This window comes from Leptospira saintgironsiae (assembly GCF_002811765.1).
Classification (GTDB): Bacteria; Spirochaetota; Leptospiria; order Leptospirales; family Leptospiraceae; genus Leptospira_B; species Leptospira_B saintgironsiae.
The window spans coordinates 1-115,343 of sequence record NZ_NPDR01000002.1 but is presented as its reverse complement, the minus strand read 5'-3'; the positions used below and the strand labels follow the sequence as shown (position 1 = coordinate 115,343).

94 protein-coding genes and 1 pseudogene (1 of these 95 running past the window's edge) are annotated in these 115,343 nt (G+C 39.8%); 56 read left to right on the top strand and 39 right to left on the bottom strand.

Annotated elements, in window-relative coordinates; translation table 11 throughout:
* The 7 genes from CH362_RS05520 to CH362_RS05490 all read right to left on the bottom strand — a co-directional run.
* A protein-coding gene (locus CH362_RS05520; protein WP_100709387.1) for a circularly permuted ATPgrasp domain protein crosses the window boundary here: on the bottom strand, positions 1-617 show its 5' portion. Its footprint begins 604 nt before the window's first position; only the first 617 of its 1,221 coding nucleotides appear in the window; its start codon is at positions 615-617; its stop codon lies off the left edge, out of view.
* Positions 618-691: 74 nt separating this feature from the next.
* A complete protein-coding gene (locus CH362_RS05515) occupies positions 692-1,156 on the bottom strand; it encodes a hypothetical protein (RefSeq protein ID WP_100709386.1) in 465 nt (154 codons plus the stop codon).
* Positions 1,156-2,070: a PdxA family dehydrogenase gene (locus tag CH362_RS05510; protein ID WP_425269025.1), complete on the bottom strand. Its 915-nt coding sequence runs from the start codon at positions 2,068-2,070 to the stop codon at positions 1,156-1,158. Before CH362_RS05510 ends, CH362_RS05515 begins: the two co-directional genes overlap by 1 nt.
* Positions 2,071-2,146: 76 nt before the next feature.
* Positions 2,147-2,590 (bottom strand): bactofilin family protein, encoded by a 444-nt coding sequence (locus CH362_RS05505; RefSeq protein ID WP_008592184.1) that lies wholly within the window; start codon positions 2,588-2,590, stop codon positions 2,147-2,149.
* A 104-nt stretch (positions 2,591-2,694) separates the two neighbouring features.
* The gene (locus CH362_RS05500) at positions 2,695-3,111 is read right to left on the bottom strand and encodes a GNAT family N-acetyltransferase (protein ID WP_100709749.1); all 417 of its coding nucleotides are present in this window, start codon (positions 3,109-3,111) and stop codon (positions 2,695-2,697) included.
* 44 nt (positions 3,112-3,155) lie between these two features.
* Complete coding sequence (locus CH362_RS05495; protein ID WP_100709384.1) at positions 3,156-3,926, bottom strand: hypothetical protein; 771 nt, start codon at positions 3,924-3,926, stop codon at positions 3,156-3,158.
* A gap of 219 nt (positions 3,927-4,145) precedes the next feature.
* Complete coding sequence (locus tag CH362_RS05490; protein ID WP_100709383.1) at positions 4,146-5,426, bottom strand: hypothetical protein; 1,281 nt, start codon at positions 5,424-5,426, stop codon at positions 4,146-4,148.
* A 57-nt stretch (positions 5,427-5,483) separates the two neighbouring features.
* Between CH362_RS05490 and CH362_RS05485 the strand changes: the two genes are divergently transcribed.
* The 9 genes from CH362_RS05485 to CH362_RS05445 all read left to right on the top strand — a co-directional run bounded on the left by CH362_RS05485 (position 5,484) and on the right by CH362_RS05445 (position 15,961).
* A complete protein-coding gene (locus tag CH362_RS05485) occupies positions 5,484-7,739 on the top strand; it encodes a lytic transglycosylase domain-containing protein (RefSeq protein WP_100709382.1) in 2,256 nt (751 codons plus the stop codon).
* Positions 7,740-7,893: 154 nt separating this feature from the next.
* On the top strand, positions 7,894-9,180 hold the full coding sequence (locus tag CH362_RS05480; protein ID WP_100709381.1) for a citrate synthase: 1,287 nt from the start codon (positions 7,894-7,896) through the stop codon (positions 9,178-9,180).
* A gap of 151 nt (positions 9,181-9,331) precedes the next feature.
* Positions 9,332-9,973 carry an SH3 domain-containing protein gene (locus tag CH362_RS05475; protein ID WP_100709380.1) on the top strand — a complete coding sequence of 214 codons (642 nt, stop codon included), beginning with the start codon at positions 9,332-9,334 and terminating at the stop codon, positions 9,971-9,973.
* A 164-nt stretch (positions 9,974-10,137) separates the two neighbouring features.
* Positions 10,138-11,409: a class I SAM-dependent rRNA methyltransferase gene (locus tag CH362_RS05470; RefSeq protein WP_100709379.1), complete on the top strand. Its 1,272-nt coding sequence runs from the start codon at positions 10,138-10,140 to the stop codon at positions 11,407-11,409.
* Complete coding sequence (locus tag CH362_RS05465) at positions 11,406-12,284, top strand: class I SAM-dependent methyltransferase (RefSeq protein ID WP_100709378.1); 879 nt, start codon at positions 11,406-11,408, stop codon at positions 12,282-12,284. Before CH362_RS05470 ends, CH362_RS05465 begins: the two co-directional genes overlap by 4 nt.
* Positions 12,281-13,081, top strand: coding sequence for a TrmH family RNA methyltransferase (locus tag CH362_RS05460; RefSeq protein WP_100709377.1), 801 nt, complete (start codon positions 12,281-12,283; stop codon positions 13,079-13,081). Before CH362_RS05465 ends, CH362_RS05460 begins: the two co-directional genes overlap by 4 nt.
* Positions 13,081-14,196 carry a glycosyltransferase family protein gene (locus CH362_RS05455; protein ID WP_100709376.1) on the top strand — a complete coding sequence of 372 codons (1,116 nt, stop codon included), beginning with the start codon at positions 13,081-13,083 and terminating at the stop codon, positions 14,194-14,196. The genes CH362_RS05460 and CH362_RS05455 overlap by 1 nt, the downstream gene beginning before the upstream one ends.
* 131 nt (positions 14,197-14,327) lie before the next feature.
* Complete coding sequence (gene cfa / locus CH362_RS05450) at positions 14,328-15,446, top strand: cyclopropane fatty acyl phospholipid synthase (RefSeq protein ID WP_100709375.1); 1,119 nt, start codon at positions 14,328-14,330, stop codon at positions 15,444-15,446.
* Between the two features lie 146 nt (positions 15,447-15,592).
* A complete protein-coding gene (locus tag CH362_RS05445; RefSeq protein WP_100709374.1) occupies positions 15,593-15,961 on the top strand; it encodes a nuclear transport factor 2-like protein in 369 nt (122 codons plus the stop codon).
* 44 nt (positions 15,962-16,005) lie between these two features.
* Here the strand turns inward: CH362_RS05445 and mdoH are convergent, their stop codons facing one another.
* The 4 genes from mdoH to gltB form a co-directional block, all read right to left on the bottom strand.
* Positions 16,006-18,180: a glucans biosynthesis glucosyltransferase MdoH gene (mdoH, locus tag CH362_RS05440; RefSeq protein WP_100709373.1), complete on the bottom strand. Its 2,175-nt coding sequence runs from the start codon at positions 18,178-18,180 to the stop codon at positions 16,006-16,008.
* Positions 18,177-18,587 (bottom strand): hypothetical protein, encoded by a 411-nt coding sequence (locus CH362_RS05435; protein WP_100709372.1) that lies wholly within the window; start codon positions 18,585-18,587, stop codon positions 18,177-18,179. The genes mdoH and CH362_RS05435 overlap by 4 nt, the downstream gene beginning before the upstream one ends.
* Positions 18,574-20,178, bottom strand: coding sequence for an OpgD/OpgG family glucan biosynthesis protein (locus CH362_RS05430; protein WP_100709371.1), 1,605 nt, complete (start codon positions 20,176-20,178; stop codon positions 18,574-18,576). The genes CH362_RS05435 and CH362_RS05430 overlap by 14 nt, the downstream gene beginning before the upstream one ends.
* A 144-nt stretch (positions 20,179-20,322) precedes the next feature.
* Positions 20,323-24,810, bottom strand: a complete 4,488-nt coding sequence (gene gltB, locus CH362_RS05425; RefSeq protein ID WP_100709370.1) for a glutamate synthase large subunit — start codon at positions 24,808-24,810, stop codon at positions 20,323-20,325.
* A 243-nt stretch (positions 24,811-25,053) separates the two neighbouring features.
* On the opposite strand from gltB, the gene mdtD reads away from it, so the two are divergent.
* Complete coding sequence (gene mdtD / locus CH362_RS05420; protein WP_100709369.1) at positions 25,054-26,463, top strand: multidrug transporter subunit MdtD; 1,410 nt, start codon at positions 25,054-25,056, stop codon at positions 26,461-26,463.
* 4 nt (positions 26,464-26,467) lie between these two features.
* On the opposite strand, the gene CH362_RS05415 is transcribed toward mdtD, so the two are convergent.
* The 4 genes from CH362_RS05415 to CH362_RS05400 form a co-directional block, all read right to left on the bottom strand.
* Positions 26,468-27,736 (bottom strand): hypothetical protein, encoded by a 1,269-nt coding sequence (locus CH362_RS05415; protein WP_100709368.1) that lies wholly within the window; start codon positions 27,734-27,736, stop codon positions 26,468-26,470.
* A gap of 69 nt (positions 27,737-27,805) precedes the next feature.
* Entirely contained in the window at positions 27,806-28,123 is a 318-nt protein-coding gene (locus tag CH362_RS05410; protein WP_100709367.1) for a hypothetical protein, read from the bottom strand.
* Positions 28,124-28,263: 140 nt separating this feature from the next.
* On the bottom strand, positions 28,264-30,342 hold the full coding sequence (locus tag CH362_RS05405; RefSeq protein WP_100709366.1) for an NHL repeat-containing protein: 2,079 nt from the start codon (positions 30,340-30,342) through the stop codon (positions 28,264-28,266).
* A gap of 395 nt (positions 30,343-30,737) precedes the next feature.
* Positions 30,738-31,364 carry a hypothetical protein gene (locus CH362_RS05400; RefSeq protein ID WP_244280487.1) on the bottom strand — a complete coding sequence of 209 codons (627 nt, stop codon included), beginning with the start codon at positions 31,362-31,364 and terminating at the stop codon, positions 30,738-30,740.
* Between the two features lie 191 nt (positions 31,365-31,555).
* On the opposite strand from CH362_RS05400, the gene ispG reads away from it, so the two are divergent.
* On the top strand, positions 31,556-33,559 hold the full coding sequence (gene ispG, locus CH362_RS05395) for a (E)-4-hydroxy-3-methylbut-2-enyl-diphosphate synthase (protein ID WP_100709364.1): 2,004 nt from the start codon (positions 31,556-31,558) through the stop codon (positions 33,557-33,559).
* A 198-nt stretch (positions 33,560-33,757) separates the two neighbouring features.
* Complete coding sequence (locus tag CH362_RS05390; protein ID WP_100709363.1) at positions 33,758-34,825, top strand: Lcl C-terminal domain-containing protein; 1,068 nt, start codon at positions 33,758-33,760, stop codon at positions 34,823-34,825.
* A gap of 49 nt (positions 34,826-34,874) precedes the next feature.
* Here CH362_RS05390 and CH362_RS05385 read toward each other — a convergent pair whose 3' ends face one another.
* Positions 34,875-36,626 carry a C45 family autoproteolytic acyltransferase/hydrolase gene (locus CH362_RS05385; protein ID WP_100709362.1) on the bottom strand — a complete coding sequence of 584 codons (1,752 nt, stop codon included), beginning with the start codon at positions 36,624-36,626 and terminating at the stop codon, positions 34,875-34,877.
* 442 nt (positions 36,627-37,068) lie between these two features.
* Between CH362_RS05385 and CH362_RS05380 the strand changes: the two genes are divergently transcribed.
* The 3 genes from CH362_RS05380 to CH362_RS05370 all read left to right on the top strand — a co-directional run bounded on the left by CH362_RS05380 (position 37,069) and on the right by CH362_RS05370 (position 39,982).
* Complete coding sequence (locus tag CH362_RS05380) at positions 37,069-38,166, top strand: AraC family transcriptional regulator (RefSeq protein WP_100709361.1); 1,098 nt, start codon at positions 37,069-37,071, stop codon at positions 38,164-38,166.
* 165 nt (positions 38,167-38,331) lie between these two features.
* Positions 38,332-39,333 carry an SDR family NAD(P)-dependent oxidoreductase gene (locus CH362_RS05375; protein ID WP_100709360.1) on the top strand — a complete coding sequence of 334 codons (1,002 nt, stop codon included), beginning with the start codon at positions 38,332-38,334 and terminating at the stop codon, positions 39,331-39,333.
* Between the two features lie 10 nt (positions 39,334-39,343).
* The gene (locus tag CH362_RS05370; protein ID WP_100709359.1) at positions 39,344-39,982 is read left to right on the top strand and encodes a TetR/AcrR family transcriptional regulator; all 639 of its coding nucleotides are present in this window, start codon (positions 39,344-39,346) and stop codon (positions 39,980-39,982) included.
* Here CH362_RS05370 and CH362_RS05365 read toward each other — a convergent pair.
* The 3 genes from CH362_RS05365 to CH362_RS05355 are packed head-to-tail and all read right to left on the bottom strand — an operon-like array spanning position 39,979 to position 43,740.
* Positions 39,979-41,718, bottom strand: a complete 1,740-nt coding sequence (locus CH362_RS05365; RefSeq protein WP_100709358.1) for an alkyl sulfatase dimerization domain-containing protein — start codon at positions 41,716-41,718, stop codon at positions 39,979-39,981. The two genes, CH362_RS05370 and CH362_RS05365, sit on opposite strands and share 4 nt — an antisense overlap.
* 24 nt (positions 41,719-41,742) lie before the next feature.
* Positions 41,743-42,336 (bottom strand): hypothetical protein, encoded by a 594-nt coding sequence (locus tag CH362_RS05360; RefSeq protein ID WP_100709357.1) that lies wholly within the window; start codon positions 42,334-42,336, stop codon positions 41,743-41,745.
* 21 nt (positions 42,337-42,357) lie between these two features.
* Positions 42,358-43,740, bottom strand: coding sequence for an OmpP1/FadL family transporter (locus tag CH362_RS05355; protein WP_100709355.1), 1,383 nt, complete (start codon positions 43,738-43,740; stop codon positions 42,358-42,360).
* Positions 43,741-44,058: 318 nt separating this feature from the next.
* Between CH362_RS05355 and CH362_RS05350 the strand changes: the two genes are divergently transcribed.
* The 3 genes from CH362_RS05350 to CH362_RS05340 are packed head-to-tail and all read left to right on the top strand — an operon-like array spanning position 44,059 to position 48,355.
* A complete protein-coding gene (locus CH362_RS05350) occupies positions 44,059-46,281 on the top strand; it encodes a DUF3604 domain-containing protein (protein WP_100709353.1) in 2,223 nt (740 codons plus the stop codon).
* A 1-nt stretch (position 46,282) separates the two neighbouring features.
* Positions 46,283-47,122, top strand: a complete 840-nt coding sequence (locus CH362_RS05345) for a peptidyl-prolyl cis-trans isomerase (protein ID WP_100709352.1) — start codon at positions 46,283-46,285, stop codon at positions 47,120-47,122.
* A 6-nt stretch (positions 47,123-47,128) separates the two neighbouring features.
* The gene (locus CH362_RS05340) at positions 47,129-48,355 is read left to right on the top strand and encodes a HupE/UreJ family protein (protein WP_100709350.1); all 1,227 of its coding nucleotides are present in this window, start codon (positions 47,129-47,131) and stop codon (positions 48,353-48,355) included.
* 67 nt (positions 48,356-48,422) lie between these two features.
* Here CH362_RS05340 and CH362_RS19360 read toward each other — a convergent pair whose 3' ends face one another.
* The 14 genes from CH362_RS19360 to CH362_RS05270 all read right to left on the bottom strand — a co-directional run bounded on the left by CH362_RS19360 (position 48,423) and on the right by CH362_RS05270 (position 63,663).
* The gene (locus tag CH362_RS19360; protein WP_244280486.1) at positions 48,423-48,764 is read right to left on the bottom strand and encodes a hypothetical protein; all 342 of its coding nucleotides are present in this window, start codon (positions 48,762-48,764) and stop codon (positions 48,423-48,425) included.
* Between the two features lie 238 nt (positions 48,765-49,002).
* Complete coding sequence (locus CH362_RS05330; RefSeq protein WP_100709348.1) at positions 49,003-50,865, bottom strand: esterase/lipase family protein; 1,863 nt, start codon at positions 50,863-50,865, stop codon at positions 49,003-49,005.
* Positions 50,866-50,897: 32 nt separating this feature from the next.
* Positions 50,898-51,089: a hypothetical protein gene (locus CH362_RS05325; protein WP_008592353.1), complete on the bottom strand. Its 192-nt coding sequence runs from the start codon at positions 51,087-51,089 to the stop codon at positions 50,898-50,900.
* The gene (locus CH362_RS05320; protein ID WP_100709347.1) at positions 51,076-51,870 is read right to left on the bottom strand and encodes a pentapeptide repeat-containing protein; all 795 of its coding nucleotides are present in this window, start codon (positions 51,868-51,870) and stop codon (positions 51,076-51,078) included. The genes CH362_RS05325 and CH362_RS05320 overlap by 14 nt, the downstream gene beginning before the upstream one ends.
* 214 nt (positions 51,871-52,084) lie before the next feature.
* Positions 52,085-52,285 carry a 50S ribosomal protein L31 gene (gene rpmE / locus CH362_RS05315; protein ID WP_008592280.1) on the bottom strand — a complete coding sequence of 67 codons (201 nt, stop codon included), beginning with the start codon at positions 52,283-52,285 and terminating at the stop codon, positions 52,085-52,087.
* Between the two features lie 24 nt (positions 52,286-52,309).
* Complete coding sequence (rho, locus tag CH362_RS05310) at positions 52,310-53,734, bottom strand: transcription termination factor Rho (RefSeq protein ID WP_100709345.1); 1,425 nt, start codon at positions 53,732-53,734, stop codon at positions 52,310-52,312.
* A 208-nt stretch (positions 53,735-53,942) separates the two neighbouring features.
* Positions 53,943-55,064: a helix-turn-helix domain-containing protein gene (locus CH362_RS05305; RefSeq protein ID WP_100709344.1), complete on the bottom strand. Its 1,122-nt coding sequence runs from the start codon at positions 55,062-55,064 to the stop codon at positions 53,943-53,945.
* Between the two features lie 107 nt (positions 55,065-55,171).
* Positions 55,172-55,828, bottom strand: coding sequence for a PROCN domain protein (locus CH362_RS05300; RefSeq protein WP_100709343.1), 657 nt, complete (start codon positions 55,826-55,828; stop codon positions 55,172-55,174).
* Complete coding sequence (locus CH362_RS05295; RefSeq protein WP_100709341.1) at positions 55,828-56,847, bottom strand: adhesin OmpL37 family surface protein; 1,020 nt, start codon at positions 56,845-56,847, stop codon at positions 55,828-55,830. Before CH362_RS05295 ends, CH362_RS05300 begins: the two co-directional genes overlap by 1 nt.
* Positions 56,848-56,923: 76 nt before the next feature.
* Positions 56,924-58,150, bottom strand: a complete 1,227-nt coding sequence (locus tag CH362_RS05290; RefSeq protein ID WP_100709339.1) for an LL-diaminopimelate aminotransferase — start codon at positions 58,148-58,150, stop codon at positions 56,924-56,926.
* 4 nt (positions 58,151-58,154) lie between these two features.
* Complete coding sequence (locus tag CH362_RS05285; RefSeq protein ID WP_100709337.1) at positions 58,155-58,514, bottom strand: DUF2203 domain-containing protein; 360 nt, start codon at positions 58,512-58,514, stop codon at positions 58,155-58,157.
* Between the two features lie 10 nt (positions 58,515-58,524).
* Positions 58,525-59,451: an aspartate carbamoyltransferase gene (gene pyrB, locus CH362_RS05280; protein WP_100709336.1), complete on the bottom strand. Its 927-nt coding sequence runs from the start codon at positions 59,449-59,451 to the stop codon at positions 58,525-58,527.
* Positions 59,452-59,583: 132 nt separating this feature from the next.
* Positions 59,584-62,709, bottom strand: coding sequence for an efflux RND transporter permease subunit (locus CH362_RS05275; RefSeq protein WP_100709334.1), 3,126 nt, complete (start codon positions 62,707-62,709; stop codon positions 59,584-59,586).
* A 12-nt stretch (positions 62,710-62,721) separates the two neighbouring features.
* Positions 62,722-63,663, bottom strand: a complete 942-nt coding sequence (locus tag CH362_RS05270; RefSeq protein WP_100709332.1) for a fatty acid desaturase family protein — start codon at positions 63,661-63,663, stop codon at positions 62,722-62,724.
* Between the two features lie 194 nt (positions 63,664-63,857).
* On the opposite strand from CH362_RS05270, the gene CH362_RS05265 reads away from it, so the two are divergent.
* The 3 genes from CH362_RS05265 (at position 63,858) to ruvA (ending at position 66,680) form a co-directional block, all read left to right on the top strand.
* Positions 63,858-64,964, top strand: a complete 1,107-nt coding sequence (locus CH362_RS05265) for an MBL fold metallo-hydrolase (RefSeq protein WP_244280485.1) — start codon at positions 63,858-63,860, stop codon at positions 64,962-64,964.
* Positions 64,965-65,056: 92 nt separating this feature from the next.
* Positions 65,057-66,034, top strand: coding sequence for a hypothetical protein (locus CH362_RS05260; RefSeq protein WP_100709331.1), 978 nt, complete (start codon positions 65,057-65,059; stop codon positions 66,032-66,034).
* 10 nt (positions 66,035-66,044) lie between these two features.
* The gene (gene ruvA, locus CH362_RS05255; protein WP_165780240.1) at positions 66,045-66,680 is read left to right on the top strand and encodes a Holliday junction branch migration protein RuvA; all 636 of its coding nucleotides are present in this window, start codon (positions 66,045-66,047) and stop codon (positions 66,678-66,680) included.
* Positions 66,681-66,970: 290 nt separating this feature from the next.
* Here the strand turns inward: ruvA and CH362_RS05245 are convergent, their stop codons facing one another.
* Positions 66,971-68,110, bottom strand: a complete 1,140-nt coding sequence (locus tag CH362_RS05245; protein WP_100709325.1) for a DUF819 family protein — start codon at positions 68,108-68,110, stop codon at positions 66,971-66,973.
* A 358-nt stretch (positions 68,111-68,468) separates the two neighbouring features.
* Here CH362_RS05245 and CH362_RS05240 point away from each other — a divergent pair, with 358 nt between their 5' ends.
* Positions 68,469-68,915 carry a DoxX family protein gene (locus CH362_RS05240; protein WP_100709324.1) on the top strand — a complete coding sequence of 149 codons (447 nt, stop codon included), beginning with the start codon at positions 68,469-68,471 and terminating at the stop codon, positions 68,913-68,915.
* Positions 68,916-69,024: 109 nt separating this feature from the next.
* On the opposite strand, the gene CH362_RS05235 is transcribed toward CH362_RS05240, so the two are convergent.
* On the bottom strand, positions 69,025-70,509 hold the full coding sequence (locus CH362_RS05235) for a sulfurtransferase (protein WP_100709323.1): 1,485 nt from the start codon (positions 70,507-70,509) through the stop codon (positions 69,025-69,027).
* 329 nt (positions 70,510-70,838) lie between these two features.
* Between CH362_RS05235 and CH362_RS05230 the strand changes: the two genes are divergently transcribed.
* Genes CH362_RS05230 through lpxB form a run of 8 tightly spaced genes read left to right on the top strand, consistent with a single transcriptional unit; the run spans position 70,839 to position 78,512 of the window.
* A complete protein-coding gene (locus CH362_RS05230) occupies positions 70,839-71,051 on the top strand; it encodes a hypothetical protein (RefSeq protein WP_244280484.1) in 213 nt (70 codons plus the stop codon).
* Entirely contained in the window at positions 71,005-72,177 is a 1,173-nt protein-coding gene (gene sucC / locus CH362_RS05225; RefSeq protein WP_100709321.1) for an ADP-forming succinate--CoA ligase subunit beta, read from the top strand. Before CH362_RS05230 ends, sucC begins: the two co-directional genes overlap by 47 nt.
* Before the next feature lie 26 nt (positions 72,178-72,203).
* The gene (gene sucD / locus CH362_RS05220) at positions 72,204-73,088 is read left to right on the top strand and encodes a succinate--CoA ligase subunit alpha (RefSeq protein ID WP_100709320.1); all 885 of its coding nucleotides are present in this window, start codon (positions 72,204-72,206) and stop codon (positions 73,086-73,088) included.
* Between the two features lie 29 nt (positions 73,089-73,117).
* The gene (locus CH362_RS05215; RefSeq protein WP_100709318.1) at positions 73,118-74,716 is read left to right on the top strand and encodes a TolC family protein; all 1,599 of its coding nucleotides are present in this window, start codon (positions 73,118-73,120) and stop codon (positions 74,714-74,716) included.
* An 18-nt stretch (positions 74,717-74,734) separates the two neighbouring features.
* Positions 74,735-76,165, top strand: coding sequence for an SH3 domain-containing protein (locus tag CH362_RS05210; RefSeq protein ID WP_100709316.1), 1,431 nt, complete (start codon positions 74,735-74,737; stop codon positions 76,163-76,165).
* 25 nt (positions 76,166-76,190) lie between these two features.
* On the top strand, positions 76,191-76,430 hold the full coding sequence (locus tag CH362_RS05205) for an FmdB family zinc ribbon protein (RefSeq protein ID WP_100709315.1): 240 nt from the start codon (positions 76,191-76,193) through the stop codon (positions 76,428-76,430).
* 2 nt (positions 76,431-76,432) lie between these two features.
* On the top strand, positions 76,433-77,287 hold the full coding sequence (locus CH362_RS05200) for an LpxI family protein (RefSeq protein WP_100709313.1): 855 nt from the start codon (positions 76,433-76,435) through the stop codon (positions 77,285-77,287).
* Positions 77,235-78,512, top strand: a complete 1,278-nt coding sequence (gene lpxB, locus CH362_RS05195) for a lipid-A-disaccharide synthase (protein ID WP_100709312.1) — start codon at positions 77,235-77,237, stop codon at positions 78,510-78,512. Before CH362_RS05200 ends, lpxB begins: the two co-directional genes overlap by 53 nt.
* Before the next feature lie 29 nt (positions 78,513-78,541).
* On the opposite strand, the gene CH362_RS05190 is transcribed toward lpxB, so the two are convergent.
* Genes CH362_RS05190 through CH362_RS05180 form a run of 3 tightly spaced genes read right to left on the bottom strand, consistent with a single transcriptional unit; the run spans position 78,542 to position 83,881 of the window.
* Positions 78,542-80,902, bottom strand: a complete 2,361-nt coding sequence (locus CH362_RS05190; protein WP_208859539.1) for an LIC_12586 family protein — start codon at positions 80,900-80,902, stop codon at positions 78,542-78,544.
* Entirely contained in the window at positions 80,806-81,450 is a 645-nt protein-coding gene (locus CH362_RS05185; RefSeq protein ID WP_100709310.1) for a tetratricopeptide repeat protein, read from the bottom strand. Before CH362_RS05185 ends, CH362_RS05190 begins: the two co-directional genes overlap by 97 nt.
* 4 nt (positions 81,451-81,454) lie before the next feature.
* Positions 81,455-83,881: an ATP-dependent helicase gene (locus CH362_RS05180; protein WP_100709308.1), complete on the bottom strand. Its 2,427-nt coding sequence runs from the start codon at positions 83,879-83,881 to the stop codon at positions 81,455-81,457.
* Between the two features lie 163 nt (positions 83,882-84,044).
* On the opposite strand from CH362_RS05180, the gene CH362_RS05175 reads away from it, so the two are divergent.
* From CH362_RS05175 to pepN, 3 genes are read left to right on the top strand one after another with little or no spacing between them, the layout of a single operon-like run.
* A complete protein-coding gene (locus tag CH362_RS05175) occupies positions 84,045-84,629 on the top strand; it encodes an NUDIX hydrolase (protein ID WP_100709307.1) in 585 nt (194 codons plus the stop codon).
* Between the two features lie 9 nt (positions 84,630-84,638).
* Positions 84,639-85,898, top strand: coding sequence for an MFS transporter (locus tag CH362_RS05170; protein WP_100709306.1), 1,260 nt, complete (start codon positions 84,639-84,641; stop codon positions 85,896-85,898).
* Position 85,899: 1 nt separating this feature from the next.
* Positions 85,900-88,422: an aminopeptidase N gene (pepN, locus tag CH362_RS05165; RefSeq protein WP_100709305.1), complete on the top strand. Its 2,523-nt coding sequence runs from the start codon at positions 85,900-85,902 to the stop codon at positions 88,420-88,422.
* A gap of 86 nt (positions 88,423-88,508) precedes the next feature.
* Here pepN and CH362_RS05160 read toward each other — a convergent pair whose 3' ends face one another.
* Positions 88,509-89,630 (bottom strand): alkane 1-monooxygenase, encoded by a 1,122-nt coding sequence (locus CH362_RS05160; protein WP_100709304.1) that lies wholly within the window; start codon positions 89,628-89,630, stop codon positions 88,509-88,511.
* Positions 89,631-90,022: 392 nt separating this feature from the next.
* Between CH362_RS05160 and CH362_RS05155 the strand changes: the two are divergent.
* From CH362_RS05155 to CH362_RS05045, 23 genes and pseudogenes are all read left to right on the top strand, one after another.
* Positions 90,023-91,710 (top strand): annotated as a pseudogene (locus CH362_RS05155) (putative bifunctional diguanylate cyclase/phosphodiesterase).
* Positions 91,711-91,876: 166 nt separating this feature from the next.
* A complete protein-coding gene (locus CH362_RS05150) occupies positions 91,877-92,185 on the top strand; it encodes an LIMLP_04285 family protein (protein WP_100709303.1) in 309 nt (102 codons plus the stop codon).
* A 115-nt stretch (positions 92,186-92,300) separates the two neighbouring features.
* Complete coding sequence (locus CH362_RS05145) at positions 92,301-94,295, top strand: hypothetical protein (RefSeq protein WP_100709302.1); 1,995 nt, start codon at positions 92,301-92,303, stop codon at positions 94,293-94,295.
* A 103-nt stretch (positions 94,296-94,398) separates the two neighbouring features.
* A complete protein-coding gene (locus CH362_RS05140) occupies positions 94,399-94,974 on the top strand; it encodes a hypothetical protein (protein ID WP_244280481.1) in 576 nt (191 codons plus the stop codon).
* A gap of 33 nt (positions 94,975-95,007) precedes the next feature.
* The gene (locus tag CH362_RS05135; protein WP_100709300.1) at positions 95,008-97,953 is read left to right on the top strand and encodes a TonB-dependent receptor domain-containing protein; all 2,946 of its coding nucleotides are present in this window, start codon (positions 95,008-95,010) and stop codon (positions 97,951-97,953) included.
* 263 nt (positions 97,954-98,216) lie between these two features.
* On the top strand, positions 98,217-99,029 hold the full coding sequence (locus CH362_RS05130; RefSeq protein ID WP_100709299.1) for a MotA/TolQ/ExbB proton channel family protein: 813 nt from the start codon (positions 98,217-98,219) through the stop codon (positions 99,027-99,029).
* Between the two features lie 33 nt (positions 99,030-99,062).
* Entirely contained in the window at positions 99,063-99,482 is a 420-nt protein-coding gene (locus CH362_RS05125; protein ID WP_100709298.1) for an ExbD/TolR family protein, read from the top strand.
* Positions 99,483-99,485: 3 nt separating this feature from the next.
* A complete protein-coding gene (locus tag CH362_RS05120; RefSeq protein WP_100709297.1) occupies positions 99,486-99,905 on the top strand; it encodes an ExbD/TolR family protein in 420 nt (139 codons plus the stop codon).
* Positions 99,902-100,495 (top strand): energy transducer TonB, encoded by a 594-nt coding sequence (locus tag CH362_RS05115; protein ID WP_100709296.1) that lies wholly within the window; start codon positions 99,902-99,904, stop codon positions 100,493-100,495. The genes CH362_RS05120 and CH362_RS05115 overlap by 4 nt, the downstream gene beginning before the upstream one ends.
* A gap of 173 nt (positions 100,496-100,668) precedes the next feature.
* A complete protein-coding gene (locus CH362_RS05110; RefSeq protein ID WP_100709294.1) occupies positions 100,669-101,994 on the top strand; it encodes a spinster family MFS transporter in 1,326 nt (441 codons plus the stop codon).
* Between the two features lie 210 nt (positions 101,995-102,204).
* A complete protein-coding gene (locus tag CH362_RS05105) occupies positions 102,205-103,881 on the top strand; it encodes a hypothetical protein (protein WP_100709293.1) in 1,677 nt (558 codons plus the stop codon).
* A gap of 21 nt (positions 103,882-103,902) precedes the next feature.
* A complete protein-coding gene (locus CH362_RS05100; RefSeq protein ID WP_100709292.1) occupies positions 103,903-104,358 on the top strand; it encodes an LA_3150 family lipoprotein in 456 nt (151 codons plus the stop codon).
* Between the two features lie 174 nt (positions 104,359-104,532).
* Positions 104,533-105,372: a phosphate ABC transporter substrate-binding protein gene (locus tag CH362_RS05095; RefSeq protein ID WP_100707983.1), complete on the top strand. Its 840-nt coding sequence runs from the start codon at positions 104,533-104,535 to the stop codon at positions 105,370-105,372.
* A 61-nt stretch (positions 105,373-105,433) separates the two neighbouring features.
* Positions 105,434-106,531: a phosphate ABC transporter permease subunit PstC gene (pstC, locus tag CH362_RS05090; RefSeq protein ID WP_100709291.1), complete on the top strand. Its 1,098-nt coding sequence runs from the start codon at positions 105,434-105,436 to the stop codon at positions 106,529-106,531.
* Between the two features lie 29 nt (positions 106,532-106,560).
* Positions 106,561-107,505, top strand: a complete 945-nt coding sequence (gene pstA / locus CH362_RS05085; protein WP_100709290.1) for a phosphate ABC transporter permease PstA — start codon at positions 106,561-106,563, stop codon at positions 107,503-107,505.
* A 34-nt stretch (positions 107,506-107,539) separates the two neighbouring features.
* On the top strand, positions 107,540-108,304 hold the full coding sequence (gene pstB, locus CH362_RS05080) for a phosphate ABC transporter ATP-binding protein PstB (protein WP_100709289.1): 765 nt from the start codon (positions 107,540-107,542) through the stop codon (positions 108,302-108,304).
* Between the two features lie 97 nt (positions 108,305-108,401).
* The gene (locus CH362_RS05075) at positions 108,402-108,947 is read left to right on the top strand and encodes a hypothetical protein (RefSeq protein WP_100709288.1); all 546 of its coding nucleotides are present in this window, start codon (positions 108,402-108,404) and stop codon (positions 108,945-108,947) included.
* Positions 108,947-110,023, top strand: a complete 1,077-nt coding sequence (locus tag CH362_RS05070) for an ATP-grasp domain-containing protein (RefSeq protein ID WP_100709286.1) — start codon at positions 108,947-108,949, stop codon at positions 110,021-110,023. The genes CH362_RS05075 and CH362_RS05070 overlap by 1 nt, the downstream gene beginning before the upstream one ends.
* On the top strand, positions 110,020-111,234 hold the full coding sequence (locus tag CH362_RS05065; protein ID WP_100709285.1) for an adenylate/guanylate cyclase domain-containing protein: 1,215 nt from the start codon (positions 110,020-110,022) through the stop codon (positions 111,232-111,234). Before CH362_RS05070 ends, CH362_RS05065 begins: the two co-directional genes overlap by 4 nt.
* A 58-nt stretch (positions 111,235-111,292) precedes the next feature.
* Entirely contained in the window at positions 111,293-112,702 is a 1,410-nt protein-coding gene (locus tag CH362_RS05060) for an MBOAT family O-acyltransferase (protein WP_100709284.1), read from the top strand.
* Positions 112,703-112,704: 2 nt separating this feature from the next.
* Positions 112,705-113,580 carry a hypothetical protein gene (locus CH362_RS05055; RefSeq protein WP_100709283.1) on the top strand — a complete coding sequence of 292 codons (876 nt, stop codon included), beginning with the start codon at positions 112,705-112,707 and terminating at the stop codon, positions 113,578-113,580.
* Positions 113,581-113,735: 155 nt separating this feature from the next.
* The gene (locus CH362_RS05050) at positions 113,736-114,659 is read left to right on the top strand and encodes a sulfurtransferase (protein WP_100709282.1); all 924 of its coding nucleotides are present in this window, start codon (positions 113,736-113,738) and stop codon (positions 114,657-114,659) included.
* A 12-nt stretch (positions 114,660-114,671) separates the two neighbouring features.
* Positions 114,672-115,343 (top strand): YeeE/YedE thiosulfate transporter family protein (locus tag CH362_RS05045; RefSeq protein WP_133124479.1); only part of this gene is annotated, 672 nt, incomplete at its 3' end.

Genomic DNA, 115,343 nt, shown 5'->3' with positions numbered 1-115,343 from the left:
AGTTCATCTGCTTTTAGTTCGATCTGATCCGGATCTAAGATTTCAGAGTGAATCCCTTTGGATCTAAATAGATCTCTAAATAACAGGAATTCAGGATATAAGAACTGGTCTGCAGGATTTTTGTCCACGATCGCGATAAAGCCAGGCTTTCCGGTCCGCCCGTTAGAGATCCATTCATCAATGAATATGGAATAAAATCTTTCTTCTAAATTTCGAAGAGTTTCCGCATTCTGAATAGCGATTTCAACAATCTTGCAACATTTGATCTGCGCTTCTAAAAGTTTTAACTGTAAGTAAGCGCCACCTGCATTCGTATTGATTTCAATAAGCTTAGGACCTTCTTTTGTCTGATGGAAATCTAAACTGAGAAAGACTCCTCCGGTAATATCTTTTATTTTTTCTTTCGGATCATGGTATTGCAAAAGCCTTTCTCTTACCTCAGGCAAACGCAAGGCGTTCCGAATAGAAAGAAGAATTTGCCGGATCTTATTCTTATCCGAAATATTAATGAAAGAAGGTGTTTCAGAATAAAAATGCGCTTCTTCGCTCAGGAGCTCTTTGTTCAAACTAGAACAAGAACATTTTTCATTCAGTATTTCTGCTAAGCTGGTTTCCATCTAACGACCTGGGTATTTATCCTTAGACGTGACCCAATACAAAAAGAAGTTCTCTTGCGATCATTATTTAGCTTTCACTTTCCAGTCGGAACAATTGTAATCCACTCAATAAACTTAGTCTTAAAGAACTCGTCTATCTGCCCTGTGAATTGGTGATAAATTAAAAAGAAAATCCAATAAGCTAAAGTGGCAGCAACTAAGGTCCTCGCAGTCATATTTGCTAAAACTGGAGAAGCACTGTAATACATACGAACCACTGCGATCGGCCATAGGAATAATAAGAAAAAGTAAATCGCTCTTGGGATCCCATAAAGCCAGCTTAAAATTTCAGAAGGATAAGATTTAGATAATCTTTCATAAGCTTCTTTTAACTCGGGAAAGAATTGGAAGAAGTAGAATACGAAAATGAAGAATGTAGCGATTTTCCATATGATCTCTATATCGTTTCGGATCAGCACAAAGGTCAAACCCACGAACCAAATCAAAAAGATTGGAAATACGATCTGCTGTAATAAGGAACCTGACTGGGCGAGAAACATCAATGAGATCTCCTAAGATCATTTTCGGCAGAAACCCGCCCCGACACCCACTCTAAACATTGCAGAAAACTCTCCGGATCCGCTTTTCCGAGACCCGCAATATCAAAAGCAGTCCCATGGTCTGGAGAAACCCTGATAAAATCCAGCCCCAAAGTTACATTCACTCCGAATTTTCCCTCCCACATCTTGAATGGGATAAGTCCTTGGTCATGATAACATGCCAAAAACAAAGAATACTTTGCCCTGGAAGTTTCGCTGAACGCACCGTCTGCGGAGAGCGGATCTGTAACATCTAACCCTGCTTTTCTCATTTTTGATATGATCGGCATCAGTATCTTCTTCTCTTCGTCCCCAACCTTTCCACCTTCTCCTGCGTGAGGGTTTAAACCTAAGAACGCGATTTTACCTTTAGAAATAGGAGCGGAACGAACGGCAGAAATAAAACTGGATAGGTGGATTTTTTTAAGGTAAGAAGGTACTTTCTTTAATGGAACATGAGTTGTTAAAGGTAAAACATTCAGTTCTTTTCCAGCCATAAGCATATATGTTTTTTTCTTATATACCTCTGCCAGATACTCAGTATGTCCCGTGAATTTTTTCACTCCGGCCTTGATCACCCATTCTTTACTTAAAGGAAGAGTGATCAGGTTGCCGCCAATTTTTTTTTGGATGCGGACCACTTCTTCTAAACTTGCAAATGCAGCTTTGCCGGATGTTGGACCAGGCTTACCAATCACTAAGGATTTTTGTTCAGAAGAAGAAAGTGCAGATGTTCTCCAAAGATAAAGTCCGGGAGAAGATATTGAAAATGGATCTTTGATTTCCTGCCAACCAGGATACGAAAGAGAAAAATTTGAACTGATAAGTAAGATTTGTCTTTGCTGGGAGAAGGTGTTTAACTTCTCCCTAGACATTTGAAGAATTTCAGGCCCGATCCCACAAGGGTCTCCCTCTGTGATAAGGATTGGAATCAAGGCCTATACCAGAGATTTAAGCTTCCTTAGCTGCTGTTTGTTTACCGAAAAGTCTTTCTAAGGTTAAAGAGTCCTTAGCGTATTCTAATTCGATATGATCTTTATTGGAATGTTTCAGGTCGCTGGAAATGATACAACGTCCTTCAAGAACCACTCCGTTTTGGATGATCAATTCCGGTGTGCGGATATCTCCCAAAATTCTGGATGTAGGAAGAAGCATCACTCTGTTACGAGCGGTGATATTTCCGATCACGATACCTTCTATAATAACACTGGCAGCAGTGATGTTTGTGCGAACTTTACCGGAAGCTCCGATATACAATTGTTCCGCTTGAAGAGATTTTCCTTCGAACTTTCCATCAATTTTTAAAGATCCATTGATGAAGAATTTTCCATTAAAGTAGGAATTTTCGCCGATTGTGGAGTTTGTAACTTCGGAGGAGTTCTTAACAAGTGCCATGAATATAAAATCCTATTTGCGAAAGACCGCAGGTTTTCGGTTTATACACTAATAAACCGGACCCACCCCTTCCGAAAAGGAATTTTTTAAACTAGAAGCTATTTTTACAGATCCAGACTCAGTCGGATCATGTCCCGGCAGTGGATCCCGTTCTCGTAGATTGGTTCCGGATAATTTTTGGTAAAAAAATCGAAATCGATCCCAGTAATTCTAAATCCACATTTTTGGTATAAACCCAATTGGCCAATTCCCGCATTGCCTGTCCCAATTTCGAGGGTATGAAAACCGTCTTCTCTTACCTGGGAAATCGCATGGAGCACCAATTTTTTTCCAAGGCCCTTGCCTTGCTCACCTTCTTTCACTGCTACATTAATGATCTCAGAAGTTCCAGGACGAGTCGTCAAACATACATAAACTCCTAAAATTTCTGAATTTCCAGACTCCAGTACATAACAATTTGCTCTGTCCCAGTATGACTGTATAATTTTTTCATTCGGATCCGCAAGAAGCAGCAGATCCATAGGCGGAGTTTCGTTTGAAGAAAGTTTTCTGATCTTAGTATTTATCAATGTTTAATATTTGGTACGTTGATCCGATCCAAAACTTCTCCGGTAAATTCCCTGAATTCATCCAAAGCATCTGGAATAGATTTGCCTTCCAACTCGGTCGCCTTTTCGAAACGAGAATTGAAAGTGATCCGATCTTCTATATTCATGATCACTCCCCCACCTGCTTTGAACTCTCCTAAAATTTTGGAAAGGAAATCATTAAACTTTTGGAACATTTCAAAAGCTTCTGCGATAAAAATACGGGTTTGTTTATTTTTCATCCGGCTTAGCTGTTCTCTGAAGTCCTGTTTTTCAGCGGCCTGGTATTCTTCGATGGTCTCCGTTAAAACCTTTATGTTTCGTCGGATATTCTCCATATGTTTGACCACTCCGTCTTTCTCGTTCCCATGGGAGAAGTCGAAACGAATATGAGTTTCATTTAATATAGGAAGATACTCCCGATCCAACACATTGATCCAGGTTCCGATCTGATTCACCTCAGTATCGTTAGAGTTTGGAGAAATTTTCATGATAGGATACTTGGCCAAGATCCTTCCTGCAGCGTCCGGATTCTCACGGAACATACGGATCTGCTCTGCAGCAGTTTCGAGATTGTCCGGAATTCCCTCCGGAGAAATTTCTCTCATCCGATTTCGATATTTTTCCAGATCCCTGGAAACCCTGTATTTCTGTTCGTCGTTCTTGGACAATCTTTGGATCTTCTCCAATTGCTGGATCATCTTCTGGTGACGTTGGAGTTCTAGGATCTGTTCTTGGGTGATGGCCATGGGTCTTAGGCAAATTTTAGAAGAAGTACAGTTCTAAAGCAAGGAAATTCTCCAGCCAATTTGTAGGAGTTCCAACGTGAATTTGAAAAAGAGGATCTTATTGACTGGAGAAACATTTTATGATAGGGAAAATACGCGCTCCCACAAGCCACTCCCCCCAATCCCAATGCAGGGCGGGGGCGGCCTTTAAATTCATGTAGGAGTTCCTACATCACAATCCTAACTTTTCCTTTTATACCTGTCCAAAACTAATCTTAAAAAATCGGATTGTGGGAATTTATGAACTAAGGATTCCATGAGTTGGACTCCTTCCTCCACTGGTCCGGTTTCTAAAAGAGAGATTGCTTTTAGATAAACCATTTCAGGAGAATATTGGAATCTTCCAGTAAGCACTAATCTTTCCCTGAAAGTTTCAAACTTTTTATCCTTAAATTCTTGGACCGCGATTGCTCTTTGGGTTAAATAAGAACCAGGGGTTTGGGACCGAACAGAGATCATCTCTGAATCTAATTCTCCGGCAACAGTAGAATTCCAAAGAACTAAAAGTTCAAATGGCCTGAGTGTATAGGACATTCCTTGTTCTTTTAGGATTTTATAACGTTCGAATAAAGAATCGTCGCTTCCTTCTTGGATAGAATCTCTTAGAGTTTCTTTTAGCTCTTCTCTTCCATTTTTCTTTTTTTCTTCAGAGATCCATTCGAATACAAAGTCTCTTGGTTTGCATTTTTTAATTAAGAAAAATCTGTCCAAGATTGGATGTCTGAGTGAATATTGATCCAGGAAGAAATCTGCTTCCGTTCTGGAAAATTCTTCTATCCTTCTTGCGATACTTGCATCTAAAACTTTTATGTTTCGGATACCTTCTTTTTTATCTTTAAAATAGAAATAAGCAAGTCCAGCAAGATCAGGCTCTTGGGAAGAAATTACCAAATCGAATAATTCATTTTGTTCTTCTTGGTTTAGCCCTTGTTGTTTGTGACGATAAGCGATCGTTTCTTTTCTTTCCAGACCTTCTTTCAAAAAATTCTCAGATTCAGAGATCGCATCTATAAAGTATAATAATCTTCTTCCTTCTTTAGCTTCTTTCAGATCTTCTCCAAAAGAATATACCAATTCTTGGTAATCTCGAATTCTATCTTCACATAATAAGAATGCAGAACATAAGAAGAATAATTCGGGATCCCAAACCAGATTTCCTTTTAGTTCATCCAGCAATTCTTGGAAAAATAAGCGTAAAAGTTTTTCTTCTCTTTCGGTGATCCCATCTTCTCTGATCCAATCTAGACGAGGAGAATGGAATACAAATCTTCCGAATAAGTCCGCCCTGAAACAATGAGAAGGTCTCAAATGTGTGAGAATACTTCCGCTATAATGATCTAAAATTTTAGTTTTGAGTCGAATAACTTCAGAATCAGGTTTTCGATCCTGTTTTTTAGCAGTGAAGTCCGGATGGCTTAAAGTTATTTCAGGCCATTCTGTATTTGATACCGATATATGCATAAAGACTCCTTTTTGGAGTTGAACCCTTTTTAAGGCAGATTAAGAGAGAAGAATCGCATGAAAAAAACGATTCTGGGGTTACTCCCGTTTCTAGTTGTCGGCAGTCTTTTTGCGGACGACGACCTAAAATACCTAGTCAAATCCTATAGTTTAGAAAAAATACGCAGGATTTTCAGGGAAAGATCCCCTTCCAAAGAATCCGAGGTTTATGCTCTTGTTCGCTTCCATGAAACTCATCCGGACGGGGACGAAGGCAATAAATTCAGATACCTAGTCTCTCTTTTAAAAGGAAGACTTGTAGTTGGTGTTACTAAGGAAGAACTTCATAGTCTGATCAAAAACCCATTACCTCCAATGAACGCAGTCTCCAAAATGAGTTTTTGGAAATTGTATGAGGAAATGGTAAAAAGAAAAAGTTTATCATCTTCTGAACTTATCTCTTATCTCAAAAAACTTCCTCCTGAGTATGATCCTATTTATAAAAATGTAATTGGGGAAATTCTTCGTATTCATTACGAAAATGGAGAATTCAAAGAAGCAAAAGATTACGCCGAAAGTTTTTCTGAAAAAGATAAAAAAGAATTTTTCGGAGCTATGGCTTATTATAGATACGCAAAGGCATTATATAAATTCGGAGAAACACAAAAAGGGGAAAATCTTTTATACGCTCTCGCAGAAGATGCAAATGTTCCCTCTTATGTTAAAAAGGATATTTATACCGACTTAAGGACCTGGAAAGGGGAATCTTTTTACAAACAGATCCCTTTGGAGAAAGGAGTTCTATTTCTTCCGTTCTTAGATGCGGGCGACAAAAAATCTTTTATATCTTCTCACCAATATTTCAGTTCTATCGTTTTTGAAAGACCGGAAAGTTGGAAGGCTGCCGCAAGAGGTTTAGTCGGGTATTATCCGGAAAGGCTTCCTTCTCTTTTCTCCAGACATAAGAGTTATGCGGAATATTTTCCTGAATTTACTGCTGCAATGTCTGTGGAACTCTCCAATCAAAACCTTGCAAAAGCAGGTTTAGATCTATTAGAAAAAACAAATCTTTCTTCTTCCGAGTCCGTAGAATATGCTTATGCAAGGGCTTATAAACGGTTGGGAGAAAGAGATAAGTATTTTAACGGACTTCTCTCTTCTCTCGAAAAAAATCCTTATAATCTAATTCGCCAAGATGAGCTAATCGATCTTTTGATCGGGGACCATTCTCATTTCTTAGAAGAATCTTATTGGAAAGAGGCTTTAAAACGGATCCCGAATCTTCCTGTCAAAGGTAGATTGGTGTATTGGTATTTGAGAAGTTTAAAATCGAAAGGTAAACAAGATGAACTTCTCTCTTGGCTAAAATCTTATTATAAATTCATTCCTGGTTCTTATTATACAAGAGTCATCCGAGAAGAATTCGCACGCGAGATTTCTTCTATCCAACAACCCGATAGTCCTCTCAGAAATAAGGATACATTATACGAATATCTTTCTTTAACTTCGGGAGATCCAAAATATTCGGATAAGATCATTGGAAGAGATCTGGAATTCGCTTATTTCCCGGATTCATTCTCCTTGGATGTTCGGATAGATTCTGCTCATAGTAAGGTGAGAGGAAATACTCTATTACAAAACGCTAAAGAATATTTAGAGATCGGAGAGATGGCTCATGCAAGTTCTCTGGTAGATAAATTTGTTTTACAAACAGGAACTTCTGAAGAAGAAAAAGACGAAATTTTTGCAGCGCTGGGAGAAGTTACGGGTAATCAATACCTGACTGTATTCCATACAAGAAATCTAATGAAAAGAAGAAGGATCCCTGATGATGTGATCCTTCTACCCTCCAAACTAGCTTCCAGGATTTATCCCAGACCTCATAGAGATATAGTTTCTCATTATTCCAAATCTTTCGGGATCGAAGAAGATATTGTTTATGCTGTGATGAGGCAGGAGTCCTTTTTTAAGGAGAATGCAGTATCTTCTTCCAATGCGAGCGGTCTCATGCAGATTATGGGACCTACTGGTAAAGGGTTAGCCCAAGGTTTGGGCCTTGGACCCTATTCTCTTTTTGATCCGGAAATTTCTATCCAAATGGGTGCAAAATTCCTAAAATACCTTCTTTCTTCCAATGAAAACGATTTGAAATGGGCTTCTATCGCTTATAACGGAGGGCCGGGAAATCTCAGAAAATGGAAACGAAATCATTATCATGGAGATTTTAATCACTTTTTGGAAGAACTTCCTTTGAAAGAACCCCGTGATTATTGCAGGATCGTAACGTCGAACTATTATAATTACCAAAGTTTAAGGCAGTACAAAAACCGCTGAGCAGACAAGACGGATTCTTTTTTTTGGATTGTCTAGAATTTCAGATCCATGAAATAGTACTAAGGACGGACCTGAGTTTTCAATTTCACCTCTCTGTCCTGAGGTCTACCTTATGCCGGTTCGTCCGATATCATTCATCTAACAGGAGTAAAAAATGGCAAACACCGCAATCTTAAAAATCGACGGTAAAGAATATGAACTACCCATCATTACGGGAACAGAAAACGAAAAGGCCATAGACATCTCCAAACTCAGACAACAAACAGGATACATTACATTAGATAACGGTTATTTAAATACCGGTGCCTGCACTAGCGCAGTTACGTTCCTGGATGGAGAGCTGGGAATCTTAAGATACCGCGGTATCCCGATCGAACAATTGGCTGAAAAATCAAGTTTCACCGAAGTTGCTTATCTTCTGATCTATGGTCATCTTCCTTCCGACAAGGAATTACAAGATTGGGATAAAGAACTTACCATGCACACTTTGATCCATGAAGATCTAAAACGTCTTTATAATGGATTCCCTAAAGATGGTCACCCAATGGCGATCATGTCCACAATGATCGGCTCACTTTCTACTTATTACCAAGATTCTTATGATCCAGAAAATCCGGATCATAGACATATCTCCATGGTTCGTCTTTTAGCGAAGTTCCCTACAATCGCTTCATTCGCTTATAAAAAATCATTGGGCCAACCTACTGTTCACCCAATGAACCACTTGGATTATTGCAGCAACTTCTTGAACATGATGTTCTCAGTTCCAAGTGAAGATTATTATATCGATCCTGAGATCGTAAAAGCCCTGAACCTTTTATTGATACTTCATGCTGACCACGAACAAAACTGTTCTACTTCAACAGTTCGTTTAGTTGGTTCTTCTCTTGCAAACTTGTATGGAGCAATCTCAGCAGGTATCTGTGCTCTTTGGGGACCTCGTCACGGAGGAGCAAACCAAGAAGTACTAGAAATGCTTTTAGAGATCAAAGCTTCCGGTCTTCCTGTGAAAAAGATCGTAGAAAAAGCAAAAGATAAGAATGATGCATTCCGTCTTTCCGGATTTGGACATAGAGTTTATAAAAACTTTGACCCTCGTGCTAAGATCATTAAAAAAGCATGTGATGCAGTTCTTTCCAGATTGGGAGTAAAAGATCCTCTATTAGATATCGCTAAAGAATTGGAAGAAGCAGCACTTAACGATTCTTACTTCGTAGAAAGAAAATTGTATCCGAACGTAGACTTTTACAGTGGCATTATCTACCGTGCGCTTGGCATTCCTGTGAACATGTTTACTGTAATGTTTGCTATGGGACGTCTTCCAGGTTGGATCGCTCAATGGAAAGAAATGATAGAATCTCCTGATATGAAAATCGGTAGACCTCGTCAGATCTATACTGGAGCAACTGACACTGCTTACGACAGCGCTAAGAAAAAGTAAAATTTTTCAAGGCTGATATTTTTAAAGGACAGGGTTTTCCCTCTGTCCTTTTTTATTTTTGGGCAATGGGCGGATAATTTTTCACATAAAGGGGCAAAGAAGTTTAGACAAATATTATTTACAAAAGTTGAATTCGTTTTACAGCTTGCTTATGAATAAAAAATTGCTATATATCGGATTGATTACGATATCAATTACTTACAACTGCGCATCTGCCTCATCTAAGGCAACTTTACCCGAAACAAAACTTTGCGTTTCTTCAGATAACGGATTAAAAATCAGAGAAAGCCCGAACCAATCGGCGAAACAATTGGGTCTTGCGAAATATTCCGAATCAGTTTCCATACTAAATTACTCTGAAAATTCTGAGACCATCGGTAACATAACAGCAAAATGGGCGAACGTTCGATACGGTAAATTAGAGGGTTGGGCGTTTGCCGGGTTTTTGAAAGAAAACTGTCCGAAACTCGAAAATGAACCTAAATATGACGGTCTGAAAAGTTACACAAATCCTAATTATCCTTTATTTACCCTAGAATCTACTGATCAAACTTTAGGGACGATATATAGAAAATCAATATGCGATAATAATAAAATTACGGAATGTTACCGTTGTTCTTATGAAGCAGGCGGTGCTGATTGTAAATTAATTTCAATGACTGTAACTGAAACAATAATTAGAATGATAGTAAAACATTCCAACGAATTCAAGGAACACAACGGGAATTACGTTTGCGAAACTTCTAACGGGCGCGAGTTAGAAGCGACAAGAATCGTTTGTTATAGAAAATAAAAGGAGAATTTTTACTAAGGTAAAACTCAAAGCTAAGTCGTGAAAAAAAGATTATATAAAAAGTAACTTTCTGCACTTTGCGACTTAGCATCAGGTTGCTAAATTAATTGAAATCCAATCTGTTTCGGATAGACTGACCTGAATTACTCTATATCGAAACCAAAGTGGCTTCTTCCAAAACTTCGAACCGATTCAGACGATACCAATTAAACAAAACAACCGAATCGGTTCTGAATTCAGGACATCCTTGGATCTTAAACGGAAAATTATCCACTGCAATCTCCGCATTCCAAGATGGAGATTGGATGAGGCTCGTTTCCGGATCGAATGAAACATTAGGATTCGGGATCTATTCTTCTTCTGGTCCTATCGGAATACGTATTATACAAAGAGGCAATGAATTCTCACTTCCTCAATTGCTAGAAACGATAGAGAAAGCATTAGAACTTAGAAAACCTCTTAGAACAAAAACAAACGCATACAGACTTTTACATGGAGAGAATGATCTCATCCCCGGAGTCACAGTGGACAGGTATGGAAACTCCTGGGTAGTCCAAACCTATTCAAACTCTTTAAGAACATTTTCCAGATTAGTAGTTAGATATCTATATTTAGCTGCTTCCAAAACTAAAGAACCGATTCCAAAACAAATCGTATGGATCTCTCCACAGCGTATAGGTTCCGAAAAATCTTTGCCAATCCGATTTTTACGAGGCAAAAAAGAAATTCCATATGAAGAAAAAATTTTTCTAAATCAAGTCCAATGGAAAACGAAGATACCTGGCCAGAAAGGCGGTTTTTTCCTAGATGTTCGAAATCTTCGTCAATATATATTAGAAAAACCGGAATTAGCAAAAGACAAAGATTGTCTTCATCTATTCTCTCATACCGGACTTACTTCAGTATGTTTAGAAGAAGCAGGTGCAAAGTCTGTCTTCTCCGCAGATGGAGCTAAAGAAGCTCTCGAAGAATTTGCATCTCATATTTTGCCCGAGCACGAAATCTTAAATTTCGAAAAGAAAAATACGGTCCTCACAAAAGGAAGACATCATTTAGTCCGAGCAGATCTATTCCAAGACTGGGGATTTTTAGAAGACAGAAAATTTTCACTCATCGTTTTAGATCCGCCCAATCTGACTCCAAACCAAGCTGCTATTCTCGCCGGTAAAAAAGCATATCGTAGTCTGATTACTAAGGCACTCTTTCATTTGGAACCGGGAGGAGACCTAATCTTACTTTCTTGTTCCGGAAGAATCCTGGAGTCCGAATTCGAAAAGATTGGCCGAGAAACCTTAGCAAACAAAGGATGGAAGTACAAGGATCTTTTCAAATTAAGACCGGAACCGGATCATCCTATACGTAAGGAATTTCCGGAGGGGAAATACTTCAAGGTGCATATCTATAAAAAATGTGAACCCTTGGATCAGAACATATGAGCACAAATAAAAATACATACCAACTCATCGATTCCGGAAATTTTAAAAAGTTAGAACAAGTGGGTCCGTATAAAGTGATACGCCCTTCTCCTGTTGCTGCTTGGCCCCCTACTCAACCTTCTCTCTGGAAGGACGCTGACGGAGAATATCATAGGAGCGACAAAGGTGGAGGAAATTGGAACTGGAAAGGATCCAGTGCCTCGAGACCAGACTCGGAAGATGAGTTTCTGATCCAAATACCACCACTAACTGTTAAGATACGTTTTACTCCTTTTGGACATCTTGGTATTTTTCCTGAACAATTAAGCAATTGGGATCGCATCCGAAATGTGTCTTCTCAACTTGCAGGACAAGGAGAAGTTTTAAATTTATTCGCTTATTCAGGACTTTCCACCTTATCAGTATTAGCTGGAGGATTGGACGCCTGCCATTTAGATTCTTCCAAAGGAATGGTAGAATGGGCCAGAGAGAATGCACAAGTGTCCGGACTTGCCGACAAAAAAGTACGTTGGATCATTGAAGATGTATTAAAATTCCTGAATAGAGAGATCAGAAGAGAAAAAAAATATATAGGTTTTATCTTAGATCCACCAACTTTCGGTCGAGGCGCAAGCGGAGAAGTTTTCAAAATAGAAAAAGATCTGCCAGAGATGATGGATCTACTCATGCAACTTTGCAATAATAAGCCAGAGTTTGTATTCTTGACCTGCCACTCTACTGGATTTAGCCCTCTTGCACTCAGAAGAATTTTGGAAGGTAGGATCAAAACTCCTGGTAATTATCTTACAGAAGAACTTTTTATCTCCGAATCCACAGGAAGATTACATCCTGCAGGTTCCAATTGTGTATTTAATTCTAATAGAGTAAAACTTTGAAGAAGAACATTTTGAAAATCAGCAGTTTTTCAAATGAAAAGCTGAAGTATATCTCCGGACTTAAAGATAAAAAAAACAGAGAAAAATCAGGCACATTCTTCATTGAAGGTTTTAGAGAGATCCAAAGAGCACAGGTTTCCGGCAAAGTTAATTTTGAATATTTACTCACCTGCCCTGCTTGTTACTTAGGAGAAAACGAAGAAGATCTAGTCTCTTCTATCGATGCAAAAACGATCATCGTTCCAAAACAAATTTTCGAAAAAATCTCCTATAGAGATAGACCTGATGGTCTGATTGCAACCGCTGAATTACCTGACTTCTCCTTATCATCTAAAACAAAACTTTCAGATGATCCTGTACTTGTAATCGAAGGTGTAGAAAAACCAGGAAACTTGGGTACCATCTTAAGAACTGCAGAAGGTGCAGGATTTCATAAAGTATTTGTTGCTGATCCAAGATTGGATCTATTTAATCCAAACGTTATTCGCTCTTCGACAGGCACATTATTCACCTTGGATGTTTTTCAATCTGATATTAAAGAACTTTATCCTATTCTCAAAAATGCAGGATATAAAACATTTGCGGTGACTCCTGAAGCTAAGTCTCTTCATTGGGACGCTAACTTGAAAGGAAAAGTTGCACTTGTTTTTGGAAGTGAGCAGTACGGACTAAGTGAATACGCAAGATCTCAAAGTGATCAGTATATTTCTCTCCCTATGAAGGGAGTGGCCGACAGTTTAAATCTGGCAATGTCCGCTGGAATTTTAATGTACGAAGTACTTCGACAAAATCGTTAATGAAAAAGATCCATATCTCCGCATTCGTAAGCGGCCACGGTTTCGGCCATATCAGTCGCAGCTTAGAGGCCATCCTACAAATTTTAAATAAAAATCCAGATTGGACAGCCACCATCAATTCTCCCAGAGGAGAAGAGTTTGCATCTTCCCTGGACCTTTCCAGTATTTGGGGACAAGTCAGGACCAGGATCAAATTCAGAAAAACAAAATCAGATGTAGGAATAGTTCAAAGAGACTCTCTTGGTATGGATTTAGATTCTACTGAGTCCGAAATTTTAGAATTTCAGAAGAATAAAAACTCTCTCTTAGAATCAGAAACTGAATATCTAAAAAAAGAAAAGCCGGATATTATATGGTCGGATTCTTCTTCCTTTCCTTTTCTGATCTCTTCTGACTTAAAGATCCCTTCTCTATTTTTGGGAAATTTTACTTGGGATTATATTTACTCATATTATGAATCTAAAATATTCCAAAAATATTCAGAAGAATTAAAAAAGGAATATGCACTCTGCGATTTAGGACTTATTCTTCCACTTTCCTGCCCAGTTACTTCTATTCGTAAAACCAAAAACATTGGATTATTAGGGCGTAAACCAAATCTAAACAAAGAAGAAGCCAGAAGATATTACGGCTTTGAAGAAGGTATAGAATATTATCTATTTTCCTTCGGTGCTTATGGGATCGACTCTTCTCATTTTGATTGGAAAGAATGGGACCCGTCCAAAAGAAGAATCGTGATAGGTGGGATAGAATGGAAGATCGAAGCCAAAAACAATCTAGGGATCGTTACTATTCGAAACTGTCATTATCCGGATCTACTTAGAGCATGCGATTTCGTACTAACCAAACCAGGTTATGGTATCTTAAGTGAATCCTATTTTGCAGGAACTCCTATACTTTATACGGATAGAGGTAACTTTCCCGAATATAAGTATTTGGTAGAAACGTTACAATCTCAGTATAAATCTTCTTATATCTCTCATAATGATCTGTTTTCTTTCAATTGGGAACAAGCTTCCAAGTCCGCAATATCTTCTAACGTTGTTCCAGATTTAAGATTTCAGAAAGATGCCTTCCAAGAGATCCAAGATTCGATCTTAGATCTTATCAAATAAGTTACATTATCCAGCTAACATTCGTTTGGTATAATAGAATATAGTCTAATATCTTCTTTCATCTTTTTTACTTTTCTTCCTTTCAAAAATCGAGTATTTTAATCGGCGACTGCGATTGCTTGGAGGGCGTCATGTGGAAGGAAAAAGTTCGCGGTAAGGTAGAAGAATTATTTGCAAAGGCAGGAGTCAGCTTCGGAGGAAACGCAGCTTGGGACATCCAAGTAAAGGACGATAGATTATTCGAAAAAATATTCAGTAACGGTTCTCTTGGTTTGGGAGAAGCCTATATGAATGGCTGGTTCGAATGTGGAAGATTCGACGAAACAGTCAGAAGATTATTAGACAAAGGAATAGAAAAGGCTTCTAAAACATGGGGAAACTTTTTTCTATATCTTGAATCTATAATATTAAACCGCCAATCCAGAAGAAGAGCATTTGTGATCGGAGAAAGGCATTATGATCTTGGTAACGATCTATTTGAGCTAATGTTAGACAAGGAAATGGTTTATTCCTGCGCATACTGGAAGAATGCAAATACGTTAGATGAGGCTCAAGAAAACAAAATGGATCTGATCTGTAGGAAATTGGATCTCCAACCAGGAATGAAGGTTTTGGATATCGGATGTGGTTGGGGAGGACTCGCCAGACATGCGGCCAGAGAATATGGAGCAGAAGTATTCGGGATCAGCGTTTCTAAAGAACAATTGGCACTTGCAGGAGAAAGATCCAAAGAACTTAAAGTAAAATACGAATTAATGGATTATCGAGATGTTAAGGACAATTTCGATTCTATCCTTTCCGTCGGCCAAATGGAGCATGTAGGTTATAAAAATTATAGGACCTATATGGAGATAGTTTATAAATCCCTAAAGGACAAAGGATTATTCTTGCTTCATACCATAGGCTCCAATAGTTCCAATAAGGTTACCGATAGATGGATTGAAAAATATATTTTTCCAAATTCACATCTTCCTTCTGCGGCGCAGATCGCTAAAGCAAGCGAGAATCTTTTTGTATTAGAAGATCTTCATAATTTCGGCCCGGACTATGATAAGACACTCATGGCTTGGTATAATAATTTCGAGAAAGGATGGAATCTAATCCAGAAAAAGTACGGAGAAAGATTTAGACGTATGTGGGAATTTTATCTTTTAAGTTGTGCTGGAGCATTCCGCTCCAGGAAGATACAACTATGGCAGTTTGTATTTTCGAAAGGAGATAGAGAGGAGATTTATCAGGCAGTAAGATAAAAATTGTTGGTTAGAGTAACTCGAAAATCCTCAGTCTATGAAAGTGAATAGAGTATAGGTTTGGAATCCAAACTAGGATTTTCGAGTTTACAGACTAATTTTCGGCAAGGAAGTATCACTCAATCGTTATAAAAAAGGTACATCTTATGCCAACATTAGAAACACTAGAGAAATTCATCGCTCACGTTGAATCCAATAAACATGATGAAGCTATCGAAGCTTTTTATACGGCTGATGCTTCTATGCAGGAAAACCAATCACCACCTCGAGTAGGTAGAGATTTGCATATTACTAATGAAAAATTGGTACTTCGAAGAGCAAAGTCATTAACCTCTAAATGTATTCGTCCAGTATTTATCAACGGAGATTTCGTCGTAATTAGATGGGTATTTCATTTCGATTGGAAAGATGGCACTACAACGGATATGGAAGAACTTGCTTATCAGCATTGGGAAGGAGAAAAGATCAAAGAGGAGCAATTCTTTTATGATCCTGCCCAGAGAATACCAAAGTAGAGATTTAAATTTTTATAATATAAACATTAAAAGAATTTTTGGGATCAGTTGAACCAATTCACGATCTGTTCTTTGCGTATCCTGGTTTGGTATTCTAAAAACCTTTCCTTCCACCAAGGATGTGTTTTAGAAAGATCCGTCTCCCAAAACCAGAAATGAAGATCGCTCAGAATACGTTTATCCCAAAGAAGCCTACTCATCTCCTTTGAATTTAAAGAATCAGGACCAGATTCTTTCCAATTGGAAACAAGAACGTCCATATATCTTTTACGTGCATCTGACTCTTTCTTTCGAGTCCGCAGACGAGAAGTATGAAAACGAAATAGAAGAGGATCTACAACAGAAAGAAAAATCCCTCTGCCAGATTCCATTCCTTCCAAAAACTCGGAATATTCTTTTTCTAAATTTTCAGTATCTGATAAAAGGGTATTCTGTTTGGTTTCTTCCGGAGTTAAAAGAAATCCTCTTTTTTTCCAAACTTCTCCTTGTTTAGAAGAAGAAGTCCATACTCCCCAGAAATAAGAAAGAAGCCATCCACCAGTGATTGGTAATAGCCAATAAAAAAGTACAGGATAATATACGAATAACCAAATAGAAATTCCAGTGCCATAGAATGCCTGAGGCAGTAAGGCACGAGCAGCGGCCATTCTATCTATTCCTTGAGAGGAGTCTCTGTTTTGAGGTCCCCATTCTATCTTTCTATTCCAGAAAGTCATCCAAAGGAATCTAGTGTATTGCACCATATAAGCAGGAGCCAAAATCACCGACTGAATAAATTCTACAAAAAAGGAAATTATAAAAGAGAAAAATCCAATTCCACTTTCTTTTCTGCGAAAAAATAAACCGTCCAAGAAGGAAAGTATCCTGGGCATAAATAATATTAGAATAGTATAAATCTGTAATCCATAGAACACAGGGAGATACATACTTTCTTGGAATTGAGCCCATTCTTCAGGAATAGAAGCCAAGCGGTAATAATCAGTATCCGCCATTACGGTAAAGCTGGTCGCAATAAGTAGTAACGCCCAAAGGAGAGAACTTGCGTAAGACAAGATCCCTAAGAGAATATGTATCCTACTTGAGATCCGTAAGCCCCCTACGAATAAAAACCAGAAATGTTGCAGATTCCCTTGGCACCAACGATTATCTCTTTTTAAACTTTCCAGAAGGTTAGGAGGACATTCCTCATAAGAACCTTCTAAATCGTAAGCAAACCAAACAGTATATCCAGCTTTTCTAATTAATGCGGCCTCTACTGTATCATGGGATAGGATCTTTCCACCTATTGCACTTTCTCCAGGCAAACCAGGGAGGCCACAATGTTCCATAAAAGGTTTTAACCTTACGATCGCATTATGACCCCAGAAAGGTCCGGAAAATACCTGCCAATAATAAGATCCAGCTCCAAAGATTGGATTACCGAGCCAGGTCCCGAATTGTGCCAATCTTTGGAACAAACTTTTGCCTCGGATGATCTTAGGAACTGTTTGTATAATACCTGCGTTAGGCACTGCTTCCATGAGTCGGATCAGGTTTAGCATACATTCGCCTGTCACCAAACTATCCGCATCCAAGACGATCATATACCGATAACGTCTTCCCCATCTCCTGCAAAAGTCCGCGATATTACCCGATTTTTTATTCAGGTTAATCCTTCTTTTTCTGTAATATACCCTACCCTTTGTTTCTGGCTTTCTGGAAAGTTTGGAGAATGCCTTCTCCTCTTGTAGCCAAATATCAGGATCAGTTGTATCGGATAATAAGAAGAAGTCTAGGTTTTCTCCTAAACCAACTGATGCAGCAGATTTCATCATGGATTCCAAACCTGCCGCCACTCTTGCAACATCTTCGCAGTGGATCGGAATTACTACTGCGGTTGGCGGGAGTTCCTTCGGGCTTGCTGTTTGGCCTGCGATCAAACCGGAGATACGTGTTGGATCTCCTCCCCTAATTCTTTGGATTGTTCCAAAGATCGCAGTAGTTGCACCAAACGCCAATAACGGAAATAAAAAGCAGAAGAGCAAAAGTGTTGCCCATTCCAAAGGAGAAATCCCATTTATTAGAAGAAAACGATATTCTAAATAGATCCCAAATAAGGACAGAAGTCCTAGAACTCCAACAAATCCCAATCTTCTATATGTAAATTTTCTGGAATCGAATGCTTCTTTTAAGATACCTTCTGACTCAGGTATACTTGTAGGAAAAGTTTCCGCATTCATGAGAAATACCAGACTGCCAGAGAAATATATACCGTGGCCCAGAATAATGCAGTAAGGACCAATGCAACTGGCTCTGGCTTTTCTGCAGAAGGAGAAGCAAGATCTGCGAGTGGTCCAAAGTCGATTGGCCTTGGCACCATGGAACCAGGCTCTAAAGAAGGAAGACTACTCTCCCAATCGCGATGTAGTTTTACGGAAGTTTCTTCTTTGAAAATTTCGAATATATTTTTGTCAGAAGATTTGGATTTTTCAAAAACCTTGGAAAGAATATTATGGATCTCTAAACTGTCTTCGATCCCCATCCCCCTTAAATAAAGCTCCAGACGTTCCCATTCTTTGGAAAGATGAAGATTTTCCAAAGAACCTGAACCGCTCAAGTCTTCTTGCTTTTTTTTAGTTCGGCTCAAGTACGAAATTCCAGGTTTCAGAAATGATTTCTTGATTTCTGCTTAACGCAGCTTTTAGATCCGAAGGTCTGAACTTGTTCTTAGGATACACTCCGAAGGTAAGTCTCCATACTCCAGTCTCTTCTATCTTTTGGACCGAATATTCGGATAGTTCTGCATTTTCTCCGGTATCTATTCTTGCCTGTATATATGCAAATGGATCCAAAGAACTTAAATTAGAACTTTTGAAATCCACATAGAACATTTTCAGATCAGGATCTCCCTGCGCATCTCCGATCCGAGTAGCCACAACTTTTGCCATAGAATCAGGAAGAGGATCAGTATCCGGCCAACGAACTGTATAAGAAAAATCGAATGGAGTTCCGGGCTGAGGAATAGGTTCCGGCATCCAATATGCTCCCATATTATCATCCGAATCCTGAACCGTTGGATTTTCCAAAAGATGAATTGATCCCTTTCCAAAAGGAACTTCAGGTTCTACCCAAGCGCTTGGCCTAAGTTGGTATTTCATCTCACTATGTTGGTAATTCTGGAATTCTCTATCTCTCTGGATTAAACCAAAACCTCTTGGATTTTCATCCGAGAAAGAATAAGTTGTACTACGTTTTGGATTATCCAAAGGCCTCCAAATCCATTCACCTTTTCCGGAATGGATCAGTAATCCGTCTGAATCATGGGACTCAGGATAAGCTTGTCCTTTAGGAATTCCTCTTGTCTCGCTATACCAATACATACTGGTTAAAGGAGCAATCCCAAGCCTATCCACCTTAGTCCTAAGGATCACCTCTGCATTTACTTTTACTGCAGAAACTTTCCCCGGAGTGATCTGAAATTCATAAGCACCTGTTGCAGTCCTCCCATCTAAAAGAGCATAAACAGTGATCGTTGAGTCAGTTTTATCCGGTTTGACTATATAAAATTCTCTAAAAGAAGGAAAGTCTTCTGGATAAGGCATACCGGTATTAATCGCGATCCCTCTAGCAGAAAGTCCATACCATTGTTTTTTAGAAATGATCCTATAATAACTTGCGCCTTGAAAAACTGCAAATTCATCCGTATGCTCTTGGGTATTGATAGGAAAATGGATCTTAAAACCCGAATAACCAAGATTAGGCGGAAGCTCCCCTACACCTTTCAATTTAGATAGATCAAAAGAAGAAGGATCATATGCGATCTCTCTCGCAAAATCCCCCCTCACTTCGAAAACTCTTATATTCGTATTATATAAATGACCTGGATGCAAAAACTGAAGCTGAAATGGATTTCCTTCCTTCTTCCAAACTGATTTTTCAGGGCGAAAAAAAATATTCTTATATTGGTTCCAAGGCAAACCTTTCAAAAAGTCTGTAGTGGAATGTTTAGGTGGAATGTAACGTTGTTTAGATAATGCTCTAGCTCGACCTTTTAGATCTGAGAATGAAAATTTGAATGTAGGAAGAGTGCTGTGGTCGGAAATTTCTCCCTCCATCACACTTAGTAATGGAGAAGAAGAGAAATCAGGTTCTTCTCTATCCCGCCTCTGCTGTCTATCTGCGACAGCAAAGAGCAAGGCTGTTGCCACAAACGCCAGAATAATATGCAATCGTAACAATTCGTAACTTTCCTTTCAGCAAGACGAATGCCTAAACCAGTCTATCATCCGTACACAGAGAGGGCAAGGTCTTTTAAGTCCGAATTCATATCGAACTCATCGCAACCTTGCCCTTCGGTCTGATTGGCTAATTCTAGAGTTACTTTATTTAGGAGTAACTTTCACGAAATATTTTTTGGAAGCATCCCAAGTTTTCAAGATCTCTTCTGAAAGTTCAGATCCGGTCAACTTAGTGTGTTCAGTAATCAAAGACTTTATGATATCGTAATCTTCATTTTCAAGATCCACGATTTTCACATATTCTTTATTGATTAAAGGTTCCAATTCCCAGTCTTTTTGGAAGAAGTAAGCACTTCCCCCAGTCATACCGGCACCCATATTCTTACCAACTGTCCCCAAACAAACAATGGTTCCACTGGTCATGTATTCTAAGAAGTGGTCACCTGCTCCACCTACTACTGCATCCGCTCCGGAGTTTCTAACTCCGAATCTTTCTCCAGCTCTACCCGAACTGAAAAGTTTTCCGGAAGTAGCACCGTAAAGGCAGGTATTACCGATGATCACGTTCTCATACGCTTTCAGTTTGGAACGTCTATGTTTGCGGATTACGATGGTTCCACCGCAGAGTCCTTTTCCTACATAGTCGTTTGCATCCCCGTGAAGAGTAATCTGCACTCCTTTCACGAGCCATGCTCCTAAGGACTGACCTGCAGTTCCTTCCAAAATGATTTCCAGTTTTCCAGGAAGACCTTTGGATCCGTATTTACGTGCGATAATTCCGGAAACTTTTGCTCCCACGGTTCTATTCGTATTCTTCACAGAATAAGAAAGAGACATGGAAGTTTTTCCTTCTAACGCAGGCTCCGCATCTTTTAGGATACGATCATCCAAAACTTCTCCGACAGATTCTCTTCTTACGAATCTGTCTTTTTTCTTTTTAGGATCGAAAAGAAGAGGAAGACGGACCAGAATCGGATTCAAGTCTAAAGAATCTAAACGGTCTTGCTCATAACGAGTAATTTGTTTCAGAAGGTCTGTTCTTCCAACGATCTCGTCCATAGAGCGGAATCCTAACTTCGCAAGATACTCACGAACTTCCATTGCAAGAAGTGTCATCAGAGTAGCAACTTGATCAGGAGATCCTTTATATTTTGCTCTGAACTTAGGATCTTGAGTAGCAATTCCTGTAGGACAGTTATTCAAATGGCATTTTCTTGCCATGATACAACCTAATGCTACGAGAGAAGCCGTTCCGATTCCATACTCTTCTGCACCTAAACATGCAGCGATGATCACGTCCCTTCCGGAAACAATACCACCGTCAGTACGGAGAACAACTCTATCTCTCAATCCGTTCATTACTAAAACTTGATGTGTTTCAGAAAGACCTAATTCCCAAGGAGATCCAGCATGTTTGATAGAAGTAAGAGAAGCCGCTCCGGTTCCTCCCACATGTCCTGAGATCAAGATCACATCTGCGTTTGCTTTAGCAACACCGGCCGCAATCGTTCCCACTCCAGCTTCGGATACCAGTTTAACTGATACTTGAGCAGTATGGTTAGCTTGTTTCAAGTCGTAGATCAACTGAGACAAGTCCTCGATAGAATAAATATCGTGGTGAGGTGGAGGAGAGATCAGATCGATTCCTTGAGGAGTGTGACGGTTAGTCGCGATCTCCTCATTGTTCTTCTTACCTGGAAGTTGTCCACCTTCTCCAGGTTTTGCTCCCTGAGCAATTTTGATCTCCAACTCTTTTGCAGAGTTCAAATATTCAGAAGTTACTCCGAATCTTCCAGAAGCTACCTGTTTGATAGAAGAGTTCGCGAGGTCTCCCTTCTCATCTACAACGTAACGAGATGGACTTTCTCCACCTTCTCCGGAAGAAGACTTTGCGCCCAAACGGTTCATTGCTACTGCAAGGTCAGTGTGAGCTTCGATAGAAAGTGCACCGTGGCTCATACCTGGAGTTAAGAAACGTTTTTGGATCTCAGAAACAGTTTCTACTTCTTCAATTGGAACAGGTGCACGATCTACGAAATCGAATAGATCTCGGATATTGATCGGATCACTTTCTTCCATTAATTTAGAAGCTTCTAAGAATGCTTCGTAATCATTATCCACCGCAGCTTTACGGATGAATTTTACTACTTTAGGGGACCATCTATGAGGTTGGTCATCTTTCTCAGAGATAAAGTCTTCTGGGTTAATCTCTTTATTAAATGCAGAATCGTGGTTGCGTAGAATATTCTGCTCGATACCACCGATACCGATTCCAGAAATTCTGGAATAAGTTCCTGGGAAATATTTAGAGATCAGAGTTCTTGAAAGTCCAATCGCCTCAAATACCTGTCCACCTACATAGGAAGACATGATAGAAATTCCCATCTTGGACATGATTTTCAGAAGTCCGTCATCCACTCCTGCACGGTAGTTAGTGCATAGAGAAGCAAAAGAAGGGCGAGTGCCGTCTTCTGCATCAAAGTCTCCCTTGGTCCATAGGTCATGAAGAGTATCCCAGATAAGATAACTGTTCACTCCGGAAGCTCCGTATCCAAGTAGAACTGCCACATTATGGATTTCGAATGCGGATCCTGTTTCTACAAGAATGCTAGTCGCTGCACGTTTTTTGTTACGGATCAAGTGGTTATGAACTGCCGCAACCGCGAGTTCCATAGGAATAGGAGCGCGATCCTTGTTCAGTTTTCTGTCCGAAAGAATTAGGATATTCACTCCTTCTTCAGCGGATTTAACTGCGCTCGCAAGCAATTGATCCAATGCGAGTTCTAGATAATTTCTGGCAGCACCTTCCTCATGATGAGCTTCGAAAGTCGCATCCAAGGTAACAACCTTGTATTGTTTTCCGTCCTTGTCCCTGATCCTTTGTAATCCAAGATTAGTAAGGTAAGGATGAGAAAGTACTAGACAGTTCTGAGGTTTTTCGTCTGCGAAAAGATTTGTTTTCTTAACAAGACGAGTATAAAGAGAAGTTACTCCCTTCTCCCTTAGATAGTCAATCGGTGGGTTCGTAACCTGCGCAAATCTCTGGCGGAAGTAAGTATATAATCCAATCCGAGAAAGCATCAAGATAGACAAAGGAGTATCATCTCCCATGGAACCGATTGCTTCTTTACCTGCGATCGCCTGAGGTTTGATCACCGCTTTCTGTTTGTATGGAGAATATGCGAATAAGATCTGTCTTCTTCTTAGATCATCTCCGCTATAAGTGATGGTCTTAGTAATAGATTCATCGATGGTTTGGTCCAGATACTCAACATTCTCTTTGGACCATTCTCTATAATCGTATTTTTTCTCGAATAGAGCATTGACGTCCTCGTTGAAGTAGATCTTACCTTCTTTCAGGTTGATCGCGAGCATATCACCAGGACCTAATCTTCCTTTTTTGGTGATGATCTCTTCGTCAATATGAACGAGTCCTGTTTCGGAACCCATTACAACGAGCCCGTCTTCGGTCACAACATATCTTGCAGGACGAAGTCCGTTTCTGTCCAAACTTCCTCCGACCCAGTCGCCTTCTGCAAAAGCAAGTGCAGCAGGTCCATCCCAAGGTTCGGTCAAAGTGTTATTGTACTCGTAGAATGATTTCAGTCCTTCGGACATCTGAACGTTCTTACTCCATGCATTTGGAATAAGCATCGCTTTTGCATGAAGAACGTCCTTACCAGAACGTACAATCGCTTCCATTGCGTTATCCAAACTTGCGGAGTCAGATAGATGAGGTCTGATGATCGGATGGATCTCTTTTTGGAACTCTCCCCATTTTTCGCAGGCAAGTTCTTCTTCTCTTGCGAGCATCCAAATTCTATTCCCTACGATTGTATTGATCTCTCCGTTATGTGCAAGGATACGGAAAGGTTGAGCCAATGCCCAACTTGGGAAAGTGTTAGTGGAATATCTTTGGTGGAAGATACAATAAGGAGAGACCATCTCCTCACTTTTTAGATCCTCATAAAATTGAGAGACCTGGTTTCCGTTAAATAATCCTTTGAATGTGATCCTTTCAGAAGAGAAGGAACAAATATAGAAGTCCTCGCTCATGGAAAGTTTGAGAGCATCTCTCATCACTTTCTTTTGGATCAGGAATAATTTAGTCTCGAAATCCTCGTTGGACATCCCATCCGGCTTTCCGATCAATACTTGTTCGATCTGAGGACGAGAAGCATTTGCCTTAGGCCCTAAAACCTCAGGATTTACAGGAACATATCTCCAAGCGTAAAGCTTGAAGTTAAATTGCATAAGTGCTGATTCAATGAGGCTTCGGCAAACATCTTGTTTGTCTATGTCCTCGCGTGGTAGGAACACCATACCCACACCGATAGAATCTTCGTCAGGGCGTCTATGGCCCATCTCTTCGATGTACTTCGCAAACAGTTTTTTAGGAATACGGATCATGATCCCGGCGCCGTCTCCGGTTTGCATATCTGCATCTACGGCTCCGCGGTGGGTAAGGCATGCGACCGCCTTCAAACCCATTGATACAACTCGGTGATTGGACTCGCCCTTATAAGAAGCGACGAAGCCTACTCCGCAGTTATCGCGCTCGAAGGACTTGTCATATAGACCGTTTTCCTCCAAGTACTTTTGGATCCGCAACTGTTCGTCAAGGTTTAACATCCGCTAAGGTTCCTCTTTAGGGTTGATATAAAATCCGGGACACTGCTCTTGCCTTGGTCCACGGACAGAGGAAACCCCCACCCACGCGATGTTTGGCTGAATTTTGTAGCAAATGTCCGATTCTTAGACCAGTAAATTTACGAGTGCTTAGTTTGAAAACGATCTTTTTAAAGGAATCCAGAGCCAAATCGCATATATACGGCTTATATCAAGAGAAGGAACTACAATCCAGTCTAAGTTCCTATGACAGAAGAATCGAAAGGAAGTAAGGCTTTACTTTGGCTCGTTGCCTGCGGCTTTTTTATGCAGACTCTAGACGGGACAATCGTCAATACAGCCCTGCCTGCGATCGCTAAAAATTTAGATGCGAGTCCTTTGAGAATGCAGTCTGTGGTGGTCGCCTATCTACTCACAATGGCGATGATCATTCCTGCTTCCGGTTGGATCTCTGACAAATTCGGAATACGCCAGGTTTTTATAGGAGCCTTATCCTTATTTGCTTTAGGTTCCCTATTCTGTGCACTTTCTCAAAATCTAACCCAGCTTGTTCTTTCTAGGATTTTGCAAGGCGTTGGAGGAGCACTTTTACTTCCTGTAGGTCGTTTGGCACTTCTCCGTTCTGTTTCTCCGGAGCAATTTTTACAAGCGATCAGTTTTGTGGCAATCCCAGGTCTGATTGGTCCATTGGTAGGTCCTGTTTTAGGAGGATGGTTAGTAGAAGCAGCATCCTGGCATTGGATCTTTCTAATAAATCTTCCAGTTGGCATCGCTGGGATCATTGCATCTTCCATTTACATGAAGGGAAATCCAATCCCAAATCCATCCGTATTCGATTTGAAAGGATATCTACTTTTAGCATTCGGCATGGTCACTTTTTCTTTGGCATTGGACGCAGGCTCCAGTTTGGGTTTGCAAAAGGCAGGAGTAATTCTTCTTACAATATTTGGACTCGCAAGTATCGCAGCTTATTGGATCCATGCTGCCAGAACTTCTAAACCTTTATTTTCTCCTCGAATATTTTCTATTCCAACATTAAGCATTGGTCTTTTAGGAAATCTTTTCTCTAGACTTGGAAGTTCCAGTATGCCGTTTTTGGTTCCATTATTCTTACAAGTGAATATGGGATATCCACCTTTTAAAGCAGGTTTAATGCTTTTACCAATGGCAATCGCAGGAATAGGGATCAAAAGATTTGCTCCATTATTAATTTATAAATTAGGTTATAGAAAAGTTTTGGTAACCAATACCTTACTGATAGGTCTGAGCATGAGCAGCTTCTTCTGGTTAAACTCCTCAGAGATCTGGTGGATCTTTTCTTTTCAATTGTTCTGCTTTGGTGCGTTTAATTCATTCCAATTCACAGCAATGAATACTCTCACTTTAAAGGATTTAAACGGAGAATTCACAAGTAGCGGAAATACAATGCTTTCCATGGTTCAGATGTTGGCTATGGGAATGGGAGTCGCCTGTGCTGCAGGAGCATTAGAAGCATTCAGGGATCTATTCGGTCAGGATCCGGAGAATATGCTCTTGGCATTCAGAAGTACATTCGCTTGTATGGGGATTATCACTTTATCTTCTAGCTTTATCTTTTGGCAGATCAAAAAAGAAGACGGAAGAAGTGCGGTTTTGAAAGATTCGGTTCTGGATTAAATCTTTAGTTTCTGCGAATAGAAAGAACTGGATTTAAGAATAGATCAGTCAGGATCTTTCTCTGGCTTGCATCAGGAATACGAGAAAGAAGTTGATCCATCTTTCCTTTGATCTGAGTAAAATCAGGATATTCATCCATGACTCTTAGAATATGAGGCCATGCTTTTTTTACAAGTTCGGCTACTGCAGGACTTGCTGTTCTTGCTTTACTCCAAGAAGCTTCTAACTGGTTTCTGATACGGAAAAAATCACGTCCGAGTTCTAATACTTTTCTAAGTCTGGATTCAGAAAGTCCGGTGCGAGAGCCTAGTTGGCCAAGAGTTCCGTCCCATTCTACTACTTCTCCCCTGGATTCTTTCAAAAGAGAAGTTTGTAATTGAACAAGTGCATTTTCTTCTACTGGTAAAGAAGCAACCCAACGTTTGTATTCTTCTAGTTGTCCTGCTTTTTGGAAAACTCGGACCTTTCCGACCTGATCCATATATTTAGAAAATGGAATGCTTACTGGCGGCTCTGAGAAGCTTGGAGAATCTCCACCAAAGTCCCCATCGAAATGAAGATCCTCTACATCTGCTAGAATATCTTCTCCCATTTGGACTGGACAATCATCTTCTTCCAATTCCTCTACCTTCATGATCAAAGGTTTACCGGAGAATAGTTCACCATATTTTTCTAATATTTCTTTTAAGATCGGAGTTTCTGGTCCTTTACGAACTGGAACTGGGATTGGTCTTGCAGCGGCACCTGCCGCTGCAGTTTCTCTTGCGACTTCTCCCAAGGCAGCTGCTTCTCTTTTTTTACCTGTAGAGATCTCTACTAGATAGATCATCCCTTCTTCTGCTTCGAATCTGTGTCCCGCTGGAAAAGTGAATCCGAGTCCTTCTAATATCTCTTCAGATATCTTAGAATATTTTTTCTTACGAGGAGTTTGCTCTGCAGAGGACTCTTGTTCTATAAGTTTGGTTTTTACCTTATTTAAAGCACCCAAGAAGTTCCTGTTCATATAAGAAGAAAGTTCTTGGGAACCCATTCCGAGGAATTGAGCAAACTGAGGAAGTTGATCAAAAAAATGATCCGTCTTTTGGACGTTACTAGAGATATAAGAGCGAAGTTTTGTTTTAAGAGCTTCTTGTTCTTTGGCAGGAATTTTTTTAGCCGAGATCAATGTCCCGAAAAGTTGGATATGAGTATGGAAATAACTTAAAAATTCCCCATACGCTGTTAGAACGTATTCTCCATGGGAATTTTTTTCTATGACCTTTTTGTCTGCCATAATCGGATTCGCAGTCAAGTTTTTACAACCCTAGACCGGAATTCAAGACAATTAAGTTACGAATCTTTCTTAAACAGTCTTAGGTAAAGTTTCTTCTGTAGGACTTCCGCTGACGATCCTATATCTCAAGAATGTGTTACAAGTTGCTTCTTCAGAATAACGAACCAGATCATAGTCAGGACGAGGAGAGCGGAAAAAAGAAGAATGTGTCAGACGTTCTGTCACTTCCTTGCGGATATGAGCACGAGCTTCGTTCCTTCTCATATAAACCGAAGGAACTACTATATCGTTCTTATAAGATAAAATATTATTTCTATAGATGGCAACAGTTAGGCGAATCCGGTAGGATTTATTTTCCGTCAGGTCTTTTGGTTCCAGAAATTCCATGCCGAGGCCCTTTGTTTTGAAAATCTTTCCAGACTTTCTATAACCAAAGTATCGGATTTTACACCCCCCGATCTCAAATTTGGGCCTTAGAATTTTTTTACTTTTGGAAAATTAAAATCCTACCGATGAGCGGTTTCACATTAAGGTAACATAATTTTGTGGAGGGTCCAAGGGGTTGCTAAAAATGCAGAGCTTCCTGTATCCGAAACATATATAGTATTCACAGTAATTTGGTTCGAAGGAATTGCTACTTCTCCCAGATTGCCGAAGTTCCCATTCCTTTTGGTTACCTTAAATCCGTTATTTGCAGAACCTTCGACAGTGTATAATCCTCCAATCTTATCCGTAGTTAAATGCTGAAATTGAACTCCAGATTCGGAACCCGCTAATGTTGTCCATTGCAAAGTTTTGGAATTGAATTTAGAGATACCGATATAGATGTCTCCTTCTCCTTGTGCCTCGATCATATGATAGAAGCTCGAGTCATAATCTGTTTCTAATGCAAGAGTACTATAGATCGTCAATTCTCTCAAAGGAGTTGCGGAATAATTTCCTTCATCGTTCCCGTTAATCGAAAAGTAATTTGAATATGTGAAGAAGTCCTCGTCTCCGATCCCAACGTAATCGCTGAATACTTTTCCGTCATGGATCGCAATATTTGTCCAAACAGAAAAAGATCCGGAAGGAAGAAGCCCTATACTTTGTCCCGTAAAGTTTGTCCCGACTTTTACCAAAACCGTGTTATTAAAAGTCCTTCCAGAGACGAATAACGTATCTCCTTCTATTTCCATATCCACTCCTGAGATCGCAAGACCTTGATAAGTAGGTAAGAAGAAGGAAGAGAGATAAGCTCCATTTGGGTTTAGTTTAGTGATCATTCCTTTATAATGCAAAATATAAAAGTTCTGATTGGCATCTCTTACGATACTTAGAGGAGAAGAACCTACAATATCCCGAAAGCAAGGAGTAAAAATGGGCGCAGAACAGGAAACAACGAAACCTTTCTCACTATCCGCTGCAAAAACATTTCCTGTGCGAGAATCGATAGAGATACTTTCGATTGTAGAATTTAAAGAAGGAGTGATCGGCAAAAGAACAGAACCACCAGCCATTCCACTATGAAATCTCACCAAATAATTACCAGGATCAGGGGAAGAATTTCTTTTGATCGCGACTATGATCTGATTTCCAGTCATCGTCATATCAATGATTTGCCCTACAAAAATATCCTTAAAAGCAAGTTGGATGGGAGTATCTCCGCTAATATCATATTGAAATAAATCGAAAGAACTATTATCCGCTACAAGTAAGCTTCCATCCGCTGGATGAATATAAATTGCATTAGGTTGTCGGAAAGTTCCAGGTAGATCCCAGGACTTTAATAAATTTCCCGCAGAAGAATATTTAAAAATACGATCGGTGCCCGTATTAAAATTTGCCTCACTAATATAAAGATTTCCTGTTGTATCAATCGCAAGATCCTTCGGAGAAGAATCTGCAGGAAGATCAATAATACTCGCCTGACTACAATCTGAAAAAAGTTCGAAAACTTTCTTTCCAGAAAGTGCAAAAATACGATTGGAAGCATCCGTAACCATTTCTTCTGCAGAGATACCAGTCCAAATACCTATAATATCCCTACTCGTATTCAGGAGGTAAACGTTCCCCCCGCTGGAGATTAAAAGAAGATTTCCCCAAGAAGCTACAGATTGCGTATCTCCCGAAAAACCACTTCTGAATCTGAGAAATTGGCTAGTTCCTCCACCAAACGAATTTAATTTTGCTAAACAACCCGCGTTATTCGCGATCCCGCCAGTATCAAACAAACTCATGGAAGAAAGATTTCCATCTAAGGTCACTGCCTGGACTGCATATTGGAAAGATTTCTGAGTATCTGAAACTGTGTCGCTAAAGAAAGGATCCGAACTCGTTCCGATCTGTTGATAGTTTGATTCAAATTCAGACTTTCTGAATATACGATATTCAGATGCAGGAATTGGATCCCAACTAATCTCCACCTTATTTGCAAATATCGCATCACTTGCCGATACCCATTGAGGAGCATCCGCAGGCGGCCCCGGATCCGTCGGATTTCCTGTTCCTCCGTTAGGGGAAATTACAGCAAGCAGGGCACCCACAGGATCGAAAGATTTTCCATCTGGGGAACAACTAAAAAGACTCAAAGTTGAGATCAGAAAACAAACGGTTATTTTTCTCATAGTCCAATACAGCATTCTATTTATTTTATATACTTTCGCTTTTAGTTTAAGGAATAATCACGTTTTTCCCAATCAGCTCGTCCCTGGTATATTTTTCCGAGTTATTTAAAAAATTCTCAGAATCGTTCGGAATGAACAATACAAATCGAGGAACAAACGTCTGTTATACGGATTGATCAGATGTTTTGATCTCAAAACAAAGGACAAATCGGAACGTTATGTGTGTATATAGATTCCCCGGCCAGTTAATAGCATAACAAATCGTGATGATCTTATTTTTGGATTTTTTGATCTTCTCAGAAAAAAAGTGAGCAAAAGCTCAAAATCACCGTAACGATCGCTACAGTGGACCTTCTATCCAAAACGTGTTCAAAAAACTGAATATAGACCTGAGTTCAGGAAGGATTTTCGGAGGTAGTATACATTCTTCTCTTTTTAGCCCAAGGAAGTCCCGGAAGCAAAAGAAGAATGTAAGAGATAGGAAAAGATTCGAAAATAATCTCTCCATGAAGACTATTCATCTCAGCGATCCCTAAAAATTTAGAGATCATTATAAAAGAAATAAAGAAAGAAGAGAAAAGTATAAAAGCAAAACCGATCGCAATCAGATGTCTGATCCAAATATTTTTCCAAATAAGTTTCGTATTCTTTAATGTATGGAACTGAAAACTCACTATGAGAGTACGGATAGAAAGAAGAAGTAAAAGTAATGCCAGAAATATATTATTTCCTCCGCCCGCAGCGATCCCAAACCAGGTCAATGTTGTGCCAATAAGAATGATCAAAGAATAAATACAAAGAAGAATAACGGATACCCTACTTCTTGAAAATCGTATCACTATTCCGAAAATAAAAAGAAGAAGAACATCCATATAGAAGTTCCTAAAAGATCCCAAAAGAAAGGTAAAAAGAATACTCTGCAAAAACCCGATCAAAAACAAAATATAAGAAGAAGAGTTTAGAAAAAACTCAGCCTCTTCAGGGGATTCTATTTTAGAAAAATAACGTTTGAGCAGATTCATATGGGGTTCCAGCAATCCTGATTACTCTGCTTTTCCAGTCAATTTATTCAATTTGCCCGCCCTTTTGGCTGTTATATCTTGAGGTAGGATCTACTACAAAGCTCTAAAAACCTCTCAGATTCGTGCCTATTCGGGAAAAATCCTAAATGACAATTGATTCGGCCCCTTCTTAATGGAACTAGAGAGCACTCATGAACTTCCGATACAATTATTCTCCATTCTCTTACCAACGACGTAGAACCAGAGAGGTAAAAGTAGGAGATATTGGGATCGGTGGAAATAATCCGATCCGGATCCAATCCATGATCACTGCTGACACAAGAGATACAGAAAACTCTGTCAGACAAATTTTGGAACTGGAAGCCGCTGGTTGTGAGATTGTTCGATTGACTGTACCTTCTCAACCTGATGCGGATAACTTACCGAATATTCGCAAAGAACTTAAAAGGTTAGGAAGTAAGGTCCCACTTGTAGCAGATATCCATTTCACTCCTAGTGTTGCGATGAAATCTGTAGAATGGGTGGAGAAGGTCCGTATCAATCCGGGCAACTTCGCTGATAAGAAAAAATTCGCAGTCAGAGATTATACAGAATTTGAATATAAAGAAGAATTAGAAAGGATCTCCGAAGTATTCAGCCCATTAGTACTTCGTTGTAAAGAGTTGGGAGTCTCCATGAGAATCGGGACAAACCACGGATCCTTATCAGATCGTATCATGAATAAATATGGTGACACACCGCAAGGAATGGTGGAGTCAGCGATAGAGTTTATTCGGATTGCAGAAAGTCTTTCTTATAAAGATATTATTGTAAGTATGAAAGCCTCCAATCCGCAAGTGATGGTCCAGGCTTATAGATTATTATGCAGTCGTTTTATGGAATTGCAGATGGATTATCCATTACATTTAGGAGTAACAGAAGCCGGAGACGGAAAAGACGGAAGGATCAAATCCGCAATCGGTATAGGCTCCTTATTGGAAGATGGACTCGGTGATACCATCAGAGTTTCCTTAACAGAAGACCCAATCCACGAAGTTCCAGTCGCAAGATTACTCGCAGACAAATATAATAAACTCAGATTTCCCGAAACACAAAGCCAAGGATATTCTGAATTCAGAAATCCTTATTCTTACCAAAGATTTTATAGCAGACCAATCCAAGTGGGAAGTCTTTCACTTGGAGAAAACCACGCAGTCCGAATTGAATCGGTACTACCTTTCGAATCGGAAAGTGGATTTTCGCAAGAACTAGCTTCACTTAAAAGTTACGCAAGATCCAGATCCTTAGAATTGGAAATGGTTTCAGTGCCACTTCCTACAGACGAGTTCCTAAGAGAAGAATGTATTTCCGTAAGTAAGTCTTCTTCTGTTCCGATGGGAGTTATAGTAGAACAAAACGAACTATTGCTCGAAGATGTATTGGAAGATCTAATTCCTTTCTCAAAAGTAACAGTGGACCCATTCCACCATTTCCAAAATAGGGATTCTTTATTAGAATTTTTGCATAAAAGAGAAGGAAAAGGAATCACTGAGCTCAATGTCCAGGCCTACCAAATCGAAAGTTTAAAAGGATTACCTGAAGAATTTAAGAATGCAGGAATAGAATCAGTAGCATTCTCCATCCAAACTTTTCACATACTACATGATTACAGAAAATTAGCACGTATACTCAGCGATTTTGATTACCCAATCTTCTTGAGTGCAGAATATCCAGACATGGAAACTGCATTATATGAATCCTCTATCGGTATCGGAGGAATGTTGACAGATGGGATCGGGGATATGCTCCGTATCAAAGTAATTGATAGTGAACCAGAGACAGTTTTGCAACTCGGGTTTGATATATTACAAGCAACCAGATTAAGACTTACAAAAACTGAATATATCTCCTGCCCTTCTTGTGGAAGAACTCTATTCGATCTGCAAACCACAACCGCACGTATCAAAGAAAAAACAGGTCATTTAAAAGGTGTTAAGATCGCAGTCATGGGCTGTATCGTAAACGGGCCTGGAGAAATGGCGGATGCAGATTTTGGTTACGTAGGTGCAGGCCCAGGTAAAGTGCATTTATATCGTGGAAAAGAAATTGTACTCAAAAACGTTCCTTCTGAAGAAGCTGATGAGAGATTAGTTCAATTGATCAAAGATTCCGGAATGTGGATGGAAAGAGAATCAGTAACCAGTGATTCCATCTGATATTTTCCCTTTCAGCGTTCTTTGTTTGAAATTTTTCGTTGTCGCGTTCCAATATCCCAAATGGGTAATGAATAGCGCCTAACGTAAAAATTTGTACTTCGAAGGGAAAATCTCTCTATTTTCTCCGTTTCATTGTCTGACATCTCCTCTTTAAGATATATCTGGCTATAAGAATATTTTAAAATTGGAATGTCTTAAATGAAAAATCCTAAATCTCTGGGTGTAATATTCCTTATATCCTTCAATCTCTGGAATTGTGAAGCCGAACATAAAAATTATAATCTTGAAACTTCCGTTCTTTTAGCTTTAACAAGTGCTGCAAGCGTCCCCCCGGGTTCCCTTTTTAAATTGCCAGATTCAAACCAAACCAATTGTTACGATACAAGCGGAGCAACGCGTGCTTGCGCAGGAACAGGAGAAGACGGAGAAGTTACGAATACTCCAGCCCCATTTTCATTACAACTCCAGGATTCGGGAGAAACAATACTAGAAGAAAGTTCTGGCCTAACTTGGCAAAGATGTCTATTCGGAATGATTTGGAACGGAAGCACTTGTATCGGTTCTAGTCTCAATGTATATTGGCAGGTAGCTAACGCTTATTGTAATTCTTTAACCACTGCAGGAAGAAGTTGGAGACTTCCGACAGCAAGAGAATCTGTTCTGTTCGGAGATCATTCCCAAACAACTTTCTTATCTAATACCTATTTTCCAAACTTACAAGCAGCTGGAGGTTGGACATCGACGCCAGCCGTAGGATTTTTCGGAAGATACTTATTTTATGCAGTCGGAAGTATCTCTGCAATGGATGAAACTAACAACTTCCCTGTTCGTTGTGTATCAGGTCCCAAAGTTCCGAACGCGAGTTTCACAGATATGGGAGATGGTACCGTACAAGAGGACAATACAGGACTTCTAATCAAAAAATGTGCGTATAGTCAGGCGGACGACGCTACATGTACAGGATCTGCCAACGCTTTAACTTGGCAGCAAGCATTAGATTATTGCAATAATCTAAATTTCGCATCGAGAACAGATTGGAGACTTCCATCAGTTAGAGAATCTTATTTTATTTTGGAACCCTCGCTCACCAGCTCGAACCTACCTCTTTCTCTTTTCCCAAATAGTTCGCAGGCATCGATCGCTTGGACAGGAACCACAGCCAATAACGCTCTCACGAATGCTCACGCGCAGATGGTTTATCAACTGAATAGTTATTCTAAGTCGGATACGAGTAGCGTGCGCGCTCGCTGCGTAGCAGGTCCTTGAGTTGGGATCGACTTCTTCTCCGTTTTTTCCGAAGAAGAAGTCGGTCTTTTTAAAGCTCGTTCGCCTCTACGATAATAAAATTCGGAGAAACCTGTCTCAGCTTCCTCGCGGAATATTTCCCCTTGTCTTGGAATACTTTTTGTTTCCAAACCTGAGTAGAAAATTCCGTTTTTGAATTTTTGATCTTATCGTAGAAATGATCTGCTATTTTTTGTTTACCCAAGACTGACTGAGTTCTTGCCAGCCACAATGCACTTTGCTGTTTTCTGAAAGAAGAAGTCTCTAAACTTTCCGCTTGTTCCAATAAGAACGCAGCCTTATTCAGATTTCCTTTTTCCAGATATAAAATTGCTTCTAAGAATAGAATAGAAGGATCCTTGCCTGTAAATTCTTCGTTTGCTTTCTGCAATTCCAGAAGAATATCATCAATTCCGCCCATTCCTGGATCATCATTGATAAGCATTGCTTTTTTATAATGTCGAATCGCTGATCCCACCTTTGGATTTTTAGATTTCGGAACCTTCTTCGCTTTTCCCTTTTTGGCATCCGAAAGATCCAAAAGTTTATAGCCCGGTTCTCCCCAAGCCATAGGAATTTCCATATAAGGCCCGCTGCTAGTAGGAGCAGTACCAACGGAGACAAAAATTTTACGAGCTTCTGCACTCATGACCACAGATTTCACGGAAGTGATCTGACGGATCGTGGAACCCATTGTCCGGACTTCGCCGCTGGAACAATCGATAGTATCATCTAAAAGATTTTGAAGATCTACAACGCTCGTTCCCCTTTTCTTTTTTTGAGAGGAAAGAAGCTGCTCCGCTCGGTCAAAACGGCTGATACAATGATGATAGAAAACAGGGGCTGCCATTATCTCCCCTTCTTGCAACTTCTCACTTTGATAATGATTCGTATTAACAATATGATCTTTTCCTAAATTAGGATAAACCACATCTACATTTCCGTAATTGGTCTCGATAATCGCAGCCTTCGGGCCCTTCTCCTTATGATTTGTAACAATCAAACCCCAGGTAGAATTGATCTTATGTTTTTTAGCAATACTTACTGCTTCTTCAATAGATCTTGCTTCTGAAATGATCTTATGACCAAAATCGATCACACCTAAACCATTAAAGCCTATCTTTTTATGAAAGCGAGTATGGAATGCAATTGTAAGACCTGCTTCATTAAACGCAGTGATCCCAGGAACATCAGCGCCTCTGCATGCAATATAACCATAACGTAAACCTTTTTCGGGCGTGCAGAAAACAACGATCGGGCGTTTGTCCCAAACTTCAACACCTGGAAAATCAAAATTGCGTGCATGATATAATTTTCCGTCCTGACTTTGTTCTCCCCAAACAGCAACACTCGTACAAGCAGGGATCATCTGAGGACTTCTACCAGGACTCATATGTGCGAGCTCCGGAAGAAGTTGGATCATACCCAAAAACCCAACAGAGTTTTGGAAAGAATCCATAGTGAAAAGTTCCTTTTCTAATTTCGCAGAACGACCCGCAGAAGTCAGAGCAGCAATCGTCCTCGCAGAAAACTCTTCCGGACGATGTTTCATCATTCTCTTGGACATCCAATTCACCAAAAGAGAAGTTACACCCTTCGCCAAAAAATTCCGATTGCTACGAGGCAAACTCCCCAACAAAAGATTGCGGGCCATCACAGGATAAAAATCAAAGATCGGCTCAAACTGCCCGATCTCATTCATGATCTCACCGAATTGTCTTCCCATTTCTTCTTGGGAACCCTTGAGCTGTATTACTGCTAATGGATATGTTTCCGAATTCATGGAACAATCATAACATAAGCCCGCTTACGCATCGACCGCCTCCATAGGTTCGGATAGCCGAACTTATCGGATCGGACATCTTTAGGAGGAATTTTACCGATGTTGGAACTCCTACAGGCGATTTGCTCCCCGCCCTCTTTGGGTGGGGGCCGGTTTGGTGGTACCCGGTAACGACACTTTTTGACCTATCGGTCACCGACTTCCTTCGGAGTCGTTTCCTCGCTTCTATTGTCGCTGCGGAAGGGGGCCGGTTCGGTGGTACCCGCAACGACACTTTTCTCTATATCAGAAAATTCCCTACTTTTCAAGAAGCTTTCTTGGCATTCATTTTGTAGGAGGTCCTACAAATTCCTTGGAAAATTTGGTTTGCAAGTTTCATTCAAATCTGTTTGGCAGAAAATAGGATAAGAATTCAAATAGCATCCGGCCTAAAAAGCTATCTATGGAATACCTACATTTATTCTTTCTGAAATTTCTGCAGTTCGGAGCCGGAGCCGCATTTATATACGCCTACCTGGAAATCATTCGCCCGGGCTCCGGAAATCGGATTTTGGTGCTGATCATGACACTGACAGGGACTATCCTACTGAGATATTCCTGGTATCTACAGGATGATTTATTAGAATTTCCTTATCTATTTATATTCTTACATACAAGTGTAATTTCTGTAGGACCGCTCATTTACACATACATCCGCTCCTTCTTAGAAACAGAAGAAGAAAGTCCAAAAGAAAAACTAATCCGATACGGACTCCATTTTTCGCCAGTACTACTATTTACTGTTTTTGAATGTATTTTCTTTTCGCAAGATAGCTCGGAATTAAAAGCCCAAGTACTACAAGGAGCCAAAGAATTCAGACTAGACTGGGCTCATTTAGGAAGTTTGATCGCAAGCATCCAAGTCTCTGTATATTCCCTATTCTGCCTTTATCTTTACCATAAGGTCAGCAGAAGATATGAAATGTACGAATTAAAATTGGTCTGGTTAGTTTTACTTCTACCCGTATTCGCAAATAGTTTTATAGGGACTGCATACTTTCTAAAGAACAAATATTTGTTCGATCTAGGGGCTTCTTTAATTTGTATCATGGTGTTTCTGTTATTTTTGGTAAGAGAAAGACATCCTGGTTTTTTCAACGAGATCAGCGAAGTCATCCAAAGTGCAAAATATCAAAACACCCCTCTTCTCTCCAAAGAAATCGAAATCGCAAATTCCAAACTTAAAGAGCTTTTAGAAACCAAAAACTTATACAGAGATAGTGAATTGAGATTGGTAGATTTGGCTGCGGAGCTTGGATTAAATTTGCACCAGACATCCAGATATTTAAACGAAGTTCACAAAATGAATTTTTATGAGTTAATCAATCGATATAGAGTACAAGAAGCTTGCAAACGATTGATAGAAGAATCCGAAAATTCAGTATTGGACATTGCATTCGCAGTTGGTTTTAACTCCAAATCTACCTTCCATTCTCAATTCGTAAAGTTTACGGGAATATCTCCATCTTTGTATAGAAAGCAGAAAGGGAATTCTAAGTAATAAGCTTCATCCATTTCATTCTATATAAATACGCCAAAATGACAGTAAAAACTCGTTTTCGAATTTTCTCCAAATTCCTATTCGGCGGTCTTTTTATAAAAAATAATTGACTATTAGTATATTATTTATAGTCCAATGGTATATTAATAAACGAGGTAGGAACTCATGCAAAAAGTATTGGTAACTGGTGCAAGCGGGCACCTGGGTTTTTCTTTGGTAAAACTTCTACAAGAAAGAGGTTATGAGGTAACGGCGGCGGTTAGAGATGCGAATGATGCAAAGAAAACCGCTAACCTGAAAAAGCTGGGAGTGAAATTGGTCTCCGCGGATTTGGGAGATAGGGAATCTCTTCGCAAGGCACTTCAAGGTCAGGATGGCCTTTTTCAAGTGGCTGCAGCATTCAATCTGACAGCTAAAGATCCTCAGAAAGAAGTTGTAGAACCGAATATCAACGGAACCAGAAACGTTTTGGAAGAAGCGCATAAGTCTGGGATCAAAAAAGTAGTATATACCTCCAGCATCGCTGCTGTAGGAACAATTGCAGAAGGAGAATCTCCTCTGAACGAATCTACTTGGAATGATTCTGCGAAAGAACCTTACGCGATTTCTAAAACCCAATCCGAAAAATTGGCTTGGGAAATTTCTAAAAAATTAGGTTTGAATCTGGTAACTGTTCTTCCTGGAACTATTTTAGGTCCTCAGTTCACCCAACCTACTTCTTCTTTGAAACTCATTCAGGATATTCTGAAAGGGCAACTTCCTTTCGCACCTAAGATGACTTTTTCTTATGTGGATGTAAGAGATGTTGCGATGGCACATATCTTAGCTTACGAAAATCCTGCTGCACAAGGAAGATATATCGCAACCGGTGAAACTCTTTCCGTTTCTCAAGTTTGCAAATTAGTAAAAGAGATCCATCCTAAAGCAAAAACAACCGGCAAGGAACTTCCCTCTTTTATCGTTCGAGTCATGCCTTATCTGGATGCGTTTAAACACGCGGTCACCGGTTTGGACAGACAAATCAATTCTGAAATTGTGCAAGATTATCTGCAAAGAAAACAAGAATACAACTCGGATCGATTGGCTACAGAATTCCAATGGAAACCTATGCCTGTCAAAAAATCACTACAAGAGACGGTTGACTGGATGTTGTCCGCTGCCGTATAGTTTCCTGAGAGTGGATAAAAAAAGAGCCCGAAAGCCGGAAGAAAAAGAAATCCGCAAGCAGTCCATTGTGGCTGCCTTGCGGGAACTTCTGGTAAAACAAAAACATCCTCTTCCCAGCACCCAGGAGATTGCAGAAGCCGCAGGAGTCACCAAGGGTGTGATCTATTTCTATTTCAAAACTAGAGAAGAAATTTTTCTCACACTGCATCTACAAGAAACTGAATACTTCTTTAAGGATATGGCAGTATTACTACAAGGACCTGAATATTCTTTAGCCAAGTTAAAAGAAAAGATCATTCGTCAGTTTTCCGAAAATGAAATTTTTATGTTCGTGGGGCTTATCATTCCGGGAATTTTAGAAAGTAATGTAGACCAAGACTTTTTGTATGAATTCAAAAAGAATACTTCTGACGGAATGGACGAATTAGCAAGGATCTGGCTTTCCAGAGAAACTGGGCTCACGATCGCGAATGCCAGAAAATTTATATTACGTTTTTATTTTTTAGGTCTGATGCTTTGGCAGCATCATAACCCTCCCAAAGAAGTGAAAGAAGCATTTTTAAACAAAAATCTTTGGCTTTTAGAAGGAGAATTGGATCAAACTCTTTCCGAATCATTTGATTGGCTTTGGAAAGGAATGAACTCTTAAGGCTTTTCAAAAAGAAGTTTTGGTTCCAAAGGAGAAAAGTTTTTCAGGAATTTAACAAATTGGATCAGATTTCCCTTTTTATAACTGAATTCAGGCAAAACAGTTAAAGGGGTTTTAGTTTTAGAAAGTAATTTCTTCCATTCCAATGAATCCAATTGAACCTGAATATCCAGATCCTTATCCATTCTTTGTTTCAGTTCCGCTACACCTCTACGGATATGGATTGTATATTCTTCTCCGGTATCAGTAAACTGAAGCCCTACTTTTTGATCCAGATCAGCGCTTGCTTTCGGATCTAAATTAGCCACGAAAGAAGATAATATTACATAAACTGAATATTTTTTCAAAAGTTCTGCACTAGGCTTGATTGGAAGTCTGGCCACGAATTTTTCCCTTACTTCCAAGGCTTCTGTCAGATAATAATGCCTGGCATTCGCATTTTCTTCTTTTTCTCCCAAACGGTCCAAAGAGGAGATCCGTATCTCTATAGCCTCCTTATTTTTAGGATCCAATCTTAAGATATGTCCTGTCAATTGAAGAGCCTCTTGGTATTTACCTTTGGCATAGTATTCTTTAGAGAATTTTAATAAAGAATCTGCACCTCCTGCCAGATTTGCTATCAGTTCGGCAGATTTTTCCTTAGTCAATGGATGAAGATCCGCCGGATCTCCGCTAAACCATCCTAAATTCCCGTTAAAGGAAGATCTTACAGACCAGGAAACTTTTCCGTAAATTTCCTGGAGGTAAGGAGACTTTGCCAAATGAGAAGGCAATTTTACATATTCTACCAAATCTTCCGGATTAAGCCCGCCATTCATCCCTCTCAAGGATTGGTCATGAACAAATTGGATCGCATCCCTGTAATCGGTAACCGTTTCATAGATTATTTTTACTCCTGCTAAGGGACGACCATGACTCGGCACTAAAAATTCAGGTCCTATCTCTCGAATAATATCTAAGGATCTATACCAATTTTTTAAATTACGAAACCATGTTCCCCTTATCGTATATAGGTTTGGAAACGCTTTGTAAAAATTATCTCCGGTAAGTATCGTCTTCTTTCCCGGGACCAAAACATAGATCTGATCATCTGTCTCTCCGGGAGCATGGATCAATTCCAGAGAAACTCCCGCCACGTTGATCGAAAGTCTATCCTTGAAAGTTTTTGTAGGAGGAATATAGTCTGCCCTACTTTCCTCCGTGTATCCCAGAAAAGGACCAATCCCCGCATTGATCAGTTCTTCCGCTTTCAGAAAATTTCCGAACATTCTTGCACTTCTTTGGCTGATGATCGGAGCAGTTTCGCTGGCCAAACGTTCCACATTAGATCTTAAACTTTCATGGGCATAGATCTCTGGATTAGAATCCTTAGCGAAAGCACCCGAACCAAAAATATGATCCGGATGACTATGTGTATACACGATCGCTTTCACAGGAAGAGAGGAAATTTTTCTAAATTCGGAGAAGACCTCTTCGCCCGCTTTTCGATCATCCATGGTATCCACTATGATCAGTCCATCTTTACCAATTATCAGAATGGAGTTAGCAATCCCATATCCTACAGCAGAATAGATCCCAGGAGTTACTTCATAAATTTTCTTTTCGAATTCCTTATTGAACTCGCTCAATTTAGGATCGGAAATTTTAGCCTCCGTTTTAAGAACGGGACCAGTACAATGAAAGCCTGTAATAAAAAGTAAGAAGAATAAAATAGATCTAATAATATTACGGCTCATATCCAATTTGCCCTTTCTATAAGTTTAAAATACGAACGAATACGTTAGACTAAATCTTTGCGCTAAGGAGGAAGAAGAAACTGCGCCTTGGTATGGAGCGGAAACATAATCTTTGTCCACGTCAAAACGAAGTCCCTGTCCAATTTCTCCCTTTTCCCATTTGATCCCGTAAAAGTTCGCGAAACCTAATTGTACTACATACTTTAAGACCAATAAGCCTAATTTTACCTGAGATTTATAGGCAGCATTTTCATATTCCAAATGTTGGATCTCTTTCTGGCCCTGCAAAGTTACAAGAGTAACAGGATCTGCGTTTTCTCTAAAACCTAAAAGGTACACATCCAAAACATCTTTGCTTTGTTCGTATTTTTCCTTTCTATGTTCCAAGACCTGATGCCCTTGTATTTCCAAACCTACAAAAATAGCAAATGTGCTTAACGCAAAAATTCCCTTCTTTGTTTCTCCCGCATGAAGAAGTCCCCATCCCGGAATCACAGCACTTCTCCAAATAATATCCCAGCGAGATCTTCCCGAAGATGGGACTTGTTCATCTTCGGGAGCGGCAAATACATTCGAAAAAGAAAAAAAGAATAGTAGAAGTATTAGAAACTTTTTCATTCGATCAAGATCCGCCTTAACTTAATCAAAAGAACGGGTCGCACCGAAATTGATCCCAATAGAATTGATCGCTTGTGTGCTATAGGAATATCCTGCAAAATTCTTTTCGTTAGGCCCGTTGATCGCGTGAGTAAGAGCCCAGTCGGTTCCTCTTCCACCATCCACTTTTTTTCCTGGAAGAAAATAGCTAAGTCCGAAATCGAAACTCCAAGGTCCGGTCGCGTAGCTGAAACCTGCGGCAACTACTTGATTGAAAGTTAATACGATCCCTTGTGCTCCATTCAGGCCGTTAGGAGAAACGATCGGAGAATTATAACTGTATCCTAAACGATAGGTCCATTCAGGAGAAATTTTATGTTCTAATCCGATCAAAGCTGCCCATTGGTCCCTGTAGTTCAAATGCCCAGTAACGTTTGCAGTTTTTCCTTGAGGGCTTGGATACCAAGAGTCTCCCAAATGTTGATGAACATTTTTCAAATAGGATCCATAGTTTGAATAAACAAAATCTATCCCTACTTTGAAATTTTCAGGTCCGATAGCGAAACCTATACTGTGTTTTTCCGGGAGATTAAATTGATAGGAAACCGGCGTCGATCTATAATAATTCGGATTGCCCTGATTCACTGTATAAGTTCCGTCGAACGGAAAACTTGTCTTAGCCTGGTACGAATAGCCGAATCTAAACCAATCCGTAAACGTATAATTAAATCCTAATATTCCTCCAAATGCGAGGGCATTTTTTCTACTTTCATAGGAAACCCCTTGTCCAGGTATCTCGAAAGAACCCGAGGCATCATAATATTTTATAGAGCGGGACTGCCTTGCATAATTGAGCTCCAAACTCGCACCTAAAGAAAGATTTCCGATCTTCCAAGAAAGACCATTGACCGCTTTTATAAACACACCTTGGTTTTCAGAAGTTTCTTTGATCCTTCTTCCATTACCCAAAGCTCCGGGTAGATTCAAACCTGACCATTGATTCACAGACTGACCGTCTGGAGTATTCCTATCAATTTTTTCCGCAGCTCCGTTCACTCCCCCGTAAACATAAGCAGCAAATCCGTAATCGATCGTTTCGGTCACAGGAAGTTTTAATGCAAGATAAGGAGCGGGACCTCCGGTACTTCTAGTTTTGGAATTTTCATAATTTGAGTTCGGATCATTATCTAAAAAACGATCTTGGAATTTGACCGTAGCAAAAGTAGCACCTAACCCGAATTCCACCTTCTTTCCCTTGGTTAAGGAAAGATTGGCCGGATTCAAAGCCACGTCTATGGGAGAACCACCAAGACCGGTATTCACTCCGGCAAGACCTTCGTATCTTGCATTGATCGCATTCCTACTATTGCTTGCGATGGCGCTTAACGATACTGGAGCAGCTAACACAGCCGGCGCGATCATCATTAGAATGGCATTCTTTCGGACTCTGACGAATATATTCTTCACAGACACTCCTTTATTAAACGAATTGGATTTTTGAGGAACTCACTCACTTGAGTGATGAATTCTCTCTGAATATAAATTCGTTATATTGAAATTTTTTCCATAAAAATGAATTAATAGAAAATATAGCAATATAAAAATTCTATATACGAAAGTATTTATTATTATATTGAAATATAATTGATTAATCGAACTTTTTCTAAAATTTTGAAATTCCGTACAATCCAGTGGGATTTTATCCAGAAAAAGATCCCACGATACGGAATATAGGAGAGATGGATGAGTAAAAAATTTATTGTCTCGGTAGCCTTTGTAGTAATTTCCTTTTTTTTAATATTCTATACCTTGCAAGCGGAGAAGTTCGTAAATCCTTTCGGCAAAAATCCAGATCCTAAAAAACAGACATCAATAGAAAAGAAGAATGGATCTTCTTTATATGATAAACAGATACTCTTCGGAGATCTACATGTCCATACCACATTCTCTCCCGATGCATTTGCTATCAGCTTACCCATGTTAAATGGAGAAGGAGCACATCCTCCTAAAGACGCATGCGATTTCGCAAGATATTGTTCTTCTTTAGATTTCTGGTCCCTAACGGATCACGCAGAAGGAATGACACCAAAACAATGGCAGGAAGAAAAAGATCTCATCCGTCAATGTAATGCAAGCGCAGGAGATCCGAATAATCCGGAATTAGTTTCTTTTTTAGGTTGGGAATGGACCCAGATAGGCAATACAGTCGAGAACCATTACGGCCATAGGAATGTGATATTTAAGGACACAGAAGAAGAGAAGGTTCCTACACGTCCGATAGGAGCTGCTGGAGCAAACGCGGAAGCTCTTGCAGGCCCTGGATTTATACAAAGAACTCTTTTAAAGATCATCTCTCCCGGCGGAAATAGACAGGCTTATTATGATTTTTCAGATTTTATCACGGAACGTTTATCAATACCTCGTTGTCCTAAAGGTGTAAATGTAAAGGATCTTCCTAAAGATTGTACTGAATGGGCTGCCACTCCTTCCGAACTTTTTGAAAAATTAAAACAATGGACTATTCCTTCTTTAGTTATTCCTCATGGAACCACTTGGGGATTTTATACGCCTCCTGGTATCACTTTCGATAAACAATTAAAAGGTAATGAATATGACGGACGCTTACAAAGACTTATAGAGATCTATTCAGGACATGGAAACTCAGAAGAATATCGTCCTTGGCAAGAAGTAAGTTTTGATGAAGAAGGGAACGCCATCTGCAACGATCCTATCCAAGGTTTTGAACCATCTTGTTGGAGAGCGGGAGAGATCATCAGAGAAAGATGCCTCAAAGAAAAGGAAACTTCGGAAGAATGTGAGAAAAGAGCTATAGTTGCCAGATCTCATCATGCAAAAGCAGGAGTGTCAGGATTTTTAACTGTGCCGGGAGCAACTCCTGACGATTGGGGGAACTCGGGTCAATGCCCTGATTGCTTTTTGCCCGCGTTCAATTATAGACCTGGAAATTCCGTACAATATTCATTGGCGATCACCAATTTCGACGATCCGAATCAGCCCAAAAATTTCCGTTTTGGATTTATAGGTTCCAGCGATACACATACTGCAAGAGCGGGTAACGGATATAAGGAATATTGGAGAAAAGGTCTAACAGAATCAGCTGGACCAGAAAAACCAAATCCTTTCGGACTTATGGAACCTGCAAGAAATCGCAAAAAACCTAAGTCTTCCTCTGTTGCTTTTAAAGCAGCCGGTCTAGCTGGATTCGATTTGGTAGATGCGGAAAGACAAGCATCCTTCTTTCTTACCGCGGGACTAGTAGCAGTACATTCCAAAGAAAGAAATAGAGATTCCATCTGGGACTCCTTAGAAAGAAGAGAAGTATATGCAACTTCAGGAGATAGGATCCTGCTTTGGTTCCACTTGCTCAATCATGGAGAAGGCAAAGACAAGTCTCCGATACCTATGGGTTCTGAAGTGGAATTCTCAAAAAATCCTGTCTTTAAAGTCCGTGCTTTGGGCGCATTCAAACAAAAACCCGGCTGCCCTGATTCCAGTATTTCCGGGATCGGAACGGATCGTTTACAAAAACTTTGTAAAGGAGAATGTTATCATCCTTCTTCAGAAAGAAAGAAGATTACAAGAATAGAAGTGATACGCATCCTTCCTCAGTCATTTCCAGGTGAAAAATTGCAAAAACTGATCCAGGATCCTTGGAAAACATTCGTGTGTAAATCCGGAACTTCTGCTTGCGAAGTGGAATTTCAAGATCCTGAATATTCTCCCTTAGGAAGGGATGCACTTTATTACGTAAGAGCGATAGAAGAACCTTCTCCAGCAATCAACGGTGGACAATTAAGATGCGAATACGACAACCAAGGCAGATGTATTAAGGTGAAACCTTGTTATGGAGATTATCGGACCGATCCTAAAGACGATTGTTTGGCAAATGTTGAAGAAAGAGCTTGGTCTTCTCCTATTTATCTGATTAGACCTTCCAAAAAATAGAATGTATATATTCAAAAAGGATAATATTTCTCCCGGTCTCGTGCTGGGATCGGGAGCCATTTTTGGATTCGTTTTAGCGGTTTTCGGTCTACTATTTCCTGAGAAAGGAGTCTTATCCATGGACTCCGCGGCAGAAGTAAATGGAACTTCTATAGGAAGAGAAGAATACATCCGTGCCTTAGCAGGTTACGCATCCGATAGCAAAAATCCGATCACAGAGGAGATCAAGTTCCAAGTCTTGGAACGTTTGATCGAAGAGGAATTATTAGTACAAAGAGGATTAGAGCTTGGTCTTGCCGACCAAGACCGCTTGATCCGGGCAGGGATCGTCAGATCAGTGATCCAATCGGTAATTTCAGAAACTTCTTCCAAGGAACCGAACGATCTAGAATTAAGGATTTATTATATTTCCAACAAAGAAAAATTTTCCGGAACTCAAAGATATCTAGTTTCCGCATTCGAAACTTTCGACGAAAGATCAGCATGGAAAGCTTCAGAAGAATGGAAAGAAAAAGGGAAACCTAACCAAGCGGTTTTTATTGATTTGCCGGCTTCGCCTTTACCGATCCGCAAATTATTGGATTATTTAGGACCAGAAATTGCTCGAGTAATTGTCGATTTAAAACCGGGAGAAATTTCTTCCCCTATCCAATCCGGAAACAAATATCTGATCGTAAAATTGATCTCTTCTGAACCGGGAGTTTCCCTCCCCTTCCAACAGATCAGAGAAGAAATAAAGGCATACTATCTACAAGAAAAAGGAGATAAAGTCCTTCGAGATTATTTGGAATTCTTAAAAAGAAGAGCGAAGATAGAAAGATTCCCTGCGGAAGAGAGATAAGATAAATTGAAAAACTTTCTTTTACTTTCTCTTTTTTTCAGTCTGGTTTCGGAACTTCATCCTCATAATAAAAGTGAATCGTTTTCCGTTTGGAATCTTCACAAAAATATATTGAGCGGGATCATAACGATTCCTTCTAGAGAAACGACTAGGATCCCTTTTTCTCCTAATGAAAGTGGAGATCCAGGACAACATATTTCTTCTTACATAAAAACACATATCCTAGTAAGATCAAAAAAGAAGGATTGTGAATTAGTTTCCGGTCCAAAAATTCTAAGATCCGATCCTTCTTTTTTAAAATTAGAGTTATCCTACGACTGTAAGGATGTTTCTCCGGAATTCCTAGTATATACATGTTTATTCGAATTCGCTTCCTCTCATTTGCATTATGCTAGATTATATTTCGAGAACGGAAACTTATCAGAAAATTTATTTCAATCCAAAAGAACGGAATGGAATTTAAAAGATGGATCAGAACTTTCAGACCAACCAAGCTCTGATTTTTTTCAATTTGTGATCGCTGGCATGGAACATATCGGTTCAGGATTCGATCATATTGCTTTTTTACTCGCGATATTATTAGCAGCAAGGAATAGAAAAGATATTCTTGTATGTATTACCGGATTCACCCTAGGTCATAGTTTCACTCTATCCTTGGCGGTTTTAGGAAAAGTTTCTCCGGAAAGTTCCGGCATAGAAGCTTTTATCGGACTCACTATACTGATCGTGGCAGGAGAATATGTTTCTTCCAAAGACGAAAAGATTCGTAATCGAATTTCCGTCTCTTTAGGTCTTTTGCCTTTTCTAATCGGGTTATTGTCTTGGAGTTTAGGCCTTAGAGAAAATCACGTATTTTTAGCCTATCTGGGAATGTCTATCTTTGCTGGTTCTTATTTAGCTTTAAACTCCTATATATCTCCATATAAAGGAAAAGGAATATATCTGGGGATTAGCACATTGGCATTCGGCATGATTCATGGTTTCGGATTTGCAGGATTTCTATTGGAAACTGGATTAAATAGAGAGCATTTATTTGCTCCTTTATTTGGATTCAATCTCGGAGTAGAATTAGGACAACTTGTTTTAGTTGGGATCGTTTTAGTTATCGGAGGACTTGCTAAGCGACTCTATTTTTTTAAAAACGATTCCAAAAGAATAGAGCGGTTCTATCTATCCATTCTCTTTTTACTCTCTACGTTAGGAACCTATTGGTTCGTCCAAAGAAGTTTCTAAAAAAGAAAGATCGGCGGCGTGCTGACCAAGGAAATTGTATCACGCCACCGATCCAAGTTGTTGCTTTCTATTTCGCGCAAAGCTCCAGAGGAGGCTTTTCTCCGCTCGCAAATGCAATTGCACAAGCCTCTGCTTTTTTAGCAGGCTCTAACTTATCCCATTCGGCTTTAGCTTCTTCTACGTTTGAAGAAGTAGGAAACCAAGATGGAGGGTTATTTGCCATGGCCTGCCCAGTCGCAACGACTATAAACCAAAGTTTAATAAAGTTATCCATAGCTTTCTGATCCACCTCTTCCTGAGTATCGAACGGATTTAGATTTTCGAGATCCGAACAAGAAGTACTAACAAAGCTAACACTTAACACCAGCAATACAGACACAAAAATTCTTAACATAGAAAAATCTCTCATATATTTTTTCGAATGAAAAACAGACCCACATTCGAAGTAAACTTATTTGCAGATCTTTTCTAAAAATATTTATATCCCAAATTAAATATAAAAAATTCATTATATACCATTTTAAACACAAAGGGGCGGAACGAAAAATTAACTAAAATTAGAAATACATTACGCAAACATAATGTATCATTAGAGATAAAATATTGAATAAATGAATCAGAACAAGCGCGTATCTGAGAAAAAGAAATTACTTTTTAGAAATTCCGGAATGCTCCCAGAGAATTCTTTTGATCTCCAGGATAGTGGGCATATGATCTTGGACAGAATGGTCCGAATCTATTAGAAGTTCGGATTGTGCTCCGTCTATATGAGAACTATCATAAGAAACTACAGAATCATTGATCCATTCAAGGTCTCTAAACTTAGAATTCCCTATGATAGAATGAAAAGGAACCTCAGGTTTAAACTCTCCAGTCACTTTCATGAACAAGCTACTTGGAGAAAGTCCATCTACTCCATAAGTTTCAGGAAGAATAGATTCTTCTTCTGAGCCTGAGGTTAGAAATTTGTAAGCCTTCCCTATATTAGTTACAGCACCCTTTGGAAGGACGAATAAGATCCTTGCGATAGAAGCTAAAAATCCTTCTGCAAGATTGGAACCTCTATGTGGCGTGGCAATAAACACCACCCTTTTTACAAACGGCAAAGGTTTAAAATCAAATACTCTTTTTACTTCTTCCTTGGATTCAGAGTTAAGTGATTCGAATTTTTCAGGAGAAACATTTGCCACTTTCATCCAATCTTCTTTTTTACTTCTGGTCACCATCAGTTTAGAAAGTAACCCGCCCATACTATGGCCAACGATCATCATCTTGTCGAAGGAAGAATCTTCTACTTTCGGATCATATGTTTTTCGGAGGTCTCTGAGTGTGTCTCTAAAATCAGCAGCAGATATAGTAATTGGATTTCCTGTTGGATACCAATACACCCAGAACTGGTAGTTGTCCTTGATCTTAGGATCTGCCAAGAGTTCGTTGATCATCGGAAACCAAATAAAAGGAGAAGAAGCAAGCCCATGCACAAACACCACTGGGATTTTTCCTTTTTTATAGGGATATACCAGATAGAGTCCTTTTCTTTCTAAGCCTACTTCTCCATCAAACTTCGCAAAAAACCCATCCCTATTTTCTGCTCCAGATAACATATATGCCAGCGGAGTAGTTGTATCACTTTCCATTGGAAGATCTAATCCGGAGAATTGGACTCTATCTCTATGAACAGGATCGTATAGATGAATAACTGCTTTTAAAGTTAAATTACGATTTTCTAAATAAGATTCTTCCAGAGTTAAAAGTGCGGTTCCTGGATATGCCTGGCCTACTCCTGCTACGAATTCATATTTTCTTCTTTCTTCTGGTTCTTTTTCAGGATGTTTTCGGATTAAGATAAGAGGAGTTCCAATACCAAATTTACTGATTTGGTTAGAGAACCCTGCATTTTTATAATCGTAAGCGACTTCTACCTCTAAGAAGTTTTTTGGAGTCCAAGCTGTCTCTACTTCTGCCCTGGTCATAGAGAGTGCGCCTCTGATGAGAGGGAGATTTAAATCTGTTAGATTGGCGAGTTTTCTATTTTTTTTGGCAAATCTAACTAATTGTGCAAGAGATCTATTATATGTTTCTAATGCGAATCTAAACTCCATAGAGAATGGATCCGCTGCAGGAATAGCCTTTTTATCAAATAAATATGTATAAGAATATACTAAGGAAGAAGCAAACATCCTTGCAAACATTGGATCTTCCAGATCCAATTCAGATCCCACATGATAACATAACTCAGATAGATAATAGGCAAGCTCTCTCGTTTTTAATGCAACAAGCCTATTGTCTAGATCGTAAATGACTACTCTAGGAATCTCTTGGTATTTTTCGTATAGATCGTTACTTTTTAAAAATCTGGTGGTGATCAGACTTAAATCTTCGGAAGAAATTGCATTTGCCCGAACGCTACGAATCTGTTCGTATTTAGAATAGGAATTTGTGGAATAAGTTGCTGTACCACATTGTATTAAGAAAGCAAAACTTAGAATGAAAAGCTTTCGTAGCAGCATTTGTTTTCACGCAGAGGCGCAGAGCCAAAGAGTTATTCTATTGGAGCCAGATCCGCAAGAGTAAGATCTTCGATCGTATGTGGATAACCTTCTCTATCGTTATAAAGAACGGAAACTTTATCTCCGTTAATTTCTTGGATCTCTACTTGAGCGCCGGTGAGAACGATCACTCCTTTTAAAAGAAAACTTCTTTTGGTCAGTTTGGCTTTATCACCCGGCTTCATGTTTCTCCATATAGATATCTTTTCCTTCCTTCTTCATGGAAGAGAAAATATGTATTTGTTTTTGGTCCACTCTGGTTCCAATATCATAGACTGCGTCTGTAAAATCAGCGCCTTCTATTTTAGCTCCTGCGAGTTTTGCCCAGCGTAAGTCTGCACCTTTTAGGTTAGCACCAGTTAGGTCTGCTCCATTCAAGAAGGCACCACGCAGGCGTGCTTCTTCAAAATTGGCACCTGCAAAATTACAATTAGTTAAGAATGCGTTATTTAAATTTGCTCCAGAGAAATCGACTCCATGTAGATCTTCTTTTTCTAATATGATAGAAGATAGATCCTCTCCTTTTAGGGTTCCGTTTTGGGAGAGTATTTCTTTTGCTTTTGCAGCGGTGATCCTTCTTTCTTTCGGAACTCCAGCTCCAGTTTCATAATCATGGATTGCTTGTTGTAGTGCTGCTACTGCTGACTCTGGATAATTTTTACGACGTTCAGGAAACTCGAATTGTTTTTCGACGTCGTCAGTGGTCACATTTTTGAGCTCGTCTATGGTTTTTCCCTTAGCGATCTCTGTGGCCATTGCAAGTGCAACAATACCGAATCCACAACCAGTGGTAGTATAACTTGCGTCTGTTACTTTTCTCTTCTCGTCTATTTTGAGATAGATACGATAACCGTCTCCACAACCTACGTTTCTATAGTTGGAAACAACGGTTGCGTCTTCCATTTCTCTATAGTTCAACCTTTGGTCGTTAATCTCTTTGTATCTGTTAAAATCCATTACTGACATGATAATTGCCTTTCTTAGGTTAGACTTGGTTGATGAAGTAGGAAAGCACTTTTAAGTAGGGAGATTTCTTTTTTGAGATGCGTCAGCGATGTGGAGGGTGCGAAGCAGTCCGAGATGTATCGAGGACCGAAACGCAAGTGTAGCCCGGAGCAGCGCGACCTTCGCGAAGCCGAAAGGCTTTGCAAAGGGGACGCCCCGAGCCTGAAAACCTCGATTAGGAGATTTTGTATTTTTTCTTGAACTTGTCTACTCGACCAGTTGTATCCAGAATTTTGGATTTTCCGGTGAAGTATGGGTGACAGTTGGAGCAAATTTCTACGTGGATGTCTCCGACCGTAGTGCGAGTCTCGTAAACCGCCCCACAAGCACAGCGAATTTTGGCGTCAGCGTATTTAGGATGGATGTCTGTTTTCATGTTGTCCCCTTTTCCAAAATCTTATTAGGCGTTCATACTGCCCAAGAAGCTCTCGTTAGTCTTAGACTGTCTCATCTTCTCGAGTAATAATTCCATGCTTTCTGTGATGCTCATGGGAGAAAGCACTTTTCGGAGCACAAAGACCTTCTGGAGGGTTTCCTTAGGTAATAGAAGCTCTTCCTTTCTGGTTCCTGACTTATTGATATCGATAGCCGGGAAAATCCTCTTGTCGGAGAGTTTCCGATCCAGGTGGATTTCCATATTACCAGTACCTTTGAACTCCTCGAAGATCACCTCGTCCATTTTAGATCCGGTGTCCACAAGTGCTGTTGCGATGATCGTGAGAGATCCACCCTCTTCGATATTTCTGGCAGCTCCAAAGAATCTTTTCGGCTTGTGAAGTGCGTTTGAGTCCACACCACCGGAGAGTATTTTTCCGGATGTAGGGATAACCTGGTTGTATGCGCGGGCAAGACGAGTGATTGAGTCGAGTAGAATGACCACATCTCTTCCGTGTTCCACGAGGCGTTTTGCCTTTTCGATCACCATCTCCGCGACTTGTACGTGGCGGGTAGCTGGTTCGTCGAATGTGGAACTTACTACTTCTCCCCTTACGTTACGGGCCATGTCTGTTACTTCTTCCGGACGCTCGTCAATGAGTAGTACGATTAGTGTAACTTCTGGGTGGTTGCTCGTGATCGCGTTTGCCACGTTTTGCATCAGGATTGTTTTACCTGTTCGAGGTGGCGCAACGATAAGTGCTCTTTGTCCTTTTCCGATCGGGCACATCAGATCTACGATCCGAGTATCCAATTGAGAAGGATCATGTTCCATCCTCAATCTTTCGTTTGGATAAAGTGGAGTTAAGTTGTCGAATAACGCACGTTTGCTTGCTACATCTGGTGTGTATCCGTTTACGGTTTCCACACGGAGCATCGCAAAGAATCTTTCGGATTCTTTCGGAGGACGGATCTGTCCTTCGACTGTGTCTCCTGTTCTTAGTCCAAATAATTTGATCTGAGAAGGAGATACATAAATATCGTCCGGACCTGGAACATAGTTATAATCCGGAGATCTTAAGAAACCATATCCATCAGGTAATCTTTCCATTACCCCTGCAGCATGGACCTGGCCTTCTCTTTCTGCTTGGGCTTGTAGGATGGCGAATATTAAGTTTTGCTTTTTTAGTCCGCCAGTGTTCTCTACGCCAAGGTTCTTAGCGACTTCGATCAATTCTGCGATAGATGTTTTTTTCAGTGCTACTAGATCTATAGGAGCAGGTGTAGGCCCCTCGTAAGAGCCACGACGTCTTTTACGAGAACGAATCTCCGCTGTTTCCGGATCATCTTCCGGTAAATTCGGTTCTTCTTCGTTATTGTCGTTTTGTGCGTCGTTATTGTTGTTTTGATAGTTGTTTCGGGGCTTGGAGTCTCGTCTTGGGTTAGCCATGGAATACCGTTATTGGATTTGGAAGGAAGACCTTCCTGTATTCATTTTTTATTCGATTAAGAGCGGGTTTTGAAGGATCCGGGTAGTCGGTTCTTTTTTTAAGCGACCGGGGAATCCCTTATTTTTTCAAACGAGCGTCTGCTCGGAAGAGAGGAAAGGGTCGGCTCTTAAGTGGACTATTTCCAGATTACAAACTCTGTCAAGGCTTTTATTTTTGCTTTGTCCTTTTTTTAGACGTAGATTTTTTCTTTGAGCTTACCAGCTTTTTTTTAGAAGCCGGTTTTGGTTTGGTTTCCGCAACCGCAGGTTTGTTTGTTTGTGGAACTGTCTTTTTGGTAGGACTCTGTTTGCCTGTTTTCTTTCTAGGGATCGGCTGGTCCTTATTCAATTTAAACTTACTGGTTAAATCCAAAAACTTAATTCTATTTTGTAGAGTGGTTCTTGGCACTCCCAGATCCAAGGCCGCATGGGAAACATTCTCTTGGTTTCTTTTGAGTGTATGATAAATATAACTGCCTTCCACTTCTTTCAACATTGTTTCAAGTGGAAGTTTTTGGTTGAATGCTTCGGTTACCGAAGGGAATTCCATCCCTTCCCCATCTTGGCTATTTAGTTTTGCAGAGGCCGGGGAGAAATGATACAGGTAACCGAGTGGCTTTCCTTTTTGTTTTAGGATAGATACTCTTACGATACAATCCAGGTCCGGAATAAATGTCTGAACAGAAAGTCTACCTTCTTCTAATCGTAGCTCATGAGTTTTGAGGTAATTTCCAAGTAGGTCCTTGGACATTTCTTTTAGTAATTTTTCTGCCTGAAGAATGCTGTCTCTAAACCATTTTTTGACCAATATGTCTTTTTCGAATGTCTCGTTATAGAATACTGTATGCCCATCCAGATCTGTTGCGATCAATCCATCTGGAAAGTTTTGGAGAAGCACTTCCATAAACCATTGGCTCTGTTTTGCTTTTTCTTCTTCCGTTTTTTGTGGAGAAACTTTTGGTTTTTCTGTCTCCTTAGCCATCCAAGAAGATCTGCTAAGCTCTGATAGAAATCTAGGTTTATCCCAATCTTCTAATTTTTCTCCAAAGGGACCTAATACTGGAATGGTTCTTTGTTTTTGGAAAAATGCTAGAACGGTTTCTGGAATTTCTCGGATCAAGAAATCTTCAGGAATCCTTTCGAATTCCCTTTCTGCAGCGCTTAGGTCTGCAAGTTCCATTAGAACTCTTTCTTTAGGGAGTAATCCTAGTAAGCCTGTTCCTTCTTCCCATACTGGTAAATGACTGGCAGGACTATAGAGAAAAAATTTATATAGAACTTCGATTCTCATTGGGAGAAGGAGGATAATTTCCCCCAGAATGACTTCTTTTGAAGCCTAAGCGAGAAAATTCCTCTACTTTTTTGTACGCGGAGGATAGTTTTTTCGCTCTTAGACTATTACTTAACTAAACGGTCTGCTGCTTTTTTGTATTCTTCTGGATAAGGAAGTTTGGATACTTTTAAGCTGGATAGAGAGTATTTTAAAGATCTTTTATATAACACTAATGCGTAAAGATGATTTCCGTCACGGCGGAATTTATTTCCGGAAAGCCACTCTTCTCTTGCCATTCTGAAATAATCATTGGCTCTTTCTTCTTCTTTTACAGTAAGTGGATGGTGATCTTCTGATTCCATTTTTAAAAAACGGGATTCTTTCGCCACATGCTGGAGTAGTTTATCTGAAGAAGTTTCTGCAAATTCGGACCAACGTTTCATTGAATCCGGAAGTGCTCTTTCGAGTAACGCTAGGCTGTCCGTTTTTTCCTGGACACTTCCTACTTTGGAAGCTGAATTTAGATCTGCGGAATAATTTTCTATTTTTTGTAAGTCTTTTCTAAGTTCAGAGGATTCGAATGAGCTTCCAATCTCTCTTAATATCCTAACTTTCGAATCTACTGATTTTTTTCTTTCTCTGAATCCTTGTGTGGACCCCGAAGAATAGATCCTTCCGGCAAGTATTGTCACAGCAACTAGTGAAAATACTACTAACCATTTCCAAAACCGGCCGCCCTTTACTCTAAGAGAAATGATCTCGGCAGGAGTAGGAAGATCCATTATTTGCTCCCTCCTTGTGCAGGAACAGGAGGTAACGCTTCATTTTTATTGATATCGTCTACACGGATCTCTTCATTACTTTTTTCTAAAAAGGAAACCCTTCCATTGGTGATAAAGCTGTAATTATCATCATGGATTTCGAGTAGATCTACTGGATTATCTTTTCCTTCTCCAGGAGGTGCGATCTTTGGAGAAAGTAATTCGTTGTCTATATAATCTATGAGAGTGTTTCGAATACGATCGTAATCAGAGATATTTTCCTTCTCCGCAATGTTTCTGACCTCGTCCAAGTTCACAAATTGGAACTCACGCTTATCGTCATTAGGGGTTTTAGCAGCAATCATTGCGAGAAGTGCAAATCTTCTGGCTCTTCTTGCGACCTTGATCCCTTCTCCAAAAAGTACTAATTTCACTCTGAATTGATAAGGAGAAGAATTATAAGCAGTGGTAAAATTATCTTCAGAGGATTTTAGATCTCTAAATCCAAGCTTCAATAAATGTTGTGCGATCTTATCGTTAGAACGAATGATCATTGGAGAAGCAGCTTCTAAAAGGATACGAGCAGTTTTGATATAATTTTCGTGAACTACTTGGAAGATATCTTTCATCTCCCCTTGTGCGGACTTCAGGTTTTTATAAGACAAACTGTAATTACTTTGGAAATACCACATATTTCCATTGAAGTCAGCTTGGTTTGCCTTCTTGAAGGATTTATAATTGTCTATAGTATTCAGCTTTTTGAAAAGTTCAGTTTGCCCGCTAGCAGTTGCAGTTTGTCCAGACTGGGCATTTTCTGCAGCAGTTGCTACTCCTGCCTGGGATTTAGGCCCTCCACCCTCTTCTAAAGGTGGTGCGAGGTTACTCACGCAGATATTGATAAACTTTATATTTATCTTATTCTCATCAATCAGGATCGCGAGATTCGTTTGGTCCGGAGAAACTGCGTAAGTCCTATCCGTGAAAAAAATCGGCGCCGCAGCGAATACAAAAAGAAGAATGCGTGTATATTTCGAACCCATAGCTTTCCCTACTAGTAGTCTATCGGCAGGGTTTCAAAATGTATATTCTCTTTTTTTTGAGGAAAAGCGCCCTGATTTACAGAGCGCTGATACGTCGGATTGCTTCGATCACGTCGTCTTTTTTGCCGAAGGCGGAAAGTCTGAAGTAACCTTCGCCCGCAGGTCCAAAACCTGAGCCTGGAGTTCCTACCACCTGAGCCTTATCCAATAATTGGTCGAAGAAGTCCCAAGAGCTAAGATTATTCGGGGTTTTGAGCCAAATATATGGAGCGTTCACACCTCCGAATACATCGTATCCTGCTTTAATCAATCCTTCTCGGATCAATTTGGCGTTAGCCATATAAGTATCGATGCTTGCGCGGATCTCTTTTTTACCTTGAGTAGAATAAATTGCCTCGGCCGCTTTTTGGGTCACATAAGAAACACCATTAAACTTGGTGGTATGTCTTCTACTCCATAGTTGTCCGATGGAAACCTCTTGGCCGTCTTTAGTTTTTCCCTTTAACTCTTTAGGGATTACTATATAAGCACAACGAAGTCCAGTAAATCCTGCTGTTTTGGAGAAGGAGCGGAATTCTATCGCGACTTCTCTTGCTCCTTCTACCTCGTAAATGGATCTTGGAACTCCTGGTTCAGAGATGAATGCTTCGTATGCAGAATCATAAAGAATGATACTATTATTCTTTTTAGCGTATTCTACCCAAGCCTTGAGAGATTCTTTAGAAGCAACTGTTCCAGTTGGATTATTAGGAAAACATAAATAGATCAAGTCTGGTCTTTCTTTAGGGAAATCAGGTTGGAATCCATTTTCTTTTGTAGAAGGCATATAGATCAGATTTGCATATCTGCCATCAGGACCAGCTTCTCCGGTTCTTCCTGCCATCACGTTAGTGTCTACATAGACTGGATATACAGGATCTCCAATTGCGATTTTTGCATCCTGGGAGAATATTTCTTGGATATTTCCACAGTCACATTTGGATCCGTCGGATACGAAAATTTCGCTCTCATCCAATTTTACACCAAGAGGGGCATAATCATTATCTGCGATCGCTTTGAGTAAGAAAGAATATCCTTGTTCAGGTCCATATCCATGAAATCCTTCCGGAGTTCCCATTTCTTTGGAAGAAGAAACAAGTGCATCCACAACAGATGGAGCCAAAGGAAGAGTAACGTCACCAATCCCGAGTCGGATGATCTTTGAGTTAGGATGTTTTTCGGAATAAACTTTTACTCTTCTTGCGATCTCCGGGAAAAGATATCCCGCTTTTAATTTCAGATAATTTTCGTTTATATTCGCCATTGAATTATTCGTAATCCTCGTCTATGTTTTGGATTGGCTTGCGTCCTGCAAAACCCTCGTCGTATCCGTGTTCGAAAAGAAGGTCCTCTTCTCCTAGATGCCAACAATAATAACCTTTTCCATTATCGAAGTCCACGAGCCAAAGCCCTTTGACTTCTATACCAAGTTCCCGGATCTTTCCGGACCACTCTACCAATAGTTCTTCGACCTTGGTCTCTCTGGCTTCTTGCTCATTCTCTTGGTATAAACCGTTTTTCAGTTCTTTGTGAACCGTTCCCACGATTTCATAAAATTCTTCCGTGATAGATCTGACATAGGGCAGAATTTTACGAGCTTCTTCGTATGTCCAGATCTTACGTTCCATTCTACTCCGCTTAAAAATGAACGCCCAGTGAAAGACAGAGTAACGTCATTCTGCTCACCACTCCGTATTTTGCCTGACGGAAATACGCAGCGTTCGGAAGATCATCCACATCTGTAGAAAGTTCATTCACTCTTGGAAGAGGATGAAGAACAGTAGTCTCTTTTTTAGATGCAAGTATCAATTCTTTGTTCAACTTGAAGGATTCTTTTAATCTTTCGTATTCTTTATGATCCGGAAATCTTTCTTCTTGGATGCGAGTCACATAAGCAATATCGCATTCCCAAACTTTTTTGATATCGTCAGATTCTTCGAAAGTGATCGGGAATCCTGCAAGTCCCTTCTTATAAGACTCAGGAAGAGAAAGTTCAGGTGGAGAAATCAAGTATAAGTGAACTTTATAATGGCGGAGAAGATTGATCAAACTATGGATCGTTCTTCCATATTTTAGATCACCGATGAATGCAAGAGTGAGTCCGTCCAATTTTCCTTTTTCGGAAATGATCGTATATAGATCTAATAGTGCTTGAGTGGGATGTTGTCCTGCTCCATCTCCCGCATTAATTACAGGGATCTTAACAGCACCCGCTGCAATTCTGGAAGAACCTTCTACAGGATGGCGGATCACTGCGATGTCTGCGTAAGCCTCTACCATTTTCATGGTATCGTATAATGTTTCGCCTTTAGATATGGAAGAAAATTGGAAACCTACTGTGGAGATTACCCTTCCTCCCAATCTTTCCATGGCGGCTTCGAATGAAAGTCTGGTCCTTGTGGATGCTTCGAAAAAAAGAGAAGCCAGAAGTTTACCTTCCAAGATCCCAAAGGCCTTATTTTGCTCGACCAGCCTTTCCATCTCTCGAGTTCTCTCGACTAAAAAGTCCAGATCCTCTTTGGAGAACTGGTCCGTATCCAGGATATTCTTATGCTCGTACGCCATTTTCTGGACAGATTGATCTGGCCGGACGCGGAGGCAAGAGAATTAGCGAGTTTCGCACAGAGAACACTGAGTTCACAGAGAGTTTTTGGTGTTTAGGTTTCCCAATCTTTCCCTCTGTGTTCTCCTTTCCTCTTAGTGATGCTTAGCTACCGGCTTAGATGTAAAACCTAGTTTAGTTCTCAAATTACTGAACACTGAAAGTGTTACAGGAACATAGAGTAAACTTCCTAGAGTTCCAAATCCAAGTCCCCAACCTAATGCCAAGGTCATAGGGATCAATACTGGATCCGATCCACCCACACTATATGCTGTTGGAAGAAGTCCCGCAACTGTAGTTAAGGTAGTTAGTAAGATCGGGCGGAACCTTCTGCGACTTGCTTCGAGTAAGATCTCATCCAAAGGTGCGTTAGAAGATTTGCGTATCGAATCGATACAATCCACAAGTACGATGGATGCATTTACAAGAACTCCTGCAAGTCCAATGATACCGATCATTGCTAAGAAGCTGAATGCTTTTCCGGATAATACAAATCCTGCTACGATCCCCACAAATCCAAGTGGGATTGTACTCAAGATCAATATAGGCCTTACCACATTCTGTAAAGTTAATGCAAGAATGATAAAGATCCCGAGTAAAGCGATCAATCCCGCTTTTCCGAGAGAGGCCATGGACCTTTGTGTGTCCTTCTCCTCTCCTCCGAATACGATTGAAACTCCAGGATATTGTCTTTCGATCAAAGGTTTGAACTCGTCGATTACCTTTTGGTTTGCTTCTCTGGAAGTCATACCTGTTTCGATCTTAATATCAGCATTTACTGTGACCGCTCTTTCAAAATCCCTGTGAGAAAGTAATTCAGGAGAATCTTTCAGATCCATTCTGGAAATTTTTGCAAGGTTAGTGATGTTTCCGGCCTTGTTCCTAAGAGGAATACTTTTTACTTCTTCCGGATTTTTACGGAAGTTCTTATCGTACATCACTCTCAGATAAATTTTAGTTTTACCTTGGCGGACGTTACCCGCTCTTTCACCATCGTATGCTGTTCTAAGCATGTTTGCAGCGGAGAAGGTGGATACCCCAGTAAAACTTTCCAATCCTTCGTCGAGCTGGATATACATCTGTTTTCGCCCGTTCCTATAATCATCTCGAACGGAATGTACGCCCTTAATTCCTCTTAAGAAGGATTGTAGATCTGCGGAAACTTTTTTAAGCACGTCATAATCTTTTCCGAGTACGCCGATTGTAATTGGAGCACCGATCGGAGGTGCCATCGCCATTTCTTCCAAATAGACATCGGAAAGCCCTGGCGTTTTTCGGATATCATCCTCGATGGAGGCTAATATTTCCGAAGCCTTTCTTTCTCGTTTAGACTCAGGAGTGAGATATACCATGATCACTCCCAGATTTTCTCCGAATCTGGATAATGGATCATCTGGATCTGTTTGTTGCACTCCTATCTTGGTGGAGTAACTTACCAGCTCCTCTTTAGGGATCTTCTTCAGGATCTCTTCCATATACTTCATCTTATCTCTAGTTTGGAAGATACGAGAAGAAGGAGGAAACTCCGCTTTAATTAGAAAGATCTCAATATCTTCTTTCGGGAAAAGAATAAAGTCCATCTGGGACATTACTCCGCAAGAACCCATCACAACGAATATGATCGCAAAGAAGGATTTGTTCCGATTTCGGATCGTCAAAGCTACAAAATCTGCAAACCTTTCCTCCATTCTTGCAAAGAAAGAATCCAATGATTTCCTGAACTTAGAGGTCCTCTTCAATTCATCCGGAGTTTTTGCAAATGCAGCAATTCTTGCTGGAAGAAATAAGAAGGACTCAATCAAGCTCGCAGTTAAAGCAATGATTACCACGAGTGGGATCTGCCAGATAAATTTCCCCATGATCCCAGCCATGAATAACATTGGGAGGAATGCAGCTACAGTCGTCAGATAAGATCCGAAGATCGGGACCAACATCTCAGTGGTTCCTTTCAAGGCAGCGGATGTTTTATCCATCTTCTCGCCTAGATAGGTATAAATATTTTCCGAAATTACGATGGAGTTATCCACGAGCATCCCGAGTGAGATAATTAACCCCATCATGGAAATCATATTAAAGGAAACATCAAAGAAAGGAAGCGCTGCGAATGTCATTAACATAGAAAGAGGCAATGACATAGAAGTCAAAGTCGCAGTTCTAAAATCTAAGAACAAAAACAAGATCCCGAAAACGATCAAAAATCCGATGAGCGCGTTCGAAGAGACCACGTTCAATCTGTTTTTGGTTCTTTTTGCTTCATCGTTTAATTTGAATGTTTTAATTCCTTCCGGATAAATTTTCTCAAGTTCCTTTAATCGAGCCTGGACATTATCTGCGACCTCTATCGCATCTGCTCTTTCCTTTTTGATAACGGAAAGGACTAAACCCTGTTGTCCATTCGCGATTGCAAGGAATCTTGGATATTCGAATGTATCCTCTACCCTTGCTAGATTTCCGATACGAACAGTGGAGAATATATCATTCGTTCTAACCGGGATTTTTCCTATCTCAGTAGGATTTTTAAATTCTCCATCAATCCTCAAATCAAATGCATTCTCCGAATCCACGGAACCAGCAGGTAGATTGATATTTCTTGTGCGGATCGTTCTTGTGATATCGGAAAGATCCAATTGGTATTGTTTCAATCTGTCCGCATTTACAAGAATATGCCATTCTCTATCACGTTTTCCGAATACATCTACTCTGGCTATTCCTGGGATCTTTTCTAATTCCAGTTCTATAAATTCAGCGATTGTATGAAGTTCTATCTCGTCCTTACCACCATAAACGGAGAAGTCCATGATCGGGAAGGAACCTGATTTCCTTTCCGTAATTTTAGGTTTTTCGGTTACCTGAGGAGGAAAATCGGAAATAGCATTGTCTACCGCTCTTCGGATCTCATCCAAAACTTTTTCTGGATTTTTCTCCTCTAAGCTTACACGAACATCTATATCGGAAACAGAGTTACGGGAGAAGGAACGGATCTCATCTATACCGTCTATCTCCTTGATCTTTTCTTCGATCGGATACGTTACCCGTAATTCCACGTCCGCAGGAGAAGCTCCCGGGAATTTCGTGGTGATCACGAGCTGCTTCATATCCACATTCGGAAAAGCGTCTCTGCGTAAACCGCAAAGGGACATTCCCCCAGCGGCAACAATGAATATGACTCCCAAATACATGAAGAGTCTATTGTGAATGAAAGATTGTATTATTGTTCTCATATGTTTTTCTTTTTATTTAGAAATTTTTCCATCCAAAGGTTCTAAGAGCCCGCCCCATTGGCTCCATGCTTGTCTAATAAAACTTTTATCCCAGGTTTCTCCGGAAACCTCCATCTGTTTAGGTAATCTATCCCAAGAACATCCAGGGAATTTATGATGAATCCTATGATAATTAAAATGTAAAAAAAACGCACTTACCGGTTTGGGTAGAGTTAAATTAAATGCCGAATTTTTATCATTAATTTCTTTCCCGTAATGATATGCATTATCGAAAAATGATATAAAAAATGACCTGCTTAAAAGTAGGAATACCAACAAAGGCCAATAATTTCCAAACAACCAAACACTAGGAATATAGAAGGCCAGTATCCAAAAAATATCCTTTCTTAATTCTTCCAAAATTTCAGGTCGATAGATCCATTTAAAAAAACCTTCTTCTATAGGATACTCAATGAAACGATCCACGATCGGTTTTGTCCAACGAGAAGGTAGAGAAAGCATGAGCCCTGTCCCTACTTCAAAAATATAAGTCGCTACAGTAATTCTGAAATAATAGTTTAGACTCTGAAACCATCTAGGCTTTGAAGAATTTGGATCATAAAATTCTATCCGATCACCAGGTTCTCTATTGAACTTATGATGCATCAGATGACTACATTTCAGAACTGAATAAGGAGCCCCGAACACGATACAAAGAAACCTTCCCCAAAAATGATTCTGTTTTCTTTCGTTCGAAAAATTCCCATGTATACTTTCATGGATCAGATTCCAAAAAGTATAGGAGACTGGCCCTAAAGAAGCCGCAAAAATCCAGGCTGCCCAATATGGAAAACTACCAAATAATAGTCCCAATGGTAATAAAAAATGGAAGCTGATAAATAAAAATATGACCGCAAGCGAAAGTATTCTATTTTTCGCAAATGGCAGGTCTCTGATCTGTATAGAAGCTTCCATTTAGGATAGAACGGGTTAGAGCTGAATTTTCTGCAAGCAACCTGTTAAACAAAGACTCGGCGACATCGGTCGGTTTGAAAAAAAATGTTTCGATTCTTATTACGACCCAGAAGAATAGAAATAAATTGAATAGGTTCCATTCTTTTAGAAAAAATTCGGCTCCAAAAATGTTACAAGAGGTCCAAAACATCAATATGAGTTTAATATTCCATTCTGCGACTCTCTTACTCGCAATTTCATTTTTCTATTGTTTTCCATTGGATCCGGACAGGGTAAAGTCCCCCAGTTATAAAGAAGGCAGATATCATAATTTAGATCCGGACGAAGAATTGCAGGGAAAGTCACCATTGGCCATCCTACGTTGGAAGCTTTGGGGACCTAAAGATCCCCCTGCAGTAGAAGGACTTACGGAAGAACTTCCTACAGTGCTGGAAAGAAACTCTAAAGACCTAATTGCTCCAGAAGGGAAAGTAAGAGTGGTTTGGTTCGGACATGCCACAGTTTGGATCTCTTCTACCAAAAATGGAAAAACAGTAAATGTTCTGACTGATCCGATCTTTGAAGCTCCCATTTTAGTAACAAGACTTGTAAAACTTCCTATCCCAAAAGAGGATCTTCCTCCCGTGGATTTTGTAGTAGTGAGTCATGCTCATAGAGACCATCTAGACCGAGATACATTACGCTATTTGAGAAGTAAAAATCCAAACTTACAGATACTTCTTCCTTCCGGAATGAAATCATTTTCAGAAGAAGAGAATTTAGGTGCTACCGTTTCCCAAGAGTTAGGCCAAGTTACTGCCAAAGAATCAGTAAAGATCACATTTCTTCCTGCGCATCATTGGAGTAGAATGGGAATCTCAGATACAAACCAGTATTTCTGGGGAAGTTATTCCTTTGAAGCTCAGGGAAAGATCATCTATTTTGCGGGAGATACTGGATATTCTTCTCATTTTAAAAATATCTCAGAACGTTTAGGAAAACCTGTAGATCTTGCACTTCTTCCGATCGGAGCTTATAAGCCTAGATGGTTTATGAAATATGCGCATATCGGACCCGGGGAAGCATTGATGGCGACCAAAGATCTAAATGCAAAGTCATTTGCGCCTATCCATTGGGGAACATTTCCTTTAGGGGACGATCTACCTAAAGAGCCAGTGTTAGATCTCAAACAAAGACTCTCCTTCCCAAGTTCTCCTGATACAAAAGGGATTAACCCTCCATCCGATGGAATTTCCTGGGGAAATAAGGACGGGGTCAAAATTGTACCTTGGACTATTGGCAGCGGGATAGACTTGGAATGATTTAGAAATTTCTATCCTAAGAAAAAAAGGTGCCTCCCGGAACTATTCCTGAATTCTGGTATAGAACTGTGTCCCGGAGGCTTCCGTCTAAAATGAGATTCGAAATTAAATCGTCATCATTCGTCCATTATATTATCTTAATACTACTGACCTTCTCCACTTCTCTATATGCTGTAGGTGGAGAAGAAAAAATTTATCCGCTCAATTCTGCCCAGGCAAAAACAATACAGCCTGAAGATATAAAAAAAGCAGAAAGAAGAGTAGACCAAAGAAAAGGACGCTGGTCCTTCCAATGGGGATACAATAGAGATTCTTATACTCAAAGTGATATCAACTTTAAAGGACCTGGATACTCTTTCACATTAAAAGATGTGGTCGCCAGGGACAAACCTGAAAAATTTTCCACAGATGTTTACTTAAATCCTTCTCTTTGGGAAATTCCTCAGTACAATTTTAAACTTACTTATTATCTTACAGACAATCTATTCATCGCATTCGGACAGGATCATATGAAATATGTAATGTCCAGAGGACAGGCTGCAAGTATCAGCGGATATATTGATCCTAATGCGATAGAATGGGCAAGGCTTCATACTTCTTTCGAGTCAGCTCCTTATGCATTATTATTTCCGAATAATATAAATCAGTTCGCAGGATACCATGGAGGAGAAACAGTCAATATCTCTCCAGACTTCCTGAAATTCGAACATACAGATGGTTTGAATTATTTATTTGTGGATGTTGGTTACGTAGCACCACTCTGGGTTTCTCCAAATGGGGAGAATGCATTTAGTTTAGTAGGTTCCGTTGGGGCTGGACCTGTAGTTTGCAGAAGTGATGTAAGACTATTTGGAGAAGGTCATAATAATAGATTCCACCTTTCTGGATATGGAGTTTCTGGATATTCAGCACTTAGGATCGACTTATTCAAATCCTTCTTCTTTGAATTTGGAGCAAAAGGTGGATATATAGATCTTACAAGTATCTATACCAACGGAAAATCCAAGGATCGCGCCACACAGAATTTCGGATTTGTGGAAATGATTGCCTCCGCAGGCATCACTTTTTAAACTTCCCGACATGATCTCCGGACTACAAGGTTCCATTCGAAAACTGGAAGTAGGCTCCGTGAACTTAGATGTTCATGGAGTAACTTACGAAATCGTAATTTCATTCAAGACATATTGGGAATTGAAAGAATTCCAAACTTCCGCAAAAGAAGTTCGACTTCATATCCATCATTCCATCACTGAAAGAGGCCAAAAACTTTTCGGATTCCTACAAGAAAGAGATAAAGAATTTTTCAAAGTGATGAAGGGCCTACATGGAATCGGAGAAATGACTGCACTCAAAGTGCTTTCCTTCTTTAGTCCTTGGGAATTGCATAAAATTGCTTCTTCCGGAGAAGCAAAGGACTTGGAAAAAATTCCAAAAGTCAGAGCAAAAACCTCCGAGAAAATCTTTTTCGAAGTAAAACAAAATCTTAAAAAGCTGGAGCTGTTTTTAGAAGCAGGTCCCGAAGATCTATCAATCCCTGAAACTTCTAAAGAAAGACTTCCTTCTCCAGAAGATCGATTCAAAGAAACTGCAGTCCAGGCACTTGTCCAACTAGGCTTCGAAGATAAATCTGCTCTAAAAGAAGTAGAGAAGATCCTAAAAAAACAAAGTTTTACGGATACCGGAGAATTGATCCGTGAGATATTAAAAAATCTTTAATTTCTGGTCGCGGGGAATCATTCGTGTGTTGGAATTCCAACGCGGTTATGGCGATCGCCCCCACCCTGGTTCGGGTGGAGGAGGTGGGCTTGTGGGAGAAGCCATTTCCCTATATATCAAAATTCCCGAAATTGCAACCCAAATTCCCACTTACAGCGCCTGTTGGAATTCCAACATCGAACTTCTCACAAATCTGCGCGGAATCGAAATTCCACATTAACCCCTCCGCGGCTTTGCGCCTCTGTGTGAAAAAACTCTGGGTCTCTCTTTCCTCCGCGCCTTTTCCCTCCCTATCTCGCCAAAAACCAATACACGGCCAGGCCTAGATAATTCCCAACTGCATAACCAATTAACCCAGTCAAAATCCCTAAGATCAAGACACCTCTGTTACCAATCGCCGCCGCAACAGAAGGAACAAACGCAGGGCCATAAATGCTAGATACAGAAGTAATAATCCAAGTATCGACTGGGATCCTAAACAAAATCCCGAAAAGTAAATGAAGAAGGATGGCAATCGACATAGTTGCAAGAACGATCAATAGAACACCAGATGCACCCTTAACTAAACTTCCAAAATCTGCCAAAAATCCGATAGCAACAGAGAATATTAGAATAAAATAATATCCTACTGGATAAGTGTTCAAACTTCTCACTTGTTTAGAAAACGAGATCCCGATTCCCCAGGTGGTAATCCCGAGTAGTATCAAAGGTGCAGAAGCTGTTCCTAAAATCACTTGAGAGATTCCAAGAGAAGCAGCAAGTCCCAAAACGGAAAGAACAACTCCTATTAACAAACGTAAAATAGGAGTTTTAGGAGAAATATTAACTTCTGAAGAAACTTCTAATTCTGCTCCGCTTGCGATCTCTGGTTTTAGGAAAATTGAATATACTTTTTTAGAAAAACTAAGGAGGAATAAAAGATAAGTTCCACCAATCAAAAGATCCACCGTGTTTACGAGTGCTATCGTTGCCTTGCCAGTATCCAATGCCAAGCCGATCGCATTTGAATTTGGAGTCCCTCCCGTATACAAACCTGCAAGCATTCCACCTATTTTAGAAGATTCAGGATGTAATGAACTTAAGAAAAGTCCTACGGAAACAGAGGAGATAGCGACTGCAATGCAGGAAAGAAAGAATGAGACTAATGCAAGTTTAGCCTCTTTAATCCCTTTCAAAAAATCAGAAGAAGCAAGTAAGAGAGGGATTGCGATCGGGATAGAAATTTCGGAAATTGTTTCTGCAATCTTTTTAGGTAAAAACTCAATTGGGATCAAATTACCCAATATGATTCCGGAAGCGTAGCATAGAACGACCGGACCTAAAAACCCCAGCCACTTATGTTTTCCAGAAAGACTTCCCGCAAGCCATGGGAATCCGAGAACAAATCCTAAAAATAAAACAGAGATTATCCAATGGAATACTTCAGACATCTTCTCTCCCGATCTTTTCCGAATGTACTAAAAAGATCTAAAGGACCATCCCAAATCCAACTCTCACAAATAACAGATTTAATTCTGCTATATTGAATTTTGCAGAAAATTCAGGTTAATAAACTGAGCCATCGAATCATATATTGATCATCTCTAAAAGTCGAAAATTTCCCTCCAAATCGGCGATTCCCGGCAGTTTATCCGAAGCAAACTTCAGAAAAGGAGTTCCTACCTGAAAAAATTTCCGATTTTTGCTAGACCTTGGTGAAAAAAACTTGTAAGAATTACTTCATATTCAAAGTAATATACTTTAATAATAAACTATTAATTTGTGAATTAATAGAAGGAAGTATTCAAAATGTTAGAAACATTATTAGCAACCAGCAACGATATCGTCCCACTGGTCTTAAGATTAACCCTCGGGATCGTAATCTTCCCACATGGCGCTCAAAAATTATTGGGCTGGTTCGGCGGTTACGGATTCAAAGGAACCTACGGTTATTTTACTCAAACTGCAGGTCTTCCAGGAATCATTGCATTCTTAGTTATTATTGGTGAATCATTCGGTTCAGTAGCTTTAATCCTAGGACTACTTACCCGCGTCTCCGCAATTGGTATTGGTATTATCATGCTTGGAGCTGCCCTACTCGTTCATAGAGAACATGGTTTTTTCATTAACTGGTTCGGAGCTCAAAAAGGAGAAGGTTACGAATTCCAAATATTAGCCATCGGACTTGCGATCGCATTAGCAATCGTAGGTGGAGGAGCTTATTCTTTGGATCTTGCTATCCTTTCTTCACTATAAGATAAAATTGCAAGCCCTCTGTGAACTCCGTGTTCTCCGTGCGAAATGTTTTACACTTTTTAAACAACACGGAGCCACAGAGAACACAGAGGATTTTTATTAACTAAGCTTAATACTTATAAGCCTTATCTGCCAATTGAGCCTTACGAGTTGTGGTCGCAGTAGGATCGATATCCGCTTGAGCCACTGTCACATAAGGGCTTCCAGTTCCACCGGATGCATGTGAATTATAATTAATGACCCCACTTGGAGCATAACTCAAATCCGCAGTATCCGTTCTGAAAGGAGAAGTTAAGGAAAGTTTATTAAAGCTAGTTCCTTCTGTAGAATCAGGATATTCAGCAACGAGTGAAGTCCATTCCACGAGCGAACCGTCATAGAATACAGTAGGATATCCTAATATATTCTGAGAAACAAACCCATTCACCTGAGCTTCAAAATTTGTTCTACATTGAGAAACGATCGTAGCTCCCGCAGTATAACCTGCTCCACCTGTTCCAGTATTTGCAAAAATCCCGGCAAGAGTCACCTTATCCTTAAATCTATAACCAGTAGCAGAAGTATCTAAGAGAGAAGCCCAAGGGAAAGTTTTTGCTCCTTTGATCCTAGTTTCAAACAAAACATACTTTTTAGGAGTTCCACTCACACCAGCTGCAGGTGCGCCAGAATCATTCCATGCAGTTGTAATATGATTTACCCCGGAATTAGTAATCCCAACTGTTTGATCAAACTGCGCTGTAGGTCTCGCATCTACAATGATTTGTGTCCCGGTAAGTCCACTTACAGAAGCACTACCGTTATTCTTAACGATCTTAATGATATCCTCTAGGGTAAGAGTGATGATCGTATTATCCACCTTCAGTTGTTTAACACTGAAATTTCCATTCGCATTCGGAGCTGTGTCCTTGGTCGCCGAAAGATAAGTTGCATTCGTAAAATTGGTCCTGATATCTCCATTTAGGATCGCAAGATGTTTGATATCCGCTCCCCAATATCTAAGCCAATAGATCCCTCTTGTAACATCCTGGGTTTGGCTTCCATTCGTATAAGCAGTACCGTTATTGTTTGCGGATCCAACTGCAAAAACTACTAGGTCCGTATTCAAGTTGATTCCATATAATTGCAGCCACTGATCCACAGTTGCTCCGTCCGCTTGATAACGAACTGAGTTACGAATAAGCCCTGTATTTCTTTGTTGGTTGAAACGAAATCCAGCTTGGAAATCATCCAGATGATACACGTAAACTCCGTTCGCGTTGTCTGACTTGATGTAGGATCTCCCACTTGTATCTCCCGAAAAATTATTCGCGAGACTACTTTGTAAGATCACAAGCTTTCCACTGATATGAGATGGCTTTTGGTTTTGCCAATCGCTCACCCAAGATTCCAAACGAGAAGCAGTGACAAGCCCCCATTCGTTATCATCATAAGAAGCAGCAGATTCATTTGTTAAATCCGAAGCGGAATTAACCGGGATTGAATTTCCAAAACCAGCCAAGACCGCGAGCGCAGAATTTGAATCTGAACCTCCTGAATCACAGGAGACAAACGTCCCCAAAAATAGGCTTACCAGCCCAATATAGATCACCTTCATTTATATTTCTCCTAACGTGGCAAGCCACGGGTTAACCCTTTCTGCTTAGAATGATCCTAAAAATCAGGTAAAATATACAATATAGCAGAAAATATACCGCAATAACGGAAAATATATTGGTTCAGTTTCCAAAGTATTGTCACAGAAATGTCTCGGAGGGGGGCGTCTCCCCCTCGCTTCAGCCGCATTCGCGTCTTTCGCTACCCCCTCTCCGGGAAATCTTTTCTCGTCACAACCCCGGACCCCGGTCGTCATAAAAAGAAAAGCAAGACCTTCGCGGCTTTGCGTGAAATAAAAATGAGGAAAAACGTTCTTCCATAGGAAGACATATGGAAACGAAAAGAGCCAACCCGCTGTTGCACCTAGGTTTGTCCGTTCATTTCCAAGCGCATGTGGGAACTCCTACCGAAAGGGGATGGACAGGATTCTTCCAGGTAAAATCCTTAGAAAAAGCATTCCAAACTGAACTCACATCCAAAAAAACAAGGTTGATTCATGAAAATTCACGAGTACCAGGCCAAGGAAATCCTGAGACGCCATAACGCCAAAGTTCCTTTCGGCGTAGTAATTGATAAAAAAGAAGACGGTGCAAAAGCCCACGAAGAAGTTTCTTCCAAAACGGGAGCATCTGTCGTAGTCGTAAAAGCTCAAATCCATGCAGGTGGTAGAGGAAAAGGCGGCGGAGTTAAAGTTACCAAAACTAAAGAAGACGCATTAGCTGCTGTAGACAAGATCCTAGGCATGCAACTTATCACTCCTCAAACTGGACCTGAAGGTAAAAAAGTTCTAAAAGTTTATCTAGAGCAAGGGATCAATATCGCGAAGGAATTTTATTTAAGTGTATTATTAGATCGCGCGATCCGCAAAACAATCATCATGGCTTCCACTGAAGGTGGTATGGAGATTGAAGAAGTTGCGGAAACTCATCCTGAAAAAATCCTGAAGATCGCTGTAGATCCTGGTATCGGATTACAACCAAACCAAGCTTCTCAACTTGCTTTTGATCTCGGACTTCCTGCTGAATCTCACAAGTCTTTTAAAGCTCTTCTTACTTCTGTTTATAATGCTTATATTAAAGAAGATGCATCTTTATTAGAGATCAACCCTTTGATCCTTACAAAAGAAAATGAGATCATTGCAGGAGACTGTAAGATCGACTTAGATGAGAATGCACTTTATCGCCATCCAGAAAACGCTGCATTCAGAGACGTTTCCGAAGAAGATCCTTTGGAAGTTCAAGCTAGCGAATACAATATCAACTACGTTAAGTTAGATGGAAACATCGGCTGTATGGTTAACGGTGCTGGCCTTGCAATGGCAACCATGGACATCGTTAAACTTGCTGGCGCTGAACCTGCAAACTTCCTAGACGTGGGCGGTGGGGCTAATGTTACTACTGTTACGAACGGATTCAAACTGATATTAGGAGATCCAAATGTTAAAGGGATCTTTATCAATATCTTCGGAGGAATCGTTCGTTGTGACCGAGTTGCTCTGGGGATCATCGAAGCTGCTAAAGCTGTGAACATCAATGTTCCATTAGTAGTTCGTTTGAAAGGGACCAACGCGGAAGAAGGTAAAAAAATCCTGAACGAATCCGGTCTAAACATCATCGGAGAAGAGGATCTTCGTACCGCGGCTAAAAAAGTGGCAGATGCCATTAAATAAATAACATAAGGTTAACTTAATATAACATGGCAGTATTAGTAGATAGCAATACAAGAGTTGTAGTTCAAGGGATTACCGGCAAAGAAGGTTCTTTCCACGCGACTCAAATGATAGAATACGGAACTAGCGTTGTAGGAGGAGTAACTCCAGGCAAAGGCGGACAAACAGTAGAACTCGCGAGCAAAAACGTTCCAGTATTCAATAGTTTAAAAGACGCGATCGTTAAAGAAGGAGCAAATGCTTCTATCATTTTCGTTCCGCCTCCATTCGCAGCAGATGCGATCTTAGAAGGTATCTTCAATGAAATTCCTCTCGTGGTTTGTATCACTGAAGGAATTCCAACACACGATATGCTTAAGGTGTATAGCGCACTTCGTAATTCCAAAACCAAACTGGTTGGACCGAACTGCCCTGGTGTGATCTCTCCTAAATACAAAGTTAAAATGGGGATCATGCCTGGTTTTATTCACCAAGCAGGAAACGTAGGGATTGTTTCTCGTTCAGGAACCTTAACTTACGAATCAGTTGCACAGCTAACCCAACATGGTTTGGGACAATCCACTGTAATTGGTATCGGTGGAGACCCAGTTCCAGGAATGAATCACACAGAAGCAGTTAGACTTCTGAATGAAGATCCTGAAACCAAAGGAATCGTAATGATCGGAGAGATCGGCGGAACTTCCGAAGAGGAAGCTGCTGCTTATATCAAAGCTCATGTTAAAAAACCTGTAGTAGGATTTATCGCAGGTCAAACTGCACCTCCTGGAAAAAGGATGGGACATGCTGGCGCGATCATCAGCGGAGGAATGGGAACAGCTTCTTCTAAAATGAAAGCTATGCAGGACGCAGGTATTTCTGTTTGCCAATCTATCGCCGAAGTCGGCGAAAAAATGAAAAAAGCATTAGGTTAATCTAATACTTTTAGATCGGAGGAAAGGTTATGAAATTAGAAAATGGGAATTTTTGGACCAAAACAATAAGTGGAAAGACTATCTCTGTCTTTTTGGTTTCGAGCCTCATCCTCCTTTCGGGATTTTCCGGAGTATTCTCCCAAGAGAATAAATCCGGAAAGGTCCTGAGGTTAACTACTGAAGAGACAGTTAAACGAGCTCTTGATAGTAATTTCAAACTACAAAACCTGAGATATGAATTGGCAAAAACCGATTCAAGCTACTTGAAAGCAGAATCCCAATATTCTTGGAGATTAGTAGCTGACGGAAGTTTCAGACAAACTGTTCTTCCTTTGAACCAGAACAACGTATTTACTGGAACAAAAACTTCAGATGATACGATCAAAGGGGGGATTGAAAAAACAATCCGTACCACTGGAACCTACTTCAAGTTAGAAGCGGGAAACAGACGATTCGACTCAAACGCTTTCGAGGATAAGAGTAACCCTCTTACTGCAAGTTTTGCAGGACTCGCACTTCCCCCTCTTTACACTGGATTTATCACTGCTACAGTTTCCCAAGACTTATTGAAAAACTCATTTGGTTATAAGGGCAGAAACCAGGAGAAGATCCTGGACAATCAAAAAGAAATGGCGAAAAGCCAAGTTTCTCTTCAGATATCTGAAGCGATCGTAGGATCTCTTGTGGATTTCTGGGACTACTCAGTTAAACTACAGTCCTTAAAAACATTCCGCAGATTAAAAGAGAACGTAAGCAATATTAGAAATCTTACAGTGCGTAAACAAGGTTTAGGACTTTCGGAAGGATTCGAAGTCAACCAATGGAACGCGCTACTCGCACAAGCAGATAGCCAATTAGAAACTGCTGTTGTTCAAAAAGATGAAGCAAAAAGAAAATTAGCTCGTACTTTAAAATTAGAGAATGACTCGGACCTTTCAGAAGAAACAGACCTTATGGAAGAAATTCCCGAGAAGCCTGACTATACTAAAGACTTGGACATCGCTTACAAAAAGAGAGCGGATTATCTAAACGCAGTCAGAGAAAAAGAGATCGCTGAGCTAATGCTAAAAAATGCAAAAAGTGATCAGTTACCTTCTTTAACTCTTTCTGGTTCTGCTTCTTCTCAGGCTCAAACAATCACAAGCCCTGATAAAAATTTTACAGACGCAACAGATGGCGTTCAATCTGCGCGTTACAAAGACTTCAACGGAAAAGTAAGTTTCTCTTATCCATTATTTGATAAGGGAGTTGCTGCGGGAAGAAGAGACTCCGAGATCGGAGTTCGCCAAGCTACCCTAAAAGAAACCGAAGTTAAGAATGAAGTGAGAGACGATCTAAGAGGAAGGATCGATTCTTTAGAAGCTAGTTATAAAATTTATAAAAATTCCATAGTCACCGAAAGAGAAACCCAAAACTATTATAGCGGCGTTGTCCGAAGCTTCCAACAAGGAAGAGCGGATGCAGTCGCAGTTAAGAATGCTTTGGATACTTTGGTGAGAGACCAGCTCAGCCTTACTCAAGCAAAAGTTAATTTTAATATAGATCTAATGAGATACTATATCGCAAAAAATATGCTTTTGGAAAGATTCGATCTGGATGCAGAAAAACTTATTCCACATTTGGATTAATAGGCTTCGTAGTTCTCATTGAAACGCGGATTTTTCCTTTCTATATTCGGAATCGTATTATTAGGGCTGATCGTTTGGCTTACCATTCGTTTTTGGCCCAAGCCATCCGACACTATTTATGAATATTATAAAAAGGAAAAATGGGAGAAAGTAATTTCTCTCGTAAAAAAAGCAACCGCCCCTACTCCTGAAGATCTTTTTTACGGTTCCCAATCTCTTCTTAGATTGAATGCAGAACTGATCACTAAAGATGCGGAAGACAGATCTAAAATTTCCTCAAGACTCCTAAAAGAAAATGGTATCGGTTCAGGAAAATCTATAGAATCCAAAGGAGAATTTCCTGTATTCGAAGATCCTTTTATTCTTCAACTCAGACCAGGTGGGTATTGGAGACAAAAAGCAATTCTTTCCAGAGTAGAGATCGCAGGAGAATGGGAAGATGATATCCAATTCTTACGTGATCTAAAAGAATTTATAAAAAGTAATCCAGTCACATTAGGAATTTCTTCCTATTCATCCGTTCTGAAAAAAGTTCTAAGAAGAGAGACTAAACTTTCAGATGGAGACCAAAACAAACTTTCTGAACTATTAGGTTTTCTTTCCGTAAGAGAAGATTCTACATTGCTCGGTTCCAGATTTAAGAACACTGGAGAAAATACAAATCTCAGAACTGGTCCAGGAACTGAGAACCCTGGTAAGGCTCGTTTAAAAAAAGGACTCTTACTTTACGCATTAGATAAGGACCCTCGATCTGAAACTGTCCAAGGAAGAAAAGGAAACTGGGTCCAAGTATACATTCCTGAGTTACAGATCTCAGGCTGGATCTTCTCTCACTTCTTAGAAGAAGATCCATACCCTTCCGCAAAAGCTGAAGAAACATTTGTAGAATTCTCTCAATCCGAAAAAAGCCAAGCCTGGGACTTTGCGTTCTGGACAGAAGATAAGATCCCTCCAGGATTTCATGGAGAATATATTCCCACTGAAAAGTTAGCCATGGATGGAGATTACGGAATCGTATTATATAAATCTAAAACTGGAAAATACAAAGAGATCTGTAGGATTGTAGAAGAACCTTTTAGATCTTTAGAATTTTTAACAGCAAGTTTAAGTGGAGAAGAGCCCGTTCCGATTTTTAAACTATATTCAGGAAGACCTGGTGAGTGGAAACCGGCTTACCAAATTGACCTTGATAGAGAGAGTATTTCCATCAATAGGAACAAGTATATACTTGGATCAGGTGGAAAGAAGAGATTCCAACTCGGAATTTTTTCAGCAAATGGGACAATATCAGCGTCTCTATTAGTAGGAGAAAAAACCGTATTACAAGGTATCTCTCCAGAAGAAGAGCTAACCTCTACAGAGGGAGCTCTATTCAAACTCTGCCTACAACAAGCGGATAAAAAATCCGATTCGAATGCGGCAGCGTTCCAATTTAAGTTTTTATTTTGATCTTAGTATCGAGCGAGGAAAATCAGTGCCTACTTACGATTATAGATGCAAGGCTTGCGGACAAACTTTTGAACATTTTCAATCCATGAAGGACGACCCTATTACTACCTGCCTTCTCTGCGGTAAAACAGGAGAAGTGGATAGATTAATCTCCAGTGTAGGAGGGATCATCTTTAAGGGTTCCGGATTCTATGTAACAGACAATAAATCCTCTTCTAAAAGTTCTGAATCTTCCACCGGTTCCTCCGGTTCTTCTTCCAACTAAGTTTGGGACGTTTAGGAATATTAGCGGGAGGAGGAAATCTTCCTCAGATTGGAATGAGAGAGGCCCTCGCTGCAGGGGAAGATCCATTCTTTCTTTCCATAGCTGAGTCTGACTTTACTCCAGGAAATTATCCGGATAGAGTGATCCCAATTCGGATCGTAAAGATTGGCGGGTTATTAAAAGCATGTAAGACCAATCAGATAGATAGACTTCTTCTATTAGGAAAAGTTAAAAAAGAGATTATCTTTAAAAGTCTGAACTTCGATTTAAAAGCTCTGGCACTACTTGCAAGAATGGTGAACCGTCATGATTATTCTATCTTCAAAACGGTAGCGGAAGATTTCGAAAAACAAGGAATTCATATCATTTCTCAAAAGACCTATCTGAAGTCATTATTACTTCCAGAAGGACGTTATACTAAAAGATCCTTGGACAAAAAACAGATCGAAGACGTGATCTTCGGAATGGAGTATGCAGAGAAGATCGCTCACTTAGATATAGGCCAAGCAGTAGTGGTTGTAGATAAATCTGTATTAGCGGTAGAAGCCGTAGAAGGAACAGACCAGACGATTAAAAGAGGCGGAAGTTTCGCCAAAAAAAGAAAGGCAGTAGTTTGCAAAAGTTCCAAACCAAGCCAAGATCCCAGATTCGATCTACCTACGGTCGGAATAGAAACCCTAAAAGTAATGAGTGAAAATAACTGCGATATACTCGCCGTTCGAGAAGGAGAGACTATAATTGTAAATCCTTCCGAATTTATTAACCTTGCAGAAAAATTGAAAATCCATATCTTGAGCATCGGCCGTGGCAACGTCTCGAAAATTAACTCTACCCAAAAAAAGCTCCCTAAAGCCTAAGAAGGCCGGAGACAAAATTAGGACGGAAAATCTTTCCGTACCTTCTTCTCCCGTATTTATGATATTAGCCGGAGAACATTCTGGCGATCTACTAGGCGCAGAAGTATTAAAAGAACTTAAAAAACATGATCCAGACCTTACATTTTTCGGGATTGGCGGTCCCAGAATGTTGGAAGAAGGTTTCGACTCCATCGAAGACATGGAAGAACTTTCTGTAATCGGTTTCACTGCAGTACTATTCAAATACAAATTCTTAAAAGCACTTATGGATCGATTGGTAGAAGAAGCAGTGGCACGTTCTTGTACACATGCGATCCTAGTCGATTATCCAGGTTTCAATCTGCGACTTGCAGAAAAATTGAAAGCGTTAGGGATCAAAGTGATCTTCTATGTTTCTCCCCAACTTTGGGCCTGGAATTTCGGCCGGATCTATAAGATTAAAGAAACAATAGATCTGATGTTGGTATTATTTCCATTTGAGAAAAAGATTTACGACGATTATGGAGTTCGTTCCGTATTTGTAGGACATCCAATCGCACAAAGGATTAAGGAAAAGATCCGAAAAGAAGCTCCTATTCCTGTAGATGAGAAACAAATAGCTCATCTGCAAACAATCACTCTTATGCCAGGCTCTCGCTCCGGAGAGATCCATAGAATGTTGGATACACTACTCCAATCTGCAGCACTCATCCACCAAGAAGCGGAAGCAGAAAAAAAACATGTACGTTTTCTAATTCCAAATATTAATCTTAAAGAAGAAGAGTTTATCCAAACTAAAATTAAGGCAACAGAAGAATCTCATCCTGGTATCAAAATCGAATACTTATTCGATAGTTCTTTAAGATGTATTGAAGCTTCTGATATTGTTTTAGTAACTTCTGGAACTGCTACTTTAGAAGTTGTATATTTTGAAAAACCAATGGTGATCTTATATAAGGTCAGCCTACTCAGTTATTTTATCTCTGCACTCCTAATCCGCACACCATTTATAGGGCTTGTTAATATATTAAGCGGAAGAGAAACAGTGAAGGAACTCATTCAGGCAGAATGTACTCCGGAAGAAACTGTAAGAGAAACAATGGCCATCCTGAAAAATAAAAAATACAGGAACCAAATGATAGAAGAGATCCGCTCCGTAAAGGAATCTCTAGGCGAAGAGCATAGTTCTAAAAATGCAAGTAGAGCAATTCTTCAGTTTTTGAAAGAAAAGCCAACTGCAGTGTAGGAACTCCAACAAGAGATTGTGGAGCAACCCTACTCTTTCACGCAGCCGGCGCGATTCTCTTTAATCTTAAAAGCAAATGCAGAAATCGGAACTGCAGAATTGGATTCACTGGAAAGCGAGTAAGTATTCCCAGTCACAAAGTATTTAACAGAATCAGAATCTATATAAGAATTCGCAGTGGCACTTACGTTTCCACCCTTCCAATAAACGTTTCTTTTGGGTGGGCTGCCAGGATTCCAATAATCAAATCCCATCTCAAACTTAGCAGGAACTGGAACTGGAAATTCTCCCTTTCCTTTCCAAACGGTATTTGAAAGTTTCACCTTGTCTATGGTGACATACATTCTATCATGAATGTCTAGGAAATTATTTCCGTTAAATCTAATATTACCGTCTGAATCCAAACTTTCAGGGATCAAATCTCCACCACAGAATGAAAAGCTTGGAACTCCCCAAGCCAAATTGATCGTCTCGAAATCTATTCCGAAATAAGGATTATCAGTACCATACGTAAAATATGAATTCAATTTAGCGGTTCCCGAACCAGCAATACTTGCATCCAATCTAGATTGAGAAGGTGCAAATTTCAAACCCACATCCAACTTACCCATACTCGGAAGTCCGAGATCCCATTTCACTTCCTTAGCTGTAAGTTTAAGACTACCTGTGGGATTTTCTAAGAAATATTTATAGATTGGGGTTCTAGTAAAATTAATCTCCGGTATGAGCTTTTCCATTCTAGTATGGATATCTTCTCGTATCCATTGGCGAACTGAACTATATAAAGGAAAAAAATTTGAAAGAACGATTGAGTCAGTCTCTAACTCTAAATTATATTCTCCCTGTAAAGGAAAGTAAGCGGTCCCATCTCCCTTGATCCCCTTTTTATATCCTGTTTTGCCTTTTAGATTTGCCGACCAAGGAAGACCAAATTGTTTTCCTTTGAATTTTGCTTCTAAAATTCCTGCAGGATTCCAAGCTAATTCCCCATCTTTGATTTCCAGATCCAAATAAGTATCCTTCCACACAAAATCTTGGAGAGAAAATTTAGCCTCTGACTTCATCCAGTCTCCATAACTTCCGGTTTCAGTTCCCTTCCAATGTAGATCTAAACTTCCACCTAGAGTTTTTAAATCAGAAGAAACTGGCAGAAAATTACGAATATCATCTAAATCTTGGACAGTAAGGCTTAAATCCCAGGACTTCAGTCCTTTCTCATTTTTAGATTTCAGAAGAGTAAGTTTATCCTCTCCAGAAAATATCTTATGTTCTTCAGTAAAGACATCACCTTTCTGATTACGAGTCCATTCATGTTCCAGATCTATATCTTTCCATTCCCAAACTTCGCTTTGCAAAGGAAGCTCTTGTAAAACGATCCCTTTTACATTAGAAAATTCTGTTTTACCTTCGACCTTTAAATTGGTTCCATCTGATTCCAGAACGGCACGGCCCGAAATTTTTCCCTTCTTAGGATAAAACTGAGAGAATTCTGAATATAAACCTCCGGAATTTTCTGCCTTTGCATTCTTAAACAGAATTTCCAAATTCATATTTTTACTTCCGATATCAGTGCTGAACTTTCCGCTCACATATCTAAATCCCGGAATAGGAAATAGAGAATCAGAAATTTGAACATTGATCTTAGTATCCTCTTTTCGGATATTAAAATCGATTCCTTTCACATTTTCTAAAAGGACCTTGCCACCTTTATAAACTGTAACTGTTGTATCTTCTAATCTGATCTCAGGAATATTGATCTTATGGATATAGGATAGAATTTCCCCGGAGATCCTATCTTCCAGATCGATACTCAATTGTGCGTTACGCACTCGAATCGCTCTTACGGAAGGTTGGCCTTTCCAAAGACCTCTTAATAATAATTCTATTTTGTTTGCTTTGAAGATCATTCTCTGAGAAGCAAAGTCCTCATCGCTGGAAATTTTTAGATCTTCTATAAATACATGATTTGGAAATTCGTATTCTACGACTCCAAGTGTTACTGCCCTGTCCAATTCTTCGTTGATGAATCCGCGAGTGAGTTCCTTCACCCCGCGTAAATCCAACACTCTTCTTACGAAGTACCATTCTGCAGTTTCTTTAGCTGTCGCAAGAAGAAGGAAAACTACAATTAGAGCAATGGATATCTTTCTAAAGGAAGGTTTTTCAGTGATAGTTTGTATCTTTGAAAAGGAAGAAGATGCGAATCGATACAGTTTATCCGGGACAGCGATCTGAAATGTCACGCTGTCCTTTTTAAATAATGGATTTTTAGGGAGAGGGAAAGTGAGGTAAATTACCGTTGGAGAACCTGGCTGATTTTCTCCGAGGTTTCCTTCAGTACTAGGCTTTCCGGAAATTTCTGTAATCCCTCTTCCAGAACCAACTGACATCTTTTGTATTCCTTAATTCTGTAGAAGCTGACTACTACGGTCTCATAGTAGAATAGATCTTTTTCGAAGTTTTTCTCTCTGGAAGCTCTGCCTAAAATCCCGAGAGCTTGGCCATATTTCTCATCTTCGAAATACGCTCTTGCCCACATTTTTTTGCGGGTAACTGACTCAAAATCGCGATCTACATTGTCCGATTTACGGAAATGAACGATAGCATTATCATAGTCATTGATCCCAAGATAGGCAGAACCTAAATAATGGTCCAAATGCTGAAGATTACGACCATCTTTGGAATTTTGAACTTCTCGGAGTACGAGGGAAGCTTCTTTGAAAGATTCGATTTTTAGTAAAAGTTTGGATTTTTGGAGGAGTAGCTCGGAACGTCTTTTGTCTTCAGGGTGTAGATCAGTTAATTGCTGGTCTATTCCCTTGATTTCCGCTCGGACCTGGGTCTCTAAATTGGCGGAAACCGCCCCTTCTTTTTGTGTACTTGCACAGTAGAGGAGGAATTGAGCTCCGATAAACAATATTGTCAGATATTTACTCATTTTCTCATCCGATTTTCAATTTTTCGAGCTCTTGCAGGAAATCACTAGTCTCCTGTTGTCTGGTTTCTTCGTTAGAAAGCCAGTCCAAAGTCTCCGGATCTATCTCCTTAAGGAAGCGAGAAGGCTCGGAGGCCAATTGCTCCCCAAATTTGCGGCGATTAGCGGCACCTGTCAAGCACAAATGCCTCTTCGCCCGAGTCATCGCTACATACATCAAACGCCGCTCTTCGTCCACAGATTGGTCTTCTACAGTGGCTCTTCCGGAAGGTAAAATCCCCTCTTCTAGTCCTACGACATAAACAGACTCGAATTCTAATCCTTTAGATTGGTGAATGGTGAGTAACTGTACTCGATTATCTTCTTTCTCGTCAGAAGGCTCATCTTCCATAAGCATCGCCAAACGGTTGATAAAGTCGAATAGTGTAGGTTTTTCACCTGAGTCATTATTCTCTTCGAAGAACGCTAGCATGTTCACAAGCTCGGACATATTATATATACGGGCCTTCGCGACCTTCTCTTCTTTCTCTTCCAACACGATCTCTTTTTCAAGACCCAGATCTGCGATTAACTCTCGTAATGCGAAGAATAGCCTTGGAGAAGATGAGAACTTTTTCTTAGCCTTTTCGATCAAATTTACGAAATTATAGATCTCGGAAGAAATTTTGCGGTTCAAATCTGGGATAAAATCCGGGGATTCGCAGACCCTGAATAATGTCTCATAAAGAGATTCTTTGTTCTGAGCCGCTTTTTCATGCACAAGAGAGATGGATCCGGCACCGATCCCACGTTTCGGATAATTAATAATTCTTAATAAAGATGCATCGTCCTTCTGGTTTGCGATGATACGGATATAAGAGATCAGATCTCGGACTTCTTTACGGTCGAAGAAGTTATAACCACCCACTACCTTATAAGGCATTTCTCTAGATCTAAATGCTTCTTCAAAAGGTCTGGATTGGAAGTTCGTACGGAATAAAATTGCGATCTGGCTTCCCTTTCTAGCTTGTTTGATGATCTCTTCTCGGATACTTTCCGCAACCCATTCCGCTTCGTCTTTCTCGTCACTTCTTTCCACATACTTCACTTTGAGCGCACCAGGCACCTTAGAGAAAAGTTCCTTGGATCTTCTGGAAAGATTATGACGAATCAGAGAGTTTGCAGCAGAGACTATGATATCAGTGGATCTATAATTCTCTAAGAGACGGATAACGTTTGCACCTTTAAAATCATTTTCGAATCCAAGGATCAAACTTACATCAGAACCTCTAAATGCATAGATGGACTGATCGTCATCACCTACCACGCATAGATTGTCCGATTCTCCCATGAGAGCTCTTAAAAATTCATATTGGATCGGGTTTGTATCCTGGAACTCATCCACCATGAAGTATTGGAACTTTTTATGGTATTCATCTCTTACTTCTTCGAACTGTCTTAAAAGTTTAGAAGGTAGAAGGATTAGATCATCGAAGTCTATAGAGTTCTGTTCTTTTAAAGTGTCTTGGTATTGCTGAAAAAGAGAAGCAGCCAGAAGATCTCCCTCATTCATAGAGGTCCTCATATCAGCTAAATAATCTTCCCCTGAGTTTTTGATCCTGGAAATTTTAGAAAGAACTTCCATGATCTGAGGACGTTTAGGCTCCAACTTTTGGGCCACAAGCATTCCAGTGACAAGACCTTCTTGGTCAGCTTGGTTTAGAAGAAGGAAAGGTTGTTTATAATCCAACTTCTCAATATGTTTTTTTAAAATTCCGAGTCCAAGAGAGTGGAATGTAGAAAGTGTAATCCCTTTTAATAAATTCCTAGGAATTAATTTACGAACCCTTTCTCCCATTTCCTTTGCACTTTTATTTGTGAAGGACAATGCAACTATCTTCCCCGCAGGAATATGATGGTCCTGGATCATATGAGCGATCCGGTTAGAGATCACTCTTGTTTTTCCAGAACCTGCACCAGCAAAAATTAAAAGAGGACCTTGGATAGTTTGAACAGCGCGAGCCTGTTCCGGAGACAGACTTAGGAAAATAGCAGCGGAATCCCGAGGTTCCCTGGGTTTTTCTTCTCTTTTTCTTTTGGGAGCAGAAGGTTTTTCTATAGTTTCTTGATCCTTCTCCGCAGGAACTTCCGTAATATCAGATTGGACTTCGGTTGAAATTGAAACTTCGGAAGATTCGGACTCGACCTCGGTGAGAACTGAGACTTCTACCTGGTCTGGAGTTCCTACCACTGGTTCCGGTTCAGAAACTTCCGAAAAATCGTCTTCTTCATAAAAGGAAGAACCGTAGGATTCCTCTGGCACTTCTTCTTTTGGAAGGGAAATGGATTCCGAAAAGCTGAGTAATGGCAGTTCTTGCGCAGGTTCTTCTGCTTTCCCGTCCGAAATTTCCAGATGGGAAAACAGATCCAGACTTTGATTTGTATCTTCTTTCATCAGATTTTATGAGGGCAAAATAATCTAAAGGATCCGAAAAATCTGGTTTTTCGAACCCCTGGTATAAGCGACATAATCCTGATTTTTCTCTTCTTGTCAACCGCGTACAGGCAAAGGTTTGCGAATCTGAAAGGATTTCAAAAAACTGGAAAAGACGGCAGATATGCAAGAATTCCGCCCAGAAAATTACCTCCCCGATTCCAATCTTTGGGAAGAAGGAAAAAAAACTTCCTCCTTCAAAACTCCAATTTTTGAGTTAGTCTCAGTTCCTAAAATTTCTCCAGACAAAACAATCTCAGGCAATTTTTTCAAAGTAGAATCCAAGGATTGGGTAAATGTAATCGCACTTACTTCAGACGAAAATGTGATACTGATCGATCAATACAGACACGGATTGCATTCTTACTGTTTGGAAATCCCAGGCGGAATCGCTGAAAAAAATTCAATCTTAGAATCCGCACAAGCAGAACTGAGAGAAGAGACTGGTTTTATCTCTGACGAGTGGGAATATTTAGGAAAGGTTTCTGCAAATCCCGCTTTCATGAACAATTGGTGTCATACTTATATCGCCAGAAACGTTTATCCTCATCCGGATGGACAGGAACTGGATGAAAGCGAACAAATAGAAGTGTATCAATATCCTTTAAACAAAATTTCCGAAATTTTAGAGAAGAATATCCTACACCACGCAATGGTCGTGGCTGCATTCGGATTATTCTTTTTAAAATTCGGAGAAAAGAAGAAGTAGAACTATCTCATGACAAAATCCGCAAACACGAGCCCATTCGTATCTTTACAGGTTCCTGAATTCAGGAACTTTCTGGCCGGAAAATTTTTGGTCACACTTTCATTCGTTATGCAATCCACCGTGGTCTTCTGGCAGATTGACCATATCACTCACGATGCATTTTTCGTGGGCTTGATCGGATTTGCAGAGCTTGTGCCTAATGTAGCGGTTTCTCTTTTTTCAGGATTGGTCGTGGATAGTTTCCCAAGGAAGAAGATCATCTTTCTTTCCTTAAGTGGTCTGACTTTTAGTTCTTTCTTACTTTTATTATTCACCCTTCCTGGTTTTGAATGGGTGATCGAAAAATATTGGGTGTATCCGATCTATTCTGTGATCTTCTTCTCCGGAATTTGTAGAGGATTTTTATCTCCAAGTATTGCAGCTTTTCAAACTCAATTAGTCTCTAAGGAAATTTTTCCGAACGCTGCTACTTGGAGTGGTGTTGCATGGCAGGGTTCTGCAGTTTTAGGTCCAATGCTTGGTGGACTTCTGACTGGATTTAATGGAGTGCAGACAGCTTTCCTTGCAGATTTCTGTATCATGTTATTCTCTTTATTTCTTTTGTTACTTGTTCCTTCTAAACCTGTTCCTGAAAAACAAGGGGAGAAGGAATCCATTTGGAAAAGTTTAGGAACCGGTTGGAAGTTCGTGTTCGGCCATCAGTTGATCTTAGGCGCAATCAGTTTGGATCTATTTGCAGTTTTATTCGGTGGAGCAGTCGCACTTATCCCTACATTCTCCAGAGAAGTTTTGGGAATGGGTCCTGAATATTATGGAATTTTAAGATCTGCTCCTGCAATCGGTGCGGTTCTTTGTGCATTATTTATCGCAGTAAAACCTCCTAAATCAAATTCAGGGATCATATTGCTTAGCAGCGTATTTGGTTTCGGGATATGTATGATCGTATTTGCACTTTCTAGAAACTTCTACTTATCTTGCGCGGCCTTGATCGTAAGTGGTTCCTTTGATATGGTAAGTGTTGTGATCCGTCATACAATCGTTCAAATGTATACTCCAGAACATATGAGAGGAAGAGTTTCCGCTGTGAATAATATATTCATTGGTTCTTCTAACGAACTAGGAGCATTCGAATCCGGGGCAACTGCAAAAGCATTTGGCCTCGTCCCTTCTGTGGTTATAGGAGGAACGCTCACTCTTTTAACTGTAGGGATCATTACCGCAATCTCGCCTCGCCTTCGAAAAATGGATCTAAAGGATATAACGGTTTAATATGGATAATATTCTTACCCAACAAGAAGCAATGCTCCGCTCCGGGCAGATCTCGGAAGTGGACTATACCTTAAAATTAAAACTGGAAAAAGGATCCCAAGAATACGAGGGAGAAACTACAGTTAGATTTGTTTATAGTGGCGGCAAAAAGGGAAAACTCAAAGTAGACTTTGTATCCAAGAAGATAGAGATCCTTTGGCTGAACGGAAAAGAAGAAACAAATTACGAAAAGAAAGAATCCGCACTCTTCTTATCCGGAGAATTATTAGCAGAAGGCAAAAACGAGCTTAAGATCAAATACAAAAATGCATTTGATCATAGTGGTTCTGGTTTTCATAAATTTACAGACCCTGCCGACAAAGCAGAATACATGCATACTGACTTCGAACCATTCGAAGCCCATAGATTATTCCCTTCTTTTGACCAGCCAGATCTAAAAGCAACTTATGAATTAGAGATCACAGGGCCTTCTGAATGGACCTATATCCATAATACAGTCCCAAAATCGGAAGAAACTAAAGGGAATTATAAAAACATAAAGTTCAATAAGACCAAAAAATTCTCCACTTATTTATTCTCTTTGATCGTAGGGCCTTACGCAGTTTGGGAAGATAAGGCAGGAGAAATTCCTCTTAGAATATTCTGTAGAAAATCTCTCTCAAAGTATATGGACGCCGAGAATTTATTTGCGATCACCAAAGAAGCTTTCGGTTTTCTCCAGGGATATTTTGGAGTTCCTTATCCTTACGGAAAATACGACCAGATATTTGTGCCTGAATTCAATATGGGAGCCATGGAAAATGTGGGAGCAGTCACATTCTCCGAAAGTTATATTTTTAGAGGTCCAAGGATCTATTCTGAATACTTAAACAGAGCAAACACTGTGTATCACGAAATGGTACATATGTGGTTTGGAAACCTGGTCACAATGAAATGGTGGAACGATCTTTGGCTAAACGAAAGTTTTGCGGATTATCTTTCTTATTATTCCATGTCTAACGGGAAAATTTTCCCAGATGCATTAGAACATTTTTATGTAAGGGAAGAATGGGCTTATAGAGAAGACCAACTTTCTACCACTCACCCTATTGCAGGAAAAGCAGAAAATACATTAGAAGCAATCAGCAATTTCGACGGGATCTCCTATTCCAAAGGTGCCTCAGTTCTTCGCCAATTGATGTATTATGTAGGTGAAGAAAAATTCAGAGATGCGATGAGGCTTTATTTCAAAAGACATGCAGAGAAAAATACAGTTCTAAACGATTTTCTTTCCTGTATGTCTGAAACCAGTGGGATCGATATCAGAGGCTGGAGTAAAGAATGGCTCGAAACAACCGGAGTAAACACTCTCAGCCCAGTCCGCCAAAACGGTAGATTATTTTTACACCAAGGACCTTCTGCTACAAATGGGCTTCTACGCACGCATGCACTCCAAGCTTCCTTATTCAGAGAGAAGAACGGAATATTAGAAGAAGTCTGGAAAAAAAGAATACTCGTAAAAGGAAAAGAAACCCTACTCGAAGAGAATTATTCCGGTGAAGCGGACCTTCTACTTTTAAACACAGAAGACTTTGCATATGCCAAAACCTACCTAAGCAAAGAATCACTTCCTATCTTAAAAAGAAGCCTACACACTCTAAAGGATCGTTTTTCTAGAAGAGTTGTATGGGGAAGTTTATGGCAAATGGTAAGAGATGCCGAACTTGCACCTAAGGAGTTCCTAGAGTTAGCTTTGGACCAAGGCTTAAAAGAAACTGATCTTTCCGTTCGAAACAGCCATATACTCACCAAAGCTCTGACAGTAATTGATAATTATATTCCGGAAGCAGAGAAGAGAAACTGGTCAGACAAACTGAACAGTATCGCCAAGGAAAAATCTCTCTTAGCACAAAACCCAGAACAAGAACAGATCTTATGGTTTAGAATATTAGAAAATACTTCTAAATCTCCAGAACAACTTTCTTATCTGAAAGAATTATTGGATCAGAAAAAAAGTATTCCAGGCATTACAATGGACCAAGAAAGACGTTGGGTCATTCTATCCAGGCTAAGCGCTTATGGGGATCCTGAATCCTCCAAAAGGATCGAAGAAGAAGTTACGAAAGATAATACAGATCTTGGAGCAAAGAAGGCATTCTTAGCTCAAATTTCCTTCCCAGATGCTAAAACCAAAAAAGAATCCTGGGAAAGATTCCTGAAACCTAAAGAAGGAGATTCAACTGACTTCTTAAGATACGGAATGAGAGGATTCCAATGGAATCACCAAAAGAATCTACTAGTCTCTTATACAGATTCTTATTTTAATTCGGTGATCTCAGTGTATGAAACAAGAGATCCACATTTTGCTTCTGCATTCGGCCATATGATGTTCCCTTCTTTCGAACCGGATCCGAATTTATTAAAGAGAACACAAGAGTTCTTAGATCAAAATAAAAAACTTCCGGAACTATTGAAGAAGGATCTGCAACAACAAAGAGACGATATGCAAAGGACCCTTAAGGTTTTAGAAAAATACAAAAACTAAAAGACCATCTTAGTCCTTTAAGAAAAAAGAAGAGTTAGAGGGCAGCCTCTAACTCTTTACCAAAAAGATCTACTTTTTAGACAGGACTATGCAGTAGCAGGTTCCCTTTTTCCGGAGGAGCTTGAGGAAGATTCTCCATGTTGGTTCTTCCATTCTTCCAATTTTTTATCCATCACCTTAAACCAAAGTGGTGGAAATAAAGCCAGAAGTATCATCAATTCATAACCATAAGGAAGTTGCGGGCTTTCTTCAAAATGTCTCAAGGATTGGTATCTTCTTCCTGCATTCGCATGGTGATCGGAGTGTCTTTGTAATTGGAACAAAAATGCATTAGACAGGCTGAAGTTTTGGTTCCATGAATGTATAGGAAGAACCTTCTCGAATTTTCCAGGAGATAGTTCCTTACGAGCCAAACCATAATGTTCTATATAATTCACGAGCTCCAATAGAGAGAATGCAATCCAACTTTGCACAAAGAAAAATACTGGCACCTGCCAATTCAAATTACCAGTGATTGCATAAAAAATCCCAGTCACTGCAGAAATAAATAAAACGGGAATGATCATAGATGTGATCATCTCATTGTCCAAGGTCCAAGCGGACTTTCCAAGTTTGCCCAATCTTTTTTTCTCTAAATTCCAAGCGCTAGTCAAACTTCCAACAACGGTTCTTGGATAGAATGCAAAGAATGACTCACCTTTTCTACTGGAAGCAGGATCTTCATGAGTAGAAACATTCACATGATGGCCACGGTTATGTTCTATAAAAAAGTGCATATAACATACAGTCATAAGAATGAACTTAGAATACCATTGTTCAATCTTAGTGTTCTTATGCCCAAGCTCGTGAGCCACTGTGATCCCGATCCCACCTGTGTTCACGCCGATCGCCAGAACAAAAGCTCCCCACTCCAACGCGGAAAGAGTTTGAGTTTGGATCTCCCACAAAGCCCAAATTACTAATACAAATTGGATCCATGCCCAACCATAGGTCAGAAATCTAAAATAGAATTCCTTTTGAAGCTCCGGCACATCTTCTTCCTTAGGATTGCTTGCATCCGGCCCGATCCAAAGATCCATGACCGGAAGAATTCCGAATACCACCGCCAAAGTTAAAAAATTAAAACTTCCCCCCAAATAGTAACCAGCCACGGCAAGCCCCGGGATCAGGTATGCGATCAAGAAGGATAATCTTTTCCCTACACTCATCTCTCTCTCCTATCCCGCATTTCTTCGGGAAAATCAATCTGTTTAATTTATTTCGAACGTTTGGTATTATAACATAAACTCAATCTCGGGCAAGAAAAAAATCTCCAGGAATACATTTTTTCTAACAATTGTTTTAAAATGGATAGAATCGGCAAATTGGAACGTTAATTTACTTTCTTCACCCCTCTGTGTGCTCCGTGCTGGAGTTCCTGCATTTAAAAAATAAATTATCAACTAAACACTTCTCTCTAGCCTGTTTGATTTTTGTCCTTGTTTAGGAGGCCCCCTTCAAAAGCATGGTTTATAAGTAGAAAAATTATTACCTCCTTTAAGACGAAAACCAAAACACCCACGCGAAAACGTATAACGTTCCTATTCCAAGGAAAACCTTAATGAGTCTTAACGGATTAAATTTTTATTCTTATCTTAGTAAGATCCGAATTCTTAAAACCTATTCCAGCAAAATTATGCTGGTTGCTTTTCTCGGGACCCATGTTCCGCTCATCACACTTTTATTATTTTTTGTAATATCTACTGTCCAAGATGCACAAACTGCATTCAAAATTTTAGGAATAGCACTTGTCGCGACTCTTGTGGGAACTGCCGCCACACTTCTTGCATTACATAAACTTTTAGCTCCTGTAATACTTACTTCTAACTCTCTAAATAGATATCTGAGCGTAAGAGAGATCCCAAATCTACCCACAGTATTCCGAGACGAGGCTGGCTCCTTGATGGCGGATACAGTCGCCACAGTTCGTAAATTGGATGAACTCATCCATTATATGGCAAACTATGATGGTCTATCTGGACTACCGAATAGAGATCTATTCTTAGAAAGATTAAGTAATTCTCTGCACGAACTTTCGATGAGAGAAGAAATATTAAGTTTTCCTGTTCTTTCTTTAGAAGCCATTCACTTAAAACAGATACGATCCAATTTAGGTGTGCATATGGGAGATCTATATCTCAGATCATTAGTCCAAAAATTGGAAACAATGCTCGGACCTGAAACTGTTCTTGCAAGAACTGGAGACGGAGAATTCTCCTTCTTCCCCCTACCTTCTTCTTCACAAATTTTAGAAACCGATTCAGAGATCTGGGCGGCAAAAATCCAGAGCAGTACATCTTCTCCTCTAAACGTTGTAGACCAGCAGATATCTTCCGAGATACGAATTGGAATATCAGTTTTTCCTTATGATGGAAAATCTTCCGATCAGCTTTTATGGAAATCGGAAACTGCATTAAACCAAGCGAAACTTTCCGGAACTTCGAAGATCCAAACTTATTCTTCCGAATGGAAAGAAAGAATGAAGGAAAAATACCTTCTCGAAAAAGATCTGAAACTTGCGATCTCTAAAAACCAATTATTCATTCAGTACCAGCCAAGAATAGAAGTCCAAACAGGCAAAAAGATCTCTGCAGAAGCTTTGCTTAGATGGAATCATCCTGAATACGGAGTTATTTCCCCTACTATCTTCATACCAATCGCAGAAGAAAGCGGGATCATTGGAGAGATGGGGGAATGGGTTCTTTCTAAATCTATGGAAGACTTGGGAAATTGGAAAAAGAGAGGACTGCCCCCGATCCGTATCTCAGTAAACTTATCAGCTAAACAATTGGAAGATAAGAATATAGCTAAAAAAGTCCTAGATATCTTAGAGAAAAATAACCTAAGTGTAGAAGATCTGGAACTTGAAATCACAGAATCCAGCCTGATTACTAATATTCAATCTGCCTTGGAAATATGGGAGAATTGCATTCTTGGGGGATTTCCCTTGCTTTGGACGATTTCGGAACAGGATATTCCAGCCTTTCTTATTTAAGTAAAATACCGCTCAAAACCTTAAAAGTAGACCAATCCTTTGTACGCAAAATCCTAACAGACCCAAATTCATTGGCGATTTCCAAAACGATCGTTGCATTGGGAAAAAGTTTAGGACTCCGCATCACTGCTGAAGGTGTAGAAACTGAAATGCAAATGCGCAAGATCAAAGATCTTGGCTGCGACGAAGCGCAGGGATTTTTCCTAAGTAAACCTATTCTTTTAGAAGAATTAGAGAACTTCGTCCAAACGTAAACATTCTTCCTAATACCAGGACTAATCAAGATCAACTAGTCCTTACTCTTTCTCACCTTTTACTTTATTACATTTAATCTGTTTGTAACAGTTCTCATCTTAATCGTATTGCACGAGTATCCATACTTTCCATAAGGAGGATACAGTAAATCGGAAGTATTACATTATGATTACGAGAACTATTATTACAATTTCAATTTTTCTAATATGTTTGGGAACTCTTTCTGCAGACACAGTCACCAATACAAAAACCAAAGAAGTGATTGAGAACGTAAAAACTACACAGACAGAACAAGGTGTAATTGTTGAGTTCGAAGACGGCTCCCGTAGAGGTTTTGACAGAACGTCCGTTACTGTTGAAGCAAAACCTGTAGAGTGGAAACAAAAGGATCAGGAGAATTATCCTGATAAAGAAAGATACACTGACTATGCCATTTTTGGTGGGATCTTCTTAATAATACTACTTTTACCCTAAAGAACCAAAACCTTAACAGGTACGTAATCAAGTCGTAAAGTATTTTATCTAACATAATCCTCGAGGTCGATCGGATTTCGGCCTCTTTTCAGAATGAATAGGAGAAATTCGATCCATGAAATCGTTAAATAAAAAAGTCTCGAAAGTAGTAAGCGCTCTTGCAGTTGCTATTGCTCTTGTTGGCTGTGATTCCGGCGGAGGAAGTAGCGGCGCAGCGCTTGCTCTTGCAGGGTTAGGCGGAGCTGGTTACGAAGCAACCGTCATTATCAATGGGAAGTTAACCCAATCAGGAACTTTTGCAAAAGCAAACTGCGCAGGACAATTCCCTGCAAACTTTGGAACCTTCGCAAAACCTTTGTATGTGAAACTTACTTCTTCCAAGATTGTGTCTGGGGGAACTGACTTCACTGTTGCTTGTGCGAGTGCCGGTGGAAACAACGACGCTGCTGAGTTCAATATCACTACCAGAATCAGCGCTTCCAGCGCAACTATCAAAGGAGAAGTTTTCTCAGTTCCGGATACTACAGTATGTACTGGAAACCCGAACCCTTGCGATAGCGCTTCTAACTATACTGAATTAGTTGGAACTTTTGATATGGCTGTAGCTGTTGACGCAGCCGATCCTACAAGCGTAAGCCAAGTTACTTTCTCAAATGAAACTGGTGTAGTAGATCCGGATGTTGCAGCGTCAAGTGCTGGTCTCCAAATTACTGGTACTTTTGATGGAACAACTCTTGGTTCAAACATTACTTTAATTACTTCCGTAAAAGGTGTATATAGTAACCCGAACGCTACTGTTGGAGAAAACAAGTGTGACTCTATCGGAAATCCTGAGATTATTTCTGGAAATATTTCTAGTAATAAGACATTAGGAGCATTCACTTTATTACGTGGAACGGTAACTGTAACCAACGGAGCAACTATCACAGTTCCTGCAGGTGCGGTGGTCTACGGAGAAAGAGGATCTGCATTGTTCTTTATCGGTGCAAACCTTGTCACCAACGGAACTGCTGCTAACCCTGTATGTTTCACTTCTGCGCAAGCAAGAGGATCCAGATTTCCTGGAGACTGGGGTGGTTTAACCTTTATCGGAAGCGGTAACAACACTAGAACTGCAGCGGCTTTAACTGAAGGAACTTCTCCTCAGTCTTATCCGCTTTCTTCCGGTTCTTCTAGCTCTGTTACTCTCAATTACACCATCAATGAATTTGCTGGTACTGAGGTTGCACCTGGAGACGAATTAAATTCTTACTCACAATACGCGATTAATAACGGAACTTATAATTTCGTTCAAGCTCACCGTGGTTTGGATGACTCCTTCGAATGGTGGGGAGGCGGAAGAGGTGCAAATGCTACTGATGTAGGAACTGCAGCTTCTCCTAACCTAACTGGAACTGGTGGAGCAACTGAGCGTACTTTCAAAGGTAAATTCCTACTTGGAACCGGTGGTATGGATGACGACTTCGATATGGATGAAGGTTTCTCTGGAGCACTGAAATATATTATCGCAGTTAAGTATCCTAAAGTCTGCGGAGGAACTCCTTCTACAGATCCAGGCGGAATGGAAATGGATGGTGTGGACGGAACTACCAAAACTCCTAGCGCAACTGCTGGAGATGAACCTTCCAATCCATTTGTAGACCAATATACCCTAATCGGTGTAAACGAAACTGCAAGTTATGCAGAACGTCATAGAGAAGGAATGAAAGGTCTATTCTTGCATGGTCTTGCTTACGCATTTAAACAAATCATTAAATGCGAAAGCGCTGCAACAAGTGGATCTGGTTATGGAGATTCTACTTCCATCATTGATGGTTTAGTAAGTGATTCTAACCCAGACCAAGTTCAGACTTGCACCCTAACAACTTCTACAGGATCTCGTGATACTTCCTTAACAAGCGCTCCGGTTGCTTCTATCACAACAACCCAAAGTAACTGCGGGTTCTTGGGATTTAAACCGGACCTAAAAACGAATGTATCAGGAAAAACTTCTTGGGGTGGAGCTCCAGATACTGGAACCACTTTGTATGACTTCGACGGAACTACAGTAGTTACTCCTACTGGTGGAAACAGCTGGTATTCTGGCTGGTCTGTTTGGAGAGCTCGTTAATCAAAAACTAAATTGAAATCAAAGACCTCCTCCACTAGAGGAGGTCTTTTTATAAATAGATAAAAAATAAAATTCCGGGAATCGATACAAAATGAAAGGCAGAATGTTTGCTAACTCGCAAATCGTCTTTGCACTTATTATAACTATAATCTTAAGTGATTGCAAAAAGGAATATAAAGGGGATGACCCTGAATATTTTCGTAAAATTGAAGAATCGAAGGCTTACTTAAAGTCTCAGATAAAAGATCGATATGAAATTTCAGATCTAAGCAATAGCAAAGAAGAAGCAATACAAAAGTTTTTAGAAGCTGTTCAGAACGGGCAGTCAGATCGCTATATTTTTACTAAAGATGAATATATCAACATATTCCTCTCTAACTCCATCGATGAGAATACATTATCCAATACAATGCCTTTAGAGCAGACATGGAAATTTACGGATCTTCGCAGATACGTAGCATTAGAGAAAATCCAAAACGTATTCAAAAAACATAAAGGTCAAAATTTCAGAATAGAGACATTGACTTGGAAATATGAAAACCGACCTCTTAGAGTATTAAAAGGACATCGAGTAGGAAACTTGGTAATTAGTTTCGGCAAAGATAAGGTTGAACTTGAAGAAGTGAGACTTGTCATCGAACACCAGGGAAAATTTAAAGTCTGCGTTATTGGATCTTAATCGTTTAAAGAAATATTAAAACTGAATAAAACTATGAAAATAAAACTTCTTACAATTGCTTTATTGATCTTCACTTTTTCCGAGAATGTTCTCGCTCAAGCGACCGGAAAAGTAAGAGGGAAAATCGTGGATGGAGACAATGGTGAAGCCGTATTCGGTGCAACCATTGTCGTTCGTTCTCTTAAAAAATTTGCTAAATCGGATTTTGATGGAGCATACGACTTAGAACTTCCTCTTGGAACTCACGAAGTAGAATTTCAGATGATGGGTTTTGCTGCTCAGAAACGCTCCGTTACGGTCACTCCAGGAAAAGCCCAAGTGATTAACGTCACTTTTGGCCTTCAAACTCTGGAAACTGTAGACGTTAAAGGTAGAGCGTTAAACGACGCCGAATCCGCCCTACTCGCCTTGCAAAAGAAATCATCCTCCGTTTCGGATGGTATTTCAAAAGAAGCCATCAAGAAAAGCCCAGACTCCTCCGCAGGTGAAGTCGTTCGAAGAGTTACAGGTATCACATTAGTAGGTGGTAAATTCGTATTCGTTCGTGGTTTAGGAGAACGTTATTCTAACACAGAATTAAACGATACATTAGTTCCTTCCACTGAACCGGATAAACGAGTCGTTGCATTGGATATATTCCCTTCCGGAGTATTAAAGAACGTTAGGATCATTAAAACATTTATCCCTGAATTGCCTGCTGAATTTTCCGGAGGTCTTGTAAAGATCGAGACCCAAGAATATCCGGAAGAAAAATTACTGACTGTTTCTGTTGGAGCAGGTGGAAACTATAATACAACCGGTCATAAATTCTTAAACATGAACCAAGGGAATATGCTTGGAGGGGTTAACGATAATCAAAAGAATCCTCTTGCAAATGTTCCCAACGTGACTCCGGTAATTCCAGGTTCCATTTTTGGTGGATATGATCCGAGTGTAGTCCAAGCAAGTACCGCAGAATTTAATCAAAAATGGACCCCAGATAAGGGACCTGCTCCTTTCGATAAAAACTTCTCCATCAATTACGGAGACACATTCAAGGTTGGAGCAACTTCAAGAATCGGGATTTTAGTCGGCTCAACTTACAACAGAAATTATAGATTCAGACAAGAAGAATCTAATCGTTATATAGGATCAGCTGCAATTCCATTAACAACTGCAGGTTCTACTTTAAATAAATTGCAAGATCAGAAAGCAGACCTTTATACCGAAGAACGTAACTGGGGAAACAACATGAACCTAGCTTACGAAATCACCAAAGGTCAACAGGTTTTTCTCAAATCCTTATACACGCAGCAAGGAGAAGGAGTTGTCCGTCAATCTGATGGTAACGATTACATCAACTTAGCTCATTTTAAGGCTCAAACAACTCAGTATACTAGCAGCTTGATCCAACACCATACATTAGGCGGAGATCATGCGTTGAATTGGTTCGGAGACCGCGCTCACAAATTCGACTGGAGAGTGAACTACGCTCAAGCGGATAGAGATCAACCGAATCTTCAACAACAAGTATGGAGACAAGGAATCGGCAACCCAAATCCTTACGATATGACAAGATTAGGGGATTCGAATGACGGATCTCGATTCTTCTCCAATACTAGGGATATAACGAAAACTGTAAAATTAAACTATGAAATTCCTTTCGATCAGTGGTCGGGTTTAAAGGCATTATTTAAACTCGGAACTTATATCACATCCCGAGAAAAGGATTTCTCATTCTACTGGTATGGCCAAAAACCGAACACTTCGACTGGATTAGAACGTTATCCTCTACCTGGCGAAGTTTATTCAAACCCGGTTACCTTCTTGGACAACACAAATCAGTTTTCCTTACAATTAGCAGGCCAATCCAACGCGTATACCGCTTCTCAAAAACTACAAGCTTATTATAGCCAAGTGGACTTGCCGATTTTACCAAAACTTAAAGTATTATTTGGAGTGCGTTACGAGGACAGTTACCAAAAAGTAAAAACGTATTACACAGGGAACACAGCAAGTTACCTGAATCTTGATTATGGATGCGGTGTAAACGACGAGACCGTTCGGATCGCACTCGTTCGAAACAATGTTTGCGATCAGTTCAACAACGGGGTCGGAGAACTTAGAACAAAAGACCGTCTTCCTTCCTTGAACGTAAACTGGGAATTAGCAAAGGATCAGATCGTAAGAGCTGCAGTTACCCAAACTTTAACAAGACCGGATTTAAGAGAATTATCTCCTTTCGGGTTTACTCCTTATTATGGAGCGAACACAATATTCGGTAACTCCTCACTACAAAGATCTTATATTCATAACTACGATTTACGTTACGAATACTATCTGAATTCAACAGACTATGTCGGAGTTGGAGCATTCTTTAAACAAATTTCCGATCCTATCGAGATGATCGGCCAACCGGTTGCAGGTGGTATCAGCCAGAAATTCACCTTTGCTAACGCTCAACAAGCTACAATTCGAGGAGTTGAGTTTGATTTTAGAAAAGAATTAACAAGCTGGCTTCGGTTCGAAACCAATATGTTCTTCATTAAATCAAGAGTTGATGTTCTTTCTTGGGAACAGTATATTGCAGTTCAATCCGGAATGGTGGATACTCTATCCAGAGTGGCTTCCTACAATCCGACGAATTTATCCAGACCGTTGCAAGGTCAGTCACCTTTCGTATTTAACTTAAAGTTCGACTTCTACTTAAACGAGAAGAAAACCCAAACTCTCGGGCTTTACTATAACTACTTTGCTGACAGACTTTATGCAGTTGGAGCAAACTATTTACCAGATGCATACGAAAGAGCCGTCGGTTTGACTGACGTTGTTTATACTGCGAAAAGAGGAGATCATTTAGAATTCAAGGTCGCTGCGCAGAATATCTTCGATACTAGATATAGAGTTTATCAGAAGAACGAGTTAACTCATGAGAAAGAACTTTTCTTATCCTATAGAACTGGTGTGAGTTATTCTTTCCAAGCTACTTATAAACTGTAAGAAACTCTCAAAACTCTAAGTTAAACGAAAGCCTTTGGTTCTTGCAAAAGAATCGGAGGCTTTTTAATTTTAAGATCATCAAACTCACAAATCGTATCCTCCCCTCATCCCACTATTACAATCCCGCATCACCCCTCACACTCCCCACCATCCACTCTCCTCTTCTGCTCCCAAACTAACCAACCCGTAACTGCTTCGTAATAAATATGTAACTCAAATCAAGTAAAAATGTCTCATTACTTCTTATGGAGCTTCCGAAAGCTATGCATAATCGATATACTAATCTCTCTCTACGCCAATGGATTGCCATTGCACTTGTAGGAGGATTTGTTCTTACTGCAACTCTACCTACTTTCTCTCAAGATACTGCGCCTACTGACGCAACTAAAACTGAACAAACCACTGCACCTGCAGAACAACCTGCACCGGCTCCTGCTGAAAAAAGTGGGACTTGGGGATTCGTAGACCTGTTCAATAAGGGTGGATGGACAATGTATCCATTGGCTCTTTCTTCTATCATTGCTCTTGCAATCATTTTCGAAAGGATCTACTTCCTTACTACTTCCAAACTTCTTCCTAAAGGTTTTAATATCGATTTAGGAGAGAAGGTAGATGAAAAAGGTTTCGATGGAGCAAAAGAATTCATCGATGCAAACCCTTCTTATAAAATTTCTGATATCTTAAAGAATGGTATCGATGTATCTGCAGGTAACGCTGAAATTTTCGCAAAAGGTATCGAAAGAGAAGCTGCTGAAGTGATCGTAGTTCTTGAAAGAGGACTTGTGATCTTAGCTGCGGTTTCGACCATCGCTCCTTTGATCGGGTTCTTAGGAACAGTTTCGGGTATGATCAACGCATTCGACGCAATCGCAAATGCCGACCAAGTTAACGCGAAAGTGGTAGCGGGTGGTATTAAAGAAGCTCTTATCACCACTGCGGCTGGTTTGATCATCGCAATTCCTGCAATGACTTTCCACCAATACTTGACTTCCAGGATCGACGGATTCACTTCCGAAGTGGAAGAAGCTGCAAACAGAATTTACAAAGAATTCCTGAAACGCAACGCAAGAGCTTAAGTTTAGCTTTTCCATTAATTAGGAATTCGGAATATGATTCAGCTTAAGAAAAAAAGAGGTTTGGAAGAAATTTCAGCCTCTTCCATGTCGGATATCGCGTTTCTTCTACTTGTATTCTTTATGGTGACCGCGGTGTTTTTCGTGAAGGAAGGTCTGAATATCCAGCTTCCCCGCAAAAACTCCAACCCCACCCTTGTTTTAAGAGAGAATATCTACGAGATATTGGTGACTGGCGAAACGATCAAGATGAGGAACAAAGTCCTCGGCACTCGTGATTACAAGGATCTGGCAGAATTCAGAAAAGATCTGAACGATATTGAAATCCCGAATCTCGAAGAAAAAGTCGCTCTGATCAAAACGACCGGCGAAACAAAATACGGAAATATGTTAGATGCTCTTTCTGCAGTGCAGTTAAGAGGATTCAAACAAGTCTCCGTAAAAAGATTAAAATAAGATATGGCACTTAAAAAGAAAAAAGCTTCACCTTCTATTCCGGTCAGCTCCATGGCCGATATCGCCTTTCTTCTTTTGGTATTCTTTATGGTGACCTCGGTCCTTGATACGGATCCGGATCTTCCAATCGCTCTTCCGGATGTTCCCGGAGGAGAGCAGCTTAATAAGAAAATTGCGAATTTATATTTAAGCGCTGATAACGAGAAGTCCATTTACTTTAACCAAGTAAAGATGCCTTTGAACGAAGCGATCAATAACGTTCGTGCCAAACTTGCAACCACTCCCGACCTGAAAGTCCTTATCCATGCGGATAAAGATCTGAGTTATGCAGACCTGGACAATGTTTTCGAACTTTTGAAAGAAGCCGGGGCATTAAAAGTTTCTCTGGTTACTAAAACTACGCAAGGAGGAGGTTTGAAATGAACCAAGTAGTTTCCTCTCCTTCTTCTTCCAAAAAACGTTCAGGCCTTCGCAGGTTTGTTGATCGTTACAGAATGGAAACCTTCTTAGGTTCTTCTGCTGTTCTACAGATCGCGGCTCTTCTTTTCTGGTACACTCCTCCGAATACTTACGATCATCTGGACAAGCTGATCGACGAAGTCGCTTTCGTGGAGAATCTTGTGATCCAGGATCCAAACGTGGGAGAAGCTCCTGACGATGGAGAATTCGAAGTTACTGATACTCTTAAGAAAAAAGAAGATTCCAGGATCGCAGGCGCTCAAGACGCAATCGTTTCAGGTGCTACTGCTCCAGTGGATCTTTCTCCGAACCTTCAACCTGAATATACTAAAGATGCTCAGTCTGCAGGTATTGGTGGAACTCTTACCTTAGAAGTGATCATCGCTGATTCAGGAGAAGTTTTAAGAGTACGTAATATTGGTAAAACCTTAGGATACGGATTAGAAGAATCTGCGATCCAAGCATTTTACAAAAAACGTTACTCTCCTTCCATGTTAGAAGGAAAAGCGATCACTGTAAAAGTTTACGTTCCAGTTCGTTTCTCTCTCTATTGATATAATCTTCTTCTTCCAAATGGAAGAAGAAGATGTTCTAATTTATCACCTAACATCCGTTCATTAATTATATTTTATATATTTATACCAGAACAATCGTTCGAATTATAATTTTATGATTTGCTTTTTCTTCCTAGCCGGGGGTAATTACGGCCCTTGGGAGACACAAAGTGATGGAATCGAACTCGAATCAAGCCAAACATGCATGGAGAATCCTGATCCTTCTATTCTTGGCAAACCTTCTCAACTTTTTTGATCGAACAATCCCTGCAATCATCATAGAACCTATTCGACATGAATGGGACCTAAGTGATCTTCAATTAGGTATAGTAGGATCCGCGTTCACTGTAATCTATGCCATCGCCGGTTTACCTTTAGGAAGACTCGCTGATACTTGGAGCCGTAAAAAGATCATAGGCTGGGGACTTGCAATCTGGAGCGCATTCACTGCTTTGAATGGATATGCTTGGAATTATTTATCTTTTGTTTCTGTTCGTATGGGTGTTGGAATAGGAGAAGCGAGTTACGCGCCTGCTGCAAATTCTCTTATAGGAGATCTTTTTCCTTCTCATAAAAGAGCAAGAGCAGTTGGTATTTTTATGTTAGGCCTTCCTTTGGGGCTCGTACTTGCATTCTTTACAGTCGGAGCAATGGTAAAAGCGTTCGGAACCTGGAGAGCTCCTTTTTTCATAGCGGCCTTGCCTGGAATTCTTCTTTCTATCTTCTTCTTCTTTATCCGAGAACCTGAAAGAGGAGCCGCGGAATCTATACAAATATCTAAAGTCCCACCTACTCAACCGATTAAAAAAGTATTAAGAATTCCTACTATGTGGTGGATCATTTTATCCGGTCTTACATTCAATTTTGCGGCGTATGCAGTGAATAGTTTCCTAGTTTCTTTATTACAAAGATATTATCATTTCACTTTGGTAAAAGCTGCAATCACCACAGGATTTATAGTTGGGATCACTGGTTTAGTTGGCTTAACAGTCGGCGGTTGGATTGCAGATAAGATCCACCAGAAATCGGAAAGAGGTCGCCTTCTATTTGGAGCATTCAATTTGCTCATCTCTGGAATTCTAATCTTTCTTGCATTACTTCAATCAGAAGAGCTGGTTCTATTCTTCTCACTTTTGTTAGGCTTTGGATGGTTACTTTCTTATAATTATTATACCTGCGTTTATCCAGCGATACATGACGTGATCGAACCTAGATTAAGAGCCACTGCAATGGCAATCTATTTTGCGGCTATGTATCTGTTAGGCGGAGCGGCAGGTCCCGCAGTTGTTGGTTGGTTCTCGGATTATTTGACTAAATCTGCGATGTTACGCTCAGGCACGACAGAGATGACAGAACAATTTAAGGCGATTGGTCTTCACGATTCTCTCTTTCTGATCCCAGTTACTGTGCTATTGACTTCCCTATTTGTGTTCCTAGCTTCCAGAAGTTTCACCAAGGATGCGTCTGATATGAAGAGAAGTCTGGAAGGAAAAGCCTAAAAACTAATCATATGTTTAGATTATTTAGTCTTATTTCTGTAACTTAAATGATACCAGTTTTGCACAAAACTTCGCCACAGGAGGCCTGTAACCAAATCATCTCCATACTGTAATCATTTTGTAACTAAAAAAGATCATTCTGTTACCTAAACGTAAAACAGAATTCGCAGGGTAAAAACTCAAGGAAGCGAATCGAAAAGGTAACTCTGAATGAAGCAGAAATCTAAAAATAGAAAGAACTTAGACGGGATTAGATCTAGTTTTCTTATTCTGGGACTATTCATCTATTCTCAGGCGATTTTCTCCCAGGGAACTACACCGGGAACGGAACTTGCACAAGCAGGCGACACTCCTAAAGTGGAAAAACCTAAGCAGGAAGAATTCACTATTTATGAAGATCAGGATGGGCAATTATATACCAAACCTGGTCCAGGTCGTTTTAAAAGTAAGATGGATAAAGCCATCAATAAGAACGAGCCTAAGTTCAATCCTTATCCAAACCATTTCACAAGCAGACCGGACGAACTCCAAAAGGAAAGACTTACCATCACTGGTAGGGTACAATTCAGAGGTATCTCTGCACAGACCGGATCCAATTATAATAACGGTAATGAAGATTTTAATTCTGTGGATTGGAACTTCAGACGTCTTCGTTTAGGATTACAATACCAAGGTAATTCCTGGTGGGGAATGGCTCTGAACTTAAGGGGAGAGAACATGTTGAATGCTCCTTATATTACCCAAACTAAGAATTCCACTGGAGAAGTGACTAATGTTTCCTTAAGAGAAGGAAGAGGTTATATCCAAGAAGCATTCCTTTTTGTAAACATTCCTATCTTGGGAGCAAGATTGAGCTTCGGCCAATTGCCTACTCAATTCCACAGAGAATATCTGATGTCTTCTGCGAACTTCATTGCATTAGAACGTTCTTATATGACAAACGCTTATCCTCAGTTCGATATGGGTGTGAACCTAAGACTTTCTCCTTTAAAAGATTTTTTTGAAGGAAAATACGAAAAATATCTGACCATCGATCTTATGGCCGGTAACGGACATGGTGGTGGTGGTGACTACGGAACTGGTAGACGCCAAGATCTAACTGTTGCAGGTAGACCGAATCAACCTATCCTGAATTCTCCTTTATATTTTGCGAGACTTCAATGGAACGTTTTGGGTGGTTTGGTGAAAGAAAACGGTAGTAATGTAGGCTGGCAGGAAGGAGAAGAGATCTTCCAAAAAGATCTAAAAATTTCCTTAGGTGCTGCTACAATGCAAACCAAGAACGTAAGCTTTAGTTCTGGCCCTGCTTCTTCCCTTGCTGTGGATGGTGCGATCCCAAGAGGAGCTCCTACTCAGTATCTTCTTACTACTCAAACCACTGCTGATAATAGTACTGCTGATTGTACTGTTCCAAGCTACCAAACCAGCTATTGCCAAAAAAATCTGGACCTAAGAGGTTATACCTACGACGGAACTATGAGTTGGAACGGTTTCTACCTAAGTGGAGCTTATACAACTTATACCGGCGCGGCATCCAACAGTCTTTCAGGATGGCAGGCAACAGTAGGATATAATATCCAAATATTCGATAAATATTATATTATGCCTGTTTTCAGATATGATTTCCTAAAAGGAGATTTCAATCGTAACGGTAAGATAGAAGATAACGATCTTAAAAAATATTACTGGGTCGGTTTAAATCTTTTCGGAGACAAACATCTATTTAAAGCACAATTATTCTATCAAATCCCAGTTCTGAAATTGGGGATAGATCCTGTGACCAGAGAACCTGAAACGATCAATAACCAAACTGTTTACTTCCAGCTTCAGGCAACTTTCTGGACCGGAATGGTTACACCGGACCAACTAAACTCCAGGTTAGATTAAGAAGAGGAGAAAGTAAATATTATGAAATCTAAACTTAAATTCATACTTCCACTTTTGGGACTTTTAGCAATTTCTTGCTCTTCCAATACAAAGGAAGATTCTGCACTATTGGGAGCCTTGATTGGAACTCCTGATGACGGAAACAATTCCATCGTAGTAGTAGAGGTTGCAGGAAATTTCACTGACTATACGGGAGAATGTTACGATCATTTCACCGTTTTGGGAGTTTCTAATTCTACGATCTCTCCGACCAACTATTATCTTTATGTAATGTTTGGACATTCTCTGGATACAGAACTTAGGAAATCTGCCCTTTCTACTTCTACTTGCAGCAGCTTGGGTTTCTTGGGTTCAGGAATTCCTACAAACGCGAGTCCAGTGAATTTTAGATATTATACCTGTGATCCAAACCTGGGGCAAGCCGGAGGAGATTGTGGGAAGAAGATTAAGACAGCAGTAGGATTTCCTACCAACTAACATTAAAAAGCCCTTGTGTACTTTCTTGCAGCAAGGGCTTATTTTCGTAGAATGCGTTAAAATGCCAAATCTACGCAGCAGAACAGAGTGTATCAGGATTGTAATATTCGAGAAATCCGTTCGTAACGGTTCTCATTTATGATTCAAAAATATTTCAGGAGAAATATCAAACAGATGAAAAAGATAGGTTTAAGACTTATTGTCTTATTAGCATTCGCTCTTTCTTCATTTTCCGTATCCGGGGAAGAGAAAAAGACAATCACAATAAAAGGATCCGATACGATGGTTATCCTGGTTCAAAAATGGACCGAAACCTTCCCGGATAAATCCGTTCAATTCCAAGTTACAGGAGGAGGATCCGGAACTGGGATCGCAGCTCTGATCAACGGAACTACAGATATTTGTTCTGCTTCTCGCCCTCTCAAACCTCAAGAAATCCAGCAATTAAAGGAAAAATATAATTCCAATGGTGTGGAAATCAAGGTTGCAATCGACGGTATTTCTCTTTATGTAAACAAAAAGAATCCAGTCGCAAAACTTTCTCTGGAAGAAATCCGTAAAATTTTCACAGGAAAGATCACTAATTGGAAAGAAGTTGGCGGAGAAGATCATAAAATCGTACTTTATAGCCGCGAGAATAACTCCGGAACTTACGAGTATTTCAAAGAACATGCTTTGGAAAAACAAGACTTTGATCCTTCTGCACAACATATGGTAGGAACTGCAGCACTAGTTAACGCAATCTCCAAAGACAAATGGGGAATCGGTTACGGTGGAGCAGCTTACGCTTCCGGAGTTAAAGACGTTGCAGTTTCTGCAGACGCAAACTCTAAAGCGGAACTTCCAACTGAAGCGAACATTTTGACCAATAAATATCCAATCTCCAGATATCTATATTTTTATCTGAGAGAAGCACCTAAAGACCAAACTAAAAAGTTTATCGATTGGGTGATTGGAAAAGACGGACAAAAAGTAGTGAAGGACGTAGGTTACTTCCCTCTTAAGAAAAAGTAATATTGTGTGATCGGCTCCCGGGAACGGGGGCCGTTCTTAAATCCAGAATTCGGAATATTCAATGAGCAAACTCGATCCTCTGCTGAGATATCTATTACATCCGAGCAGAAGAAAAATAGACGTTTTCGCGGAAACCTTAGTAAAAGGAACCGCTGCAACTTCCATCCTTATCATTCTTCTTATTTTTTTCTTCGTCTTTAGAGAAGCTTCTTCCTTATTCTTCTCAGATTCTCCGCAAGCCACCTCTACTATACAAAGCTCCGGAGCGCCATCGGAATATAATCCTGACTCCAGCTCGGATGCACCTACGGCACAGGCTCCTACGGAATATAATCCCGATGGAGATACTTTAGAATTAAATAAACCTGTTGCTGTTGCTGCTCCAGAACCTGAAAAACTTTCTCTTTTCGAAAATCTTTTCAGCAAAATATGGCAGCCGGTATCTTCTGTTCCTAAGTTTGGTATTCTACCTTTGATCGTAGGAACTGCAAAAACTACAATTATAGCGATTCTACTCGGAGCGCCTTTAGCTATTTTAGCTGCTTTGAATATTACGTTTTTTGTACCTGCAAGAGTAAGAGAGATAGTAAAACCAGCAATTGAAATGCTTGCAAACTTCCCTTCCGTTGTGATCGGATTTTTCTGTTTAATGGATGTTGCTACTTTAGTAAAGGCAACCTTCGACATAGATTTCAGATTGAACGCTTTGACTGGAGGGATCGGTCTTGCTATCGCAGTCACTCCTATCATATTTACTGTGGCAGAAGACGCATTAAGCACAGTGCCTCAATCTTATAGACAAGCTTCTTTAGCATTAGGCGCTACTGAATGGCAAACCGCTTATAGAGTTATGCTTCCTGCAGCATTGCCTGGCGTATTTGCAGCAGTACTTTTAGGCATAGGAAGAGCCTTTGGAGAGACAATGATCGCTCTTATGGCTACTGGAAATGCCCCAATGATGAGCTTCGGTATTTTTGATCCGAGTAGGACATTTGCCGCCACGATCGGTGCGGAAATGGGAGAAGTTATCTGGGGATCGGAACATTATAATATTCTGTTTTTCCTAGGAGTTCTTCTTTTCCTATTCACTTTTTCCTTGAACGCAATCACTGAGCTGTATGTTAAAAAACGGCTTATGAAAAAGTTCCAAGGCTCCTAACCTAAACAAACAAGATTTGGTAAACCTCTTTGAAATGGAAAAAAGTTAGACTTAAAAAAAGAAGAGTCATAAAAGATAAAATTTATTCCATATTAGCTCTCGGTGCTCCTATGCTTGCTACAGGACTCATTTTATCGGCCGTCCTTCTCATGCTTGGAAATATATTCTATAAGGGAATTTCAGGTATTAGCTGGGAATTTCTGACGGAAGCACCAAGGAATAATAACTTAGAAGGCGGGATATTTCCTGCAATCTATGGAACAGTATATCTAGTTTTTATAATGATCTTATTTAGCATTCCGATTGGGACTGCTACTGGGATCTTTCTTTCTGAATATACTGCAAGAGATTCTAAGTTTGCAATGACCGTCAGATTTGCGATCAATACTCTCGCAGGAGTTCCTTCCATTGTATTTGGTCTATTCGGTGTAGGATTTTTTATCCAATTTCTCGGAAAGGGAATGGATTATGTTGCAAGTAATACTACTCCTGTTTGGGGAAAACCAGCTCTGATCTGGGCCGCAGCAACTCTTGCGATCCTTACCTTACCCGTAGTCATTATCTCGGTAGAAGAAACTATGAGAAGTATTCCGAGAGAAATGAGAGAATCCAGCCTCGCGTTAGGCGCAACCAAATGGCAAACCATTTGGAAATTGATCCTACCAAATTCTCTAACTGGAATCTTAACAGGAGCAATTCTTGCAATCGGAAGAGGAGCAGGAGAAGTGGCTCCTATCTTATTCGTAGGAGTTGTGTATTCCTTACCGGAATTACCTTCTCACCTTTCAGATCAGTTCATGCAATTAGGTTACCATTTATTCGTATTGGCAACTCAATCGCCTGATGTGGACGCAGCAATGCCGAAACAATATGCTACCACAGTGGTATTATTAACTCTTACCTTCGGGATGAGTTTTTTCGCTACATTTTTAAGATACAGAATCAGGAAGTCCAGGGGTAAGGCCCATGTATAACGTTTTTATTGGAGATGCGAGGAGTTAATCGCAGATGAAAGATACAAAAGTAAAAATAAAATCCCGCCATTTCAATTTTTTCTACGGTGAAAACCAAGCGTTGCATGATATCTCTTTAGAAATCAATGCAAAGAAGGTCACTGCGTTCATCGGACCTTCTGGTTGTGGTAAATCCACTTTTTTAAGATCAATCAATCGTATGAACGACGTGATCGACAGTTCTAAAGTGAATGGTAAACTGGAAATAGATGGGATCAATATTTATGATCCTCTCATGAACGTTGTGGAACTTAGAAAAAGGGTCGGAATGGTTTTCCAAAAGTCCTTCCCTTTTCCTAAATCTATTTATGAGAATATCGCTTACGGTTTAAAACTGAACGGCGGTGTCTCTAAAGACGAGATGGACCATATTGTCGAAGAAAGTTTGAGAAAATCCGCACTTTGGAAAGAAGTTAAGGACAGATTGAACGATAGCGCTCTTGGACTTTCCGGCGGACAACAGCAAAGGTTATGTATTGCAAGAGCAATCGCAATGAATCCAGAAGTGATCTTAATGGATGAACCTTGTTCAGCATTGGATCCAATCTCTACTAAAAAGGTAGAAGAGTTTATCTCTGAATTTAAGGATTCTTATACCATCGTGATCGTGACACATAATATGCAGCAAGCTGCAAGGGTAAGCGATTATACCGGCTTCTTCTATATGGGTCGCTTAGTGGAATTCGATACGACTAAAAAGATGTTCCATGATCCTTCCAAAAAGGAAACGGAAGATTATATTTCTGGAAAATTCGGCTGATATCAAACCGAATATTCCTTTCAGAAACGCCTGCTTATGCAGGCGTTTTTTTATTCTACTCTGTAACCTGAGCTCTTAACTATCGAAGTTTCCCTCGATGAGGCAGACAAAATCAGACTTAACCGATTCCCTCGAGATCCTTTTTTCGAGATTTGCAGACTTATTATATAGGATCTCTGAAAGAAATTATACTCGTCCATTACATCTATTGTCCGGAGCAAGCATTGGCAAACAAGTCCGACATTGTTTGGAATTTGCGGAAGCTTTATTGAACGGTTATGACGCGGGATTCGTTTCTTATGACCAAAGGGAAAGAAATCCTCTTTATGAAAATTCTCCTAAAGAAGCAGCAAATCGTCTTTTAGAATTAATAAAGGAATTCGAACAAAAAAATTGGGAAGGAGAAGTCCAAGTATCTTATCTAGTTCATACTTCTTCCGGGCTGGAGAATGTGGTAAGTTCTTCTTGGGAAAGAGAATTACTTTATGTGCAAGAACATACCATCCATCATGAAGCAATTATCCGAGTTGCTCTCGAACATGATCTTGGGTTCGAAGATATTCCTGAAAGTTTTGGTTTTGCGATTTCTACATTACAATATAATGCAAATAAGCTGATACTTTCTTGGGATCCGGTTATCTAATGTTAGAAACTCAAACAGAACAGGATCTTCTTAGGAAATCAGATCCAATGGAGTTCTGGCCTACTTGGAAATTGTATCTACCTCTAATACCGTATATAGCATTCGAATCAATTCGGTCCATTCGATCCGGATCATTTTCTTCTTTAGGATTTGGAACGATCGCTTCAGCAAATCCAGGAATTCCTCTCGGTGGACTTGTAGGAGAATCTAAATTTAAAATTTTACAACAATTAGATCCTAAAAACATACTAAAATTCTTTTTAGTTCCTAAAGGATCCAAAGATGTACATTCTATTTTAGAAAAAATGAATTCTCTTGGATTAGAATTTCCGGTTATACTCAAACCTGATTCAGGACAAAGAGGCCAAGGTGTCCGAAAAATTTTAAGCCCGAAACATTTGGAAGAATGTTTGCTGGAATCAAATGTAGATCTACTCATCCAAGAATTCCATCCAGGGCCATTTGAAGTTGGGGTTTTTTATTATAGATATCCAAACGAAACCAAAGGTAGGATATTTTCAATCACCAGAAAAGTATTTCCGAAGATCGTTGGAAATGGGATCTCTACTCTTTCTCAATTGGTGGAGAATCATCCCAGATTTAAAATACAGAAAGAAACATTTCAAAAAAGATTTTCAGATTCTTGGGAGAAGGTCCCTAAATTAGGAGAAACTATCTGCCTTTCAGAGGCCGGAAACCATTGCCAGGGAACCTTATTCTTGGATGGTTCAGAATGGATCACTCCTGAATTAGAAAATAAGATCCATGAGATCTCTTCTTCTTTTAAAGGTTTTTATTTCGGAAGATACGATATTAGATTCTCTTCCCTCAATGATTTTTTAGAAGGAAAAGATCTGCATATAGTGGAATTGAATGGAGTTACTTCCGAATCTACGAATATTTACGACCCCAGATTTTCGCGGGGAGAAAGATATTCCATACTATTCTCCCAATGGAAGATATTATTCGACATTTCCAGGCAATCCAAATCTAAGGGAGCCGGCCTTTTTTCTATTTTAAAAGCATTGAAAGATTTTTACTTCGGGAACAGAATCGTCCCCGATCTTTCTATATGAAACAGAAACTTATCCAGCTTATTTACCTAATTTTCGGGGATCCTAAAAGAAATTCCTTAGAGCATAGATTATTCAACGCAATTTCCTTAGTAAACGGAAGTTTAAATATATTAGGCTCCATCTTCGAAGAGACAACCGAATATTCTCATAGAGTCATTATACTGAACCTGATCTCCGGTGTTATTCTGCTTATTATGTATTATTTTTCCAGATTTAAGAACATTTATTATGTTCTTTTCTGGCCTTTAAATCTAACGATACTTGTATATTTATCTTCTCTTTGGTTTTTACATGGAGGTTCCAATGGAGGAAATCATTATTATTTCATTCCTGCATTGGTGATCGCCACTATTCTTTTAAAAAATCATAATATATTATTCATTTATGGATTCTACGCGTTTGTCACTGGCTTCTTATATATATTCGAATATTTATATCCAAACTTCATTGTTCCTCAAAAGGATAGAGACTCAGAATATATGGATCTGGGGGGAAATTATATCTTCGTACAGATCCTTACAGGGATATTGATCTTTATACTTAGCAGAAACTTAAATATAGAGAGAAAAAAGTCAGACAACCTACTTAGGAACATTCTACCTGAATCAATTGCAGATGAATTGAAAATGAACGATACTGTCCAACCAAAACGTTATGATAGCGTTACAGTATTATTCACCGATATGGCTGGTTTCACTCAAATCGCAGAAAAAATGAGCCCGGAGGAACTCGTGAAGGAACTCCACTTTTTCTTTGCAGAATTCGATAAGATCGCCAAAAAATACGGCTTGGAGAAGATCAAGACGATCGGAGATGCCTATATGGCCGTTGCTGGACTTCCTACACCAAATAATACTCATGCAAGAGATGCAGTTTTCTGTGGATTGGAATTCCAACAATTCATGAAAAAGCAGAAGGAAGAAAGGCAAAGTTTAGGCCTTCCTACCTGGGAACTACGTTTGGGTATCCATACCGGCAGCGTGGTGGCAGGAGTGATCGGCACTGAAAAATTTGCATATGATATCTGGGGAGATACAGTCAACACTGCAAGCCGTATGGAAAGCTCAGGAGTCGCTGGAGAAGTAAATATCTCCTTAGACACATTCCATTTTGTGAGAGAGGATTTTATTTGCGAGTCAAGGGGATTGATAAAAGCTAAGAACAAGGGAGAGATCGAAATGTTTTTAGTTAAGGAAGCCAGAGAAGTATAATAGGTTCTTGACCTAAAGGTCACAGGAAAGAATTTAAACCAGTCAGATTTTCTTTCCCATGAATTTTAATAGTTTTGGATTTTTCATATTCTTACTGATCACCTTTACTCTCTACTACCTACCTTTTCTAAAAAGATTTCAACTTCTGACGGTAGTCGGAGCAAGTTTTTATTTTTACGCATATACTGATCCTTGGTTACTCATATTACTTTTGTTCTCTATCTTCTGGAACGCGAGTATCGTTTACCTGATCCAAACCCCCAATTTCAAATCTAAAAAAGCTGTCTTAGCATTAGGTGTAGTCCTAAACTTAAGTGTATTATTTTTCTTTAAATATAGTGGTCTATTTGCCAAAACTTTCTTAGGCAATTCAGGGGCCTCAGACCTACATTGGATTTTTCTAATACCACTTCCGATCGGTATTTCTTTTTATACCTTTCATGGAATCAGCATGGTAGTGGATTTTTACAGGATCGGTCCTGAAATTTTCAAGGAGAAGGTCCCCTACCCTAAACTAATTCTTCAATCTTCTCTATATATTAATTTTTTCCCTCAGCTGGTAGCTGGTCCTATCGTTAAGGCGAAAGAATTTTTTCCTCAGATAAAAACAAAAGATTTCAAGGATATTCCTTGGATTGCAGCGGCGAAAATCCTGATCTTAGGATATTTTTTAAAAACGGTAATCGCAGATAATCTGAATGATCTTACATTTGTTATCGATTTTCCTTATAATGCACATCATTCCACTCTCACTTTAATACTTTTGATCTTCGGATATTCTGCCCAGATCTTTGCTGACTTTGCAGGTTATTCTTTGATTGCGATTGGAACTGCATTTTTATTCGGATATAGACTTCCTACCAATTTCAATTTTCCTTATATATCTTCTAACTTCTCTGAATTCTGGAGAAGATGGCATATTTCTCTTTCTACCTGGCTCAGAGATTATTTGTATATTCCTTTGGGTGGAAATAGAAAAGGAAATTTCAGGACTTATATAAATCTATTTTTGGTCATGGCTTTAGGTGGACTTTGGCACGGAGCAGAATGGAGATATATGGTTTGGGGAATCGGCCACGGACTTTTATTACTTGTAGAAAGATTTTTAGATCAGAATTTTCCATTTAAACTTCCTGAAAATCGTTTCTTTTCCTTTATAAAGGCTGGGTTTGTGTTTCTGAATGTCTCACTTCTCTGGCTATTATTCCGTTTGCCTGATTTCCAAACTGCGGTTAAGTATCTAAAATTATTAGGCACAAATTTAAGTTTGGGAACTGATTGGGAACTTTGCACATTCTTAATATTCTTTTCGATCCCTGTGTTCTTCTATCATTTTTATGGATGGTATAAAGAGAAATATCCGGAAGAAACAACAGAAAATGTTTCGACGATAGGTTATGCATTCCTTCTATTTATGATCGTTCTAAACAAGGGGCCTTCTGCCGCGTTTATTTATTTTCAGTTTTAATTATGAAATTTTTTATCAGACTCATTACATTCTTTCTGTTTTTCTTAGGATTATATTCCGGTTTTGTATATTTTCTTTCTCCTCAGAAAATACCAAAACAGAGTTGGTGGCAGCATAACAGAGTTAGAGTAGAAAGTTTTTTAACAGAAGGAAAAGATTCCAAATATGTGATCGTTGGATCTTCTATGTCGGATAGAATGTTACCAAAGTCCGACTCGGGTTGGTTCAATCTTTCCTTAGTGGGAGAAGGTGCATTAACAGGATTATCTATATTAAAAAATTCAGATACTTCTCCTAAATTTGTTTTGATAGAAGTGAACCAACTTTCGGTAAAAGAAAATGAAAAATTCTCCCAAGAGAATACTGATCCTTTTTTCGTTTTCACCAGAAGGAATTTCCCTGTTCTTAGATCTGAAAAACAACCTTTGAATTATGCAGTCGGATTTGTGACCCAATTTACGGATCGATTTTTTGCAGCAGAAGCAAAACCGGAACCAAAGGGAGAAAAAGAATCTCTCGAAATTTCCAAAAGACTAAAGGAAGAACATCTACAAGAAGTAAGACGTTGGTATGGCGCTGCCGTAGAACAAAAAAAATTGAATGATAGAATGATCTATCTTTCTTCTGTTCTGAAAGAATTAGAAGCAAAGGGAGTCAGGCCTATATTTTTCGAAATGCCAATGCATCCTGAAATTCTGGTCTCCGCGAAAGAAACCAGAACCAGAGAAACTGTTCAGAAAAATTTTCCTTCTTCTCAATATCTTTGGTTTATTGATAACAAAGATATCTACGAAGACAGCGATGCACTTCACCTGGCCTATCCGGAAGCGGACAGATTTTTCTCTAAACTGAAAGAATACGCGGAATCCTTGCAGTAAGGAGTTCCTTCCACCCTTCTACCTAGCCCCACCATTTAATTCCATTGCGTTATATTAAATATATTGTTCAATATAACGGATTTTTTCCGTCATTTGGGATAGTAATATTTGTAGCTTCCAGACCTCGACAAAATATAAGACAAGAGGTAAATAAAATGAGAAAGTTCGTATCTGTTTTATTCTTACTGTTTCTTCTCGCCGGATCTTTCGGCTTACAGGCATCCCCCGAAGATTCTCTGGTGGATACGGAATGGTTAAGCAAAAATTTGGAAAACCCAAAGATCCGTCTCATCGAAGTGAGTGTGGATCCGGGTGTATATGAAAAAGGACATATCAAGGGTGCGATAAATTTCCGTTGGCATACGGACCTTGTGGATCAACCCAGAAGAGATATCGTGTCTAAGGAAAAATTCAAGGAGCTTGTTTCCAAAGCAGGGATCGATAACGATTCCACAGTTGTGTTATATGGAGATAATAATAACTGGTTCGCTACTTGGGGAGCTTGGATTTTTCATTACTACGGACATAAGGACGTAAAAATTTTAAACGGAGGAAGAAAGAAATGGGAATTGGAAAAAAGACCATTAGCTTCCGAAACTCCGAACCCTACCGCAACCGCATATAAGATCTCTGGTGAAAATAAAAAGTTGAGAGCAAAACTCCCTGATGTTCTCAAAGCGGTTGAATCCAAAAACAAAACTGTATTATTAGATATTCGTTCTCCTGATGAATTCAGCGGAAAAGTTATCGCACCTCAAGGTATCCAAGAGTTAGCGATCCGCGCTGGGCATGTTCCTGGAGCGGTCAATCTTCCTTGGGCAAAAGCAGTAAACCAAGATGATGGAACTTTTAAACCAGTAGCAGAATTAAAAAAACTTTATTCAGAAGCTGGAGTAGACGGCTCTAAACCAGTAATCGTATATTGCAGAATAGGAGAAAGATCCAGCCACTCTTGGTTCGTTCTATCAAAACTCCTAGGCTACGAAGCAAAACAATACGACGGTTCCTGGACTGAATATGGAAATTCTGTAGGAGTTCCAATAGACAATCCTTCCGGCAGTGTCTGGACAGGAAAATAAAAGAAGAGGCGAATGTCAGAAGATATTTCCCTGTTCAAAAACGGAGAATGGAAACGTTATCTAGGCTTTGGCATAGTTTCCATTCTTCTATTTTATATTTCATATTATTTGAATGAGAAGGAAGGATACGGAAGAGATTTTTCCTTCAGTGTTTTAGCGGGCGGATCTTTAGGATTCCTGATGCAAAGAACCCGTTTTTGTTTTTTCTGTAATTTTAAGGATTTCCTAATTAAAAAAGAAAGTACCGGTCTTATTGGGATCTTAACCGCTTTAGCAGTTTCAACTATCGGATACTCAATAGTTTTTGGAGCCTGGATCCCTGATCCTAATGCAGGTTATCTTCCTCCTAATGCGTTTATTTCTCCAGTGCATATACATCTTCTTCTGGGAGGACTTGCATTCGGATTCGGAATGTCCTTATCAGGTTCCTGCATCAGCGGTCATCTATATAGAATAGGAGAAGGTTCATTTTCCTCCTGGTTTGCACTCTTAGGAAGCGGGATCGGTTTTATTCTAGGTTTTTTAAGTTGGAATTTTATATATATACAATGGGTCTCTGAAGCAAATACGATCTGGATCCCTAAATATTTAGGATATGGACTTTCTACATTTTTAATATTAGGAATCCTTTTCTTTTTAGCAGTGTGGATCTCTAAAAAAGGAAAAGATCCCGACACATTTCGC

Excerpts from the sequence above, each read along its gene's own strand:
- CH362_RS05515 (WP_100709386.1), bottom strand. The coding sequence starts at position 1,156 with ATGTTTCTCGCCCAGTCAGGTTCCTTATTACAGCAGATCGTATTTCCA.
- CH362_RS05510 (WP_425269025.1), bottom strand. The coding sequence starts at position 2,070 with ATGTCTAGGGAGAAGTTAAACACCTTCTCCCAGCAAAGACAAATCTTA.
- CH362_RS05505 (WP_008592184.1), bottom strand. The coding sequence starts at position 2,590 with ATGGCACTTGTTAAGAACTCCTCCGAAGTTACAAACTCCACAATCGGC.
- CH362_RS05500 (WP_100709749.1), bottom strand. The coding sequence starts at position 3,111 with ATGGATCTGCTGCTTCTTGCGGATCCGAATGAAAAAATTATACAGTCA.
- CH362_RS05495 (WP_100709384.1), bottom strand. The coding sequence starts at position 3,926 with ATGGCCATCACCCAAGAACAGATCCTAGAACTCCAACGTCACCAGAAG.
- CH362_RS05490 (WP_100709383.1), bottom strand. The coding sequence starts at position 5,426 with ATGCATATATCGGTATCAAATACAGAATGGCCTGAAATAACTTTAAGC.
- CH362_RS05485 (WP_100709382.1), top strand. The coding sequence starts at position 5,484 with ATGAAAAAAACGATTCTGGGGTTACTCCCGTTTCTAGTTGTCGGCAGT.
- CH362_RS05480 (WP_100709381.1), top strand. The coding sequence starts at position 7,894 with ATGGCAAACACCGCAATCTTAAAAATCGACGGTAAAGAATATGAACTA.
- CH362_RS05475 (WP_100709380.1), top strand. The coding sequence starts at position 9,332 with ATGAATAAAAAATTGCTATATATCGGATTGATTACGATATCAATTACT.
- CH362_RS05465 (WP_100709378.1), top strand. The coding sequence starts at position 11,406 with ATGAGCACAAATAAAAATACATACCAACTCATCGATTCCGGAAATTTT.
- CH362_RS05455 (WP_100709376.1), top strand. The coding sequence starts at position 13,081 with ATGAAAAAGATCCATATCTCCGCATTCGTAAGCGGCCACGGTTTCGGC.
- cfa (WP_100709375.1), top strand. The coding sequence starts at position 14,328 with ATGTGGAAGGAAAAAGTTCGCGGTAAGGTAGAAGAATTATTTGCAAAG.
- CH362_RS05445 (WP_100709374.1), top strand. The coding sequence starts at position 15,593 with ATGCCAACATTAGAAACACTAGAGAAATTCATCGCTCACGTTGAATCC.
- mdoH (WP_100709373.1), bottom strand. The coding sequence starts at position 18,180 with ATGAATGCGGAAACTTTTCCTACAAGTATACCTGAGTCAGAAGGTATC.
- gltB (WP_100709370.1), bottom strand. The coding sequence starts at position 24,810 with ATGTTAAACCTTGACGAACAGTTGCGGATCCAAAAGTACTTGGAGGAA.
- mdtD (WP_100709369.1), top strand. The coding sequence starts at position 25,054 with ATGACAGAAGAATCGAAAGGAAGTAAGGCTTTACTTTGGCTCGTTGCC.
- CH362_RS05415 (WP_100709368.1), bottom strand. The coding sequence starts at position 27,736 with ATGGCAGACAAAAAGGTCATAGAAAAAAATTCCCATGGAGAATACGTT.
- CH362_RS05410 (WP_100709367.1), bottom strand. The coding sequence starts at position 28,123 with ATGGAATTTCTGGAACCAAAAGACCTGACGGAAAATAAATCCTACCGG.
- CH362_RS05405 (WP_100709366.1), bottom strand. The coding sequence starts at position 30,342 with ATGAGAAAAATAACCGTTTGTTTTCTGATCTCAACTTTGAGTCTTTTT.
- CH362_RS05400 (WP_244280487.1), bottom strand. The coding sequence starts at position 31,364 with ATGAATCTGCTCAAACGTTATTTTTCTAAAATAGAATCCCCTGAAGAG.
- ispG (WP_100709364.1), top strand. The coding sequence starts at position 31,556 with ATGAACTTCCGATACAATTATTCTCCATTCTCTTACCAACGACGTAGA.
- CH362_RS05390 (WP_100709363.1), top strand. The coding sequence starts at position 33,758 with ATGAAAAATCCTAAATCTCTGGGTGTAATATTCCTTATATCCTTCAAT.
- CH362_RS05385 (WP_100709362.1), bottom strand. The coding sequence starts at position 36,626 with ATGAATTCGGAAACATATCCATTAGCAGTAATACAGCTCAAGGGTTCC.
- CH362_RS05380 (WP_100709361.1), top strand. The coding sequence starts at position 37,069 with ATGGAATACCTACATTTATTCTTTCTGAAATTTCTGCAGTTCGGAGCC.
- CH362_RS05375 (WP_100709360.1), top strand. The coding sequence starts at position 38,332 with ATGCAAAAAGTATTGGTAACTGGTGCAAGCGGGCACCTGGGTTTTTCT.
- CH362_RS05365 (WP_100709358.1), bottom strand. The coding sequence starts at position 41,718 with ATGAGCCGTAATATTATTAGATCTATTTTATTCTTCTTACTTTTTATT.
- CH362_RS05360 (WP_100709357.1), bottom strand. The coding sequence starts at position 42,336 with ATGAAAAAGTTTCTAATACTTCTACTATTCTTTTTTTCTTTTTCGAAT.
- CH362_RS05355 (WP_100709355.1), bottom strand. The coding sequence starts at position 43,740 with ATGATGATCGCGCCGGCTGTGTTAGCTGCTCCAGTATCGTTAAGCGCC.
- CH362_RS05350 (WP_100709353.1), top strand. The coding sequence starts at position 44,059 with ATGAGTAAAAAATTTATTGTCTCGGTAGCCTTTGTAGTAATTTCCTTT.
- CH362_RS05345 (WP_100709352.1), top strand. The coding sequence starts at position 46,283 with ATGTATATATTCAAAAAGGATAATATTTCTCCCGGTCTCGTGCTGGGA.
- CH362_RS19360 (WP_244280486.1), bottom strand. The coding sequence starts at position 48,764 with ATGAGAGATTTTTCTATGTTAAGAATTTTTGTGTCTGTATTGCTGGTG.
- CH362_RS05330 (WP_100709348.1), bottom strand. The coding sequence starts at position 50,865 with ATGCTGCTACGAAAGCTTTTCATTCTAAGTTTTGCTTTCTTAATACAA.
- CH362_RS05325 (WP_008592353.1), bottom strand. The coding sequence starts at position 51,089 with ATGAAGCCGGGTGATAAAGCCAAACTGACCAAAAGAAGTTTTCTTTTA.
- CH362_RS05320 (WP_100709347.1), bottom strand. The coding sequence starts at position 51,870 with ATGTCAGTAATGGATTTTAACAGATACAAAGAGATTAACGACCAAAGG.
- rpmE (WP_008592280.1), bottom strand. The coding sequence starts at position 52,285 with ATGAAAACAGACATCCATCCTAAATACGCTGACGCCAAAATTCGCTGT.
- rho (WP_100709345.1), bottom strand. The coding sequence starts at position 53,734 with ATGGCTAACCCAAGACGAGACTCCAAGCCCCGAAACAACTATCAAAAC.
- CH362_RS05305 (WP_100709344.1), bottom strand. The coding sequence starts at position 55,064 with ATGAGAATCGAAGTTCTATATAAATTTTTTCTCTATAGTCCTGCCAGT.
- CH362_RS05300 (WP_100709343.1), bottom strand. The coding sequence starts at position 55,828 with ATGGATCTTCCTACTCCTGCCGAGATCATTTCTCTTAGAGTAAAGGGC.
- CH362_RS05295 (WP_100709341.1), bottom strand. The coding sequence starts at position 56,847 with ATGGGTTCGAAATATACACGCATTCTTCTTTTTGTATTCGCTGCGGCG.
- CH362_RS05290 (WP_100709339.1), bottom strand. The coding sequence starts at position 58,150 with ATGGCGAATATAAACGAAAATTATCTGAAATTAAAAGCGGGATATCTT.
- CH362_RS05285 (WP_100709337.1), bottom strand. The coding sequence starts at position 58,514 with ATGGAACGTAAGATCTGGACATACGAAGAAGCTCGTAAAATTCTGCCC.
- pyrB (WP_100709336.1), bottom strand. The coding sequence starts at position 59,451 with ATGGCGTACGAGCATAAGAATATCCTGGATACGGACCAGTTCTCCAAA.
- CH362_RS05275 (WP_100709334.1), bottom strand. The coding sequence starts at position 62,709 with ATGAGAACAATAATACAATCTTTCATTCACAATAGACTCTTCATGTAT.
- CH362_RS05270 (WP_100709332.1), bottom strand. The coding sequence starts at position 63,663 with ATGGAAGCTTCTATACAGATCAGAGACCTGCCATTTGCGAAAAATAGA.
- CH362_RS05265 (WP_244280485.1), top strand. The coding sequence starts at position 63,858 with ATGAGTTTAATATTCCATTCTGCGACTCTCTTACTCGCAATTTCATTT.
- CH362_RS05260 (WP_100709331.1), top strand. The coding sequence starts at position 65,057 with ATGAGATTCGAAATTAAATCGTCATCATTCGTCCATTATATTATCTTA.
- ruvA (WP_165780240.1), top strand. The coding sequence starts at position 66,045 with ATGATCTCCGGACTACAAGGTTCCATTCGAAAACTGGAAGTAGGCTCC.
- CH362_RS05245 (WP_100709325.1), bottom strand. The coding sequence starts at position 68,110 with ATGTCTGAAGTATTCCATTGGATAATCTCTGTTTTATTTTTAGGATTT.
- CH362_RS05240 (WP_100709324.1), top strand. The coding sequence starts at position 68,469 with ATGTTAGAAACATTATTAGCAACCAGCAACGATATCGTCCCACTGGTC.
- CH362_RS05235 (WP_100709323.1), bottom strand. The coding sequence starts at position 70,509 with ATGAAGGTGATCTATATTGGGCTGGTAAGCCTATTTTTGGGGACGTTT.
- CH362_RS05230 (WP_244280484.1), top strand. The coding sequence starts at position 70,839 with ATGGAAACGAAAAGAGCCAACCCGCTGTTGCACCTAGGTTTGTCCGTT.
- sucC (WP_100709321.1), top strand. The coding sequence starts at position 71,005 with ATGAAAATTCACGAGTACCAGGCCAAGGAAATCCTGAGACGCCATAAC.
- sucD (WP_100709320.1), top strand. The coding sequence starts at position 72,204 with ATGGCAGTATTAGTAGATAGCAATACAAGAGTTGTAGTTCAAGGGATT.
- CH362_RS05215 (WP_100709318.1), top strand. The coding sequence starts at position 73,118 with ATGAAATTAGAAAATGGGAATTTTTGGACCAAAACAATAAGTGGAAAG.
- CH362_RS05190 (WP_208859539.1), bottom strand. The coding sequence starts at position 80,902 with ATGTCAGTTGGTTCTGGAAGAGGGATTACAGAAATTTCCGGAAAGCCT.
- CH362_RS05185 (WP_100709310.1), bottom strand. The coding sequence starts at position 81,450 with ATGAGTAAATATCTGACAATATTGTTTATCGGAGCTCAATTCCTCCTC.
- CH362_RS05180 (WP_100709308.1), bottom strand. The coding sequence starts at position 83,881 with ATGAAAGAAGATACAAATCAAAGTCTGGATCTGTTTTCCCATCTGGAA.
- CH362_RS05175 (WP_100709307.1), top strand. The coding sequence starts at position 84,045 with ATGCAAGAATTCCGCCCAGAAAATTACCTCCCCGATTCCAATCTTTGG.
- CH362_RS05170 (WP_100709306.1), top strand. The coding sequence starts at position 84,639 with ATGACAAAATCCGCAAACACGAGCCCATTCGTATCTTTACAGGTTCCT.
- pepN (WP_100709305.1), top strand. The coding sequence starts at position 85,900 with ATGGATAATATTCTTACCCAACAAGAAGCAATGCTCCGCTCCGGGCAG.
- CH362_RS05160 (WP_100709304.1), bottom strand. The coding sequence starts at position 89,630 with ATGAGTGTAGGGAAAAGATTATCCTTCTTGATCGCATACCTGATCCCG.
- CH362_RS05150 (WP_100709303.1), top strand. The coding sequence starts at position 91,877 with ATGATTACGAGAACTATTATTACAATTTCAATTTTTCTAATATGTTTG.
- CH362_RS05145 (WP_100709302.1), top strand. The coding sequence starts at position 92,301 with ATGAAATCGTTAAATAAAAAAGTCTCGAAAGTAGTAAGCGCTCTTGCA.
- CH362_RS05140 (WP_244280481.1), top strand. The coding sequence starts at position 94,399 with ATGTTTGCTAACTCGCAAATCGTCTTTGCACTTATTATAACTATAATC.
- CH362_RS05135 (WP_100709300.1), top strand. The coding sequence starts at position 95,008 with ATGAAAATAAAACTTCTTACAATTGCTTTATTGATCTTCACTTTTTCC.
- CH362_RS05130 (WP_100709299.1), top strand. The coding sequence starts at position 98,217 with ATGCATAATCGATATACTAATCTCTCTCTACGCCAATGGATTGCCATT.
- CH362_RS05125 (WP_100709298.1), top strand. The coding sequence starts at position 99,063 with ATGATTCAGCTTAAGAAAAAAAGAGGTTTGGAAGAAATTTCAGCCTCT.
- CH362_RS05120 (WP_100709297.1), top strand. The coding sequence starts at position 99,486 with ATGGCACTTAAAAAGAAAAAAGCTTCACCTTCTATTCCGGTCAGCTCC.
- CH362_RS05115 (WP_100709296.1), top strand. The coding sequence starts at position 99,902 with ATGAACCAAGTAGTTTCCTCTCCTTCTTCTTCCAAAAAACGTTCAGGC.
- CH362_RS05110 (WP_100709294.1), top strand. The coding sequence starts at position 100,669 with ATGGAATCGAACTCGAATCAAGCCAAACATGCATGGAGAATCCTGATC.
- CH362_RS05105 (WP_100709293.1), top strand. The coding sequence starts at position 102,205 with ATGAAGCAGAAATCTAAAAATAGAAAGAACTTAGACGGGATTAGATCT.
- CH362_RS05100 (WP_100709292.1), top strand. The coding sequence starts at position 103,903 with ATGAAATCTAAACTTAAATTCATACTTCCACTTTTGGGACTTTTAGCA.
- CH362_RS05095 (WP_100707983.1), top strand. The coding sequence starts at position 104,533 with ATGAAAAAGATAGGTTTAAGACTTATTGTCTTATTAGCATTCGCTCTT.
- pstC (WP_100709291.1), top strand. The coding sequence starts at position 105,434 with ATGAGCAAACTCGATCCTCTGCTGAGATATCTATTACATCCGAGCAGA.
- pstB (WP_100709289.1), top strand. The coding sequence starts at position 107,540 with ATGAAAGATACAAAAGTAAAAATAAAATCCCGCCATTTCAATTTTTTC.
- CH362_RS05075 (WP_100709288.1), top strand. The coding sequence starts at position 108,402 with ATGAGGCAGACAAAATCAGACTTAACCGATTCCCTCGAGATCCTTTTT.
- CH362_RS05070 (WP_100709286.1), top strand. The coding sequence starts at position 108,947 with ATGTTAGAAACTCAAACAGAACAGGATCTTCTTAGGAAATCAGATCCA.
- CH362_RS05065 (WP_100709285.1), top strand. The coding sequence starts at position 110,020 with ATGAAACAGAAACTTATCCAGCTTATTTACCTAATTTTCGGGGATCCT.
- CH362_RS05060 (WP_100709284.1), top strand. The coding sequence starts at position 111,293 with ATGAATTTTAATAGTTTTGGATTTTTCATATTCTTACTGATCACCTTT.
- CH362_RS05055 (WP_100709283.1), top strand. The coding sequence starts at position 112,705 with ATGAAATTTTTTATCAGACTCATTACATTCTTTCTGTTTTTCTTAGGA.
- CH362_RS05050 (WP_100709282.1), top strand. The coding sequence starts at position 113,736 with ATGAGAAAGTTCGTATCTGTTTTATTCTTACTGTTTCTTCTCGCCGGA.